We start from the raw sequence: 112,389 nt of genomic DNA, 5'->3' as shown, positions 1-112,389 counted from the left end.
ACGGGATCACCACCGGGTACGGGCACATCGTCAACGGCGGCATCCATGTGAGCGTCGGCCAGCCGGTCGGCCCGGGCCAGCCCATCGCGGCTGTCGGAAGCACCGGTCACTCCACGGGATGCCACCTGCACTACGAGGTGCGGGAGAACGGCACTGCAATCGACGCCGTTCCGTTCATGCGCAGCAACGGAATCGAACTGGCCAACTGAGCTCCGCGGGCACCGGCGTCCCCGCTGAGTCGCAGGCCCCGCGTCCGAGAATCGATCGGAGGCGAGCGCGTCCGAGCGCAGGCCGCAGCGACGGCAGCGGTGTTGCGCGCGCCGCACCCTTGCAGACACTGGCCATTCTGCGTCCGTGTTGTTAGTGTGACTGCTGTTAACAGTGTTACTGGAGTGACTGAGCACGCTCGATGTCACGGGATCGAGGACTGATGGCGCTCAACACGGGGCGAAACGCGCGGCTTAATAGGGCACGTGCGAGCATCCGATTGCGCCGGTGGACCGCGGCCGCGGCAGTGGTCTCCGTGTTGGCGAGCGGGTCCATCGTCGGCTCGGTCCCTGCGGCCTTCGCGACCACCTATCCCAGCTATGCGGACGTGCAGAACGCCCAGCGGAGCGAGACAGCCAAGAAGGCGGAGATCGCCACCCTGACCCAGCTTCTCGCGACCCTGCAGTCCGCCGTCGATTCGACCCAGGCGGATGCCGTGCAGAAGGGTGCCGCCGCGGAGGCCGCCCAGGCGAAATACGACGATGCAGCGGCCAAAGCGGTGAAGCTCAAGAGCCAGGCGGATGAAGCCCAAGCCCAGGCCGACCGCTCCAAGCAACAGGCGGGCGAGCTCGCTGCCCGGCTCGCGCGCTCCGGCGGGAGCGACCTCAGCAGCACCCTCTTCTTCGACAGCAAAGACGCGAAGAGCCTCCTCTCCCAACTCGGCCTCGCGAGCATGGTGAAGGACCAGTCGGCAGGCATCTACGAGAAGGCGATCCAGAACCAGAACGTCGCCAGGGCACTCACCGACCAGGCTGACATCGCCACAGAGGCCCTCAAGGCGCTCGCGGGTGAGGCGGAGAAGGCCGCCTCTGCCGCTGCCGATGCCGCGGTCACCGCCGCTGCAGCACTCACCGACCAGCAGGCCCACCAGGTGGAGCTCAACGCCCAACTGGCCATCCTCGTGACCAATGCCACCCAGACGGAGGCGGACTACGCGACCGGTGTCGAGGTGGCCCGCAAGGCCGCCGCCGCCGCACTGGCTGCCCAACTCGCCGCGGCACCGCGGGCGGGTCAGATCTCTTCGGTGGGCTGGGCGCGCCCGGCCGGTGGCCACATCTCCAGTCCGTACGGCTACCGGATAGACCCCTACAACGGCGTCTACGCCCTTCATGCGGGCACCGACCTGGCTGCCGGATGCAACACGCCGATCTACGCGGCACACTCCGGAACGATCGTGCTCGCCGGTCCCTACGGCGGATACGGCAACTACATCCGCATCCAGAACGACGGTGACAGCAGCTACGAGACCGCCTACGGCCACATCGTGAACGGCGGCATCCTCGTGCGCATCGGCCAGCATGTCGATGTGGGCCAGAACATCGCCCGCGTCGGAAGCACGGGCATGTCCACGGGGTGCCACCTGCACTTCGAGATCCATCACAACGGCGGAACCCAGGATCCCGTGCCGTTCATGCGCTCGATGGGTGTCGAGCTCGCCAACTGAGCCGATCACCCGGGCTGCGGGACGGTCCCACCCGTTCGTGGGACTGGTGCGTCAGCCGCCCCCTTGCTACTGTGACAGATGTTAACAGTGTTACTCATGTGACTATCAAGGTGTTCGCGGGGGGATCTGCGGAACGACTCGGGGACTGATGAAATCCACTTTGTTCGGCCACCGGGCCGTTTCGGCGCCGTCCGCAGGCGCCGCAGAAACGCGCGACTCGCGATCCACTATCGGCACGAGGGCCTTTCGGGTAACCGCGATCGCGGCCGCGCTGGCCATCGTGGTCGCGGGCACCATCCTGGGCCAGACCGGCCAATCCGCCTTCGCAGCGGACTATCCGACCTGGGCAGACGTTCAGGCTGCCCGCAACAACGTCAAGGCCAAAGAGGCGCAGATCGCCCAACTGAACGCGCTGCTCACCGGGCTCCAGTCCCAGGTGGACTCCGCTCAGGCGATTGCGGTGCAGAAGGGCGCCGAGTGGCAGGCCGCCCAGCAGAAATTCGACGAATCGTCTTTCAAGGCTGACGAACTGAAGAAGCAGGCGGATGTGGCCCAGGCCAAAGCCGCGAAGTCCAAGCAGCAGGCGGGCCAGCTTGCCGCGCGTCTCGCCCGCGCCGGAGGTAGCGACCTCTCCGCGCGACTCTTCTTCAACGGGGGTGAGTCCAAGAGCCTGCTCTCCCAGCTCGGTCTCGCCAGCATGGTGAAGGACCAGTCGGCGGGGCTCTACGACAAAGCCACGCAGGACGGCAACTCCGCTCAGGCGCTCACCGACCAGGCCAATGTCGCGAAGGATGCCCTCAAGGTGCTGGCGGCCACGGCCCAGAAGGCGCTCGAAGAAGCCAACATCGCCTCAGAGAAGGCCGCTGCCGCACTGAGCGAACAGGAAGCCAACAAGGGAAGGCTCGAGGCGCAGCGCGACATCCTCGCCACCAACTCCACCACCACCGAGGCCAGCTACAACGATGGCGTGGAGTACCGCGCCGAGGAAGCCAAAAAGCTCAAGGCCGCACAGGAGGCCGCCGCAGCCAAGGCTGCCGCCGACTGGGCCGCCGCGCATCCGCCGTCGTCCGGAGGCAGCGGCGGAGGAGGATCGAGCGCCAGCCCGAGCGGATGGGTGCGACCGTCCGGTGGACGCGTCAGCAGCCCATTCGGCTGGCGGGTCAATCCCTACACGGGGAAGGAAGCACTGCACGCCGGAACAGACCTCGCTGCGGGATGCAATTCCCCGATCTTTGCGGCCCACTCCGGGACGATCGCCTTTGCGGGCCCCAACGGCGGTTACGGCAACTTCATCCTCATGAACAACGGCGACGGCGTATCGACGGGCTACGGCCACATCGTCAACGGGGGAATCCTCGTGCGGGCCGGCCAGCAGGTGCAGGCGGGCCAGCAGATCGCGAAGGTCGGCAGCACAGGCAATTCAACGGGGTGCCACCTGCACTTCGAGGTGCGTCCCGGGGGTGTGGCCATCGATGCCGCACCGTTCATGGCCGCCCGGGGAGTGTCGTTCTAAGCGACATCCAGAGCGGTAGTCGAGCCCGGCAGCGCCGGGCCCGACCGCCTCGCGTGACTAGTGGGAGCCCTCCTCGGCGAGCTTGGTGATGCCGGCCTGCACGATGGCCTCGGCTTCGGCCGCATTGCCCCAGCCCTCGGTCTTGACCCATTTGCCGGGCTCGAGGTCCTTGTAGTGCTCGAAGAAGTGCTCGATCTCCTTGCGGGTGTACTCCGGGATGTCGTCGACATCCTGAATCCACGACCAGCGCGGATCCTTCGCCTGCACGGCGATCACCTTGGCATCTGACCCGCCGTCGTCCGTCATGTTGAAGACACCGACCGGGCGCACCTTCAGGCCGACCCCCGGGAAGAGCGGGTAGTCGAGCAGCACGAGCACGTCCACCGGGTCGCCGTCGAGGCCGAGGGTGTTCTCGAAGAAGCCGTAGTCGGTCGGGTAGACGAATCCGGTGAACAGCACCCGGTCGAGGAAGACGCGACCGGTGACGTGATCCACCTCGTACTTGTTCTTGCTGCCCTTGGGGATCTCGATGATCGCGTCGTAGCTGGCCATAGGGGGCGCTCCTCGTGTTCGGTGGATGACGCAATAACGTTATCGGATGAGCACACGCCCCCGCCTGACTCCCGCGATCGCCGATGTGCGCTCTGCGGTGCGCGCGTGCCTCCCCTCCCAAAACGCAGGAGATTCGCCACGAAACGCCGCCGTCGTGCCGCCGGAACCCCCGCTTGGCGGCGAATCTCCTGCGTTTTCGAAAGGGGTGCGAGGCGGGGTGCTCGTCGCGCTCAGCGGCGGACCCGATTCGCTGGCACTCGCCGCCGCGACCGCATTCGAGGCACCCCGGGCGGGCATCCGCGCCGGAGCCGTGATCGTGGACCACGGGCTGCAGGCCGGGTCGGCGGATGTCGCGGCTCGGGCCGCCCGGCAGGCCCGTGATCTCGGGCTCGAGCCGGTGATCGTGGCAACCGTGACCGTCGGCGCGTCCGGGGGGCCGGAGGCCGCCGCGAGAGATGCCCGGTATGCGGCGCTGGCGGACGCCGCCCGGGATTCCGGGGCATCCGCCGTGCTGCTCGGGCACACTCTCGACGACCAGGCGGAGTCGGTGTTGCTCGGGCTGGCGCGCGGAAGCGGGCCAGGAAGCATCACCGGCATGGCGGCGGTGGCCGGCCTCTATCGGCGCCCTCTGCTCGCGGTCACCCGCGAGACGACCGTGCGGTTCTGCGCCGACTCCGGGCTCGAGCCATGGAGTGACCCGCAGAACGATGACGAGCGATTCTCCCGGGTGCGTGTGCGAAAGACGGTGCTGCCCATGCTCGAACGTGAGCTCGGGCCGGGTTTCGCGGCGGCGCTCGCCCGCACCGCAGACCTCGCGCGCGAAGACACCGACGCGCTCGACCAGTTCGCCGCGGACCAGCTCGAGGAGCTGGCCGACCACGCCGAGGCAGGCATCTCGCTCGCAGCCCGCGCGCTCGAGCACAACCCGCCGGCGCTGCGGCAGCGCATCATCCGTGCCACCGTGCTCGCCGAGTTCGGGGTGAGCCTCAGCCGTTCGCAGACCCTCGAGGTGTCGCGCCTCGTGACCGATTGGCACGGGCAGTCGGCCATCGACCTCCCGGGAATCAGTGCGGAGCGGGTCGGCGGGCTGTTGCACTTCCGGTCGACGCGCACGGAGTCCGGCCGATGAAAGAATGGGGCAATGGAATACAGCGACATCGCCGATGACCTCGAGAGCGTGCTCATCACCGAGCAGGAGATCCGCGACAAGATCGCCGAGCTCGCCCGCCGCATCGAGGCGGACTACGCCGGTGAGCGCTTGCTGCTCGTCGGTGTGCTCCGCGGCGCCGTGATGGTGATGGCCGACCTGGCCCGCGAGCTCACGCTGCCGATCGAGATGGACTGGATGGCCGTGTCGTCCTACGGCTCTGGCACCGAATCATCCGGGGTCGTGCGCATCCTTAAGGACCTCGACACCGACCTCCACGGCCGCAAGGTGCTCATCGTCGAGGACATCATCGACTCCGGCCTCACCCTCTCGTGGCTGCGGGCGAACCTCGGTATGCGCGGCGCGGACTCCGTGGAGATCTGCGCGCTGTTGCGCAAGCCGGCAGCGGCCAAGCTCGCCGTCGACGTGCGGTACGTCGGATTCGAGATCCCGAACGCTTTCGTGGTGGGTTACGGCCTCGACTACGCGGAGAAGTACCGCAATTACCGGGACATCGGCGTGCTCGCGCCGCACGTGTACGAGTAGGTCCCGACACGTCGCTGGCGCTCCTCCTCGAACAGCGATCGCACGGATTACGCCCACGGCAAACATGCAGCAGCCACCCAGTACTGCTCGGGTAGCCTTGGCGACACATTCTTCGTCAGAAAGGTGCCGGGCGTGAGCCCCGGAACACTATGGACTTCAAGCGTTTTCTCCGCGGCCCGCTGATCTACATCCTGCTGGCGGTCATCGTCGTGTCGGTCGGATTCAGCCTCCTGAGCGGCTCCGGATTCAAGCAGATCACCACGAAGGACGGCCTCGCCCTCCTGCAGGACGACAAGGTCGCCTCGGCCAAGATCGTCGACAGCGAACAGCGCGTCGACCTCACCCTCTCCACTGCCGGCGCAGACGGCAAGCAGGTGCAGTTCTACTACGCCACAGCCCGTGGCGCCGACATCGTCAAGGCCGTCGACTCCTCCGGTGCGAAGTACGACGACCAGGTCGACAAGGGCAACTGGCTGACATCGCTGGCCGGTCTCCTCATCCCCTTCATCATCATCGGCGTCATCTTCTGGTTCCTGCTCTCCAGCATGCAGGGCGGCGGATCCAAGGTCATGCAGTTCGGCAAGTCGAAGGCGAAGCTCGTCTCGAAGGAGAGCCCCAAGGTCACCTTCGCGGATGTCGCGGGTGCCGACGAGGCGATCGAAGAGCTCGAGGAGATCAAGGACTTCCTCAAGGATCCGGCCAAGTTTCTCGCGGTCGGCGCTCGCATCCCCAAGGGTGTGCTGCTCTACGGCCCTCCCGGCACCGGTAAGACCCTGTTGGCCCGGGCTGTGGCCGGCGAGGCGAACGTGCCTTTCTACTCGATCAGCGGATCTGACTTCGTCGAGATGTTCGTCGGCGTGGGCGCGAGCCGTGTGCGTGACCTCTTCGCCCAGGCCAAGGAGAACTCGCCCGCGATCATCTTCGTCGACGAGATCGACGCCGTCGGCCGCCACCGCGGCTCCGGCATGGGCGGCGGACACGACGAGCGCGAGCAGACCCTCAACCAGCTGCTGGTCGAGATGGACGGCTTCGACGTCAAGACGAACGTCATTCTCATCGCGGCGACGAACCGTCCCGACATCCTCGACCCCGCACTTCTGCGCCCCGGTCGTTTCGACCGCCAGATCGGAGTGGATGCTCCCGACCTGCTCGGTCGGAAGCAGATCCTCGAGGTGCACGGAAAGGGCAAGCCCCTCGCCGCCGGAGTCGACCTCGAAGTGCTCGCGCGCAAGACCCCCGGTTTCACCGGCGCCGACCTCGCGAACGTGCTGAACGAGGCCGCGCTGCTCACCGCTCGCTCCAACGCCCAGCTCATCGACAACCGTGCCCTGGACGAGGCCGTTGACCGGGTGATGGCGGGTCCGCAGCGCCGCACCCGCGTCATGCGGGACCAGGAGAAGCTCATCACGGCGTACCACGAGGGCGGCCACGCGCTCGTCGCGACCGCGATGCGCAACACCGACCCGGTCACGAAGGTCACCATCCTTCCGCGTGGACGTGCCCTCGGCTACACGATGGTGCTTCCTCTCGAGGACCGCTACTCGATCAGCCGCAACGAACTGCTCGACCAGCTCGCGTACGCGATGGGCGGCCGGGTAGCGGAAGAGGTCGTGTTCCACGACCCGACCACCGGCGCATCCAACGACATCGAGAAGGCGACCTCCACCGCGCGCAAGATGGTCACCGAGTTCGGCATGTCGTCGAACATCGGATCCGTCAAGCTCGGTTCCGGATCGGGCGAGATGTTCCTCGGTCGCGACATGGGCAGCCAGCGCGACTACTCCGAGCGTCTCTCCGAGCAGGTCGACGCAGAGGTGCGCAGCCTGATCGAGAACGCCCACAACGAGGCCTGGGAGGTTCTCAACGAGAACCGCGACATCCTGGACAAGCTCGCGACGGCCCTCCTCGAGAAGGAAACCCTCGACCACACCGAGCTCGCCGAGATCTTCAAGGACGTGAAGAAGATGCCAGAGCGGCCCCAGTGGCTGTCGAGCACCAAGCGTCCGGTCTCGGCCCTGCCTCCCGTGCTCGTTCCCCAGAAGGCGCCGATCGACGCCGGAGTGGTGGACGGCGGAGTCACGTCGGAGCCGGCGAAGAAGGCTCGTGAGCCTCGCCCGCGCAAGCGCCCCGACATCGCCACGGCGTAGTCCATCCCCGTTCGCATCCCTCTACGCTCGTACACGTGAGTATCGATACCGCACGGATTGAGGCTGCCGTGCTTGAGATCCTCGCCGCAATCGGCGAGGATCCGGCACGGCCCGGCCTGGCGAGCACGCCGAAGCGGATCGCGCAGTCCTACGGCGAGTTCTTCGCCGGGCTCGCGCAGAATCCGCTCGACCACCTCGCCCTGAGCGCGGACTTCACGGCGGACTCGTCGGAGATCGGCGAGCTCGTGCTGCTGCGCGACATCGAATTCCGGTCCATGTGCGAACACCACCTGCTGCCGTTCACCGGGGTCGCTCATGTCGCCTACCTGCCGAAGGACCGCATCGTCGGGCTCGGGGCTCTCCCGCAGGTCGTCGAGACGCTCGCCGCCCGCCCCCAGCTGCAGGAGCGCCTCACCGAGGAGATCGCGGATGCCCTGCAGACCGGCCTCGATGCCCGCGGCGTGCTCGTGGTGCTCGATGCAACGCACGGCTGTGTCACGGCGCGCGGTGGCCGACAGACCCGAAGCACGACGGTCACCCTCGCGAGCCGAGGCGTCCTCTCCCGGCCCGTCGAGCGCGCCGAGATCATGGCGCTGATCGGAGCGCCCGCGTGAGTGGTGAACTCGTCTCCCTTCGGCCCTACCGCCCGATCGGCCTCACCCGCCCCCGAATCATGGGCATCGTCAACGTGACCCCCGACTCGTTCAGCGACGGCGGAAACTACCTCGAGCTCGCTTCCGCGGTCGCGCACGCCGAGGAGCTGGTCTCGGCCGGGGCGCAGCTCGTGGATGTCGGTGGAGAGTCGACCCGCCCGGGGGCGGAACGCGTGTCGGCCATCGAGGAACAGCGCCGCGTGCTGCCGGTGATCGAGGCGCTCGCCGATCGGGGGATCCCGGTCAGCGTCGACACGATGAATGCGTCGACAGCCCGGGCGGCGGCGGAACTCGGCTCTGTGATCATCAACGACGTCTCGGCGGGACTGGCCGATCCCGGTATGGCGCGGGTCGTCGCAGAGACCGGCCTGCACTTCATCGCCAGCCACTGGCGCGGACCGAACGCACCGGGCGACACGAGCCGGCCGAGCACCACCTACGGCAATGTGCTGCGTGACGTGCGCAACGAGCTGAAGAACCGTGTCGCCGAACTCATCGTCAACGGGGTGCGGCCGGATCGCATCATCCTCGATCCCGGCATCGGTTTCGCGAAGACCGCCGAGCAGAACTGGCAGCTGCTGTCCAACATCGCCGCCCTCAACACCATCGGATACCCGGTGTTGATCGGGGCCTCGCGCAAGAGATTCCTCGGGGCACTCGTGCCGCCCGATGCCCCTAGCTCCGCGCGCGATCCCGCCACCGCGACCATCAGCGCCCTCGCCGCGCAGGCCGGGGTATGGGGAGTGCGTGTTCACAATGTGGCGGCCACCAGGGACGCCCTCGACGTGTGGGAAGCGATGCAGCCATGAGCGACAGAGCACTGCCCGGAGACACCATCCGCCTGACCGGATTGCGCATCTTCGCCCACCATGGCGTGTTGGATTTCGAGCGGGAGAACGGCCAGGAGTTCGTGGTCGACCTCGAGATCGTGGTGGACCTCGCGCCGGCTGCCGCGACCGACGACGTGACCAAGACCATCCATTACGGCGAGCTCGCCGAGGCCGTGTACGCGGCAGTTCAGGCCGACGCGGTTGACCTCATCGAGACCGTTGCCGAACGGGTCGCGGCGATCGCCCTTGCCTACGAGCGCGCCGACATCGTCACGGTCACGATTCACAAGCCGGCTGCGCCGATCACCGTGCCGTTCGGTGATGTCTCGGTGACGATCACCCGCGGTCGCCCGGCCGGGTCTCCGTCGTGAGGAGTCGGATCGTGCTCCCCGCCGTTATCGCGCTCGGTTCCAACCTCGGGGATCGCGAGGAGAACCTTCGCGCCGCCGTGCACGACATCGCCTCCCTCGACGGGGTCAGCGTGACCGCGGTGTCGGGCATCGTGCAATCCCAGGCCGTCAAACCAACCGGAACGGATGCCGAGGCCCCGGCCTACCTCAACGCGGTGATGCTCGTGCAGAGTGCCCTGCACCCGGAGGCGCTGCTCGTGGAGCTGAATCGCATCGAGGCCGAACACGGGCGCGTGCGGGTCGAGCGCTGGGGCGACCGCACCCTCGACCTGGACATCATCGACTTCGGCGGGATGGAGCGGGACTCGGATGACCTCTCCCTGCCGCATCCGCGGGCCTGGGAGCGGGCGTTCGTGATCGTGCCGTGGCTGCAGGTGGACGCGGAGGCCTCACTGCGGGGGCACGGCCGCATCGACGCGCTCGCCGTCGCCGATTCCGATGATGTGTGGGCCTACGCTGCCGCGCCCCTGTGGGGCCGATCATGAAACGACACAGCCCATGAAACGAACGAATGCCGCGACCCTCATACTGCTCGCGCTGATCGGCGGCGTCGGGGGCGGATTGGTCGAGGCCGCGCTCGCCGCCTCCGGGCGCCCGATCGTGCTGCCGCCGTTCACCCTCGGGATCGCTCTCCTTGCCATCGGCGTGATGGTCGTGGTGCTTGCTCTGCCGATCCGTCGGCTGACCCGGGGCAAGGCCTCCCAGCCGATCGACCCGTTCTACTCGACCCGGGTGCTCGTGCTCTCCAAGGCGAGCGCCCTGGGCGGTTCGCTGATTGCCGGCTTCGGTGCCGGGGTGCTGGTCTACCTCCTCAGCCGCCCGGTTGTGCCCGGCTTCGGCTCGGTGGCGCAGGCTGTGGTCACGCTCGTCGGGGCCGCCGGCCTGCTGGCTGGCGGGCTGATCGCCGAGAGCATGTGCACGATCCCTCCGGACGACGACGATGATGACCAGGGCGGCCGCACCGTGAGGGTTCGGCCGTAGGGTGGGCACCATGGATCGACTCGAACTCCCCGGCGTGACCTGGCGGCGCGTTTCCCCCCGGCTCGTCTGGGTCGAACTGGTCGGCGGCGCCGGATTCCTCGTGGTGGTGCTTGCGGTGGGGGTGGTGATGGTCCTGCTGCAGGTCTGGATTCCCGTGGTGGTGCTCGGCGTGCTCGCGGCCATCTCGATCGTGAACCTCGCACTGACCCCGCGGCGCGTGCGGTCCATCGGCTACCAGCTGCGAGAGGATGACCTGCTGTTCCGCCGCGGAATCATGTGGCAGCGCTTCGTCGCGGTGCCCTACGGTCGCATGCAGCTCGTCGACATCAACCGGGGGCCGATCGCCCGCGGGCTGGGGCTCAGCGAACTCAAGTTCGTGACCGCCGCCGCCGCCGCGGGTGTGACGATCCCCGGTCTCCCCGAGGCGGAGGCCGAGGAGTTGCGCGACCATCTTGTGTCGGTTGCGGAGAGTCGCCGGGCGGGACTGTGAGCGAACCCGAGATCTCGGTGCCGACAGCGGCGCCGGCGGCTGTGCCGGAAGTGGTCGCGCGACTCACCGACGGCGAGTGGCATCGTCTCCATCCGGCCACGCCGTTGCTCAAGGGCGGCTTCGCGCTGATCGTCGTGCTGGGCTACGTGGTCAGCAACCTGCGGGAACGGCTGCTCGGCATGTTCCTGCCGCGATTCGACGACGGCGGGGACCCGGTGGACTACGTCGTGAGCCACGGCATCATCCTTCAGGTGCTCGGTGGCGTCGCGCTACTGCTGGTCGTGCTGATTTCGGGCTTCTATGTCTCCTGGCGCATGCATACCTTTCGCATCACCAGCGAGGTGGTGGAGGTGCGTTCTGGCATCCTCTTCCGCACCAACCGCAAGGCGCGGCTCGACCGCATCCAGGGCATCAACATCGTGCGCCCCTTCATTTCGCGGCTGTTCGGCGCGGCGAAGCTCGAGATCAGCCAGGCCGGCAACGACGCCAACGTGCACCTCTCCTACCTCAGCTCGGCGGCCGCGGACGACCTGCGCCGGGAGATCCTGCGCCGAGCCTCCGGAACCCGGGCGGCGGAAAAGGTCGCCGCAGCGGTGACGGGTTCCCTGATCGACCGGAGGGTGAACGAACTGCTCGCCCCCGAACTCGACCCGGATGCCGCCCCGCCGGAGTCCGTCGTGAAGATCCACCTCGGCCGGCTGTTCGGGTCGATGTTCCTCGGCACCGGAACGGTGATCGCGGTGCTCGTGGTCATCGGCGCCACGATCTGGATCTCGCTGAGCGGCGACTTCTTCGTGCTGTTCTTCGCGCTCCCGAGCATCATCGGTTTCGGCGGGTACTACGCCCGCAAGTTCTCGCAGTCGCTCCGCTACACGATCGCCGGGACACCGGATGGCGTTCGCGTTGGATTCGGACTGTTCTCCACCAGCAACGAGACACTGCCGCCCGGTCGCATCCACTCCATCGAGGTGAGTCAGCCGCTGCTCTGGCGGCCGGCCGGTTGGTGGCAGATCCGGGTCAACCGGGCGAGCCACACCTCGAGCCGCGGCTCGGCGAACCAGGCGAACACGACCATCCTGCCCGTGGGCAACCTTGCGGATGTCACCGCGGTGCTGGCGCTCATGCTGCCGGACTTCATCGGAGGCGAGACCGGTCATTTCATCGAGAGCGGGATGACCTCGAAGGGCGCCGACGGTTTCACGAACTCGCCGCGGCGCGCCGCATGGCTTCGACCGTTCTCCTGGAAACGCAACGGGTTCGCGATAGTGCCCGGATCGCTCGTGCTGCGCAAGGGAGCGATCTGGCGCCGACTGATCATCGTGCCGCAGCCGCGGCTGCAGAGTGTCGGGCTGCATCAGGGTCCGCTGTTGCGACGACTGCGCCTCGCCTCCGTGCACCTTCACACCGTTCACGGCCCCATCACCGCCGAGCTCGGCGCGGTCGACCAGGGTGCCGCCCTCGCATTCTTCGCGGAGGTATCCGATCTCGCCGTGCTTTCCGGCCAAGCCGACACCTCGCACCGCTGGCGATCCGGGGAGCTCCCCGCATGAGCTTCGACTCGGTTCCCGCCGCAGACCGCGAGGAGGATGCCCGGCGCCGGTCGGGTCGTCTCGGCATCGGGATCATCGGTGCCGGTCGGGTCGGCCCCGTGCTCGGCGCAGCGCTCGCGGGGGCCGGACATGCCGTCGTCGGAATCTCCGCGATCTCGGAGTCCAGCCGTGAACGCGCGGAGGCGATGCTGCATGGCGTGCCCATTCTCGACGTGCCGTCGATCATCGAACGCAGCGAACTGGTGATCCTCGCGGTGCCCGCTGCGGAGCTCCCGGCGCTGGTGGCCGGGCTCGCTTCCACGGGAGCGTGGCAGCCGGGACAGCTGGTGCTGCACACCGCGGCCGAATACGGAACGGCGGTGCTCGCTCCCGCCGTCGCTGCCGGGGTCATTCCCCTCGCCATCCATCCCGCCGTCTCCTTCACGGGCACCACCATCGACATCGCGCAACTCGTCGGCGCCTATTTCGCGGTGACCGCTCCCGGCCCGGTGCAGCCGATCGGGCAGGCTCTCGTCGTGGAGATGGGCGGCGAGCCGATCATCATCGCGGAGGACGATCGGGCCGCCTATGCCGAGGCGATCGCCACGGCCACGAGCTTCTCGAGCGCGATCGTCGACCAGGCGACGGGTCTCCTCGCCTCGATCGGTATCGAGATGCCGGGTGCCGTGCTCGGACCTCTCGTGCGATCCTCCGTGGAGAACGCGCTGCGCCGTCGGGGGTGAGTGCCGTGCTCGTGGCGAGGCTGTCGGGGGGCACTAGCATCGAGGGATGCCCATCGCCGTAGCCGAGACCATTTCCGAGCTGCGCACCATCACAGCGGAGGCTCGCGCCGCGGGCAAGCGCATCGCCCTCGTGCCCACGATGGGCGCGCTCCACGCCGGTCATCTCGCGCTCGTGCACCGGGCATCCGAGATCGCGGACGTCGTGATCGTCTCGATTTTCATCAATCCGCTGCAGTTCGGACCGACCGAAGACATCGACCGCTACCCGCGCACCCTGCCCGACGACCTCGCGCAGCTGGAACCGTCCGGCATCGCCGCGGTCTTCGCCCCGACCGTCACCGAGATGTACCCGAGCGGCGCGAGCGACACCCGCGTCACCGCCGGTCGCATCGGTTCGCTCTATGAGGGTCGCACCCGTGCCGGCCACTTCGACGGCGTGCTCACCGTGGTCTCCAAGCTACTGAACATCGCCCGACCCGACGTGGTCTTGTTCGGCCAGAAGGATGCCCAGCAGGTCTTCCTCGTGAAGCGCATGATCATCGATCTCGACCTCTCCATCGAGGTCGACGTCGTGCCGACCGTGCGCGAGGACGACGGTCTCGCCCTGTCGAGCCGCAACCGGTTCCTCGACGCGAAGGAGAAGCGGGCAGCGCGGGGTCTCTCGCTCGCGCTGGAGGCGGCCGAGTCATCCGCCGATGGGGGCATCGACGCCGTGCTCGCCGCCGCTCAATCGGTGCTGATGGGGGAGCATCTCGTCGAGCTCGACTATCTCGTGATCGTTGACCCGGGCACCTTCCTCCCCGTCGACGACGGCTACCAGGGGCGGGCCGTCGTGCTCGTCGCGGCCCGGGTCGGCACCACGCGACTGATCGACAACGAGGAGATCTTCCTCGCGGGCGTGCACTCCTGAGCCTCGCTCCCGCTCGCTCGACGGGCCGTCGCGGACACTCCGGGCCGGCACGCCGGCCCCGAGTGTCCGCAACGGCCCGGGATACCGGGGCAGACCCGCAGACCCGCGATCCGGCGGCCCGGCGGCCCTGAGGTCCGGCACCCGAGCTGCGCCGGTAAACTCGTCGAGCCGCAACCCTCAGGAGCACACGCATGACCGACCAGACCGCCGCACCCGAACTCTCTGAAGAGGAGCTGTCCGAGCAGACCCGGGTGCGCCTCGGCAAGCGCGACCGCCTCATCGCGTCCGGGGCGGAGGCCTATCCCGTCGGGCTGCCGATCACCACCACCATCCCGGCGGTGCGCGCCGAATACGAGAACCTGGAAACGGATGCCGCCACCGGCGTCACCGTCGGTCTCGCCGGCCGCGTGGTGCACCTCCGCAACACGGGCAAGCTGTGCTTCGCCTCGCTGCAGTCCGGCGACGGATCCCGCATCCAGGCCATGGTCTCGCTCGCCGAGGTGGGCGAGGAGTCGCTCGCCGAGTGGAAGGACCTCGTCGATCTCGGCGACCACCTCTTCGTTTCCGGGGAAGTGATCTCCAGCCGCCGAGGCGAACTGAGCATCCTGGTGAAGGAGTGGAAGATCGCGGCGAAGACCTTGCGTCCGTTGCCGAACCTGCATGTGGAACTCAACGAGGAGACCCGTGTGCGTGCCCGCTACCTCGACCTGATCGCCAGGGAGGGTGCGCGCCGCATGGTGCGCGACCGCTCGGCATCCGTCGCCTCGCTGCGCAAGACCTTCGCCGACCACGGCTACATCGAGGTCGAGACCCCGATGCTGCAGACCATGCACGGTGGGGCATCCGCCCGTCCCTTCGTCACCCACAGCAACGCCTTCGACACGGAACTCTTCCTGCGCATCGCGCCGGAGCTGTTCCTCAAGAGGGCCGTCGTCGGCGGCATCGAGCGCGTGTTCGAGATCAACCGCAACTTCCGCAACGAGGGCGCCGACTCCACGCACTCGCCCGAGTTCGCGATGGTGGAGGCCTACCAGGCCTACGGCGACTACAACCAGATGGCGGATCTCACGCAGGAGATGATCCAGAAGGCCGCGCTCGCCATCGGCGACAGCCTGGTCGTGACCCTGGCCGACGGGTCGGAGTACGACTTCGGCGGCGAGTGGGACCGCATCTCCATGCTCGACTCGCTCAACGCGGCCTCCGGCTGGCAGATCACGGCCCATACCCCGCTCGACGAGTTGCGCGGCTATGCCGACTCCGTGGGTGTCGAGGTCGGCCAGCCCACCCCGGGCAAGTACATCGAGGAGCTCTGGGAGCACTTCGTGAAGCCCGGCCTCACGCGCCCGACCTTCGTGATGGATTTCCCTGTCGACACGTCGCCTCTCGTGCGCGACCACCGCACCGAGGCGGGCCTGGTCGAGAAGTGGGACCTCTACGTGCGCGGCTTCGAGCTGGCGACCGGCTACTCCGAGCTCGTCGATCCCGTGATCCAGCGTGAACGGTTCGTCGAGCAGGCGAAGCTCGCCGCCGCGGGCGATCCCGAAGCCATGCGTCTCGACGAGGAGTTCCTGCGCGCCCTCGAGTACGGGATGCCGCCGTCTGGGGGCATGGGAATGGGCGTCGACCGCCTGCTGATGGCCCTGTCCGGACTCGGCGTGCGCGAGACCATCCTCTTCCCGCTGGTCAAGTGATGAGTTCCCTCGAGCCCAAGGATCCGAAGACGCCCTCGCGCACGCGCCTGATGCTCTGGATCGGAGTCGCCGGGGTCGGGGTCTACTCCATCATCCAGGGCATCATCGGCATCATGCAGCATGGCTGACGTTCACCCAGCCTCACGCCGTATCCTGTTCACGTGATCCAAAACTTCTGGGCCAACGCCGCGTACTCGTTGATCCCGACGATCCTGCTCGGCCTGATCTTCTGGCTCGTGATGCGCTCGATCTTTCGCGCGGACCGCACCGAGCGCAAGGTCTACGCCGAGATCGAGGCCGAGGAACGAGCCCGCTTCGATGACGAGAACTCGGCCGCTCCCAGCCCGACTACTCGCGAGCCCTGAGCCGCACGTTCGGCAGCTCCGGGGCCGGCAGCGGCCGCCCGTCGTAGCCGCGCACGGTGCCGAAGCGGCCGTCCTTGTTCTGGCCGCCCACGACATCCGCCTGCCAGTCCTGGCGGAATGCCACGATCTCCTCGTGGCTACGGCCGATGAAGTTCCACCACATCACGATGCTCTCGCCGAGGGGCTCGCCGCCGATCAGCAGCAGGCGGGCGGGCGCGTCGCCCGCCTCCAGGTGCAGGATGTCGCGGCCGACGCCGACGACACCGAGGTGTGACACGGGCACCGGCTCGCCGTCGAGCCGCAGGTCGCCGGCATCCACGAGTACGGCGTGTTCGAAGCGCGGATCGACAGGCAGGTCGAAGGATGCTCCGGCCGGCAGGTCGACCTGGGCGCCGACCAGTCCGCTGAAGACGGTGGCGGGGGAGTGCTGCCCCACCAGCGAGCCGATGAAGACCCGCACGGTGGCGCCGTCGAAGTCGACCGGCGACGGTGCGAAGTGCTCGAAGAACGGGGTGTGGTCGCGGTTGTCAGCAGGCAGCGCGATCCAGAGCTGGGCCCCATGTAGAAGGGCAGTCGCGGCCGTCGACACCTCGGAGTGGGCGATGCCGTGCCCGGCCGTCATCAGGTTGAGTTCACCCGGCCGCACGAGCGCGTGGCTGCCGACGCTGTCCCGGTGCTCGATCTCGCCGTTGCCCTGCACTCCGGCGAAGAGCCAGCTCACGGTCTGCAGGCCGGTGTGTGGATGTGGCGGCACGACCATCCCGCTGGTCTCCGCCACGATATCCGGGCCATAGTGGTCAACGAAGCACCAGGCGCCGATGAGCGACTTGCGCCGCTGCGGGAGGGTGCGGCGCACGGACATCGCGCGGGGTCCGCCGAGGGGGACGTCGCGTGGCTCGAGGATCTCGACGGCTCTCGACGACGGGGGTGCCGGATCCTCGAGCAGCTCAGCCGGATGCTTCTCGAGGTTGCTCATGCGGGAATGCTACGCGGGTCAGTTCAGCTCCGTGGCGGCTCGATTCGCGCGGCCCCAGACGACGTTGAAGAGCAGCATCTGGAATAAGGTCACGTAGTACAGCGCGGTGGCCCACCCCAGGTCGTAGTTCGTGAAGTGCACCGCCGATGCGACAATCCATTCGGCCACGGAGACGATCATCGCCAAACCTCCGACGACGGAGAATCCCGAGCGGGCGAGCGCGCGATCCCGTTCGTCCCGGTACTCCAGCGCGTTGAGTCGAGCGCGATCGCTCGACTCGCTTCGTCGGGCGAGCCGAGACTGAACGACAATCCCGACCGCGAGCAAGAGGGTGAAGGCACAGGCCACCCACGACTGGAACGCCGCCGCGGCGATCGCGGTGGCGAGGAACACACTCACCAGGATGATGTTCGGTGTCGACAGCGGAAGTTCGCGGCGATTAGCCATGGAAGATCTCCTCGATGGTGCCTTGGAAGTAGCGAGCGATGGCGAAGGCCAGGGGTAGCGACGGATCGTACCGTCCGGTCTCGATCGCGTTGATCGTCTGGCGAGAGACGCCGAGGGCGGTGCCGAGGGCGGCCTGGGACAGGTTCACGCCCTCTCGCAGTTCCCGCACGTCGTTGTCCATGGTGACAAGCTTCCTTTACGCATTGTCCCTGTGTCAAGGGTCCTTTACCTTCGTAAGGCTTGCGGCGGCGTGACTGGCCCGCCCACACCGAAGGCCCGGATGCGCAGGGCATCCGGGCCTTCGGTGACGCGAGACCGAGGTTAGACCTACGCGGGTGACGCCGCCGTGCTCGCTGTCACCGACGTGGTGGCCAGCACCGGAACGCGCACCGGAGTGGTGTCCGAGGCGGCTTCTGGCCCCGTCGAGTCGACGGCATCCGTCTCGCCGCGGTCGATCGTGGTGGCCAGCGGCTTCTCCTGCACGAACGCGAGGAGCACCGCGGCGATCAGCACGAGTGGAACGAGGTAGAGGAAGATCGGCGCGAGGGACTCGTTGTAGGCCCCCACGATGATGTCCCGGATGCCCTGTGGCAGTGCGTTGACAACCGCCGGGGTCAGCGAGTTCGTACCCGATCCTCCCGCTGCTCCTGCCGGGAGGTTCTCGGCGAGGCTCGCCGTGAGGCGGGACACGAAGAGGCTCCCCACGATGGCCGACCCGAGGGACGAACCGATCTGGCGGAAGAAGTTGTTCGACGCGGTCGCGGTGCCGACCTGCGACACGGGGAACGAGTTCTGCACCACCAGGATCAGGATCTGCATGCTCATGCCGAGCCCGAGTCCCATGATCGCGAGGTAGACGCAGATGATCCACACGGCGGTGGTGGCCAGCAGGGTCGAGAGGAGGGTCAGCCCCACGGCGACCAGCACGGTGCCGATGATCGGGATCGCCTTGTACCGTCCGGTCTTCGACACGATCTGGCCGGAGACGATGGACGACAGGAGCAACGCGCCCATCATCGGGATCATCAGGAAGCCGGCCTGCGTCGCGCCGACGCCGGTCACCATCTGCAGGTAAGTGGGCATGTAGGCGAGGGCCCCGAACATCGCGACACCGGTGATGAGCCCGGCAGCCGTGGTCAGGTTGAAATTGCGGTTCTTGAACAGGTGCATCGGGATCACCGGCTCGGCGGCCCGGCGCTCGATCAGCACGAAGGCGACGGCCGCGACAACGGTTGCGGCGATGAGGCCGATGATGACGGGCGAGTTCCAGTCGTAGGTGTTGCCTCCCCAGGTGGTGAAAAGCACGAGGCAGGTGGCCGCGAGGGCGAGCACCGTCATTCCGGCGTAGTCGATCCTCGGGTTGCGGGTGGTGCCCTTCGGCAGCGTGAGGAAGAACACGGCGGAGGCGATGGCGATGGCGCCGAGCGGGATGTTCATCCAGAACGCCCAGCGCCAGCCGGGTCCGTCGGTGAAGAAGCCGCCGAGCAGCGGGCCGGCGACCGAGGAGACGGCGAAGACCGCGCCCATGATCCCGGAGTACTTGCCGCGCTCGCGGGCCGGCACGACATCCGCGATGATCGCCTGGGCGAGGATCATGAGTCCACCGCCGCCGAGGCCCTGGATGGCGCGACCGACGATGAGGGCGGTCATCGAGTCGGCGAGGCCGCCGACGACGGATCCGGCGATGAAGAGCGCGATGGCGATGATGAAGAGGGACTTGCGCCCGATCAGGTCGCCGAGCTTGCCGTAGACCGGCATCACGATCGTGGAGGCGAGGATGTAGGCCGTCGTCACCCAGAGCATGTGGCTGACGCCGTCGAGCTGACCGACGATCGTCGGCAGCGCGGTGGAGAAGATGGTCTGGTCGAGGGATGCCAGAAGCATCGCGACCATGAGGCCGGCGAAGACCAGCAGCACGTTGCGTTTGGCGGTCGGGGTGACCGTGGTGGTTGTCATGAAACTCTCTCCAGTACTGTGCGGAGCAGGTCGACTGCCCGGGTGTAGTTCTCGTGTGGGTCGGTCGAGGTGTCGCGCGGCCATTTCTTCATTGCGACGCGCATCGCCGCGAGGCAGACGCTGAGCAGGATCTGCGCAGCCTCCAGTCGTTCCTCCGGCGTGCAGCTCGCGAATTTCGGTTCGGTGCTGAGCCAGTCACCGACGACAAGGCCGAGACGGTCTTCCATCGCACTCACCCGCATGATCTGGCGGGTGAGCAGCTGCGGGTACTTCTCGAGCACGCGCCGGCGCAGGTCTCCCGATTCGTCGACGATGGTCGAGTCCACGATCACCGAGTACACGAGGGATGCCACGTCGTGCAGCACATCGTCGGTGCGGTTGTCCGACAGGTGGGCGATCGCCTCTTCGCTGACCTCGCCGGAATCGATGCCGAGCACGGCATCCTCCTTCGACGCGAAGTAGTTGAAGAAGGTGCGGGATGACACGTTGGCACGGTCGCTGATGGCGTCGACCGTCGCGTGCTCGAGCCCGACTTCGAGCGCGAGCTCCGCCGCCGCGGCGTAGATCGTGCGGAAGGTCGCGGCGCGCTTGCGCTCGCGGATCCCGCCGTCTGCTATTTCGTTCATGAATGCATTCTTGCACACTCTGCAAAACAGCGCAAACTGCAAACTTGCGGGGGTGCACCCCTTCCGCGAACCCCGAAAATGCAGGAGATTCGCCGCGGATTAGCCCTCACGCCGCTAGACGCATCACTTCGTGGCGAATCTCCTGCATTTTCGTTAGCGCGCGGGGGCGGGCGTCAGGTGACAACGAGCAGCTCCCCGACCTCGCACTCCAGCGCGCTGCAGATCGCCGCGAGCGTGGAGAACCGGATGGCGCGTGCCCGGTCGTTCTTCAGCACCGATAGGTTCACGATGCTGAGGCCGACCAGCTCGCTGAGTCTCGTGAGCGTCATCCCCCGTTCAGCAAGAAGCTCGTCGAGCCGGCAGTGGACCCCGGTCTCCTCTTCCATCAGATGAGCCCCTCGGTGTCGCGCTGCAGGGCGAGTTTCTGCTGACGCAGCCGCGCTGCATCGGCCTGAAGGGTCTCGCCGTATCGAAAGGCGATCCCGATGGCCACGATCGCGAGGGCTGCACCAATCGGCCAGAACTCAATCGATAGACCCTGGGCGGGAAGCGGCCAGCCGATTGCATCCAGGTTGTCACGCACAAGATCCTTGTCGTCGATGCTCCAGCCGGTGACCCTGAGCACCTGAGCGGATACGAGAAGTCCGCCGATGCCGCTAAATACCTGCCCGAGAATTCCGCCGAGACCGATGACTGTGGCGGTGCCGAACGCGGTCTTGGAAAGGATCCGACCGAACGGATCGCCGCGGAGCAGCCGCGAGGCCAGCACGGCTACAGCGACTCCGATCGCGACGACCATCGCGCCCTGAAAGAGTTCGGCGGCGGCGAGCCAGATCCTCGCGTCGAGGCCGATTCCGGTGAGGCTCACATTGGCCACATCGAAGCCGCCGCTGGTTACCCGTGCCAAGGGTGCCGGGTCTAAGCGCACTGACGGTTTGAGGTCGGGCCAGAACGACTGCACCGGCATCGCCGTCACTACAGTCTTTGCGAAGAGGTCGACTCCCGCAGACAGGAGTGTGAAGACGGTTCCGATCACGGCCTCGATGGCCGCGACCCAGTAGATCACACGGAGGAGCACTGGTTTGCGGGGAGTGAGCATGTCTTGCGCCATCAGACGAGCCCCTCGGTGTCGCGCTGCAGGCGCTCGCCGTATTCGAAGGCGAGCCCGACCAGCAGCAGGCACACGCCGATGCCCAGGGGCGTGCCATCCACGGTGCCGATGATCGGCCACGGGCTTCCGATTGACACTCCACCGACCAATTGGTCGGCGGCCATCCACGCCCCGAGCAGGCCGAGACCACCAGAGAGGAGGCCGCCGATCAGGAGGATCGCGCCGGCGAAGGCGACGGTGAGGCTCAATGACCTGCGGAATGCGCGTCCCCGAAGCAGACGCCACGCGATGAAGGCGATGGATGCCGAAATCGCCAGCTGTGTGAGGACACTGGCGACGCGAGCCACTGTCGCCAGCGCGACGGTCCCGGGCGCCAGACCCGAGACGACGATGGACGCCGAGTCGTAGCTGCCGCTCACTACTGTGGCGGATCCCTCGTTGGTGGCTGTCGGAAGGGGCAGATCGAGAGCCATCGTCAGAGGCGTGGTGCCATTGACGAGCGATGTGACGACCCCAACGGTTCCCAGCACGAGACAGAGGAGCCCCGCCGCGACGGCAAGGGCGAGGAATACCCACACGGTGGCGCGGCTCACGGCGACGAGCGGCCCCTTCCCTGCGAGTTGGTCGACCTGCGACATGATGCTCTCCTAACGATAATCGATAACAACGATAATCGTTAAGCTAACAGCGCCCGACGGCCCAGCGCAATCCCCGAAAACGCAGGAGATTCGCCACCGAATGGCCCGTTATGCCGCCAGAAGGGCACTTTCGTGGCGAAACTCCTGCGTTTTGAGAAACGCGGTGCCCGGGCTGCGGCAGGGGCGTCGAGGATGCCGTCACGCCTAGGGCGAACAGAGGCAGTAAACGCAGGGTCTGCTGGTTACTCTCTCTATAACGGCGCCACACCTGCATCGGTGCCAGAGGAGCAAACCATGTTCGAACGTTTTACAGACCGAGCCCGCCGGGTCGTCGTTTTGGCGCAAGAAGAAGCCAAGATGCTGAACCACAACTACATCGGCACCGAGCACATCCTGCTCGGTCTCATCCACGAGGGTGAGGGCGTCGCCGCCAAGGCGCTCGAGTCGCTCAACATCTCCCTGGATGCCGTGCGCGAGCAGGTCCAGGACATCATCGGCCAGGGTCAGCAGCAGCCGACCGGCCACATCCCCTTCACGCCGCGTGCGAAGAAGGTTCTCGAGCTGAGCCTGCGCGAGGCGCTGCAGCTCGGTCACAACTACATCGGCACCGAGCACATCCTGCTCGGTCTCATCCGCGAGGGTGAGGGTGTCGCAGCCCAGGTGCTCGTGAAGCTCGGCGCCGACCTCAACCGGGTGCGCCAGCAGGTCATCCAGTTGCTCAGCGGCTACCAGGGCAAGGAGCAGGTCGCTGTCGGCGGCGAGACCCAGGCCGCGGCCCAGGGCGGAAGCCAGATCCTCGACCAGTTCGGACGCAACCTCACGCAGGCGGCGCGCGACGGCAAGCTCGACCCGGTCATCGGGCGCGAGAAGGAGATGGAGCGGGTCATGCAGATCCTGTCCCGTCGCTCCAAGAACAACCCCGTGCTGATCGGTGAGCCCGGCGTCGGCAAGACCGCCGTCGTCGAGGGCCTCGCCCAGGCGATCGTTCGCGGCGACGTGCCGGAGACGCTCAAGGACAAGCAGCTCTACACGCTCGACCTCGGATCGCTCATCGCCGGAAGCCGTTACCGCGGTGACTTCGAGGAGCGCCTGAAGAAGGTCACCAAGGAGATCCGCACCCGCGGCGACATCATCACCTTCATCGACGAGATCCACACCCTCGTCGGAGCCGGTGCCGCAGAGGGTGCGATCGACGCCGCATCCATCCTCAAGCCGCTCCTCGCGCGCGGTGAGCTCCAGACCATTGGTGCCACCACTCTCGACGAGTACCGCAAGCACTTCGAGAAGGATGCCGCTCTCGAGCGTCGCTTCCAGCCCGTGCAGGTGCACGAGCCCTCCCTCGCCCACACCATCAACATCCTCAAGGGGCTTCGCGACAAGTACGAGTCGTTCCACAAGGTGTCGATCACGGATGGCGCCATCGTCGCCGCCGCGAACCTGGCCGACCGCTACGTAGCCGACCGTTTCCTCCCCGACAAGGCGATCGACCTGATCGACGAAGCTGGCGCACGCCTGCGTCTCTCGATCCTCTCGGCCCCGCCGGAGCTTCGCGAGTTCGACGACAAGATCGCCGTGGTCCGTGGCTTCAAGGAAGGCGCCATCGAAGACCAGGACTTCGAGAAGGCCGCGTCACTCCGTGACGAGGAGAAGAAGCTCCTCGGGGAGAGACTGCGTCTCGAGAAGCAGTGGAAGAGCGGAGAGGCCGGCTCGACCGGCACCGTGGATGAAGGCGTGATCGCCGAAGTCCTCGCCGCGGCCACCGGCATCCCGGTCTTCAAGCTCACCGAGGAGGAGACCAGTCGTCTCGTCTTCATGGAGAAGGCGCTTCACCAGCGCGTCATCGGCCAGGAGGAGGCCATCTCGGCCCTGTCCAAGACCATCCGACGTACCCGTGCCGGACTCAAGGACCCGAAGCGCCCGAGCGGTTCGTTCATCTTCGCCGGTCCGACCGGTGTCGGTAAGACGGAGCTCGCGAAGGCTCTTGCCGAGTTCCTCTTCGATGACGAGAACGCGCTGATCTCCCTCGACATGTCGGAGTACGGCGAGAAGCACACGGTCTCGCGACTGTTCGGTGCCCCTCCCGGGTTCGTCGGCTTCGAAGAGGGTGGCCAACTCACCGAGAAGGTGCGTCGCAAGCCGTTCTCCGTGGTGTTGTTCGACGAGATCGAGAAGGCACACCCCGACATCTTCAACTCGCTCCTCCAGATCCTGGAAGAGGGACGCCTGACGGATGGCCAGGGTCGCGTCGTCGACTTCAAGAACACGGTGATCATCATGACCACCAACCTCGGCACGAAGGACATCTCCGGCACCCCCCTCGGGTTCACCTCCTCCACCGACACCGCAACCGGCTACGACCGGATGCGCGGCAAGGTGGTCGAGGAGCTGAAGAAGAACTTCAAGCCGGAGTTCCTCAACCGCGTCGACGAGACGATCGTGTTCCCGCAGCTCAGCAAGGACGAGCTCCTGCAGATCGTGGACCTGTTCATCAAGCGTCTTTCCGACCGCCTCCTGGACCGCGACATGACTGTGGAGATCACCGTTCCCGCCAAGGAGCACCTGATCAAGGTCGGGTTCGACCCCTCGCTCGGCGCCCGGCCGTTGCGCCGTGCTATCCAGCACGAGGTCGAGGACCAGCTCTCCGAGCGCATCCTCACCGGCGACCTGAACGCGGGAGACCACGTGCACGTCGATTACATCAACGACGAGTTCGTCTTCACGACCGGCCGCCAGCCGGGTCGCGATTCGCTCGAAGCGGAGATCGCGGCGCTGGAAGCCTAAGCACTGCTGACGAATGAGCCTGTCGAGATATCGACAGGCTCATTCGGCGTTTAAGCTCTACGGATGACCTTTTCCGTGCGCGCAGCCCGCACCAGTGACGTGCCGTTCATCCAGGCGCTCGTCGAACCGCTCGTGCAGCGTCGCATCCTGCTCGGCAAGGACTCCGTCGTCTTCTACGAGGCGATCCAGGAGTTCCGCATCGCCGAGGATGAGACCGGCAACGTCATCGGCTGTGGCGCCCTGCACGTGATCTGGCAGGATCTCGCCGAAGTGCGCACGCTCGCCGTCATCGACGAGTGGCTGCACCGCGGTGTCGGCCATGCCCTCATGGAGCAGCTGGAGGCGGATGCCCGCGACCTGGGTCTCAGCCGCCTCTTCTGCCTCACGTTCGAGGTGCCGTTCTTCACGCGCCACGGCTTCGAACCGATGACGGAGGAGCCGATCGATCCGGCGGTGTACCTCGAACTCGTTCGCTCGCCCGACGAGGGCGTCGCCGAGTTCCTCGACCTCGCCCGGGTGAAACCCAACACCCTCGGCAACACCCGGATGATCAAGAGGCTCTAGCGCCCGCCGGACTCTCCACCCCGGTGGCTGTTCCCTCTCGGAGGGTTTGAGCCCGCTCGAGCCGGCACAAACCTGACGCGGGGGAACAATCCCTGCACACGAGGGTCTACCCCCGAACGAGGGTGGTCACTTAGTCTTTACCGAGCGTTCGCTTTCACGCCCCCTTACGGCCACCCGAGGACCGTTGGCTGGGATTCGCGTGCGCTGATCACGCAGCTGTGTTCACTCGGGGAGGGCAATGATGACCGCATACTCACGATTCGTGCGACGAATCGGAATCGGATTCCTGGCGGTGGCGGCCCTCGTGGCGGCTCCGCTCGCGGCACTGCCGAGCCAGGCGAGCACCGCCGGCACCGGTGTGGTGATCAACGAGGTCTACCTCAGCGGGGGCAGCGCTGGGGCGGCATACTCCAACAAGTTCATCGAGCTCTACAACCCCGGCGCCTCCACCGTGAGCCTCGACGGATGGTCGCTGCAGTATCGCCCCGCGACCGGCACGGGTGCGGCATCCGGTGTCGTCGCCCTGTCGGGCTCGATCGCGCCGGCGGGCTATTTCCTCGTGCAGGGCGGCAGCAACGGCGTGAACGGCGCGCCGCTGCCGACTCCGGATGTGGTGGGCACCCTCAATCCGAGCGGCTCGGCCGGCACGATCATCCTCTCCAACACGGCCTCTGCCCTCACGCTGCCGGCGGGCTCGATCACCGGCGACCCCGCAGTCGTCGATCTGCTCGGCTACGGCACCTCCAACACCTTCGAGACGGCGGATGCTGCGGCACCGGCCGGCAATACCGACGTGAAGTCGCTCGTGCGCACGGCATTCGCCGACTCCGACAGCAACGCCGCCGACTTCTCGCTCTCGGCCACGATCACGCCGAAGGCGGGCGGGCCGAGCGACCCGGGCGGTCCCACCGATCCGCCCGTCGCGCTCTCGATCGCAGAGATCCAGGGCACGACGGATGTCAGTCCCCAGGTCGGAAAGACCGTGGAGACCACCGGCGTCGTGACCGCCGCCTACTCCAGCGGCGGCTTCAACGGCTTCTACCTGCAGACCGCGGGCACGGGTGGGGCCGTCGACCTCGACGCCCACACCGCTTCCGACGGCATCTTCGTGTACTCCCCGAGCACGGTGGCCAGCGTGGCGATCGGCGACTACGTGAAGGTCACCGGGGCGGTGAGCGAGTTCAGCCACCTCACCGAGCTGTCCGTGACATCCGCCTCCGGGCTCACCGAGCTCGACAGGTCGGGGATCGTGGCGCCGGTGCCGGCCACCGTCGGCTTTCCGTCGACCGATGCCCAGCGCGAGTCGCTCGAGGGAATGCTGGTGGCACCGCAGGGCGCCTACACCGTGACCGACAACTACTCGACGAACCAGTATGGCGAGATCGAACTGGCCCACGACACGAGTCCCCTGCTGCAGCCCACCGCCGTTGCACCGGTCGGCACTGCTGGCTACCTCGCCGTTATGGCCAAGAATGCGGCCATCCGCGTGACTCTCGATGATGGAGCAAGCACGAACTTCCTCTCTGCGGCGAACACCGGCAAGCCGCTCCCGTGGTTGAGCCTCGCCGCGCCTCTGCGGATCGGCGCGCCTGTCACCTTCACGCGGCCGGTGATCCTCGACTTCCGCAACAGCCTGTGGAAGCTGCAGCCGACGACCGAACTGACTCCCTCCGACGCCGACACTGTGCAACCGGCAACCTTTGCAAACACGCGCACGACCGCGCCGAAGAAGGTCGGCGGCACCCTGAAGGTGGCGACCTTCAATGTGCTCAACTACTTCCCCACCACGGGGGAGAAGCGCGTCGGATGCACCTATTACACGGATCGAGAGGGCGTGCCAACGACGGTCAACAACAGTGACGCTCCGGGCTGCGGCGTGCGTGGCGCGGCCAACGAGGCGAGTTTCCAGCGCCAGCAGGCCAAGATCGTGACCGCGATCGGCGCACTCGGAGTCGACGTCGTCTCGCTCGAAGAGATCGAGAATTCCGCCAAGTTCGGGCAGGACCGGGATGCCGCGGTCGCGACTCTCGTGGCGGCACTGAACGCGAAGGGCGCGACCTGGGACTACGTGCGCTCGCCCGCGACGCTACCGGCGACGGCCGATGAAGACGTCATCCGCACCGCGTTCATCTACCGCACGGCCACCGCGAAGCCGGTCGGCGCATCCACCATCCTCATCGGTTCGCCAGCGTTCAGCAACGCGCGTGAGCCACTGGCCCAGGCCTTCCAGCCGGTGCGGGGCAAGAAGGGATCCACCTTCCTCGTCATCGCCAACCACTTCAAGTCAAAGAGCCCTGGCGGCGCCGCCGGGGACAACGTGGATACCGGCCAGGGTGCCTATAACGGTGATCGCACCCGGCAGGCGCAGGCGCTCATCGCGTTCGCCGACCAGCAGAAGAAAGCGGCCAAGACCGAGAAGGTGCTGTTGGTTGGCGACTTCAACTCGTATGAGCAGGAGGATCCGATCCTCACCCTCGCGGCCGCGGGCTATGTCGATCAGGTGCCGAAGACCGGCAAGCAGACGTATGCCTTCGACGGCATGGTCGGCTCGCTCGACCACGTGCTCGCATCGACGGCGGCCGACCACAGCGTGTCCGGGGCGGATGTCTGGAACATCAACTCCGTCGAGTCGGTGGGTCTGGAGTACAGCCGCTTCAACGCCAACGTGACGAACCTCTACGAGGTGAGCCCCTACCGGTCGAGTGACCATGATCCGGTGATCCTCGGCCTCGATCTGCCGACGAAGGGTGGAGGCCACGATGATGGAGACGAGGGCCACCATGGCGGGCACGACGAGCATGGTAGAGGTGCCGGCGGCTGCGGTCATCGCTTCTTCTAGAGTGCTGCGAGCCGCTCACACGCCCCCGCAAATGCCGGGCAAATGAGCGCGTGCTGGCTACCCTTAGCCCATGTCGACGTTTCGAACTCCTGTCGGCCCGCAGCCACCGAAGGTGTACTGGCGTCGCCGCCTGATCCTCGGTCTCGGCGCGCTCGCAGTGATCGTGATCATCATCCTGATCATCGTGCGTCCGGGGTCGGGCAGCCCGACCCCGGCGGCCACCACGAAACCGGGCGCGTCGCCGTCCGTGACACCCAGCGCCGCGGCATCCACCCCCGCAGCCGGAGCCGCCTGTGTGCCGGCCAGGATCAAGCTCGTCGCGGTGACCGACAAGACGACTTACGCCGCGACGGAGCAGCCACAGATCAGCATGTCGATCACCAACACGGGCACAGTCGACTGCACGATCAACCTCGGCTCGACCCAGCAGGAGCTCGTCATCACGAGCGGATCCGAGACGATCTGGGATTCGAAGGACTGCCAGACGGCTCCGGTCGACACTCCCGTCACGTTGAAGCCAGGGGTCGCAGTGACGACACCGGCCATCGCCTGGGACCGCACGCGCTCCTCGAAGACCACCTGTGCCGCAAGCCGCCCACCGGTGACCGGGGGCGGTGCGAGCTACCACCTAGCCGTCAAGGTCGGGGCGCTCAGCTCCAAGTCGACGGTGCAGTTCCTGCTCAACTGAGGGTTTCGGCAATCTTCTAGGCTGACGGGATGACCTCTCTCCCGGCAGCCCCTGGATCGATCGGGGCCGCGCTGAGTTCCGGGGGCGTTCTGCTCGACGGCGGACTCGGCACCCTGCTGGAGGCTCGCGGGCACGATCTCTCGTCGTCGCTGTGGTCGGCACGGCTGTTGATGGAGCATCCGGAGGCGATCCTCGATGCCCACCGGGAGTACTTTCGCGCGGGAGCGGACGTCGCCATCTCGGCCTCCTACCAAGTGAGCTACGACGCTCTCGCCGCCATCGGTCAGGGCGCCGGCGCGGTGGACGAGCTGCTGCGCCTCAGCATCTCGCTGGCAGCCGAGGCTCGCGACGAAATCCGTGCGGGAGGCTGGGTCGCGGCATCCGTCGGTCCCTTCGGCGCTTCTCGTGCGGACGGATCGGAGTACCGCGGCGACTATGGGCTCACCGTCGCGGAGTTGCGAGACTGGCATCGCCGACGGCTGGAAGTGTTGATCGACGCCGGGGCCGACGTGCTCGCGGTCGAGACCATCCCGTCGCTCGCCGAGGTCGAGGCGATCGTGAGCGAAATCGACGGCACCGGTATGCCCGCCTGGATCTCCGTCACCTCCTCGGATGGTCTGCTTCGCTCGGGAGAGTCCCTCGAGCGGGCATTCGAGATCGCCTCCGACATCGATGAGGTGATCGCCGTCGGCGTCAACTGCACCCACCCGCGGGACATCGCCGCAGCGCTCGCGGCCGCTCGGAAGGCGACATCGGTTCCGGTGATCGTGTATCCGAACTCCGGTGAGACCTGGGATGCGGTCGGGCGCCGCTGGACGGGCGAGCCCGGGCTCTCTGGGCGCCTGGTGCAGGAGTGGATCGAGCTCGGCGCCGCGGCAGTCGGCGGCTGCTGCCGCATCGGCCCGGAGCAGATAGCCTCGCTCGCCGCCGAGGCGAGCTAGCGTCAGAACGCGGGAACGTCCGCCTGCTGCGTGGGTGCGGCCGCGAAGGCCTTTCGCATGGCCTCACGCAAGAGCCCGTGTTCCGCATCGATCACGGTCGTGTAGCCCAGCCGACGTGCCTCGGCCACGCGCTGCTTGGCCTGTGACACGGCACGGATCTCGCCGGCGAGGCTGATCTCCCCGATGGCGGCGAGGGATGCCGGCAGTGCGATGCCGCTGTGAGCGCTGGCGATGGCCAGCGCGATAGCGAGATCCGCTCCCGGCTCGGTGAGCTTGATGCCGCCGACCGTCGACACGTAGACGTCGCACTCGCTGAGTTTGAGGGCGGCTCGACGCTCGAGCACCGCGAGGAGCATGGCGACCCGCGAGGAGTCCACTCCGTTCGTCACCCTCCGTGGGTTGGGAGCGCTCGACTTGACGATCAACGCCTGCACTTCCACGGGCAGGGCGCGGCGGCCCTCCACCGCGATCGTCACACAGGTGCCGCTGACGGCGACCTTTCCGCGGGAGAGGAACAGCCCGCTCGGGTCGGCGACCTCGGCGATGCCGTCCCCGGTCATCTCGAAGCAACCCACCTCATCCGTCGGTCCGAAGCGGTTCTTGTGGGCGCGGATGAAGCGCAGCGAGGTCTGCCGGTCGCCCTCGAACTGGCACACGACATCCACCAGGTGCTCGAGCAGCCGGGGGCCGGCGATCGAGCCGTCTTTCGTGACGTGACCGACGAGCAGCACCGGCAGGTTACGGTCCTTCGACACGCGGATGAGGGTGGCCGCCACCTCGCGCACCTGCGACGGGCCTCCGGCGAGTCCGTCGACGAGCGACGACGAGACCGTCTGCACGGAGTCGACGATGAGCAGGTCGGGCTTCACCTGATCGATCTGGCCGAGCACCGTGGCGAGATCGACCTCCGCGGCGAGGAAGAGCAGCGGCTGAAGCGCGCCGGTGCGCTGGGCGCGGAGCCGCACCTGGCTCACGGATTCCTCGGCGGTCACGTAGAGCACGCGCATGCCGTTCGCGGCGGCCTTCGAGGCCACCTCGAGAAGCAGGGTGGACTTGCCGACCCCCGGCTCGCCGCTCAGCAGGATGGTGGCACCCGGCACGATTCCGCCACCGAGCACCCGGTCGAATTCGGCGATGCCGCTCGGCCAGTGGGCCACCTCGTCGGCGCTGATCGCGACGATGGATTTCGCGGTGCGATCCTCAGTGAGAGTGACGGCTCGCAGTCGACCGCCGAGTGGGGGAGGCGAGTCCGCCGCATCCACGATCGTGCCCCAGGCCTGGCATTCGGCGCATCGGCCGGCCCATTTCGGGGTGGTCCAACCACACTCGGTGCAACGGAAAGTGGACTGGACTCGTGCCATGGTCGACAGCCTAAGCGAGGCCGCCGTCACCGCTGGCCGTGCCGTCTCCGGTTGTGGAGGGCACTGCCCGATCGATGAGGGGGAGGAATGCGGATGCCCACACCCGGTAGCCGCGATCGTTCGGGTGGAAGAAGTCGGCCGCCACCCGGTTGAGGGCGTACAGCGCAGCCCCCTGTCCCCTGGTCTTCGCATAGAGGGGCGCGACCTCGAAGCCGTGCTCCTCGGCGAGCCGGTGCACGATGGTGTTCGCTACCTTCACATTGCGTTCCGCTGCCCCGAGGTAAAAGGAGGGCACCTCGGCCACGATCGCCCCGGCCGGCAGGGAGGCGTAGACCTCCGTGAGCTCGCGGGTGAAGCGATCCCGATCGAAGGCCGGCATGTCGTTGGCACCGATCGCGACCGTCACGATGTCAGGGGAGAGCCGTCGCAGGGGGGCGAGTTGCACGGCGATCGCCTCGCGCAGGCGGGCGCCGGAGATGCTCAGATTCACGACGCGCACCGAGCGCCCGGTGCGCTCTCGCAGATGCCGGGCGATGAGTCCGACATAGCTGCGCCCGGGTTGGCTTGCGCCGACCCCCTGCGCGGCCGAGTCGCCGATGGCGACGTAGAGCAGCTCGCCATCCTTCGCCCGCTGCTCTTTCCACCACCGGGCGTTGAGGTGCAGGGTGCGGGCGAGTCGATCGGCGCCGGCGCGCTGCCGGCTCAGCACGACAGACAGCACACGGAGGGCCACCACTGCCAGGGCTGCAACCGCGACACCGCTCACGATCCAGGGCAACGCGGTCACGGTTCCATGTTAGGGGAGGTGATCCGTGACCGATCCAGCGCGTGTACTAGGATCATCTGCGGAACCGTGTCCGAGCGGCCGAAGGTGCAACTCTCGAAAAGTTGTGTGGGTGAGAGCCCACCGTGGGTTCAAATCCCACCGGTTCCGCCAATAAAAATGCTGGTCAAAGGCGCTATTGTGGGTTGAATAGTGGGCTCATCGCCCACCATTCAACCGCAGCCTGGCTTGCTGTCGCTCGCTCAGCTCTTCCGAATGTCGGACAGGTGGCGGTCTCCCTGATGGTGCTCAGTCGACGAGATCCCCCGAATTGGCCACAGCGCTGATCCTTGGGCGCCCTCGATCTCTTTCGTATGGCGCCCGGTCATCGGACTCCATGGCGGGACGCCGATACGGATGTCCTCCAAGCGGCAGCCAACGAGATCCCTGCGAATTTGGGGATGAGTTCGTTGACCGTACCCGCTGCGAGTCTGAGACGTGGTTGTTGCGCCAGGTGATGACGAACACAATCCGAGCCGTGCCCCTGTGGCCCTCCTACTCCAGCTCGATGGTGAGTGTGAGCTCGATCGTTTTCGAGATCAGCTCCAGCTCGGCATCCCTGTTGAGATTGGGCCATTCGGCATCGATGTCGAGTAGCTCGTGCACGAACGACAATCCAGTGACGATCGAGGCGAGCAGCACTGCTCGTTCGCGAGGTCGAGAAAGCCCTAGTTCCGTGATCATGGGAAGCATCGTGCGGCTGACGAACATCTCCCGGAGGTGTGAGATCGCCTCGGGCCGTGAACTGGCGGCTCGCATGATGGAGAGGATGTTGCTGGGCTCCTCAGCCTTGATCGACTCCAGTATTCTCTGCGCCATCGCTCGGGCCGCCTCCGCTCGTGGCAGAGCGGCCAGTAGTTTTGGTGCCCGAAGGGCCTCCTCGCTCGGTGCTGGCATCGACGCGGCGAACAGTTGCTCTTTGCTGGAAAAGAAGTAGATGACCAGACTCGGGTCGACACCTGCCCGTTCCGCAATGAGCCTGATGGTCGTGCGCTGATAACCGTGTTCCGCAAAGAGCGCTTTTGCCGCCTGAAGCACGTCGTCGCGGCTCTCGCTCGAGCCCGAGCGTCGACCGACTCGTGTGGCGTTCATCGGCCCGCTCCCGCACGCTTTTCGCTATTTGACATCTACTGAAATCGTAGTTTACGATCCTAATTACACAACTGTTGAATTTATGGAGAGGGTCGCATGTCCGCCAGCGCAACCGAGGTCGGCACCGATGATCCGTCGGATCTGGCCCCTAATCCGTTCCGGTGGCGTGCGCTCGTCGTCATCGCGTTGGCGCAGCTCATGGTCGTTCTTGACGGTTCGATCGTGAACATCGCCCTGCCCTCGATCCAGACTGACCTGAGCATCTCCGACACGGATCGTCAGTGGGTTGTCACCGCATACACCCTCGCGTTCGGCAGCCTCCTCTTGCTCGGCGGTCGCATCGCCGACTATGCGGGACGCAAGCGGATGTTCGTGGTGGGACTCATCGGCTTCGTCATCGCATCCGCGCTCGGAGGCCTCGCCCCGAACGCGGGAACCCTATTCGCCTCACGTGGGCTGCAGGGCCTGTTCGCTGCCATGCTCGCGCCGGCCGCACTCTCACTCATCAGCGTGACCTTTACCGACACGAAGGAACGGGCGCGTGCCTTCGGCGTCTACGGCGCCATAGCTGGCGGCGGGGCAGCGATTGGCCTGATTCTCGGCGGTGTTCTCACCGAATACGCGAACTGGCGCTGGTGCCTTCTCGTGAACGTGCCGATTGCCGTCGTCGCGGTGGTACTCGCGCTGCTCTTCGTTCAGGAGTCCCGAAACGCCGGGCGGGCGCGCTACGACATCCCGGGTGCGATAACGGTCACCGCTGGACTCTTCTCGCTCGTCTACGGGATCACCCAAGCCGAGAGTGCCGGGTGGGGCAGCGCGACGACGATCGGTTTCCTCGCACTCGCCGCCGGTCTGCTCGTCGCCTTCGTAGTCATTCAGGCTCGCGTCGCCTACCCCATGCTGCCCCTTCGCATCGTGAAGGACCGGGTGCGTGGGGGCGCGTATCTCGCGGCGTTCTTCGTCGGCACCGCGGGGCTGTCGTTCTTCTTGTTCTTGTCGTATTTCCTTCAACTCATTGTGAAGTTCACTCCGCTTCAGTCGGGCTTGGCATTTCTCCCGTTCTCGGCGGGAGTGGTCGTCAGCGCCACCGTCGCGAGTCGACTGCTTCCGAGATTCGGACCGCGCTTTGTGACCTTCACCGGCTTCATCATGATGTCGGGAGCAATGCTGGGATTCGCTCAGCTGACACCGACGAGCGCGTACGCGTCGGCGGTGCTCCCCTACATGATCGTCGCGAGCCTCGGCTTCGGCCTGATCTTCGTTCCGCTGTCGTCCACGGCGCTTTTCGGCGTTGCGAACAATGACAGCGGAATCGCCTCGGCGACCCTCAACACCAGCCAGCAGATCGGCGGCACGATCGGAATCGCGGCGCTCAACACGATTGCCGCATCTGTCACGACCACCTACCTCACCGACCATTCTCTTGCCCGACCGACCCCCGATGCGCTCATCGCCGGGTTCTCCAGTGCTTTCCAGGTCAGCTCGGCGATCTTGCTCGGGATGGGAGTCCTGTGGCTTTTCATCCTCGGAAGAGGCGCAGACGCGATGCGCAGCAGTACGCAGATGGATGCCGCGCCCACCGCCAGCATGCCTGCGAAGACCACAGAAAGTGAGACTGCCTGATGTCCTCCTTTGGGAACGTGCGAAAGGACTGGAGGCCGGGAACGCTGGCATCCGAGCCGGGGCCTATCTGGGCTTTCGGGTGGCGATCTTTGGCGGGACCGGCGGCCTTGGCAGAGCCATCGCCGAGTCCTTGCTTGACAACGGGGCCGAGGTCACCGTGTTGGGAAGGACTCTCAAGGAGCCGCCCCACCCGCGACGATCATTTGTGCCCGTCGACCTGTCGTCCCTGATCAGCGCACGCGCCGCTGCCCGCGACCTCGCGGCCGAATCCTTCGACGCGGTGCTACTCACCCATGGAATCTACGCTGGCCAAACCCGCGAGGTCACCGCTGAAGGGCTAGAGAAGGATCTCGCGACAAGTGCGATGAGCCGGTGGGTCATCCTGCGCGAACTGGCCCCACGGGTGGGCCGCGAAAGACCGACGGCGGGGCAGAAGCCGCGCCTCTTTGTCTGGGGCTTCCCGGGCGGCGAACGTGAGCTCGACTTCACGAACATCGACTCCAGCCGGGACTACCGCTGGCAGACGGCCCACAGCAACACCGTCGTGTTCAACGAGGCTCTGGTGCACGATACGGCTGCCCGGTTCCCGGACGTCTCCGTCTTCGGGATGAACCCGGGCATCATCAGTACCAACATCATGTCCGGAGTGCTGGGGCAGTCGTCAATGAAGCTGCGAGCCCAACAGGCACTGATTGGCCTGCTGTTTCAGAGCCCGGATACCTACGCCAAGAAAGTGATCCCTCTTCTGGTGCATCCGGAGCTGGAAGACCGGTCAGGTTCCCTGTTCAACCGGAACGCCCAGCCCATCGAACCCAATCCCTGGCTTCTCGCCAATGACAACCTCGAGCGGGTAGTCCAGGCGGCGCAGACGATGTCGGCGGAGATCCTCGCCTAGCCGACGCACGAGAGATCCGGTTTGCCGTTCGAAGTCTCGCGGACGGATGCGCTCACCCACCGCATGTACGACGACGTCCGATGAAATCAAGGAGAACAGCAATGTCCACACCCGCCAACACGATCACCGAAAACCCGCCGCCGATTTCGACCGGAGTAACGCCTCAACGGCTCAGCACCCTGCGTCGCTGGAACATCGGCCTCACCATCCTGCATCTCGGGCAGGCCGCTGCGATGCTCATCCTGGCCAACAACTTCGCGATCCCTGTGCTGAGCGCGTACACCGCGGGTCGACCGGGGACTATCGGGCTGACAACCTCGAACCTGTTCGATTTGAGAATCGGATGGGCCATCGCCCTGTTTCTCGGTCTAGCCGGTCTGGATCACTTCCTCACGGCATCCTTCGGTCGAAGAATTTATGAGCGCGACCTCACGCACGGGATCAACCGGTTCCGTTGGCTCGAGTACTCCATCAGCGCAACGATCATGGTGATCGTGATCAGCATGTACTGGGGCATCGTCACCATCAACGCCCTCATCGCTATCGCCGGCGCCAACGTCGCAATGATTCTGTTTGGGTGGCTGCAGGAGAAAATGAACCCGCCCGGACGCACCATCACCACCATGCTCCCGTTCTGGTTCGGTGCCCTCGTCGGGCTGACGCCGTGGATCGCAATGGCCGTCAACATTTCGCTACTGAAGGACGAAAACCTGCCGGCATCGCTGTACATAATCCTGATTGTGCAGGGCGTCTTCTTCTTCTGCTTCGGGTTGAACCAGTGGCTGCAGTATCGGCAGGTCGGACCGTGGCGCAACTACGCTTTCGGTGAAAAAACCTACCTGGTTCTCAGTCTCGCGGCGAAGTCACTACTGGCTTGGCAGATCTTCGCGGTGTCACTCTTCTCGTGAGAAGAAACCTTCCCCGCGAAACCGATAGGTGAGCGAAGTGGGACTATCCGCGCCCACCGCGCTTTTCCTCGTGAGGCGTGCTGTTGGCGGACCGACGGTCTACACGCCCGACCGATAGACCTCGATCTGCCAATCGCTGGCGAGGGCCGCTATGGCGGCGACGGCCACCAGCACCGGTGCCACAACCGCGGCGACGACCCCCGCATTCACCGGGATCTCCATCACGGTGTGACCCGCGCCGTCTTTCACGGTGATCCGCCGCACATTGCCCTCGTGGAGCAGCTCCCTGACCTTGGCGACCATCGCCTCGCCCTTCACGCGCAGCTTCTCGGCGAAGGGTTCTTCTGTCGGTTCCGTGCCGTTCTGGGTGCTCATGGTGATGTTCCGTTCTGCATTGATTGGACTGGTGACTCCTATCCAACAATCCCCGACGGACAATCGCCAGGGGCGAAGGTCCCGGGCTGGTGTGCAGTCTCGCACCCCGCGCAAGAATCGCCGGCACCGGAGGCTCGGAATCTGATCCGTCCCGTTGCCCCGCCCGACTCCCGACGGCCTGCTCTCGACGGCCCGACCTGGACCTCTGCCCGGTTCGACATCGTCCTCGCGCCGGACGGGGCGTGAGGGAATAGATTTCCAATCTATGTGTTTGCATGTATATCAATCACGGCGGAAGGAATCCATCCCATGAGCTCAATCACATCGGGCCTACACCACGTCACCGCTATCGGTGGCAATCCCCAGAAGAACATCGATTTCTATATCAGGGGGATGGGGCTGCGCCTCGTCAAGAAGACCGTCAACTTCGACGACTCGAAGACCTATCACCTGTACTACGGTGACACCGCCGGAAGCCCGGGGAGCCTGATGACCTTCTTCCCCTGGAACGGGGTGCCCCAGGGCACCATCGGCAGCGGGCAGTCGACGACCACCGCGTTCTCCGTGCCACAGGGCAGCATCGGTTGGTGGAAGCGCCACTTCTCAGACCTCGGCATCGAGTCCTCGGCGGTGGAGGTGAGCCCCGACGAGGAGCGGCTCTCGCTCCGCGACCCCGACGGGCTTCAGCTCGACCTCGTCGCGTCGTCGATCGCCGATCCGCGGGATCCCTGGGACTCGGCATCCGTCCCCGCCGAATACGCCATTCGCGGACAGCACTCGTCGGTGTTGACCGTCGCAGATCCAGCTGGCACCGTCAGCGTGCTCACCCACGATCTCGGGCTGAAACTCATCTCGGAGACCCCGGGTCGATTCCGATTCGCGGCTGGAGAGGGCGCTGCCGGCGGAATCGTGGATGTCGTCGCAGACAGTTCCGCGCCGGTCGGGCTGACCGCCGGTGGCACAGTGCACCACATCGCGTTCCGCGCGCCGGATGCCGCGGCACAACTCCAATGGCGGGACGAGCTGCTGGACCGTGGCCTCCAGGTCACCCAGGTGCTCGATCGGCAGTACTTCACCTCGATCTACTTCCGCGAGCCGGGCGGAGTGCTCTTCGAGATCGCCACGGACACCCCCGGCTTCGACATCGATGAGCCCCTTCTCGAACTCGGTCGTGGTCTCAAGCTGCCGCCGTGGCTCGAGCCGTCCCGCGAGATGATCGAGCGCTCGGTCGCCAAGATCACGGTGCCCGAGGAGAACAACCCTTCGTTCGCCGCTCCGCAGGCCTAGTCCGATGACACGGGACGAGGCCTCATTCGATCGGCCGCACGTATTCCTCCCGGGCGGTGGCCCGCAGGCTCCGGTACTGCTCGCGCTTCATGGCACCGGGGGCTCCGAGGACTCCATGGCGGACTTCGCCCGACAGCTGAAGGACGATGCTGCCGTGCTCGCCCCCCGGGGGCTCGTCGTGGAGGGGCCGCACGCGCGGTGGTTTCGACGCCTGGGCGAAGGGGTCTTCGACGTGGACGATGTGGAACTGCAAGCGGATCGCCTCGCCGATTTCGTTCTTCACGCACAGGAGACCTATGGCCTGGGCGGCCGCCGGTTGTTCGCCGTCGGCTTCTCCAATGGGGCCAACATGGCGCTGGCGTTGGCCACACGTCATCCCGAGTTGCTGGCCGGAGTAGTGGCGTTCTCCGGAATGTATCCCTATGCAGACCGAGATCTCCCCACGGGCGTCAGCGGGCTGGCGGCACTGCTTCTCAATGGGCAAGACGATCCGATGGCCCCGCAGCCGAGCGTCGCCCGGCTGGAGGAGCAGCTTCGTCGGAGGGGCGCCACCGTTGATCGCCGCACCCGCGCCGGCGGGCACGGCGTGACGGAGGATGAACTGCAGACGGCACGGGATTGGCTCGAGGCGGAGGCGGCTCGGCTCTGACTCTCGCCGAATCCCGCTCGCTCGACGGCACGGTGATCCTGCTGCCCCGAACTGAACCGTGTCTACGATGGGATGATGGGCACAGTCTCTCGACGGCACCTCTTCGCGCTGGCGGGGGTCGGCCTCGTCGCGTCCGGCTGCGCTCCGGTGGCTCCCACTCCTTCGCCGAGCGCATCCGCGGGGGGACCACCGGACTGGGCGGCGCTCGCCGGCAGTGTCGGCGGCACCCTCTCCCGGCCGGGTGACGCGACCTACGACACCGTGAGGCTCACCGAGAACCCGCGCTGGGATACCGCGCGTCCATTGGCGGTGCTCTCGGCACAGACGGCATCGGATGTCGCGGTGGCGATCGCATTCGCCGCGCGCTATCGCGTGCCCATCGCCCTTCGCTCAGGCGGCCACAGCTACCCCGGCTATTCCGCCGGCGGTGCACCCGGCACCGGTGTGAAACCGTCCCTGGTGATCGACACCCGGCGGATGGCGCAGGTCGAGATCGCCGCCGACAACACGGTGCGGGTGGGCGCCGGTGCTTCTCTCGCCGCCCTCTACGACGCGATCGGGTCGAAGGGCCGGGCCATCGCGGGAGGGTCCTGCGCCACCGTCGGCATCGCCGGGCTCACCCTGGGCGGGGGTGTGGGGGTGCTGGTGCGGGCCTACGGCCTCACCTGCGATTCCCTCGTCGGTGTCGAGATCGTCACGGCGGATGGCAGGGTGCATTCGGCCGACGCCTCGACCGACCCTGACCTCTACTGGGCGAGCCGCGGCGGAGGGGGTGGCCACCTCGGCGTCGTCACGGCACTCACCTTCGCGACCCGGCCGGCGCCCGATGTGACGATGTTCAGCCTCGGCTGGCACTTCGCGGAGGCCGCCGCGGTGATCCGGGCTTGGCAGGACTGGGCTCCCACCGCGGACCCCAAGCTGTGGTCGACCCTCAAGCTGCTCAACGGCGCGAGGTACCCCACGGAACCCGGAGTGTTCGTCTCCGGCACCTGGATCGGTGATCCGAGTGAACTCTCCGGCCAGCTTCAGCCCTTTCTCGCCGAGGCTGGCGCACCGAAGTCCCGGGGTTCCTCCACCCACGACTACCGGGACGCAATGATGATCTACGCGGGATGTGGATCTTCTCCTGCCTCGGCCTGCACCACAGGATCGGGGGGCATCCTCACCCGCGAGTCCTTCGCCGGCACCTCGCACGTGCCAACGACGAAGCTGGATGCGGTGGGCATCCAAACCGTGATCGACACGGTGATGAGCGCGAAGTCCGTGCCCGGGATGATCGAGGGTGGCATCTCACTTGATGCGCTCGGCGGCGCGGTGCAGGGCATCGCGGCCGACGCCACCGCCTTCCCGCACCGGGATGCGCTGATGACCGTCCAGTACACGGCCACCTTCACCGACGGCACGGACGCCGATCCTCCGTCGCGCTGGGTGCGGGGATTCCGCACCGCTCTCATACCCCAGTGGGGCACCGCGGCCTATGTCAATTACGCCGACGCCGACATCGCCGATCCCAGCGCCTCCTATTTCGGGGCGAACGCCGAGCGGCTGGAGAGAATCGCCCGCCGGTACGATCCCCAGGGACTCTTCACCCAGCCGCAGCCCTGGTAGCGGGGTGGGCCGCGCGGAGTGCCGCCGTGCGCGGGAGGCGGACACCGACATACTGGGGAGGTGAATCGTCTCGGGGGACGCCGGTTGCGCTGGCCGTTCAGGTCTGTGCGTGCGCGCCTCGTGGTCGCGCTCGTCCTCGTCTCCGCCCTCGGCATGGCCGCGGGAGGTGCTGCGACTTTCCTCATTCAGCGGCAACGGATGCTCGCGTCCGTGGATGCCTCGCTTCTGGCCGACATCGATGCTGCACGCCTCGTGGTGCTCGGCGCCTCGAACAGCACGGACCCCGGCAACGCTAACGGCGCCGTGCCGGAGCCATTCCACTCGGGTGCCGACGCGCTCCAGGCGGTGATCGGGCGCGTGCTCCCCAACCGGCACCAGAGCTCCCTCGGCGTGCTCGATGGGAGGGCGAGATTCGTTCCGGGAGTGCCCACCGACTTCCGGTTGCAGTCGGTCGCGGGCCTGGTGCCCCGTGTCGTTCGCGAGGTCGCCGACGGCAAGACCCATCTGGGTACCGTTCCCTCCTCCTTCGGCCCGGTCCGTTATGTGGCGACGCCGGTGAGCGTGTCGGGCAACCCTGACCGGGGGATCTACGTCGCAGCGGTCGACGTCGACGCGCAGTCGGGGGAGTTGTCGTCGACATTCGCCACCTTCTGGGGGGTCATCGCCGCAGCGATGATCCTGATCGGGTCTTCGGCCTGGTTCATCGCCGGACGGCTGCTGAACCCCATCCGCACGCTGCGCCTCGCGGCGGCCCGGGTGACCTCGACCAATCGAAGCGAGCGGATCCCGATCGTCGGGCACGACGACCTCTCCTCGCTCACGCGTACCGTCAACCTGATGCTCGATCGACTGGACCGCGCAATGACGGATCAGCGACAGTTGCTCGACGATGTGCGTCACGAGCTGCACACCCCGGTGACGATCGTGCGTGGGCACCTGGAGATCCTGAACGCCTACGATCCGGCGGAGGTCGACGCCACACGAACGCTGGCCATCGAAGAACTCGACCGGGTGACCGAGCTGGTCGAAGACCTCGCTCTCCTCGCGGAGTCCCAGCGCGCCGATCCGGATCTCGTGCCCGTCGACGTCGCGTCACTCACCCGCCACGTCTTCGCGAAGGCCTCGATCCTTGCCGGGCATGAGTGGGCTCTCGCTGACATCACCGACGCGACTGCTGCCCTCGACCCTGCCCGCATCACGCAGGCCTGGCTTCAGTTGGTCGACAACGCCGCGAAATATTCACCGCTCGGATCGCGCATCGAGCTCGGCTCGACCGGTCACCCCGACGACATCGAACTGTGGGTCGCCGACCAGGGCTATGGGATCCTGCCGGAGGCCGCAGACCGGATCTTCGCCCGGTTCGGTCGGGTGGACACGGGACGCGGCATTTCCGGGTCGGGGCTCGGCTTGCCGATCGTGAAAGCCATCGCGGAGTCCCAGGGAGGCAGCGTCGGCTTCGTCTCGGCTCCGGGGGCGACACGCTTCTCTATCGTGCTCCCGTACCACCGGGAAACGCCCGCTCCTGAGGCCGTGCCGTGACCCGTGTGCTTCTCGCCGAAGACGAGGTGCGGATATCCGCATTCGTGCAGAGGGGTCTTCGCGCCGCCGGCTTCCTGTGCACTGTCGTGAGCGACGGTGCGGATGCTCTCCATCAGGCCCAGTCTGGCCAGTTCGACCTGGTGCTGCTAGACGTCGGTCTGCCGGAGCTGGACGGCTTCACGGTGCTCGAGGAGCTTCGACGCACCCATCCGGTGCTTCCCGTGATCATGCTCACCGCGCGCCAGAGTGCGACCGACATCGTGAAGGGTCTTGATCGTGGAGCGAACGACTACATCACGAAGCCGTTCAAATTCGATGAGTTGCTCGCCCGAGTGCGGCTGCGGCTGCGCGAACGCCCCGCCGACCCGTCGCTCGAACTATGCAGGGGGCGGGTGCGTCTGAACTCGGTGTCACGTCGGGCATTCATCGGCGAGACTGCCATCGATCTCTCGGCGAGAGAGTTCGCCCTCGCGGTGGAGTTCTTCCAACACCCCGCGCAGGTGCTCACCCCGACCCAGCTCTTCGACCGAGCCTGGGGGAGGGGGTCGGACTCGTCGGCGAAGGCGGTCGGAGCCGTGATCGCCTCGTTGCGTTCGAAGCTCGGACCCGACCTCATCGAGACGGTCCGTGGAGCGGGCTATCGCCTTAACTAGGAAGTGCCCGGTCCGTGATGGACCGGGCACTAGCGATGTTCGCGCTTTCCTCGGACCCGAACCGGTGGAGAGCGGAACAGAAGAAGACTGGCTGTCCCAGTGGGTCTCACCCGACCCTCCCTAAGAGTCGAGCTGATGATCACTACCCGAAAGTGATCGCTTTCCCACTGTGCAAGCAGTCCCCCGCCTGGAAGTCCCTGATGGAATTCCCCCTAGTAGTAATCATCCGGGTCGAGTGAGCGGAATATCCAAGATGGGGATGAGAGAACTCTTATCTCGACACCCGTCGCCGCAGCGGCGGTCGTGCGGGATGACCGGATGCGTGGCCGAGCGGAATGAAACCTGGCCGTGCAGCCTATGTGCCCGGTTTCGCGGGCTTCGAGTGTGTCGACACGCCGTCGCCGTGAGCACTCCTCCCGGGACTTGTCACGGTCTCGCCCTTGGGCGGCTTCGGTGCCTTCTCCGGCCCAGCCGACTTCCCCTCGCCTGCCTCGGAAGAGGGAGCCATGCCGGTCCCGGCGGAGGGCACCACCGGGCCATCCGGCTTGGCGGAGCCCGACGAAGAGGGGTCGCCGGAATCTGGGTGGGCACCAATCCGGGAGTGAGTGGATGCGGCCGTAGCGGGCTGTGCCGGCGAGTGAACCGTCTCTGACGCATCCTCCACGGGCCGAGCACCAGGTACCGTGACCACGATGAGCTCTCCGTCGCCGGCCGCTGCGGCCATCGGCGAGGGGGCGAACGCGGCGGGATGATGGTCGAGAGGCACGATGAGCGGTGCGACCTCGCGAAGCGTCGAAGCCTGGGTGGTCGCGGGCGTGGCGAACGCCGCGATGGCAACCCCTGAGAGCACAGCCACCGCGCCTGTCGCGCAGAGCCCAGCCAGCAGGAGAGGATGTTTCATTCGCCCAGTGTGACCGAAGCCGCGTCTCCGCGCTGGAACATAAGAGAAGTCTCAGCATGTCGCGCACGATTGAGTCGAGAAGACATCGCGACATCCGCTAACGGAGGCGCCCCTGTCGGCCGATTGATAAGGGGGAAGCCCTCCGTTGGCGCGCCGCCGGGCAATCGGAGCCCGTGCGCGCACAGTGGGGGTGCGCGCTATCGACCGGAGGACTACCCACAGTGAGCCACATACTGATCGCCGAAGACGAGCCGCGCATCTCTGATTTTCTTCGCCGGGGACTCACTGCGGAGGGTTACTCGTGCATCGTGAGGACCGACGGCGCCGAGGCGCTGGCCGAAGCCGAATCCGGTGCCTTCTCCCTCGTGCTCCTCGACATCGGGCTCCCGTCTCTCGACGGTTTCGAAGTGCTGCGTCGCCTTCGGCTGACGGACGCCACAACTCCGGTGATCATGCTCACCGCTCGTCACTCTGTGAACGACACCGTTCTGAGCCTGGACAGCGGGGCCAACGACTTCCTGGCGAAGCCATTCAAGTTCGAAGAGCTCCTCGCGCGAGTTCGCGTGAGACTACGGGATACGGCAAATGGCGGGTCGGGATCACTGCGCCGCGGATCACTCAGTCTCGACCTGAAGACCCGCCGTGCCCAGGTCGGTGAGCAGAGCGTGGACCTTTCGGCACGCGAATTCGCCCTCGCCGAGGAATTCCTGGCTCACCCCGACGAGGTGCTCAGCCGCGAGCAGATCCTCAGCCGGGTGTGGGGCTACGACTTCGATCCCGGATCCAACGTGGTCGAGGTCTATGTCGGGTACTTGCGCGGCAAGCTCGGTGCGGATTCGATCGAGACCGTACGCGGCATGGGTTACCGCCTGCGCTGACGGCGCAAGGGCGGAGTCCGGCAGATTCGGAGAGACGAACCGCGCCACGGATGCGTCATCCGGGCTTCGCCTCCGCGCTCTCAGGCGCGTCCGGGCGCCTCTTCACGCTGTGAGCGCTTATAGGCCTTGACCGCCTTCACGCGGGCATTCTCCTCATTTACCTCGGCGTGGGTCGCGCGTTCGCGCACCAGCCAGGCCGGGGGCTGCTGAAGAAGAGTAGAGATCTCTTCTGTGGTGAGCGGCTCGGTGACTTCGCCGCGGGCGAGACCGGCATTGGAGACGCCGAGCTTATGCGCGACCACCGGGCGCGGGTGCGGGCCCGACTTGCGCAGCTCGACCAGCCATTCCGGCGGATCGGCGATCATCTGGTTGAGCTGCTCCCGGGAGACGGGTTCGGCCTGGAAGGATTCGGGCGTCGCCGGGAGGTAGATTCCGAGTTTCTGGGCCGCCGTCGCGGGTTTCATTGTCTGGGGGGATTTCGCCGGGGTCATGCGCCCAGCGTAGCCTGAGACCCCTGCGGCGCTCAGCCCGGGATGCCGCGGAACCGAGGGAGAAGCTCATGGACGAGGTTCCCGCTGCCTTCACCATCGCCTTCGCGGCGGGTGTCACGCTCACCCGCTGGACTCGTGCCTGGCAGGAGCGGCAGCGTCGCATCCCCCTCGCCTTTCTGCCGACGGATGCCGCGAACCAGGTGACGGCATTGCACGAGGGCCGTGCCGATGTGAGTTTCGTGCGGCTTCCCATCGACCGGCAGGGCCTAAGTGTCATCCCCCTCTACGACGAGGTGCCCGTCGTGATCCTGCCGAAGGAGCATCCGCTCGTCGACGTCGACAGTGTCCTTCTCGCCGACCTCGCGGGGGAGGAAAGGGTCGCCGACACGCTCCCGGCGGAGGATGCCGTCGAACTCGTGGCAGCCGGGGGAGGCATCGTGATCCTTCCGCAGTCGATCGCCCGACTCCATGCCCGCAAAGACGTGGTGGCGCGGCCCGTTTCGGATGCCGAGGTCACGAGGATCGCGATCGCCTGGCTCGAGGAGCGCGCGACTCGCGAGGTGGAGGAATTCGTCGGAATCGTGCGGGGCCGCACCGCCGCCAGTTCCCGGGCGGTCCCCACTCCCAAGACGGAAAAGCCACGCAAGGTCGTGCCGATCAAGCCTCGGACCGCACAACGCGGCCGCCCCCGCAAGCCCCGGGGGCGATGAGCCAGCCGATGGCTAGCATGGCGGTGTGACAGCACTCTCCGCCCGGCGACGAATCCCGATCGCGAAAATCGCGACCGGGCTGGTTCTGGCCCTCGCCATCCTGGCGGCGGTAGATCTGGGGTTCACCGCGCTGGCCGTCGTCCTGTCCGCCGTCGACCCGAAGATCGGTCTGATCGGCGACGCCGGTGCGGTGCTCAGTTACTTCACGTTCTACCCCAGTGTGCTGGTTGCCGCCCTCACCCTGCTGGCCGGCGCACTCATCGCCTGGCGCAATCCGGAGCTCACCCGGCTGGGCATCGCGGTGGTGATCACGGGCATCCTCTCGGCCGCGTTCGTCGCCGTGGCATTGCTGCCGCACGCCCTGGGTTAGGCCTTTTCAGACCGCGGCGCGATTGCGCCGCCATGACAGGATCCCGGCGATGATCGCTCCGAGGATGAAAGCTCCACCGATCACGTAGGCGGCAGACTTGACCGCGGGGATGCTCGCGGCGAAGTAGCCGGTCACCGTGAGAAGGACACCCCAGACCAGCGCGCCGACCAGGTTCGCCGCGACGAATTTGAGGTAGTCCATGCGGGCGATTCCGGCGATCGGTGGCACGAGCACTCGCCCCCACGGGATGAAACGCCCCACGACCACCGCCCACCAGCCGAGGTCGGTATAGAACTTCTCTGCGCGTCGGATGCTGCGCTGAACCCAGGCGCCGGTGCGCCGGTCGAGGTAGGGCCGTCCGTAGTGGCGGCCGAGGAGGAATCCCACCTGGTCACCGAGGAAAGCGGCGATGCCCACGCCGACGGCCAGCACCCAGATATTGATTCCGCCGTGGCCGGCGGAGAGGATGCCCGCGGCGAAGAGCAGGGAATCCCCGGTGATGAAGGGGATGAAGACGCCGACGAAGAGCCCGGTGCCCGCGAAGACGAGCCCCCAGACGATCAGGTAGAAGACAATCGGCCCGAACAGGTCGAGCCAACTCGAGACCTGGCCGTCGAGAGCGGCGAGTCGGAGCATCCGGTGTCCTTCAGTGATCGCCGTCGGTAGGGGGAAGAGGGGTGTCAGGCCTCTGGGTCGTGCGGAACGTCGTCGCTCTGGCTCGCACTCGCGCCGCGCTCGGCGAGAGCAGCGGCGCGTTCGGCGAGGCGGCGCTGCACGTCGGACTGGGCTGACGCGATCACCTCGGGCGCGAGATGGGGATTCTCGTGTGCGTTGGTCCCGTGGTGTTTCTCGATGTAGGCATCGAGTTGCGGGCCGGACTCCCAGGAGGTGATGAGGCAGTACCGCGGCTCCGGTCCCTTGTGCCACACCGCGTGCCAGAAGCGCTGGGTGTCGACGATGATCTGGGCACCAGCGGGCAGCGCGATCCGCACCTCGTTGGTGGGGTCGAAACGGTCCTCACGCAGTGTCATGAATGATTCGGGGTCGTCGCTGAGGTTGAAGAATCCGCGAACGATCCACCCGGAGCCATCCGGATTGAGCCGGTTGTTGTCGTCCTGGTGGAGGTTGTAGAGGGTGTCGGAATAGACGTTGGGCTGCAGTTCGATCACGCGGCATCGGCCGACGTTGGCGCCGGGCTCGGTGGCCCTGGCGGTGAGACGGGGGGCCTTCGCGACCTGGGAATCGATCCAGACGCCGTCCTTGTCGGTGCGCGGAGGGGTGTGATTCCAGAATCCGTTGACCTCGATGTCGCCGAAGGCACTGGCGAGGGGGGCGAACCGGGTGACGCCGGAGGACTTCCAGTCGACGTACTCGAGATCCATCCACTCCTGGGGATCGGCGGCCTGGTCGTACGCATCGAGGATGACGTAGCCCTTTTCGTCGAGGAGGGCGGACTTGACGTAGCTCATCTGAAATGAACCCCTTCGTTAAGAGAGCCAGCGCGTTTCAACGGGCCCAACTTAGGCAACCCTAACATCTTCGGTTCGATGCCCTTCGGGTCTTAAGTCCTGAAATTCAGACCCTCCGGATTGCCGGGAGCCTAGGATCGATGTCACCATGACGGACACCTCCACGGGCGGCAGGTTCGACCCCCGCTTCAACCCCGCCTTCCAGCCCGGCTACGACCCCGCCGTTCACGAAAGCCCGCCGGTCGTCCCCGAGCGCGCCCCGGTGCCGGAGCTGGTGGAGCATCCGCTCCCCCCGGTAGCGGCGGCTCCGGTCTCGGAGGCGATGCCCGCGCAACTGTCTGACGACGCGACGGCGCCCCCCGCGCGACGCTTCGACCCCTACCTCGCCGGCCTCTGGGCCCTCAGCGTCGCGTTCGTCGCCGCGGGAGTGCTGACCGTCCGCTACATCGCGGACCGGATGGATCGGCTGAACACCACCGGTGGCGGCAGTGCCTTCGATTACAACCTGGTGCTCGTGTACACGATCGCCGCGCCGCTCCTGGTGATCCTGGGGCTCGCGACGGCGACAGCGACCCTGTTCGTGCTGGCGGCCCGACGGCGCTGACTCGGTCTAGCTCGATTCCGCCGGGTTCGTGACGGGCGGAACGACGGGAGCGGTTGCAGCCGGGGCCGGTGCAACCGGGGCGGGAATGCTCGAGCTGCGGTACGCCTTGCGGATCACGCTGAACGCTCCGAGCGTCCCGAGTGCGAGGGCGATGAGCAGGTTGAGCAGGTTGGCGTTCAGCAGCAGGCCGAAGTCCGCGGAGAAGTTGGGCCAGAACAGCGGATCGAGCACCGCGGCGAAGGGGTTGAGTCCGAGTTGCTCGCCGGCGAACTTCGCGTAGTCGGACACGAGGCCGAAGTAGAAGCTGAGCAGGATCGTCACGAGCACGATCCCGGCGATGACCAGGGCCCCGACCCGCGAGACCAGCCCGCCCGAGCCCTTGCGGTAGAGCCAGGCGGCGAAAGCGGCCACCGCGAAGGCGACGATCGCGGAGACGAATCCGATGCTCCAGATGACCACCCAGAGCACGATCCCGAGCGGCACGGCGACCGCGGCGAACATTCCGCCCCTCACCACGTTCTCTGGCACCGGCACTGGTGCCGCCTCTGATGGCGGCGTGAAAGACATGGACATGGTTCCCCCCAAGGAAGTGATGATTTCCTTACCTTAGTGGTGTCATGAGATCATGTCACTTCTGACAGTTCGGGCACCAATAGGTGTCCCGCAGCTGCAGTGACGTTTCGCCGAGTTCCCCGTGCTCGATTCGGGTTCCGCAGCGCAGGCAGGGCTTGCCCTCGCGGCGATAGACCCAGTCGGTCTCCCCGCGCAGCGAGCCGGTCGTGGTGCGATCTACCCGGTCTTTGTTGGCGTCGATGAGCCGGTGGGCCAGGGCCACAAGCTTCGCGGGATTCTCGATATCGCCGACAGGCCGGGTGGGAAGGGCGCCGCTGAGAAAGCAGAGCTCGTTGCGGTAGACGTTGCCGAGTCCGGCCATGACGCGCTGGTCGAGGAGGGCGAGGCCGACCGCGCGGGCAGGGTCGGCGGTGAGGCGAAGGAGCGCCTCATCCGCGTTCCAGTCCGCTCCGAGCAGATCGGGCCCGAGATAGCCGACGACGCTCGCTTCGTCGTCGCGAGCCACCACGTCGAGAGTACCGAGCTCGAAGCCCACGGCGACCCAGTCAGCGGTGGCGAGCACGGCCCGCGCCTGCCATGCGGGCCGACGCCACTTCGTGCCGTGACGGTAGACGTGCCACGACCCCTCCATCTTGAGGTGGCTGTGGATGCTGTGCTCGCCGACCCTGATCAGGAGGTGCTTGCCACGACTCACCACGCCCTCGACCACATCGCCGGTGAGATCGACCGTCGCGAAGGCTGGCACACGGATGTCGCAGCGGCTGAGTTCACCGCCAGCCAGCGCCGCATTCAGGTTCACCGCGGTTCGGTAGACGGTATCGCCCTCTGGCACGTCAGTGTCCTGTCATCCGGATGGCCGAAGTCGTCATCCGCGCAACCGGAGTCCCTGCGGCGTCGCGCTGAAACCCGCGTCGACGAGAGCGTCGCCGAGGCCCGTGCCGATCACGAAGTCACCGTTCACCCGCTCGACCCTGAGCCGACCACCCGAGCGACGGATGACCGAGGCGAGCGAGTGCGCCGCCGCCGCCACTGCGCGGGGGTCTTCCGTGAACGTGAGCATCGTCTTGCCCCCGCGCTCCACATACAGGGTGAGCATCCCGTCGACGATCACCACCAGCGCACCGGCCTTACGCCCAGGGCGGTGGCCGCGCTTGGAGTCCTCTGCGCCCTCGACGACCGGGGCAGCCGGCCAGGCGAGTGCGGCACCGTAGGCATTCGCCGGGTCGGTCGCGGCGAGCGTGATGGCCACGGGTGCGCGCTCGGAGTCGGGTTCGCGGGCGAACGAACGCAGCCTGTCGACCGTCGCCCCGGTGGCGAACTGGGCGGCACCGAGCCCCTCGACGAAATAGCCGCGGCGAGCACGGCCGGTCTCCTCGAACCCGCTGAGCACCCGGTAAGCGAGGGAGAATCCGCCGCGAATGCCCTCGCTCACCACCGCACCGCGGGTGACGACGCCGTAGCGCTCGAGCAACAGCTCGGCGGTCGCGACGCCGCGCACCGTGGCATCCGGTTCCGCAAGTGGAAGCAGGGACCAGCGCCCGGCGGCGCTCGGTGGACCGCCGACACTCGGCATGCTGGGCCGCGCCCGGCCGCGATAGGCGCGCGACCGTGGCACCGCGCGAGCCTTCGTCGTCGTGCCCCCGAGGTAGGAGCGCAAGGGAGAGAGGGTGTCGTTGGTCACCAGCCCCGACCAGACGAGATCCCACAGTGCGGCGAGCAGCGCCGAGTCATCGGTGCTTCCGACGGCGTTGGAGAGCTGGCGGAAGAAGTACGCGCCACCGCCGGTCAGGCTCGCGAGGATCGAGCGCTGCAATTCGGTGGTCTCGGCGCCGGTGGGCTCCGGAAGGGTGAGGCTCGCGCTGTCGGCCAGGTGCAGGCTCAGCCAGCCGTCATTGCCGGCGAGTGCGCCACCCCCCGACCAGATGACCTCACCCGATGCGGTGAGCTCGTCGAGCATCACCGGCGAGTAGTCCCTCACCCGAGCGGGAAGCACCAGCGACTCCCAGGCGGATGCCGGCAGTGCGACCCCGGCGAGTTGGTCGATCACCGCGGCAAGGCCGTCGACCCCGCGCAGCGGCTCGTCAATGTGCTGCCATGAGGGCAGGAATCGCCCGAGAGTCGCGGCATCCACCGGTTCGACCTCGTGGCGGAGGGCAGCGAGGGACCGGCTGCGCAGCCGCCGAAGCACCTCGACATCGCACCACTCGCTGCCGGTCGCGCCCGGCCTGAACTCTCCCTCGACCACGCGCCGCTGGCTCGCGAGGGTGCGAAGGGCGCTGAGAACGACGGCCGTGCCGAGACCGAGGCGGTCGGCGACGGCGGCGACGGTGAACGGAGCGTGGGTGCGGGCGAAGCGACTCACCAGGTCACCGAGGGGGTCATCCACCGGCTCGATGAAGGCGGAGGGGATGCCGATGGGCAAGGGGGTTCCGAGCGCATCGCGCAGGCGCGCAGCGTCCTCGATGATCGCCCAGCGTTCGCTGCCGGCGCGCCAGATCCGGTTGGATCGGGCGAGGCTGGCCAGAGCCGTGTCGAGAGTCGTTCCGATCAGTCCGCTCGCGGGGTCGAGACGCAGCACGATCTCGGCTTCGGTCAGCGGACCGAGCATGCGCAGCAGGTCCACGATGCCCTCCGCGTCGTGGGCACGCCGATCCGGTGCGAGCCTCTGCAGCTCGAGCTCGAGTTGCTCGATGACCGCGGGGTCGAGCAATTCACGCAGCTCGGCGCGGCCCAGTAGCTCGGCGAGCAGTGTCGGGTCGAGCGAGAGGGCGGCGGCGCGGCGCTCGGCGAGGGGCGAATCGCCCTCGTACATGAACGCCGCGACATAGCCGAACAACAGTGAACGAGCGAAGGGCGATGCCTGCTCCGTCTCCGTCTCGACGATCCGGATGCGCCGACTTTCGATCTGTTCGGCGAGCTCGGTGAGCGCGGGGAGGTCATAGACGTCCTGCAGCACTTCTCTCACCGCCTCGAGCACGATGGGGAAGCTCGGGTACTTGCGCGCGACATCCAGCAGCTGTGAGGCCCGCTGGCGCTGCTGCCAGAGCGGGGAACGCCGTCCCGGGTTGTAGCGGGGCAACAGAAGAGCCCGGGCTGCGCACTCACGGAACCGGGAGGCGAACAGTGCCGATCCCCCCACCTCCTCGGTCACGATGTCGCGCAGTTCGGCAGGCTCGAAAACGAAGAGCTCCGCGCCGGGTGGCTCGCTCTCCGTATCGGGGATGCGCAGAATGACTCCGTCGTCGCTTGCCATGGCCGCGCCATCGAGACCGAAGCGCTCGCGGATGCGCGCTCCGATCGCCAGCGCCCACGGCGCATGAACTTGCATGCCGTAAGGGGAATGGAGGATGACGCGCCAGTCGCCGAGCTCGTCACGGAATCGCTCGACGACGAGGGTGCGGTCACTCGGCACCTGGCCCGTCGCCTTCTTCTGGTCGTCGATGAACGCGACGAGGTTGTTGACCGCGCGGTAGTCGAGTCCTCCGAGCACGGCGCGGGTTCGGGCATCCGTCGTCGAGCCGTTCGCGATCACCCGGGTGAATTCCCCGATGGCGCGACCGAGTTCCGCGGGGCGACCGATGCCGTCACCTTTCCAGAACGGCACCTTGCCCGGTTGACCGAACGCGGGGCTTACGATCACGCGATCGTGGGTGATGTCCTCGATGCGCCAACTGGTGGCCCCGAGGGCGAAGACGTCGCCGACGCGGGATTCGTACACCATCTCCTCGTCGAGCTCGCCGACTCGCGCGGGCGCCCGATCCCCGGTGCCGGAGCCCACCATGAACACCCCGAACAGCCCACGATCCGGGATCGTGCCGCCAGAGGTCACCGCGAGACGCTGGGCTCCGGGGCGACCGGTGATCGTGCCGCCGACACGGTCCCAGACGATTCGGGGGCGCAGTTCTGCGAACTCGTCGGAGGGATACAGCCCGCTGAGCAGGTCGAGCGTCGCGTCGAAGGCCGATCGCGGCAGGCCGGCGAAGGGTGCGCTTCGGCGCACGGTGTCGAACCACTCGTCGACATCGAGCGAGTCGAGCGCCACGGCGGCCACCGTTTGCTGGGCGAGCACGTCGAGGGGATTCTGTGGGATGCGCATCGCCTCGATGAGACCGGCGGACATCCGCTCGCTGGCGACCGCGGAGTGGATGAGATCGGCCCGATGCTTGGGAAAGATGATGCCGCGCGACACCTCGCCGACCTGGTGGCCGGCACGACCGACGCGCTGGAGGCCGCTCGCGACACTGGGCGGGGATTCGACCTGGATCACGAGGTCCACCTCCCCCATGTCGATACCGAGTTCGAGGGAACTCGTCGCGACCACGCAGCGCAGGCGACCGGACTTGAGATCGTCTTCGATGAGGGCGCGCTGCTCCTTCGACACCGAGCCGTGGTGCGCGCGTGCCAGCAGCTCTGCCGGTCGAGCGGGGCGCCCTGCGCCCGTGTCGAGACCCGCGGTCCGGGTCTCGACACGCTCGCTGGCGCTCGCTACTCGACCAGCGGAGACACCGGCGCTCTCCAGCTCACTCTCCTCCGTGCGGAGCGTGTAGATCTCATTGAGCCGCGCGGTCAGTCGCTCGGCGAGCCGACGGGAATTCGCGAAGACGATCGTGGACCGGTGCTCGAGAATGCGATCGACGATCTGCTCCTCGACGTGCGGCCAGATCGACCCCTGCACTGCCTCGGTCGATGCCGCCGCTGAGCCCTCCCGCACCGCCGGAGCCGTGCCGAGTTCGGTCATGTCCTCGACCGGCACGACCACGCTCAGGTCGAACTTCTTCGTCGAGGGGGGAGCGACGATGGTGACGGGCGCGCCGCCGGCGAGGAATCGTGCCACCTCTTCGCGCGGCCGCACGGTCGCGGAGAGTCCGATCCGCTGGGCTGGCTTGTCGAGCAGCAGGTCGAGTCGTTCGAGCGACAGAGCGAGGTGGGCGCCGCGCTTGGTCGAGGCGACGGCATGAACCTCGTCGATGATCACCGTCTCCACGCCCTTGAGGGTCTCCCGGGCCGACGCGGTGAGCATGAGGTAGAGGGACTCGGGGGTCGTGATCAGGATGTCCGGGGGCAGGCGTTGCAACAACCGGCGATCACCGGAGGTGGTGTCGCCGGACCGCACGCCGACGGTCACCTCGGGAGGGGACATCCCCAGTCGCTTCGCGGTCTGAGTGACGCCCACGAGCGGGGCTCGAAGGTTGCGCTCGACGTCCACCGCGAGGGCCTTGAGCGGGGAGATGTAGAGAACTCGGGTGCGGAGGTTGCGGTCATCCGGAGCCGGTGTCGTGGCCAGACGGTCGATGGCCCACAGGAACGCCGCGAGGGTCTTTCCCGACCCGGTCGGTGCCACGACGAGGGCATTGGCGCCGGCGGTGATCGCCTCCCAGGCACCCAACTGCGCCGGAGTGGGCGCGGGGAACGCCCCCGAGAACCAGTCTCGGGTCGCCGGGGAGAATCGCCCGAGCACATCGCTCATGCTCCTATCCTCCCCGAACCCGCTGACAGTTGCGGATTGTCCCCAGGGTGCGACGCGACCGGAGGCGCATCCGCCTCGGCGGTACGGGGCCTCAGCAACGTCGCCTCCCACACCGGCCGGCCCTCGCAGTGGCATTCGGCGACCTCGATCATCTCCTCCGTCCCCAACGCCGGGGTGATCCGGTCGATTGGCGTCGCCGTGCATCTCGCGGGGGAGCGTCGGCAGCAGCGGTCTCTTCCTGCCGTGGCCGTTCTCGATCGTCGGCGATCTGATTCTCGGCTCCGACTCGAGCGCTGTCGCAATCGCCGGTCATCCGCGGCACAGCCAGGCTGTGCCGCCAGTCATGCGGAGGGTCGTGGAGGGGTGACAATGGAGCATGAGCTCCGTAGGCACACCTGACCCGAATTCCGGCTGGCTGTCCGATGAGGAGCTCGCCGAAACACGGCGACGGCTTCCCCTGCTCTACGTCGAAGCGGTGCCCGTGCGAGTGGACGGCGTCGGCCAGGTCACCCAGGTCGGCATCCTGCTGCGCGCCAACTCCGCCGGCGCGATCACCCGCACCCTCGTCTCCGGCCGGGTGATGTACGGCGAGAGCCTTCGGGACGCGCTCTTCCGCCATCTCGAGAAGGATCTCGGCCCCATGGCATTTCCGCTGCTGCCCTCGAGCCCCATCCCGTTCTCGGTCGCAGAGTACTTCCCGTTTCCGGGCTCGCAGTTCACCGATGATCGCCAGCACGCGGTATCCCTCGCCTACGTTGTGCCGGTGACCGGCACCTGCGACCCGCGTCAGGATGCCCTCGAACTCACCTGGATGACCCCCCAGGAGGCGGCTTCCGACGAGGTCTCAGCCGAGATGGAGGGCGGGCGCGGCGCGCTCGTTCGCGCGGCTCTCGCCTCGGTCGGTCGACTGTACTGAGAGCCCTTCCCCGCTGGCCCGGCTCACGAGCGCCCGAACTCACGAGCGCCCGAACTGGCGAGCGCCCGCACTCACGAGCGCCCCTGTCATTGTGCGGAGCGGAGGGTGGCACCGGCTCCCCGAGAGCAAGACAAAGGGCCCCAACACCGAAGTGTGAGGGCCCCTTTCAGGTCGTGTGACTAGCGACCGCCGCCGCCACTGCGACGACGTCCGCCGCCCTGTGACATGCCGACGAGTCCGCCGCCGGATCCGGCACGGCCGGCACCGGATGACGCACCGCCGCGCGGAGCCCCGCCCGAGCGAGGAGCGCCGGATGACGCACCCTCGCCGCTCGCCGTGCTGTAGAAGTTGCGCGAGCCACCGGCTGCCGGCGCACCGTCGCGGTTGGCACGCTTGCGCTGGGCGTTCGCGCCCTGCGAACCGCCCTGTGAGCGACCCTGTCCGGCGGAACGTCCGCCCTGCGACTGGCGCTGCCCGCCGGAGCGGGCCCGCGGAGCGCCCTGGACCTGGACGGCAGCGCGGGGAGCGGGCTTGACCCAGGCGGCGACATCACCGACGAGGGCGGTGACGGCGGCCGAGTCGGCCGAGACCTGCTGCGGGGTCACGGTGATCTCCGCCTTCTTGAGCAGGGCGGCGGTGTCGCGACGCTGGGTCGGGAGCACGATCGTGACGACCTCGCCCTCCTTGCCGGCGCGGGCGGTGCGACCGGAGCGGTGCAGGTACGCCTTGTGCTCGGCCGGCGGGTCGACATGGATGACCAGTTCGATGTCGTCCACGTGCACGCCGCGCGCCGCGACATCCGTCGCCACGAGCACCCGGGTGTCACCGGCGGCGAAGGAGGCGAGGTTGCGATCGCGCTGCACCTGAGAGAGGTTGCCGTGCAGGTCGACGGAGGGGATGCCCGCGTCGGTGAGCTGCTTGGCCAGTTTCTTGGCGTGGTGCTTGGTGCGCATGAAGAGGATGCGGCGACCGGTGCCGGAGGCGAGCTTCTTGATCAGTTCGTTCTTCGCTTCGACAGAGTCGACCTCGAACACATGGTGTGTCATGGCGCTGACATGTGACGTCGCTTCGTCGACCGAGTGCAGCACCTCGTTGTGGAGGTACTTCTTCACGAGGCGATCGACTCCGTTGTCCAGCGTTGCGCTGAACAGCATGCGCTGTCCGGACTGGGGGGTCTTGTCCATGATGCGGGTGACCACGGGAAGGAAGCCGAGGTCTGCCATGTGGTCGGCCTCGTCGAGGATCGAGATCTCCACGGCATCCAGCGAGACGAAGCCCTGCTTCATGAGGTCTTCGAGGCGGCCGGGGCAGGCGACGACGATGTCGACACCGGCCTTGAGCGCCGCGACCTGGCGCTGCTGCGAGACGCCGCCGAAGATGGTGACGGACTTGAGTCCGTAGACATCCGCGAGCGGGGTGAGCGCAACGGTGATCTGGGTGGCGAGCTCGCGGGTCGGAGCGAGGATGAGCGCGAGAGGGCGTCCCGGGCGACGCTGGCCGCCAGCAAGCGTGCCGCCGAGACGGGCGATCATCGGGATGGCGAACGCGAGGGTCTTGCCGCTGCCGGTCTTTCCGCGGCCGAGCACGTCCCGTCCCGAGAGAGTGTCGGGAAGCGTGTCGACCTGGATCGGGAACGGGGAATCGATCCCCTGCGCGGACAGGGCCGTGACGAGGGGGGCCGGCACGCCGAGCGCGCCGAAGGATGAGGTGGATTCAGACATGGTGGAGCTTTCGGATAGAACCACACGCCGGCTATCGAGCTTGTGACACCCGGGTGTGAAGTGGCGAGAGCGACGATGGCCGCAATCGATCGCCGCAGAAAGTGTCTACAACCCGTTCGCAATGGTGATGCGACGGGGAGAAGAGGGAGCGTTCAACGACGCAGGGAGACCTTCGTGGTCTCGCAAGTACCCCAACTCTAGCAGGTGGGGTCAGTGCACTCCCGAATACCGTTCGCCGACGGGGATCTCCACGGCCACACGATTGCCCGCCTGCGCGAGCGGGCAGGCCCACGCCGGGTCATAGGCGCAGGAGGGGTTGTAGGCGAAGTTGAAGTCGAGCACGAGAGAGTCGCGAGCTCGGCCGGGGCCGAGATCGGCACCCTTGATGGTGTCGAGGAGGTAGCGTCCGCCGCCGTAGGTGCCGCCCGGGTGCCCGGCGAGGGCATCCTTCACGGGAAGGAAGATGCCGCCGCCGTAGCTGCCGAGCTTCCAGACGTCCAGTTGCCCGATGCCGGGGACATCCGCGACTCCGATGAGGTCGAAGGGCACGACGCCGTCGGTTCCGGTCTCGAAGTCCATGTGCCGGGGCTCGGCCGCCGTCACGGCGACTTCGAACCGCCAGTCCGGGTCATAGGGCTTCACCGGCAGTCCGGTGAAGGCGGCGAGGTCGTCGGGCAGCAGCGGGGACGACGGGTGTTCGGCGAAGAGCCGATCCCGTTCCCGCCTCCACAGGTCGTGGGCAGCGAAGAGATCCGTGGCGGCGCGCACCTCCGCGTAGAGCGCGAAGACGCGACGGCGCCAGTCGGCGACCTCGAAGGCGGTCATGACGTGCGGGGCTTCCAGGTCGGAGCGAGAGAACGGATGCGGGCGCCGCGCCACTGCCAGAACGCCCAGTAGCCCAACCAGAGCAGCGGGGTCAGGGATCCAGCCTCGAAGACCAGCTGGTCACGGTACAGGGTGCGGCCGCCGGCCGCCGGAGCGATGGCGATCGAGTGCTGCCACTTCGTGACGAGGGCGAGCGGTCCGCTGAGTCCGCGGCCGTTGTCCACCTGCACGCGCACGTCGTCATCACGCTCGGGGTAGGAGATGCCGATCACCTGGTCTCCGACGGGCACCAAGCCGAAGCTCGAGATCTTCACCGGATGCTCTCCGGCGGACCACGACACGGGAAAGCCGGCGGGTTCGAGTGACTCGAAGGTGGAGAACGGAGCCGAGACCTGCTGCATGCCCCGGGGGGAGCGCACGGCGTCCCACGCGGCATCCGGAGTGCAGTCCAGCACGAGCTTGAGGAGGATTCGCATCGGTCAAGTCTGCCACCGGCGCCTGAGGGAATTCAGGTTGCGTGCGTAGCGTTGTGCCCACTACCCACCCATAGCCTCCAGGAGGAATCATGACCCAGGCAATTCTCAATGGCGTCGTCATTGCCGACGCTCCGCAAGACGAGCTCATCAAGATCGAGGGCAACTGGTACTTCCCCCCGTCGAGCGTCAAGAGCGAGTTCCTCGTCGACAGTGCGACGCCGTACACCTGTCCGTGGAAGGGCGCCTGCCAGTACTTCAGCGTCAAGGATGGCGACACCCTGCTTCAGGATCGCGCCTGGAGCTATCCGCACCCCTACGAGACCGCCTTCGCGCGCACGGAAGGCAAAGACTTCAGCAACTACGTCGCCTTCTGGAAAGAGGTAACGGTCAGCTAGTCCCGCTCGATCACCCTCACTCCGGCGGGGGAGCGTCTTCGGAGGTGCGGGCCCGGTGGGCTCGCACCTTCGCCCTGTTCCCGCAGCGCTGCATCGAACACCATCGACGGTTGTTGGAACGTGATTCGTCGTAGAAGACGAGATCGCAGTCATCCGCCGCGCACTCGCGGATGCGATCGCTGGGGTTGGCCGCGAACAGTTCCACTGCCTCTCGCGCGAGCACAGACAGGGCCTGGCTGGCCTTCGCGCGGGAGCGTCCGGCCTGGCGCGTGCCGCCCACGAGGGAGGGAGCGATGTCCGGGGTCGCCGCGAAGAGGTTGATCACGTCGACATCGTCGGACGGGATCTCGGTGTTGCTGCTTCGGGCGAGAGCCGCGCGCGCGAGCGATCCGCGAAGCGCCCGTGCGTCGACAAGGTCACGGTCGGTCGCGCCGTCGACCACTTCGGGAAACCGAGAGGTGAGCCACGCCGTGAGGTCGGACGCCGCATGAAGCGTCTCCCGGTCGGAGGTCATCGCCCCGGTGTAGGCGAAGTCGATCGCCAGCGAGCCCGAGTCGAACCACCAGTCCCGGCCGTCATCCAGGGTCATCTCCTGGCCGGTCGGGCGGCCATCAGTCGTGAACATGTAACCAATGTAGTCGGTTACTAGACTGGCTCTCATGGAGGAGACAGCAATGACCGAAACGCCAGGAAAGACGAAGGATGCCGGCTGGGACGTCGGGGTGCGGCAGACCGTGCCCGCGCGCGTCGATGTCGCCTGGCAGTTCCTCATCGGTGAGGGCCTCCCCCTGTGGTTGGGCGAGACCACCCTGCCTCGCGTGAAGGGCGAGTCCTATCGCACGGCCGATGGTGTGGCCGGCGAGGTGCGCGCCTACGCGGAGAACGCGAAGCTGCGTCTCACCTGGCAGCCGGAGGACTGGCCCCACGAGACCACCCTCCAGGTCTCGGTGAAGGAGGTGGACGGTGGCACGACGATCGTCATCCACCATGACCGTCTCGCCGACCGCGAGGAGAGACGGATGATGCTCGGCCACTGGAAGAACGTCGCGGCGCACCTTGCGGCCGCCTTCGATCCCGACCGCTGAGTCCCGCCCGCTGAATCTAGGCCGCTGGCTCTCGGCCGCTGGCGGGACGCCGCGCGGTCAGCGCTGCCGCGCCACCTCGCGTTGTGTCCAGGCGATGGTGTGGGCGGCGTCGAAGCGCCGGGAACAGCGTCCGCACGCGAGGGTGCGGGTGGGGCGGCGATACCGGTAATGGAGATGCCCGGCCGGGCAGGCTCCCACCCAGGGCGCTAGTTCGCTGGCGATCGCTCCGTCGTGCAGGCGGTTTCCCTCGTATCCGAGGTCTGCCGCAACGGACTTCCAGCGCGGACCATGACCGGCGCGGGTGCCGGCGATGGCGTGGGCGACCTCATGCAGCAGCACCTGGTGGATCTCGTCGTCCTCATATCTCGAGGCGAGATAGCGCGAGACGCTGATGGTCTTCGAGGTGTAGTTGCAGAGTCCGGCCCGCGTCTTCGCGGAGTCGAACGTGAAGCTCCACGCGGGGTCGAGGTGCAGGGCGATGAGGGCATCCGCCCACCGACGCACCCGCAGAAGCTCAGCCAAATGCCGCTGCCTGTCGCGTGGCGACCTCCAGCGCGAAGCGGGCGGATTCGACCTCGGACACGGGTGCTTCCGATCCAGTGCGGATGTCGAGGGCGGCCGCGAATGCCTCCCGGGATTCCGTGTAACGCCCGAGGTCGAACAGGGCGGACCCCGAGAAGTAGGCGGCCGAGCCCTCGAGGGCCGCCCATTCTTCGAGGGCGGCCGTGGCCCGCACGGCCGTCATCTCGGCAAGGGCCCGGTCGAGTTCACCCTGGTACTGGAAGATGCGCGCTCGCCGCAGGCGGGCGGCGGTGAGCTGTTCGCGATCCCCGCTGAAGTGGGCGAGTCGAAAGGCCTGTTCGGCGGCCACGAGTGCCTCGCCGTGCCTGCCGAGCAGGCGCAGCAGCTCGGCCTTCTCCCCGAGCGCAGCAGTGCTGCGCCCGTTGCCGAGTTCGGCGAGTCGGGATTCGACGAGGGCACGGTCGACGTGCTCTCGCAGGGTCTCGGGGTCGTAGCCGGTAATCATCTCTTCGAGATTAACCCGCGCGAGAGACATCCAGTCGCACTTCCACGAGTTTGTCGTCGCCCTCGCCCGGTGTTCCGCGCCCGTCGGTGTTGTTCGTGAGCACCCAGAGCGATCCGTCCGGGCCGGCAACGGCATCCCTCAACCGTCCGAGATCGCCGGTGAAGTAGGGCTGCGCGGTGATGGTGCTTCCCGGGTTGATCGCCCAGAGTCGTTCCCCCCTCAGCGCCGCCAGAAAGAAGGTTCCGCCCGCGAAGGCGAGTCCGCTCGGGCTGGCATCGGCGGTAGGCCACTGGTAGAGCGGATCGATGAATCCGCTCTTCGACCCGATTCCCTCCACGACCGGCCAGCCGTAGTTGCCGCCCGGTTCGATCCGGTTGAATTCGTCCCAGGTGTTCTGGCCGAACTCGGCGGCCCAGAGCTGCCCATCCGCGTCCCAGGCGATGCCCTGGGGGTTGCGGTGTCCGAGCGAATAGACGAGGGAGGCGCTGCTCGGGTTGTCCCGGGGCACGCCGCCGGTGGGGGTCATCCGCAGGATCTTTCCGTTGAGGGAGGCCGGATCCTGGGCGCGGCTGGGTTGACCGGCGTCACCGACGGTGGCGTAGAGCATGCCATCCGGTCCGAAGGCGATGCGACCGCCGTCATGGTTGCCGGCCTTGGCGAGCCCGGTGAGGATCGGGGTCGGATCGCCGAGGCGGTACGAGCCGGATTCCCCGGCCAGGGGCATCCGCACGATGCGGTTGTCCGTGGCCGTCGTGAGATAGGCGTAGAGCCAGCGTGCCGAACCGGACGACGCGGGCGGCACCGCGAGGCCGAGCAGGCCGCCTTCGCCGGCATGCACGACGCCCTGCACGACACCGACGTCGCGGAGTCTGCCCGATGGCAGCCGTTCCACCACGGTGCCGGAATCCCGTTCGCTGATCAGGGTGGAATCGGCGTCCCCGAGGCGCACGATCGACCACGGTGATGCGAGCCCGGTCGCCAGCACCCTCGGCTCGCCGACGGGGCGAACGCTGCCGGCCGGTGGGGAAGCCGCCGGGGCGGTCGATGGACCATCGCGCGGCTCCGAGACTTCAGCGCAGCCCGCGAGCACGAGGAGCGAAGCCACAGCGAGAGGCAGTGTCTGGCGCATCATCTCTCGAGTCTGAACCGATTCGCTGGCAATCTCACGTCAGTCGCGGTTGCCCACCTGGAAGATGTTCTTGGCCGGGGGAGGCGATTGCACCGCAGTGTCGTCGGTGACGATCGAGGCTCCCGCGATCCAGTTGCGCAGCTCGGCCCCCTCCACCACCTTGGAGGGATGCGGTCCGCCGGCCAGGAGTCGCGGCATCCAGTCCATGGGCAGTGGTTCGCGCGAGCCAACCATCACCACGTTGCCGAAGCGGCGCCCCTTGAGGATCTGGGTTTCGGCGAGGGCGGCGACGTGTCCGGTGGCGGCGAGCATGGTGGCGGCCTGGCCGCGGGCGAAGGCGAGTCCGGGGCCGTCGGCGACGTTCGCCACGATCACGCCATCGGGCTTCAGCAGCGCAACCGCCTCCCGGTAGAACTCGAGACTCGTCACATGGGCCGGCGTGCGGGCGCCGCTGAAGACATCCACGACCAGCAGGTCGACCTCGCCGCGGAGTCCGCCCGGGAGTTTGCCGAGCACCTCCCTCGCGTCACCGTGCCGCACCCGGATGGACGCGGTGCGCGGCAAGGGCAGGTGGGCGCGAACGAGGTCGACGAGGTCGGTCTCGATCTCCACGACCTGCTGGCGGGATCCCGGGCGGGTCGCCTCGATGTAGCGCGGAAGGGTGAACGCCCCGGCACCCAGGTGCAGGGCGGTGAGCGGTTCGCCCGGCATCCCCAGCTGGTCGATCACATGCCCGATGCGCTGGATGTATTCGAAGAACAGCTGGCTCGGATCCTCGAGGTTCACGTGCGACTGCGGGGTTCCATCGACGATGAGGGTGAAGCTGCCCGGAACCCAGCGATCGGGCTCGATCACCGCACGATAGCCGCTGAGTTTGAGGATCGCGGAGGGATGTTCGGTCACCCCACGACCCTGCCACACTCGCTGCGTCGCCGGGAGGGTACCTCGTTCGGGGAGCCCTTGTTGGGGGAGCCCTTGTTAGGGGGAATTGTCGAGATCTTCACTTTTGTATGAGAATGACTCTCGTAATCGAATCGATCCGGGGAATTCCATGAAGCTGTACGACGAGATCGGCGGAGACGCCGCTATCGCCGCGGTCGTCTCCGACTACTGGCAGCGGGTCAGCGCCGACGAACTCCTGTCGCCCTGGTTCTCTGTCATTGACAGTCACCGACTCCAGTTCCACCTGCACGCCTACCTCACCGTCGCGCTCGACGGCCCGGAGCGCTATGAGGGCAGGAGCATGCGTCATGCCCACGCGGGTCTCCGGGTCACCGGCGAGGCCTTCGACCGCCTGGTCCTCAGGCTGGGGGAGTCGCTCGAGGAAGTTGGCGCCGCTCCGGAGAACATCCGCCGGGTGAATGCCCGGCTTTCGCAGTTGCGGCCGGTGATCGTCGACGTCGAGAGCTGAGTTCGCGGGGCGAGCCCGCCACCGGCCTTCCCGCAGCCTTCCGTTGGCCGTCAGATCCGCCGTCCGAGCCCCCCGATTCGACAGAATGCGGTGTTTATACTCGCTTTTGTGAAATTGGTCAAGAATCGACTTGCACTTGTGACCAATTCCGGCCTATAGTGGTTCTTTGCGCTCCCAGGAAATCTCTGCCTTCATATTGCGGTCGGCTGCGCTCGTTCACTTTCGAGCACACCCCTGGAGCGCCACTCATCACCGACTGAACTCCCAAATTAGGCAATGGGGCGCGTAATACCGCCCACCGGAGGTTATTTCCTTGGCTGCTGCTCGCAACGCATCCACCACGAACTCGTCGAAAAAGGGATCTCCCAAGAACGGACGCTCAGCTGAGCGCCTCTCGTTCGCGAAGATCACCGACACGCTGACAGTTCCCGATCTTCTCGCACTCCAGACGGAGAGCTTCGACTGGCTCGTCGGGAACGACCTCTGGAAGGAACGCGCTGCCGAGGCAAAAGCCTCCGGTCGCCAAGACCTTCCGGCACTCACCGGCCTCGAGGAGATCTTCGAAGAGATCTCTCCGATCGAGGACCTGGGCGAGACCATGCAGCTCTCGTTCACGAACCCCTTCCTCGAAGAGAAGAAGTACTCGATCGACGAGTGCAAGGAGAAGGGCAAGACCTTCTCCGCGCCGCTGTACGTCGAGGCCGAGTTCATGAACCACCTCACGGGTGAGATCAAGACCCAGACCGTCTTCATGGGCGACTTCCCGCTCATGACCCCCAAGGGCACCTTCGTCATCAACGGCACCGAGCGTGTCGTCGTCTCCCAGCTCGTTCGTTCGCCCGGCGTGTACTTCGAGCGCCAGCAGGAGAAGACCTCCGACAAGGACATCTACTCCGCTCGCATCATTCCGAGCCGTGGTGCCTGGCTCGAGTTCGAGATCGACAAGCGCGACCAGGTCGGCGTGCGCATCGACCGCAAGCGCAAGCAGTCGGTCACCGTGTTCCTCAAGGCCCTCGGCCTCACCAGCGAGGAGATCCTCGAGGAGTTCAAGGGCTTCGCGTCCATCGAGTTGACGCTCGAGAAGGACAACATCCTCACGAAGGATGAGGCGCTCAAGGACATCTACCGCAAGCTCCGTCCGGGAGAGCAGGTCGCCGCCGAGGCAGCGCGTGCGCTCCTCGACAACTTCTACTTCAATTCCAAGCGCTACGACCTGGCGAAGGTCGGTCGTTACAAGATCAACCGCAAGCTCGGTATCGACGCGCAGCTGTCGAACTCCGTGCTCAGCCAGCAGGACATCCTCGCGACGATCAAGTACCTGGTCGCCCTGCACGACGAGCAGAAGACGCTCCCGGGCATCCGCGATGGCAAGCCGGTGGAGCTCCGCCTCGACGTGGACGACATCGACCACTTCGGCAACCGTCGCATCCGCGCGGTCGGTGAGCTCATCCAGAACCAGGTGCGCACCGGTCTCTCCCGCATGGAGCGCGTCGTTCGCGAGCGCATGACCACGCAGGACATCGAAGCGATTACCCCGCAGACCCTGATCAACGTGCGCCCCGTCGTCGCCGCGATCAAGGAGTTCTTCGGTACCTCGCAGCTGTCTCAGTTCATGGACCAGAACAACCCGCTCGCGGGTCTCACCCACAAGCGCCGTCTCAGTGCTCTCGGCCCGGGTGGTCTGTCCCGTGAGCGTGCCGGCGTCGAGGTGCGAGACGTTCACCCCTCCCACTACGGACGCATGTGCCCGATCGAGACCCCGGAAGGCCCGAACATCGGCCTGATCGGTTCGCTCGCATCGTTCGCGCGCATCAACTCCTTCGGTTTCATCGAGACCCCCTACCGACGCGTCATCAACGGCGTGGTCTCCGAGACCATCGACTACCTCACGGCGAGCGAAGAGGACGAGTACGTGGTGGCGCAGGCCAACGCACCGCTCACCCCCGACGCCCACTTCGCGGAGCCCCGCGTGCTTGCTCGTAAGAAGGGGGGAGAGGTCGACCTCTTCCTCATCGACGAGATCGGCTACATGGATGTCTCGCCGCGCCAGATGGTGTCGGTCGCGACCTCGCTCATCCCGTTCCTCGAGCACGACGATGCGAACCGCGCCCTCATGGGTGCGAACATGCAGCGCCAGGCCGTGCCGCTGCTGCGCAGCGAGTCGCCGCTCGTCGGTACCGGCATGGAGGGCTACGCGGCCATCGACGCCGGAGACGTGATCACCGCGGATGCCGCGGGTGTCGTCTCCGAGGTCTCGGCCGACGTCGTCACCATCCAGCTCGACGCCGGTGGAACGCAGGACTACTACCTGCGCAAGTTCAACCGCTCGAACCAGGGCACCTCGTACAACAACCGCGTCATCGTCAGTGCGGGCGACCGCATCGAGGTCGGCCAGGTTCTGGCCGATGGCCCCGCGACGGAGAACGGCGAACTCGCCCTCGGAAAGAACCTGCTCGTGGCATTCATGCCGTGGGAGGGCTACAACTTCGAGGACGCGATGATCCTGAGCCAGAACCTGGTGAAGGACGACACCCTCTCCTCGATTCACATCGAGGAGTACGAGGTCGATGCCCGCGACACCAAGCTCGGCAAGGAAGAGATCACGCGCGACCTTCCGAACGTGAGCCCGGAGCTGCTTGCAGACCTGGACGAGCGCGGCATCATCCGCATCGGTGCCGAGGTGCGCCCCGGCGACATCCTGGTCGGAAAGGTCACGCCGAAGGGCGAGACCGAGCTCTCCGCCGAGGAGCGCCTGCTGCGCGCCATCTTCAACGAGAAGAGCCGCGAGGTGCGCGACACCTCGCTCAAGGTTCCTCACGGTGAGGCCGGAACGATCATCGGCGTCAAGGTGTTCGACTCGCAGGACGGTGACGACGAGCTCGGCTCTGGCGTCAACCAGCGCGTTGTCGTGTTCATCGCCCAGAAGCGCAAGATCACCGAGGGCGACAAGCTCGCCGGCCGTCACGGCAACAAGGGCGTCATCTCCAAGATCCTCCCGGTCGAAGACATGCCGTTCCTCGCCGATGGAACCCCGGTCGACATCATCCTGAACCCGCTCGGTATCCCCGGTCGAATGAACTTCGGCCAGGTGCTCGAGACGCACCTCGGATGGGTTGCAAAGCAGGGCTGGGACATCAAGGGCAACCCGAAGTGGGCCGCCAAGATCTCCGAGGAGGCCAAGTCGGCCGCTCCGGGCACCAAGGTCGCGACCCCGGTGTTCGACGGCGCGCTCGAGGCCGAGATCGAGGGTCTTCTCGACTCCACGACCCCGACCCGCGACGGCGACCGCCTCATCGGTTCCTCCGGTAAGGCTCAGCTGTTCGACGGCCGCTCCGGCGAGCCGTTCCCGCAGCCGGTGTCGGTCGGTTACATGTACATCCTCAAGCTCCACCACCTCGTCGACGACAAGATCCACGCACGCTCGACGGGTCCGTACTCGATGATCACGCAGCAGCCGCTGGGTGGTAAGGCGCAGTTCGGTGGACAGCGATTCGGTGAGATGGAGGTCTGGGCCCTCGAGGCCTATGGCGCCGCTTACGCCCTGCAGGAGCTTCTGACGATCAAGTCGGACGACATCCTCGGTCGAGTCAAGGTGTACGAGGCCATCGTCAAGGGTGAGAACATCCAGGAGCCGGGTATCCCCGAGAGCTTCAAGGTGCTCATCAAGGAGATGCAGTCGCTGTGCCTCAACGTCGAAGTCCTTTCGGCGGATGGCACGGCAGTGAGCCTGCGCGACACGGACGACGAGGTCTTCCGTGCCGCCGAGGAGCTGGGCATCAACATCTCCACCCGCTTCGAGAACTCGTCGATCGACGACATCTGAGCCCGCTAAGGCTCTTTGGTCTCGAACCCCGACACCCATTTTCAAAGTTTTTCTAAAGTAGGAGAAAAATTGCTCGACGTAACAACGTTCGATGAGCTTCGTATCGGCCTCGCAACCGCTGACGACATCCGTCGCTGGTCGCACGGTGAAGTCAAGAAGCCCGAAACGATCAACTACCGCACGCTCAAGCCAGAGAAGGACGGCCTCTTCGGAGAGCAGATCTTCGGACCGAGCCGTGACTGGGAGTGCTCGTGCGGCAAGTACAAGCGCGTGCGCTTCAAAGGAATCGTCTGTGAGCGCTGTGGCGTAGAGGTCACGAAGTCGTCGGTGCGCCGTGAGCGCATGGGCCACATCGAGCTCGCCGCCCCGGTCACCCACATCTGGTACTTCAAGGGCGTTCCGTCGCGCTTGGGCTACCTGCTCGACATGGCTCCGAAGGACCTCGAGAAGGTCATCTACTTCGCTGCCTACATGGTCATCTCCGTCGACGAGGAGGGCCGTCACGACGACATGCCCGGACTCGAGAACGAGATCCGCCTCGAGATCAAGGAGCTGGAGAGCCAGCGCGATGCCCGCATCGCCGACCGCCTGCAGCGCCTCGAGACCGACCTCGCCGCCCTTGAAGAAGAGGGTGCGAAGGCCGACCAGAAGCGTCGCACCAAGGACGTCGCCGAGAAGGAGATGGGCCAGGCCCGCAAGTCCTTCGACGAGCAGATCGCCCAGCTCGAGCGCGTGTGGGATGACTTCCGCAGCCTCAAGGTCGGCGACCTCAAGCCGGAGGACGCGGTCTTCCACGACCTTCAGGACCGTTTCGGGGTGTACTTCGAGGCCTACATGGGCGCCGAGGCCATCCAGAAGCGTCTCCAGGCCTTCGACCTCGCGACCGAGAGCGACGACCTGCACGACCAGATCGCCAACGGCAAGGGCCAGAAGAAGATCCGCGCGATCAAGCGACTGCGCGTCGTCAACTCCTTCCTCCAGACCGGCAACTCGCCGGCCGCCATGGTGCTCGAAGTCGTGCCGGTCATCCCGCCGGAGCTGCGCCCGATGGTGCAGCTCGACGGTGGACGTTTCGCGACCTCCGACCTCAACGACCTCTATCGTCGTGTGATCAACCGCAACAACCGCCTGCGTCGCCTGCTCGACCTCGGTGCCCCCGAGATCATCGTGAACAACGAGAAGCGGATGCTGCAGGAGGCCGTCGACGCACTGTTCGACAACGGTCGCCGCGGTCGCCCCGTCACCGGTACCGGCAACCGAGCGCTGAAGTCCCTGAGCGACATGCTCAAGGGAAAGCAGGGTCGTTTCCGCCAGAACCTGCTCGGAAAGCGCGTCGACTACTCCGGTCGTTCGGTCATCATCGTCGGACCACAGCTCAAGCTCCACCAGTGTGGTCTGCCCAAGCAGATGGCACTCGAGCTGTTCAAGCCGTTCGTGATCAAGCGCCTCATCGACCTCAGCCACGCTCAGAACATCAAGAGCGCCAAGCGCATGGTCGAGCGTTCGCGTCCGCAGGTGTGGGACGTGCTCGAGGAGATCATCCGCGAGCGCCCCGTGCTGCTGAACCGTGCACCCACCCTTCACCGCCTGGGTATCCAGGCGTTCGAGCCTCAGCTCGTCGAGGGCAAGGCCATCCAGCTTCACCCCCTCGTCTGTGCGGCATTCAACGCCGACTTCGACGGTGACCAGATGGCTGTGCACCTTCCGCTGTCGGTCGAGGCCCAGGCCGAGGCGCGCATCCTGATGCTCGCGTCGAACAACATCCTGAAGCCCTCCGACGGCCGCCCGGTCACGCTGCCGACGCAGGACATGATCATCGGTCTGCACCACCTCACCACGCTCAAGGAAGGCGTCGTCGGCGAAGGCCGCGCGTTCTCCTCGATCGCCGAGGCGATCCTCGCTCACGACCAGCACTCGGTCGACCTGAACGCGAAGGTGCGCATCCGCCTGTCGGATGTCGTCTTCGCCGAAGGCCAGGAGCCGGACGGCTTCGAAGCGGGCAAGCCGGTGCTCGTGAACACGAGCCTCGGTCGGGCCATCTTCAACGAGACCCTTCCGGCGGACTACCCCTACGTCGAGGCCGTCGCCGACAAGGGCCAGCTCTCCGCGATCGTCAACGATCTCGCCGAGCGGTACCCCAAGGTGGAGGTCGCCGCAGCACTCGACCGCATCAAGGACGCCGGATTCCACTGGGCATCCCGAAGCGGTGTGACCGTAGCGCTCAGCGACGTGCTCACCCCGCCGAACAAGCGTCAGATCATCGAGGGCTACGAGAAGCAGGCCACGAAGGTTCAGACCCAGTTCGAGAAGGGCCTCACGACCGACGCCGAGCGTCGTCAGGAGCTCATCGAGATCTGGAACAAGGCAACGGCCGAAGTCGCCAAGGCGATGGAAGACAACATGCCGGCCGACAACACCATCAACCGCATGGTCACTTCCGGTGCCCGTGGTAACTGGATGCAGGTTCGCCAGATCGCCGGTATGCGTGGACTCGTGTCGAACCCGAAGGGTGAGATCATCCCCCGCCCGATCATCTCGAGCTACCGCGAAGGACTCTCGGTCGCCGAGTACTTCATCGCGACTCACGGTGCTCGCAAGGGACTGGCCGACACGGCGCTTCGCACCGCAGACTCCGGGTACCTGACGCGTCGACTCGTCGACGTGTCGCAGGATGTCATCATCCGCGAGGACGACTGTGGCACCACCAAGGGCCTCGACATGCCGATCGCCGTTCAGGATGCCGCAGGCAACTGGTCGCTGGACGTCAACGTCGAGAACTCGGTCTACGCTCGCAGCCTCGCCGCTGACGCCGTCAACGACAAGGGCGAAGTCATCGCCCAGGCCGGTGCTGACGTCGGAGACGTGCTGCTCGACACCCTGCTCGCCGCCGGTGTTCACAACATCAAGGTGCGTTCGGTGCTCACGTGTGAGTCCGCTGTCGGTGTGTGTGCGACCTGCTACGGCCGTTCGCTCGCCACCGGAAAGCTCGTCGACATCGGAGAGGCCGTCGGCATCATCGCGGCCCAGTCGATCGGTGAGCCCGGAACGCAGCTCACGATGCGTACCTTCCACACCGGTGGTGTGGCATCCGCGGATGACATCACCCAGGGTCTGCCGCGCGTCACCGAGCTGTTCGAGGCCCGCACCCCCAAGGGTGCGTCCCCGATCGCCGAGGCCGCCGGTCGCATCACGATCGAGGACACGGACCGCAGCCGCAAGCTGATCCTGACCCCCGACAACGGTGACGAGCCGATCGCCTACCCGGTGCTCAAGCGCGCGACCCTCCTCGTAGAGGACGGACAGCACGTCGAGCTCGGACAGCAGCTGCACGTCGGCGCCATCGACCCGAAGGAAGTCCTTCGAGTCCGCGGTGTCCGTGCCGTTCAGATCCACCTCGTCAGCGGTGTTCAGGGCGTCTACCGCTCGCAGGGTGTGCCGATCCACGACAAGCACATCGAGGTCATCGTTCGCCAGATGCTCCGCAAGGTGACTGTCGTCGACCACGGTGACACCGGGCTGCTTCCGGGTGAACTCGTCGACCGCCTCAAGTACAACGAGCTCAACCGCTCCGCGCTCACCGAGGGCAAGAAGACCGCATCCGCTCGCCAGGAGGTCATGGGTATCACCAAGGCATCCCTCGCGACCGAGTCGTGGCTGTCGGCCGCGTCGTTCCAGGAGACCACGCGTGTTCTCACGCAGGCCGCCATGGAGGGCAAGTCCGACCCGCTGATGGGCCTGAAGGAGAACGTGATCATCGGAAAGCTGATTCCTGCCGGAACCGGCCTGCCGAAGTACCGCAACGTCTCCGTCGAGGCGACGGAAGAGGCGAAGGCCGAGCGCTACCCGAACCGCATCTTCACTGATGACTCGGTGTTCTCGGAGGCGGACCTCTCGTTCGTCGACTTCGACAGCTTCTCGTCGGACGACTACACGCCGGGTACCTACAACTAAGCACCTGCTAGACGGATGGCCCCTCACCACGGTGAGGGGCCATCCGTCGTTCCAGCTCCCCGCTCTCCCCCCATCCCCCTCGAGACGCCACAATGTGTCCTCCCCGGCGGGCGTGAGAGCAGTTAGTGGCATCTCGACCGTGCGGCGCGGCCGGACACGCCCTACTACGGAGAGGGGGCGTTCGCGGTCAACCACGCCGTGCCCCCCTATCGCGGGACTGTGTTTGCTCCCGCCGCGCCTATAGCGTGGAATTTCCGGGGGGATCGTCCTACTTTCGTTTGCGCCTTCCCGGTCAACGAGAACAGAAAGGGCGCGGGAATGTCTTCAGTTGCTGAGATCCTGATCATCCGTGGCCTCATGCCGATCGAGAGTCTCGACGACATCAGTGGAGACCCCGCCACCGATGAACTCCAGATCATCAACCTGATCGACAAGGGAGTGCTCACCGACGTCCAGGTCGCGTCAGCACGTGCCGCACAAGCCGGGCTGCCCTTCGTGGAACTCGTCGACTTCCCCATCGACCGCACCGCGGTCTCGCTCGTCTCCGCCACCCTCTGCCGTCGCCACGATCTGCTGCCGCTGTCGGTTGCCGGAGACACGATCACCGTGGCAATGGCGAACCCCGGCGACGTCTTCGCCCTCGACGACATCCGAGCAGCAACACGGATGCGGGTGAACGCGGTCGTCGCCGAACGCGGCGATCTCCGCAACGCCATGAATCGCCTTCTTCGCGCCGACGGAGAGCTCAGCGACCTCACCACCGCGCTCGAGGAGGAGGTCAAGCCCTCCGCCGACATGGTGCCGGTGGGAAGCGAATCCTTCGAAGACGACGCGCCGATCGTGCGGTTCGTCAACCTGCTCATCAGCCAGGCCATCCAGGACCGCGCCTCGGACATCCACATCGAGCCGGCAGAACACGAGATGCGCGTGCGGTACCGCATCGACGGCGTGCTGCACGAGATGCAACGCGCGCCCAAGCAGATCCAGAACGGCGTGATCTCCCGCCTCAAGATCATGAGCGATATCGACATAGCCGAGCGACGCAAACCTCAGGATGGCCGCCTCTCCGTCATCCACGCCGGGAGAAAGATCGACCTGCGCGTCGCGACCCTCCCCACGGTGTGGGGCGAGAAGGTCGTCATGCGAATCCTCGACAACTCGGGGTCAAGCATGAGCCTCGACGACCTCGGGCTGTTGAAGCGCAACTTCGACGTCTACAAGAAGTCGTACACGAAGCCCTACGGCATGATCCTTGTGACCGGGCCGACGGGATCCGGCAAGTCGACAACCCTGTATACGACTCTCAACACCGTGGCGAAGCCCGAGATCAACGTGATCACCGTCGAAGACCCGGTGGAATACCGCATGGCGGGAATCAACCAGGTGCAGGTGAACCCGAAAGCGGGTCTGACTTTCGCCAGCGCCCTCCGGTCGATCCTGCGATCCGACCCGGATGTCGTGCTGCTCGGTGAGATCCGCGACCACGAGACCGCGCAGATCGCCATCGAAGCCTCGCTCACCGGCCACCTCGTGCTGTCGACCCTTCACACCAACGACGCGCCAAGTGCGATCACCCGTCTCATCGAGATGGAGATCGAGCCGTTCCTCGTCGGTTCCGCACTCGATTCCGTGGTGGCCCAGCGACTCGCGAGGCGTCTCTGCGATCGCTGCAAGGAGCCTTACACGCCGGTCGCCACCGAGATGGCCGCCTTCGGTTTCTACATCGATCCCGAACAGCCGGTTCCGACACTCCACCAGCCGATCGGATGCTCGGTCTGCTCGAACACCGGCTACCGCGGACGCATCGCGATCCACGAGATCATGGCGGTCAGCGAGGAAATCGAGCGCATGGCCGTGCGTCGTGCCTCCAGCGCTGAGATCAAGAGCGTCGCGATGGCCGAGGGCATGCTCACGCTTCGGCAGGATGGCTGGTCGAAGGCCCAGATGGGTCTCACCTCGATCGAAGAGATTCTGCGCGTGGTCGCCTAACTCACACCTGTTTCCGCGTCCGAGGGGGTCGCGGTTCGCACTTTGTACCAAGGGGGAAATCCGAATGAACCAGCCGTATGAGATTCCGGTGGGCAACATCACGCCGATCCTGTCGCCGCGCCGCGCCGCGCAGGCCGCCGCCGACGCGGCCGCGATGAACGCGGATCCGCTGGGCTACGCGGCCCCGACCTACGCGGCTCCGGAATACGTCGAACCCGCCGGCCAGCTTCCGCCGGAGGAGTTCTTCACCAGCCAGCCGCATCGCCACACGCCCGACCTCGCGCCCCCGGTCGCGGGGACCTCGCCTTTCGGGGTCGCCCCGGTGGCCGGAGCCTACTCCCCGACCGCGGAGCCGGATGCCTGGGACCTCACGATCGTGCCGCCCGCCAGCGCCGCGACCGCCTATTCGCCTCCCGCGTATGCCGCCGCTCCGCCGCCCACTGTTTCGCACAGCTATGAAGCTCCCACCCAGCCTCCCGCCTACGACCTCTTCGAAGCGCCGGCTCCCGTAGTCGCCGCACCGACGCCGCATTCGGCTCCCTCGGAGACCAGCACATTGCTCGAGCAGGCACTGGCCGATATCACCTCCGGGTCGGCATCGACCTACGACCTCGACGACGAGCAAGACGAGGACGATTCGCCGTTCTTCGAGGAGCCCACCGCGGGAGAGGGCAATTCTTCTCCCCGGCTCAACGTCGACGCCGATCTCATCGCCGCTCTCACCGACGTGCTCTACTCGGGAGCATCCGACCTCCACGTCACGGTCAATGCACCGCCGACCATCCGAGTCGACGGCGTGCTTCGGCAGGTGGGCGGTACCTCGGTCTGGAACCGGGCGAAGGTCACCTCGGCGTTGCTCAGCATCCTCACCCCGGAGCAGCGCATCGCCTTCGACAAGGAGCTCGAGCTCGACCTGGCGTACACGCTCTCGGCCAACGCCCGATTCCGCGTCAACATCTACCAGCAGCGCAACTCGATGGGGGCCGCCTTCCGACTCATCCCCACCGAGATCAAGCAGCTGAAGGACCTCGGCGTGCCCGAGACCATCGGCAGATTCGCCAAGCTCCCGCGTGGCCTCGTGCTCGTGACCGGCCCGACCGGTTCGGGAAAGTCCACCACGCTCGCCGCGCTCATCGACCTGGTGAACCGCACTCGCGCCGACCACATCGTCACGGTGGAAGACCCGATCGAGTTCATGCACAAGAACCACAAGTCGCTGGTTAATCAGCGCGAGGTCGGTCCCGATACGCACAGCTTCCAGGCCGCGCTCAAGCACGTGCTTCGGCAGGACCCCGACGTCATCCTGATCGGTGAGCTTCGAGACCTCGAGACGATCTCGGTGGCGCTCACGGCTGCGGAGACCGGACACCTCGTGTTCGCGACGCTCCACACCCAGGACGCGGCGCAGACCATCGACCGCATCATCGATGTGTTCCCCCCGCACCAGCAGGGCCAGGTGCGGTCCCAGCTCGCCGCCGTTCTGCAGGGTGTCGTCTGCCAGACGCTGGTGAAGAAGGCGAGCGGATCCGGCCGAGTGGTGGCAACCGAGATCCTCATCGCCACGCCGGCCATCAACAACCTCATCCGTGAGGGAAAGACCTACCAGATCGCCTCCGCGATGCAGGCCGGCCGTGACCACGGCATGCACACCATGGACTCGCACCTCGCCGATCTGGCCAATGCGGGCACGATCACGGTGGCCGCCGCGATCGAGAAGGCGCAGGATGCCGAATCGCTGAAGCAGCTCATCCATCGCAAAGAGAGCGCGACGGATGTCGCGGCCCAGGCGATGGCAGCCACCGGAATCGACTTCAAGGACGCCTACTCGAGAAAGATCGGTGAATAATGGCCACTCTCGCCTACGCCTACAAGGGCCGGGATGCCCAGGGCAAGGTCGTCAAGGGCCGGCTCGAAGCATCCACCGAGTCGAACGCGGCGATGCGTCTGCGCTCGATGGGGGTCTCGCCGACCTCGATCGAGGAGTCCAAAGAGGGCACCGGTCTCAACATGGAGATCAAGTTCCTCAGCAAGGGAGTGGGGCTCAAGGACCTCGCCATCATGAGCCGTCAGATGGCGACCATGATCGCTGCCGGACTCTCGCTGCTGCGCACGCTCACCATTCTCGCCGAGCAGACCGAAAACAAGGCCCTCGCCGAGACGCTCGGAGAGGTGCGCGCAGACATCGAGGGTGGTTCTTCGTTGTCCGCGAGCTTCGCCAAGTTCCCCCGGGTCTTCCCGAGGCTCATGATCCACCTCGTGAGAGCCGGTGAGACCGGCGGATTCCTCGACGGAGCGCTCGAGTCGATCGCGAACAACTTCGAATCCGACGTAAAACTGCGCGCGACCATCAAGTCCGCGCTCACCTACCCGACCGCGGTGCTGATCATGGCCTTCGTGGCCGTCATTGCCATGCTCATCTTCATCGTGCCGGTGTTCCAGGCTATGTTCTCGAGCCTGGGCGGCCAGCTTCCGCTGCCCACCCAGATACTCGTGACCCTGTCCCAGAACATGATCTGGATCTTCCCACTCCTGGTGGTCTCGATTGTCGGCTTCAACATCTGGTGGAAGTTCAACAAGGAGAACGACAAGGTCCGCAGCATCACGGATCCGCTCAAGCTCAAGCTCCCGGTGTTCGGAGGGCTCTTCGCGAAGGTCGCCGTCGCTCGATTCACCCGCAACTTCTCAGCCATGATCGCCGCCGGTGTGCCTATCCTGCAGTCCCTCAGCATCGTGGGAGAGACCTCCGGCAACTGGGTCATCGAAGACGGCCTGAAGAAGGTGCAGGAGTCGGTGCGCACGGGTAATTCGATTGCCGCACCGCTCGCGTCCCAACCGATCTTCCCCTCGATGGTCGTGCAGATGATCGCGGTCGGGGAGGACTCCGGCGCCCTGGAGATCATGCTGACCAAAGTCGCAGACTTCTACGAAGAAGAGGTGCAGAGCACCGCGGAAGCTCTCACGTCGCTGATCGAGCCCCTGATGATCGCGGTGATCGGAACCATCATCGGCGGCATGATCGTGGCTCTGTACATGCCGATCTTCACCATCTTCAACCAGATCAACAAATAGCCTCAGTCGCTCCGATCAGGGATCAACCAGATGATCAACCAGACAAACAGGGGATTGGCCCGCGCTCGGGAGGCTCGCGTTCAGGGCGAGGCGGGCTTCTCCCTGATCGAGTTGATGGTCGTCATCGTGATCATCGGCATCCTCGCCGCGATCGCCATCCCGGTGTTCCTTAACCAGCGCCAGAGCGCCTGGAAGGCGACGGTGGCCAGCGATCTGAAGAATGCCGCAATCGTGGTCGAGACCTGGGGAATGAACCACGACGGGTCCTTCGCCGACTTTCCCGTGAGCAATGCCACTAATGGAATCAAGGCGACCGATGGCAACACGATCGTGGTGAGCCCGAGCGCTACCACCTTCACCATTCTCGGGTCGAATGCGAACGTGAGCCCCGGCAGCCAGGTCTATGACCGAGCCGCCGGCGGTCTGGGAAAGTTCACGCCCTAGTCCTTTTTGCCAGCGAGACAAAGCGACAGCATCACTATCGGATGCTGTCGCTTTGGTGTGACCGGAATCGCCGCCCTGCCCCCGTACTGGGGGCGCGTTCTGGCCGTATTACCCCTGTTTGCGGGATTCCGCGGGCCTAACGGGGCGGCCAACATGATCTCAGGGGGCATTGCAATTGGGGGCCACCTGTCCATCAACATTCTCAATGAACAGGAATTAATCACATGATCATTCGTATGAACAAGGCCATGACGGCCGGCCGTGAGGCTCGCAAGGATGGAGAGAAGGGCTTCACGCTCATCGAGCTCCTCGTCGTCATCATCATCATCGGCATCCTTGCCGCGATCGCCATCCCGGTGTTCCTCAACCAGCGCCAGAGCGCCTGGAAGGCCTCCGTGGGGTCCGACCTCAAGAACGCGGCCGTGGTTGTTGAGACCTTCGGCACCTCGCACAGCGGTTCGTTCGCTGCCTTCACTCCTCAAACCGCTCAGACGGTGGGCTCCTCTGTCTTCAAGATCAGCGATGGCAATACGCTCACCGTCACGGTTGCCTCCGACGGCAACTCCTACACGATCGTGGGGTCCAACACGAACATCCCGGGCGGCACCCAGACCTACGACAGCACGGCGGGCGGTCTCGGAAAGTTCACTCCGTAACTTCCCGCTCGCAGAACGGTGCGGAACGTGGCTTAGCCCATGTTCCGCACCGTTCTCGCACAAGCATCACCCACCCACTTTTGCTCAGGTCCCGAAGGAGGTGCCATGAACAAGATCCGACGTCTGCTCGACCGCTTCACCGCGGACTCGAGCGGGATGACGCTCATCGAGGTGATCGTCGCGATCGCGATCATGGGCATCGTCGCCACCGCCGCGATCGGCCTGGCGATCTCCTCCACCATCGGTTCTGTCTCCCAGCAGCGCCGAGCGATCGCCGTCACAGTGGCAAATGCTGCAATGGAAAAGGTCAGCGGACTGCCCGCAAGCAGCCTCTTCAGCGGCCGATCGAAGTCCGCGGTCAATTCGAGCTTCACCGCAAATGTCGGCACCAGCGGGGTCAGCGACACCTATCAGGAGTACGACCACACGCTTCCACTCCCCGGTACCCAGACGGTCCCGATACCCGCACCGGTGACTCAAAACGGGACGCCCTACACGGTCACCACGATCATCGGCACCTGTTTCGAGAACCTCGGCACCAACGGCGGCCAGATCGCCGGTGGGGACTGCAGGAAAACCGATTCTGCTACTTACGCTCCCGTCACACCAACCGGCTACACGCCGCTAACCCGGGTGATCGTGATCGTGGGGTGGACCGCCGGGCAGGGATGCGCCGTCGCCGGTTCCTGCGTGTACACGATCTCCAGCCTGATCGACTCCCACTCCGACCTGGAATGGAAGACCAATGGCTGAACGATCGCCCCGTGGCGCCTCGATTCGCGACGACGAAGCCGGCTTCAGCCTGATCGAGCTGATGGTCGCGATGGCGATCTTCACCGTCTTCATCGCAATCGTTCTGACCTCTGTCGTGGCCATTTCGCGAAGTGCCGTGCGCACCCAGCTGGTGGGCCAGTCGACCAACAGCACCCTGGTGGTCTTCGGGATCCTCGACCGGCAGGTGCGGTACGCGGACTCCATCAATTTCCCGGGGGTCGGCGCTTCGGGCAATCGTTACGTCGAGTTCCGGGTGCCTGCGGCGAGTACGGTCAGCGGTCTTCAGGCCATCTGTTACCAGTGGCGCTTTTCGGTGGCGAACTCGCGACTCGAATCCCGACAGTGGAACGAGAACAACCCGGCCGGCGCCACGTTGTGGTCTCCGAAACTCACCGACGTCGCCAATGACGGCGATCCGACGCACCCGTTCCAGATGATCGCCGCGAACAACACCGACAAGCCTCGCCAGCAACTCCTGGTCACACTCAACCCGGGCGCAAACGCCCAGAATACCGGAGCCTCGATGTCGACGACCTTCATCGCCCGGAACTCGTCCTCGTCGGTGCTCACCTCTCCGAGCAACAATCCGCTCACTCCCGTGTGCACGTTCGGCGCGTACCGACCATGACCAGAATCAACTCCGCGCTCTCCGCCTTGCGCAGCTCTGCCTTGCGCCGCCGCCTCCGCGAGCAGGGAGAGGAGGGCGTAGCGCTCCTGACTGCGATTCTCTTCATGATCCTCGCGGCCGGTCTCTCCGTCGTGCTGCTCAGCGTGATCCTGTCCCAGGCCACGCCGGTGTTCATCGCACAGAAGAACACCCGCACCATCTACGCAGCCCAGGCGGGGGTTCAGGCCTCTCTCGGCGTCATCCGCTCGCTCTCTACGACCGACGCCGGGAAGACTGTCGGATACCGCGCAAAGTTGCCGTGCTCGATATCCGGCAAGGTCGATGGCAACGACGCCGCCTCCACGTATTCAGTCACCTTGAAGTACTTCACGGTTGATCCCACCGGCAAAGACACGCCCTGGCAGGACGCGAACGACATGAACTGCACCGGCACGGTGCTCTCCGGCACCGTCCAGCCGCTCTACGCCCTCGCTCTCGCCGACGGTCTCGGGGCTGCGGTGCCCGGCAAGGCCGATGCCAGCTATGGAAATCGCTACATCTCCGCGGTCTACAAGTTCAAGGTAACCAACGTGAATGTGCCGGGAGGTCGCATCTGGGACTACAACCTCAACTACTGCCTCGAGGCCGTGTCGGTCGCCGTGGGTTCGCAGGTCAAGTTCAAGAAAGCAACCGACTGCACCACGGCGAGCGACACGAAACAACTGTGGACCTACGACACCGACTACGAGATCAAGCTCGCGAGCACGGTGGCTTCGACGACGCCCCTGTGCATCAGCAGCCCAACCGACAAGACGGACATCACCAAGGCGACAACCGCGAAGGCGGGACCCGCGGTGCTTGCGGTGTGCCGTTCCGACAACTACCGATGGAACGAGTTGTGGAGTTGGTTCGGTACGAACTCGTGGGGTGGGCAGTTGGCTGATAACTCCAACTACTCCACCTTCTACCTCAACTCGGGCACGCCGTCCGATGGGTCGCTTCTGAATGTCACCAACGGATCGGGCGGCAGCGGGTTCGCCCCCACCACCGCCGTGGGCGCAGGAGCCGCCAGCCATGCCACAAACCAGATCGTCAACTACAAGGAGTTCGGGCGGTGCGCGGACGTCACCGATACGAACATCAATAGCTCATTCATGATCTCGTACCCCTGCAAGCAGGATCCGACCGGTACGGGAAAGCTCGATTGGAACCACAAGTGGTACTACACCGAGCCGACAGCTCCGGCCACTTCCGTGGCGAACCAGCCCGTCTACGTGTACCTGAACAACAACAGCTCGCAGAAGTACTGCCTCACCGCTCCCAACGCCAGCGGCAAGTACGTCACCTTCACTTCGTGCAACTCGACTGTGAGTACCGCCCAGAAATGGACGCGATTCCAGGACACGGGCAACTACCCGGGCAGCTACCTCTTCACAGACAATCTGGGTCGGTGCCTCGCCGTGGATTCGACTGACACCTACACCACCGGTAAGTGGTCGAAGATGATCGTGACCGTATGCAACGGCGGTCTCGAACAGAAGTGGAACTCTCCCGCCTCCTACACCGGCTCCGACGTGAGTGGCTACAAGGAGTACAGCAAGTGATCGCCGTGACCGTCGTCCTCGCGGCAGTGCTCGGGCTGCTGCTCGGGTCCTTCCTCAATGTCGTCGTCTACCGAGTTCCGATCGGCAAGTCCATAGTCTCGCCGCCCAGCGCGTGCCCCAATTGCGAGCACGAGATCAAGCCCTACGACAATATCCCCGTGCTGTCTTGGCTCCTCCTTCGGGGCAAGTGCCGGAATTGCGCGGCACCCATCGCAGCCCGGTATCCCCTGGTCGAACTCGCCACCTCGGCCTCCTTCGCCCTGGTTGCGCTCGGCTTCGCCCCCGCAGCCTTCGCGGCCACGACATCCGCTGCTGCCGTCGCGGCGGTACTCGTCATGGTCGCCTTCCTCTATCTGGCCGCGATCACGATCGCGCTCGCACTGATCGACCTCGATGTGCACAAGCTCCCGAACGTGATCGTCATTCCCGCCTATGCCGTGAGCGCTGCACTCTTCGGCGCTGCGAGCATCCTGTCCGGAGACTTCGGCCCGCTGATCGGGTCGGGAATCGCGATGGCGGGATTGTTCCTCTTCTACCTCGTGATGGCTCTCGTCTACCCCGGAGGCATGGGTCTCGGGGATGTCAAGCTGGCCGGTGTGCTCGGTATCTATCTGGGCTGGGCGGGCTGGGGAGCCGTCGCCGTCGGTGCGTTCAGTGCATTCCTGCTTGCAGGGGTCTTTTCGATCATTCTTCTCGCGACTAAGCGCGCGGGGCGCAAGAGTGGGATCCCGTTCGGGCCGTGGATGTTCGCGGGGGCTTGGCTCGGGATCGTCGTCGGCAACGCGGTCTTCGCGAGTTATCTTTCATTATTCGACCTCACGGTCGCCTAGCACACGCATTACACAGGGGGAAAAATGGCGAAAACAATTGTCGGACTCGACATCAGCGCAAATGGCATTCGGGCAGCAGAGCTCGGCGCGGCATCGAAGGCGCGGCCGGAACTTCTGCGCTACCACTCGCTTCCCCTGCCGCCCGGGGCGGTCAATCGCGGTGAGGTCGCCGAGCCGGCCACCGTCGCGACCGTGCTCAAGCAGCTGTGGTCTGCAGGCGGCTTCAGCACGAAGAATGTCGTGCTGGGAATCGGCAATTCGCGGGTACTCGCCCGCGACTTGACTGTGCCGAAAGCGCCCCTCAATCGCATCCGCGAATCCCTTCCGTTCCACGTGCAGGAGATGCTGCCCTTTCCGACGGAGGACGCTCTTCTCGACTTCTACCCGATCAGCGAGGGGGTGGATGCCAACGGGCCGGTCATCAACGGACTGCTGGTCGCCGCGCTCAAGGAGGCGGTGCTCGGCAACGTGAAGGCCGTGCAGCTCGCCGGACTCAACCCCGTCGCCGTCGACCTGATCCCCTTCGCCCTCAGCCGCATCCTCCTCCGCGGTTCGCAGCTCAGCGGCACCTCCGCGATGATCGACGTCGGCGCCACGACGACGACCGTCGTGGTCTCGTCCGATGGCGTTCCGCGTTTCGTCCGTATCATCCCCACCGGTGGCGACGACCTCACCCACGCTCTCTCCAGCCGGATGGGAGTGTCGATGGAGGTGGCGGAGCGCGCCAAACGGGCTCTCGGGCTGGCGACCGCACCCACGACCGCCGAAGAGAACGCCGCCGTGGGAATCATCTTCGAGACGACCGGTGAGCTCATCACGAGCCTCCGCAACACCCTCACCTACTTCGCCTCCACCGGGGCGAGCAACACGATCGAACGCGTGGTGCTCTCGGGCGGCGGCTCAGCACTCGGAGGCTTCGGTGCAGCGGTTTCGGAATACACCAGGCTGCCCGTCTCGGCGGGTGATCCCTTCGGCAACATCGCGATCGGACGCCAGGCAGACAAGGCGATGAAAGAGAGAGGCGTGGATTCGTCCATGACAGTAGCAATCGGTCTCGCGCTGGGGACAGCCGCATGAGCGCCATCACACTCGGTCGGCCTTCGGTCGACAGTTCACTGATTCTGGGGGGAACGCCGCGCGTTCGCCTGCTTCCGCGGGAGGTCGGGATCGGCCAGAAGACTCGTGCGTTGAGGCGTCGGTTGCTCGCAGGCCTGGTGATCGTGGTGATCTTGGCAATACTCGCCACGGTCGGGGCAACTTTCGCTCTGTTCACGGCTAATGCCCAACTCGCCAACGAGCAGTCGCGCAGCTCGTTGCTCGCGGCATCACGCGTCAAATACAGCGCCGTCACTACTCTCCAGAGTCAGGTGGACCAGATCGTCACCGCGCAGCCCTCGGCCGACGTCGGCGAGATCCTCTGGGCGCCCTATCTCCAAGGTATTCAGAGCACTCTTCCGGTCGGTACGACGATCACGGCGTTCACTGCGTCGACAGCCAGCACGGTGACGACGCCAACGACGGTCACCGATACTTTCACTCCATCACACGTGGCCGAAGTCAAGATCACCGCGGACAGTCCTCAGCAGCCGATTTCCGACTGGCTCGACAACCTTGCCAAGCTCAAGGGGGTCGTTGCCGCGACTCCCGGGAGTGTCACGCTGGACACCACGACGGGGCACTACACCGTCGAGGTCGACCTTCTCGTCAATTCCGAGGCGCTCTCCCAGCGCTTCGCTCCCGCGAAAGCAGCGAAGAAATGAATCGCGATCGAATTCTCACCCTGGCCATAGTCGGAGCCATCGCCCTCGTTGGCGTGCTCGGTTGGCTGGTCGGCGTCTCACCCATCCTCTCCCAGGTCGCCTCGGCCGATGATGATCGAGCGAGCATAAGCCTGGCGAACGATGCGAACGCCACCAGGTTGATCGCGCTGAAGAAGCAGTTTGAGAACATCTCAGACACGCAGTCGAAGCTCGACGGCCTCCGCGCCTCGATTCCGGCGACGGCAGATATGTCGGTGTTCCTACGCACCATCAAGGAGTACGGAGATGCCCAGGGCATCACACTGAAGAGTGTGGAGGTGAGCGGAGTCACTGCCTATGCGGCGCCCGTTGCAGCAGCTCCGGTGGCGCAGGCAGGAACTGCACCCGCGACTCCGTCCCCGTCCCCGTCGCCGTCCGCGACAGCCGGTGGGACGGCGGCACCGGCTCCGGTCCCCGCCGGACCAGCGAACGGGCTCTACGTGGTTCCGATCAAAGTCTCCGTCACCGGTACTTACGCTCAGGTGATGGCGTTCGCCGGGCAATTGCAGACCGGCCCGCGGCTGTTCCTCGTGACGAACCTGGCCCTGTCCAGCGTTGACGGTGAATTCACCGGCGACCTCACCGGGAATGTCTACGCACTTCCGGCTCCCGCGCCGGTCGCCGCTGCCGCTGCCGCGACGGCCACCACCCCGTAATGCCCTCGCCGCGCGAGCCGCACTCCCGGCAGTTCATCGTCATTGCTAGAGTGACGTGAACTGCCGGGATGTCCCGGCCAGCCTGTGAGGAGTGGCACCGATGAGCGACAACACGCCCGAGACCGCTGCGAACCAGCCGCCGAAACGCGTCGACGGACCAGACATCGACGGCGAGATCGTGCCTGCGGAGGAGTTGCCGGCGACTCCGGAGCAGGAGCCGGTGTACGACCTCGTCGAGGTTCCGCCGGCCGCACCGCCGGCCACCCTCACCACCTCTTCCTCGCCGTCCGATTCTGAGCCGGTCGTAGCGACCTCCGATCCGGCCGCGGTGGAGACCACCGTGACCGAGCGTGAGCCGGCATCCGTTCCGCTGGCCGCGACCTCTGCCGCTTCCATGCAGACGATCTATGTGCCTTCGCCGGTGCCGCCCCGCCGCAAGGGCAATCGCGGGTTCGGCGTGCTGATCGCCCTGCTGTCGAGCGTGCTTTTCGCCGCACTGTACGCGGTGGCCATCGCGGCGATTCACTCGGTGGAGATCGGCGAATTCCGCTTCGACTTCTTCGGCTCGCTGGCGTACTACACGCCGATCGCTTTCTTCTTCATCGGTTTCGTCATCGTCGTGCTGCTCGCCAATCGGGCATCCTGGTGGAGCTATGTTCTGGGGAGCCTCCTCGTCGGGCTCGTCGTCTACTTCGGATCCGTCGGCACCAGCCTCCTGGTCAACAACGTCTTCGCCCTCACCCCCAACAGCGCCGCCCGGCTCTTCTCGGTCGCTCTCACCAGCCCCTTCATCATCGCGGCGGCACTGCTCGCCCGCGAGGTATCCATGTGGATGGGCGCGCTCATCAGCGCTCGCGGGCGCAAGGTGAAGCTGCGCAACCTCGAGGCGCGCGACACCTTCGATCGGGAGTCCGCCGAGCGCACGGCGGAGTACGAGAAGTCGCGCTACGCGACGCCCGCCACAACGATCTAGCTCGACCGGGTGGATGCACGCACGCGCTACGCGAGCATGATCGCGGTGTTCGCCGTCGTGCTCTTCCTGGCGCTCGCGATCGCCGCCAGCGGCATCATCAGCCTGTATGCCGACCGGGAGGTGCTCACCGAGCGGGATGCCGGACCGCTCATCGCCCCGACGATGTTCGCCGTGGCCACCGCGGCGCTCTACGCCCTTCTCGTCAGCTTCGGTCGCCGCCGGGGATCCGTGCTGGCGGCCTCGGTCATCACCGCCGTCATCACCTACTTCTTCTTTCTGGTCAGCGGATCGACCCTCTACTCCCTCGGCAAGGGGCGCCCGCTGCTGTCTCTGCTCTTCTTCGGGGCGAATGCGGTCGGTCCCTTCGCGGTCGCCGTCGCCGTGATCGCCTTCGTCGTGGCTCTCTCCTTCTTCCTGTTGCTCTCCTACCGGGATAGCGGAGGAGCCGGGCAGGCTCCGAAGTGGTGGTGGGAGAACCGCGATGACCGTGACCGCAACGAGTGAGTTTGTCTCTCTCTTCTCCCTATACTTGCCTGAGCGCCCAGCAGGTCGCCTCGGGGGAGGAAGAACGTGCGTCTCAAGCTGACCCTTCGGCGGGCATCCGGCGTCACTGACGACATCGTCGTCACGGCGGATGCATCGGCGAGCATCTCCGATGTCGCAGCGACGATCGCCCGGCTGGACCCGCAGGCCGCGGCCGCGAAACCGGATCCGCAGCGTGTCCTCACCCTGCACGCCACCCTCCCCGGGCAGACCGAGGCGCTCCTCCTGCCCCCGGATGCTCCCCTCGGCGAGGCCTGGATCGGCAGCGGAGCCACCGTGAGCATCGCGGATGCCGGCACCTACTACCAGCCTCCAGCATCGGGCAAGGCTCCCACCATCGCGACTCTCACCGTGGTCTCCGGGCCGGATGCCGGTCGCGAATTCCCCCTCGTCGCCGGCACAACGGTGCTCGGCCGGGAGGATGCGTCGGACATCACGCTCCACGACCCGCTCGTCTCCAAGCGCCACGTGCGTTTCGAGGTCTCCTCGGTGGTCGAGGTCGTGGACCTCGGCTCGGCGAACGGGGTGGTCGTCGACGGTGGGATCGTCACCCGGCTGCGCATCGAGAAGGAGGAGACGCTGCTCATCGGCGACTCCGTGGTGCGGGTCACCGTCGCCGATTCCGCGGTGCTCACGGGGGTCGCGCCGACTGCGGGCCCGATCTTCTTCAACCGTTCCCCGAAGGTCGAGCGCCGCTACGCCGGCCAGGAGTTCGCCGCGCCGGAGGTTCCGGCAGAGAAACCGGATCAACCCTTCCCCCTCCTGGCGATGATCGCTCCCGTTCTCATGGGCGGCGCCATGTTCTACATCTCCAAGCAACCGTCATCCCTCCTCTTCATCGCGATGTCGCCGATCATGCTCATCGGCAATTTCATGACCGGCAAGACCCGCGAGAAGCGGCGCCTCAAGAAGGCCATCGGCAAGTTCGACGTGCACCTCGCGTCCCTCACCACCCAGCTCGAGGAGGAGCGGGTGAAGGAGCTCCAACTGCGCATCGACGAGTCGCCCTCCACGGAAGAGGCCTACGCCCAGGCCGTCCGTCGGGGTCCGCTACTGTGGACTCGGCGCCCGGAGCACTGGTCATTCCTCAACGTGCGCATCGGCATCGGCACGATGGCCTCGCGCAATGTCGTGTCGACCCAGCCCAAGGGCGAGATGCTGCCCGAGTTCCAGAGCCGCCTCGACACCGTGGTCGAGGAGAACCGGATGATCGCCGGTGTCCCGATCATCGACAACCTGTTCGACTCGGGCGCGCTCGGCATCGCCGGCCCCACCTCGGCCACCGTCGGGTCGGTCAACTCCGTGCTCGTCCAGATCACGGCGCTGCACTCCCCGGCGGAGCTCGTCGTGGCCGCCCTGGTGAGCCCGGCGTGGTCGCGCGAGCTCGAATGGCTCAAGTGGATGCCGCACACCTCGTCTCCGCACAGCCCGCTCGAGATCGGCCATCTGGCCGATAGCGCGGCGAGCGGGTCACAGCTGCTGTCCGCGATCGAGGGCCTGGTCGCCGACCGGCTGGCCGGCAAGGGCGCGCAGCGTCGCGGGGCCATGGAGCAGGAGGGGGCCGCGCTCGAGCGCGGTGCAGAGGTGGGGTCTGCCAGCACCACCGTGGGTACCCCCTCCCCGGTTCCGGCGATCGTGCTGCTCATCTCCGACGATGTCGCGGTCGACCGTGCGCGCCTCGTGCAGCTCGCCGAGCAGGCGGCGGATGCCGGCGTCTATCCGATCTGGGTCGCACCGAGTGTGCCGGCGCTGCCCGCTGTCTGTCGCACCTACCTGCACCTCGAGCCGGATTCCGTCCTCGGCACGGTCGGTCTGGTGCGTCTCGGAGAGACCATCACCGAGGTCGAGACCGAGCAGGTCGACTCCGCTCGCGCGCTCGACTTCGCGAAGCAACTCGCCCCGGTCATCGACGCGGGAGCCCTCGTCGCCGACTCGAGCGACATCCCGCGCTCGGTTTCGATGATCACGCTGCTCGGCCATGAACTGATCGAGACGAGCGACGCCGTCATCGACCGGTGGCGCCAGAACGCGTCGATGCACGACCGCACGCCCGGGGCGGTTCCGAAGCCCCGCCGGGCCGGCAAGCTCCGCGCGATCATCGGATCGGCCGGCGTGGATCCGCTGCACCTCGACCTGCGCACCCAGGGCCCACACGCCCTCGTCGGCGGCACGACCGGAGCAGGCAAGAGCGAGTTCCTCCAGGCCTGGGTCCTCGGCATGGCCGCCGAATACAGTCCCGACCGGGTGACCTTCCTCTTCGTGGACTACAAGGGTGGATCGGCCTTCGCGGACTGCGTGTCGCTCCCGCACACCGTCGGCCTCGTCACCGACCTCAGCCCGCACCTCGTGCGCCGCGCGCTCACCTCCCTTCGCGCCGAACTGCACTTCCGGGAGCACCTTCTCAACCGCAAGAAGGCCAAGGACCTGCTCGAGCTGGAGAAGCGTGGTGACCCGGACAGCCCGCCCGCCCTCGTGCTCGTGATCGACGAGTTCGCCGCCCTGGTCGGAGACGTGCCGGAGTTCGTGGACGGCGTCGTCGACATCGCCCAGCGCGGTCGCTCGCTCGGCATCCACCTGATCATGGCGACCCAGCGCCCGGCCGGGGTCATCAAAGACAACCTGCGCGCCAACACGAACCTGCGCATCGCCCTGCGCATGGCCGACGAGTCCGACAGCCAGGACGTGGTGGGCATCAAGGATGCGGCCCACTTCGACCCGGCCATCCCCGGTCGCGGTGTCGCCAAGACCGGACCGGGCCGCCTCGCGCTGTTCCAGTCCGGCTACGCCGGCGGATGGACGAGCCGCGAACCAGAGGACGCGGACATCGAGGTAGCCGAGCTTCGCTTCGGCGGCGAGAACCGCTGGGAGGACGTCACCGCGAGCACGGTCGACGAGGCCAGGGACCTTGGCCCCACCGACCAGCAGAAGCTCGTGGCATCCATCGTCAAAGCCAACGGCGACGCGCATATCCCGCCACCGAGGCGGCCCTGGCTCGACGAACTCGCGGGTCTCTACGACCTCGGGCGGCTTCCCCAGCGCACCGATTCCGAGCTGCTGCTCGGGGTCTCCGACATCGCCGAGCGCCAGCAGCAGCTGCCCACCTACTTCAGGCCGGATGTGGACGGGCACCTCTCGATCTTCGGCACCGGCGGATCCGGCAAGAGCGCCGTGCTGCGCACCCTCGCCGCGGCGGCGGCGATCACCCCGCGCGGCGGGCCGGTGAAGGTCTATGGCATCGACTTCGGCTCCGGCAGTCTTCGCATGCTCGAGACCCTTCCGCACGTCGGCGCGGTGATCGCCGGGGACGACTCCGAGCGCATCATCCGCCTGTTCCGGATGCTGCAGGCCGAGCTCGAGGACCGCGGTCCCCGTTTCGCCGCGGCGAACGCCTCGAGCATCGTGGAATACCGCCGGCTCGCGAACCGGCCGCAGGAGCCGCGCATCCTGCTGCTGATCGACGGTTTCCCCAACTTCCGCAACGACTTCGAGATCCCGGCCGGGCGATCGATCTGGTATGACGTGTTCAAGGACATCCTCAGCGACGGGCGCCAGCTCGGCATCCACGTCGCGCTCACCGCAGACCGGGCCGGTGCCGTTCCGGCATCGATCGGCTCGAGCATCCAGCGCAAGGTGGTTCTTCGGCTCGCGGACGACGGTTACGGCATGCTCGACGTGCCGAGCGACATCCTCGGGCCGAAGTCGCCGCCCGGCCGGGCGATCGTCGACGGCTTCGAGACGCAGATCGCCATCCTCGGGGGATCCTCGTCGGTGTCGGAACAGGCCACCGCCACCCGGGCGCTCGCCGAGGCCATGGTGCGGGCCGGCGTCGCCGCGGCCCCCGGCATCGGATCGCTGCCGAAGGAGTACCCGGATTCCGAACTGGCGCCGAGGGTCGCGGGCGAGCCGGTGCTCGGCATCAGCGACTTCGACCTCGGGCCGATCGGCTTCGACCCGGTGGGCACCTTCCTGCTCGCGGGCCCGCCGGCCAGCGGGCGGAGCAACACGCTTCACGCGCTCGCCCGGTCGGTGCAGCGCTTCGATCCGGATGCCCGGCTGTACTACCTCGGCAACTCACGCTCACCGCTCTCGCAGGCGCTGCCCTGGACGGATGCCGCAACCTCGGTCGAAGCGGTGGCCGCGCTTGCCAAGGACCTCGCCGCCGCCATAGCCGACACCGACACCGAGGGCCGAATCGTGGTGATCGTCGAGTCGATCGGCGATTTCCTGCAGACCCCGGCCGACTCCGCCATCGTCGAGCTCGCGCGGGCCGCAAAGCGAAGCGACCACCTGGTGATCGCCGAAGCGGAGATGTCGGCCTGGGGATCCTCCTGGCCGCTCCTCGGAGAGTTCAAGAACGGACGCCGCGGATTCCTGCTGCAGCCGGAGACGGTCGAGGGAGACATCATCCTCAAGACGCCGTTGCCGCGCATCAACAAGTCCGAGTTCCCTCCCGGCCGCGGGATGTACATCGCCAAGGGCAAGTCGGCTCGGGTGCAGGTGCCGCTGGTGGAGGGGTGAGAGTCATGGGGAGTGCTGCCCATGTCGCATCCGAGGGTTAGTCGATAGTTTTGGCAAGAGCTCGCCACTGCCAGAGGGGTATGCGGGCGCTCGGCAGTCCAGGGGAAAGAAGCGAACATGCCAGATCTGAAGCTCGATCTCGAGCTGCTCCAGCAGCTCAAAGACGATCTCGAGGCTATTGCGGCCGAGTTCAAGGACGCCGACGATTTCAGCAACGATGTTGCAGACTCGACCGGGCATGACCAGCTCGGCTCCCACGTCGAGGACTTCGCCCACAAATGGAATGACAAGCGCAAGAGTATGACCGAAGCGGTCGAAGACCTCCAGAAGTCCATCGCAGCGATTTCAGATGGTTTCACACAGGTGGATGCCGGTCTCGCGAAAGCGCTCGAGGATGCCGCTCCCGATAACGCGAAGATTCCCGCAACCCCCACCGATCCCGGCGGAAACTCCGGAAAGGGCACGGGCGCCGACAAATGAGCGACCACGAATACGCGCCGCTCGAGGGCAACGACACACTCCTGCGATCGAAGGCGCGACACTACGGTGAGATCGCCAATGCGATCGCCAGGTCGGTCAACACCCTGAAGAGCATCTCCAGCGTCGAGGGAATGACGAGCGCGGCGATAGATGCGATCCGGGAAAAGGCTGGCGACGTCGCGAGTGACATCGACAAGGCCAAAGAACGCTATGCGGTGACGTCGCAGGCTCTTGTCACCTATTCTTTCGAGCTGAAGAGCGCCCAGGATGCCGCACGCACGGCCATCGCGCACATCGCCGACAAGCAGTCCGCTGTGGAGACGGCGCAGCGAACCGCGACGCAGAGCCAGCACGCGGCAGACTCCGCCCAACCTGACGACACGGAGGCGAAGAAGGCAGCGACCGACGCCCACGACCACGCCCAAGCCGCCTCAGCAAGCCTCGGCGCAGCGCACGATGAGTGGCGGGCAGCGCTCAGCATCAAGAATTCCGCCGCCGACGCCGCGATCGCCGCGATCGTCGAGGTCGTCGACGGAAAGAAGAACAACGGGTTGAAGGACGGCTGGTGGGACGACTGGGGTGCAACCTTCTTCGACATCATCAAAGTGATCTGCGACTGGGCCGGCATCCTCTCGATCTTCCTTGCCTGGGTGCCGATCCTCGGGCAGATCTTGCTCGTACTGGCCGCCATCGGCGCTGTCATCACGCTGATCGAATCGATCGTCAAGGCAATCTCGGGTGATGGTTCGTGGTGGGATGTCGCCGGCGCGGCCGTGGGCGCCGTTCTCACACTGTTCGGCGGCAAGATCTTTGCCGCTGCTGCCAAGGAACTCAAGGCGATCACGGTGCTCAAGTCGGGCATCACCGAGACCCGCGCTCTTGCCACGCTGCAGGGCGTCGGCGCCCACAGCGAAGACTTCATGAGTGCGTCGAAAGCCGCCGACAACCTGGCGAAGCCGCTGAGTGATGTGTTCAAGTCGCCGTTCGTGCGCACCGCAACCCAGAAGGCGGCCTTCGACGCCTTCAAAGCCGGCGAGAAGAGTGCCGGGACTCTCATCCGCGAAGCTGCGCTCGAGGCATTCCCGAAGTTCGACATCGACTTCGCGAAAGGTCTCAACATCAACGCGGATCTGAAGAGCTTCTACAAGATGGCCGCAGAGAACCCCGGCCTCGTCGATCTGCCGATGCGTTTCCAGGCCGGAGCCTTGAGCCTTTACCAGGGAATCAAGGTCGGACAGGGGCTCGAGGCCATCTTCAAGCCGGACTTCAACGGCACGTCCTTCGTCTCTGGCGACTACGGGGATGTCGTCGGTGGGGTGACCGGTGTCGGCGACGTGTTCAAACACGGCTATCAGATCATCACGACGGGAACGACGAAAGACTGACGCAGAGCCTCCGGCTCGAACGGATCGAATCATCAAGGAGAGGATCGAATGCCCGACACGTCATTGCGCGACATCGTTGATTTCAGGGTGGGATTGTCTGAGGGGTGGTACCCGTTGCCCCTCTCATCAACGTCATCGGCAGAGTGGTCCATCGAACTCGCGGCCGAGCTTGTGATCGACCCGGAAGTTCGTGGCCGCCTCGCCGGTGAGCTCGACTTCGCTCGAACGCGACTCTCCTCGATGAACAACCCCCGCCTGACCGCCGCGATCTGGGTGCCGTATCCCGAGACCGGGCGAGCTTCTGCTGCGGTGGTCTTCGAGCTCACACCGGTTGCGGCGCTCGGCTCCCCGGAGGTTTTCGAAGAGTTTCTGCAGTCCTACACCGATAGGGAGGAGTCTGGCCTCAACTACTACTCAGTGCGCACATGGCGATCCACGATCGCTGTCGGGGAACTCGTCGGTTCTCACAACCTGATCGCGCACGCAACGGATGGACCGGAAGGCGCGGTGCTCGAAGAGCGCGCAGTGGTTGCGGTCTTCCCGCCCGGGGCAGCGCAGGCCGTGCAGTTCATCTTCTCGGCAGAAAGCCTTGGTGCCTTCGTCAACATGCCCCGCGAAACCCAGGAATTCGTCGAAACACTTGCCCTCACTCTCGGGGCCGCCGTATGAGCACGGATACGCCTGTCCGCTCGGTGACAGCACCGGATGCCGGGTATTCGATCGTATTTCCCGGCACCTGGTCGGTGATTCCGCTCGAGACGGACGAAATCATGAAGACCGTGATCGGCCGCATCGTCAAGAAGCAGGTAGGGGTTGCCGACCGTCTTGCCCGCACGCGAAGGATGATGATCGAGGAGTTGCTGACAACCGCGCAACGGGCACGGGATGCCGGCGCTCACAGCATGCACCTCTCGCTCGAAATCCTGCCCGGAGTGCCATTCCCCGCCGCTCTCATCGCTTCGGATTCGCCCTGGCCCAAAGAATCGATTCCTGCGGCGCCCGCCGCCTTCGCCGAATCGCTGGCCGCGACCTTTCCCGGCGTTTCGATTGTCGAGCACAGATTCGGGCCGATGTGCCGCACGGTCGAGGCCGGGCTCGGTCGGTTCGGTGACGCCGAGACTCCCTCACTCTCCGCTGAGTATCGACTGCCGTACCCGGACGGAGGGGGAGTGCTCACCCTTACGATCTCCGCCCCGATGGCACGGGATCCAGAACTCTACGCGACCCTCTTCGATGCAATGGTCGACTCGCTGACGTGGAAGGCTTGACTTCAGCGACGTTGAAGGGGGCACCATGCCGCAGGAACTGACGGATGAAGAACAGCAAGCGCGACGGGCGAAAGTAGCGGCGTCCAATCGCACCTTTGGCCGCGTGCTCTCGGTCGTCGGGGTCATTCTCGCGACGGTGACCCTGATGCTTCTGGTCGGAGGCGGCATTGTCATGTCTGCTCTCGATCGCGCCCAGACCGCCGGTGCGAATCGATCGGATCTCGAACCGATCGCCGGCATCGCAGGGACCGCGATGACCGCCGCCCCCGGCGTGATCCTGCTGTTCGCGATGTGCGCTGTGATTCCCGGTGAGCAACTGAGGCGCGGATGGATCGGGCCGAGTGCGAAGGCGCAGAAGGGCATGTTGCCTTCTGCCTCGATGGTCTCACAGTTTCGTATCCTCGGCTTTGGATGGCACATCGCCTGGGCCCTCGTGGGACTGGCCATCTCGGCCGTGTTGATCGGAATCCCGCTCTCCGGCTGGCTCAATGGGGGATGGCCGTCCACCCTCAGGTCCACCTATGACTTCACCGGGTTCTGGATCATCTACGGCGCACTCGCGTTTGCGATCACGGTGGCCTCGTTCGTCTCTCTCGCCAAGAAGGTGTGGTATCTCGCCGCGCTCCGGCGCGGAGCGGCCACCCCGGCTGGCGGCCCCGGCAAGGCCTTTTGGCGCTGGCTCGACTACCGGTGGCGCTTCGATCTCTGGGTTGGCGGAATCGGCGGCCTACTCATCGCTCTCTCAGTCACGTTCCTCTCCGGTGCCGTGGGACCGGCAGGCTCCGCGACCGAGCTCGCTATGGCGCTCCCCCCGTTCCTGCTGTTGGCGGGAGTAGGGGTAGTGCTCGTCGTGCTCGCCCTTGCCGCCGCCGCCCAGTTCTGGCGCGCAGGAGAATCACTCGGCACCGGAGAGTCCTTCGCCTAGCCGCGAGAGCAACTCGATCGGCGCTGAGCCGACCAGCGCCGCGACATCGGACGACACCCTCCGGGCGAATCCGGACAACCCGGGTCGGCACGCCGGCCCGGGTTGTCCGGCTTCGCCCCGGTGGTGGTTGGTCTCAGCATGGGTACTCCTGCCCATTCCGTCGTTTCGCACCCTGTAGTTAGGTTGTAACCAAGCTGGTTGGCCCCGAGGTCAGCCCCCGAAAACCAAGGAGTTCCACCTCATGGCGAATATGAATGTCACGTATAGCGAGATGACCGATGCGGCGAACCGTTTGACGACGGGTAAGGACGACATCACCTCGAAGCTCCACGAGCTGCAGTCTCTGGTCAATGGCCTGGTTCAGGGTGGTTTTGTGACGGATGCGGCTTCCGGTGCGTTCCACACCTCGTACGAGCAGTTCACGAAGGGCACGACGGAGGCTGTGAACGGTCTCGACGGAATGTCGCAGTTCCTCACGAAGGCGGCCTCGGCGTTGGAGAACGTGGACTCCGAGCTCGCCAAGGGCATCGGCGGCTGAGCTTCCGATCTTTCTACGGCGAAGAGCCGGCCCGGTCGGGTCGGCTGTTCGACCGTTAACCGGCACATCGCCGTCATGGGCACCGCTGCCCATTGGCGAGTTTCCATCAGAACGGTAGGTTTACCGGTAGTTGGTTGGCCAGGGGGTCGGCCCGTCACTAGTCGAAGGAGTTCCACCTCATGGCGAATATGAATGTCACGTACAGCGAGATGACCGATGCGGCGAACCGTTTGACGACGGGTAAGGATGACATCACCTCGAAGCTTCACGAGCTGCAGTCTCTGGTCAATGGCCTGGTTCAGGGTGGTTTTGTGACGGATGCGGCATCCGGGGCGTTCCACAGCTCGTACGAGCAGTTCACGAAGGGCACGACGGAGGCCGTGAACGGTCTCGATGGAATGTCCCAGTTCCTCACCAAGGCGGCGTCGGCTCTCGAGAACGTGGACTCCGAGCTCGCCAAGGGCATCGGCGGCTGAGCTCCCGATCTTTCCGTCACAACGCGGGTCGGACCTGGTGTCCGACTCGCGTTTGCGCGTTCCCGGACAGCGTGACGCGGGGGCGTCCGGGATCCGGTCGATCATTTGACCACCACCCCTCACGACGGCTAGTATCTACGAGGTGTGCGCTTTGTCGTGCGCTTGAACCGTGCCCGCTGTTTCGGGGCAAGGATCAGGCTCGACAACGGCCATACACGCTGGGTTTGTCGGTCTGTGAAAGACCAGCAGCCCCCACGGCATACCACTCAGGATCGAACACTCTCGTGAGATTCGCGTGTGGTGCAAAACGCTTCCGACGGACCTACAGAACGTCGGAACGGATGCTACGCAACATCTGTCACCGTGCAGTAAATACAAGGAGTATGTAGTGCCCACCATTCAGCAGTTGGTCCGTAAGGGCCGCAGCCCCAAGGTCGTCAAGACCAAGGCGCCCGCCCTCAAGGGCAACCCGCAGCAGCGCGGTGTGTGCACCCGCGTGTACACGACCACCCCGAAGAAGCCGAACTCGGCTCTCCGCAAGGTCGCGCGCGTCAAGCTCTCCAACGGCACCGAGGTGACCGCCTACATTCCCGGCGAAGGCCACAACCTGCAGGAGCACTCGATGGTGCTCATCCGCGGCGGTCGCGTCAAGGACCTCCCGGGTGTGCGTTACAAGATCGTGCGCGGCGCGCTCGACACCCAGGCCGTTAAGAACCGCAAGCAGGCCCGTAGCCTCTACGGCGCGAAGAAGGACAAGAAGTAATGCCTCGTAAAGGACCAGCACCGAAGCGTCCCGTAGTTGCGGACCCGGTCTACGGAGCCCCCATCGTCAGCCAGCTCGTCAACAAGATCCTTCTTGATGGCAAGAAGGGCCTCGCCGAGCGCATCGTCTACGACGCGCTCGTCGGAGTATCGACCAAGAACGGTGCGGATGCCGTCGTCACGCTGAAGAAGGCGCTCGACAACGTCCGTCCCACCATCGAGGTCAAGAGCCGCCGTGTCGGTGGATCCACCTACCAGGTGCCGGTCGAGGTCAAGCCTCACCGCGCCAACACCCTCGCACTGCGCTGGCTCACCACCTACGCCAAGGGTCGTCGCGAGAAGACCATGACCGAGCGTCTCACCAACGAGATCCTCGATGCTTCCAACGGCCTCGGTGCCGCCGTGAAGCGTCGCGAGGACACTCACAAGATGGCCGACGCCAACAAGGCCTTCGCGCACTACCGCTGGTAATAATTACTGCCGGTTGAGTAGCGAGCGCCAGCGAGCGTGTCGAAACCCTGGGTCTCGACACCTGCGCTGACGCCCTACTCGACCAGCATCCATTCCACTTTTTAACCGTAAGGACACTCCGTGGCACAAGACGTGCTCACCGACCTGCACAAGGTCCGAAACATCGGCATCATGGCTCACATCGATGCCGGCAAGACCACCACCACCGAGCGCATCCTGTATTACACGGGCATCACCCACAAAATCGGTGAGGTGCACGATGGTGCAGCCACGATGGACTGGATGGCGCAGGAGCAGGAGCGTGGCATCACCATCACGTCCGCTGCGACGACCTGTTTCTGGAACAAGCACCAGATCAACATCATCGACACCCCCGGCCACGTGGACTTCACCGTCGAGGTGGAGCGATCGCTCCGCGTTCTCGATGGTGCTGTCGCAGTGTTCGACGGCAAGGAGGGCGTCGAGCCCCAGTCCGAGACCGTCTGGCGCCAGGCCGACAAGTACGACGTTCCGCGCATCTGCTTCGTCAACAAGATGGACAAGCTCGGAGCCGACTTCTACTACACCGTCGACACCATCATCAAGCGCCTCGGTGCGAAGCCCCTCGTCATCCAGCTCCCGATCGGGTTCGAGAACACCTTCGAGGGTGTCGTCGACCTCGTCGAGATGCGCGCGCTGACCTGGCGCGGCGACTCCAAGGGTGACGTCGAGCTCGGTGCCAAGTACGACATCGAAGAGATCCCGGCCGACCTGGTCGAGAAGGCCAACGAGTACCGTGCGGCCCTCCTCGAGGTCGTCGCCGAGACCGATGACGCGCTCCTCGAGCGCTTCATGGAGGGCGACACCGACTTCTCGGTCGCCGAGATCAAGGCTGCGATTCGCAAGCTCACCATCTCGAGCCAGATCTACCCGGTGCTCTGCGGTTCCGCGTTCAAGAACCGTGGCGTCCAGCCCATGCTCGATGCGGTCGTCGACTACCTGCCGACCCCGCTCGACGTACCGGCCATCGAGGCCCACGACCCGCGCGACGAAGAGAAGGTCATTCTTCGCCACCCGGATTCGACGGAGCCCTTCGCAGCCCTCGCCTTCAAGGTCGCGGTTCACCCCTTCTTCGGTCGTCTCACCTACATCCGGGTCTACTCGGGCAAGGCGGACTCTGGTGCCCAGCTGGTCAACGCGACCAAGGGTAAGAAGGAGCGCATCGGCAAGATCTTCCAGATGCACGCCAACAAGGAGAACCCGGTCGACAGCGTGACCGCCGGTCACATCTACGCGGTCATCGGCCTCAAGGACACGACCACGGGTGACACCCTCACCGACCCGACGAACCAGGTCGTTCTCGAGTCGATGACGTTCCCGGAGCCGGTCATCGAGGTCGCCATCGAGCCAAAGACGAAGGCCGACCAGGAGAAGCTGGGTCTCGCGATCCAGAAGCTCGCTGAAGAGGACCCGACCTTCCGCACGGAGCAGAACATCGACACCGGCCAGACCGTGATCAAGGGAATGGGCGAGCTCCACCTCGACATCCTGGTCGACCGCATGAAGCGCGAATTCGGCGTGGAAGCGAACGTCGGCAAGCCGCAGGTCGCCTACCGCGAGACGATTCGTCGTGTCGTCGAGAAGCACGACTTCACCCACAAGAAGCAGACCGGTGGTTCTGGCCAGTTCGCCAAGATCCAGATCTCGCTCGAGCCGATGGAGGTGACCGCGGAGAAGAGCTACGAGTTCGTCAACAAGGTCACCGGTGGTCGGATCCCGCGCGAGTACATCCCGTCGGTCGATCACGGCATCCAGGACGCGCTGCAGGTCGGCGTGCTCGCGGGTTACCCGATGGTCGGCGTGATGGCGATCCTGCTCGACGGTGCATCCCACGATGTCGACTCCTCGGAGATGGCATTCAAGATCGCCGGCTCGATGGCATTCAAGGAAGCGGCCCGCAAGGCCGATCCCGTGCTGCTCGAGCCGCTCATGGCCGTCGAGGTGCGCACCCCGGAGGAGTACATGGGTGACGTGATCGGCGACCTCAACTCGCGCCGTGGACAGATCCAGTCGATGGAGGATGCCACGGGCGTGAAGGTCATCGCCGCGAAGGTTCCCCTGTCGGAGATGTTCGGATACGTCGGAGACCTCCGGTCGAAGACGTCCGGCCGCGCGGTGTACTCGATGTCGTTCGACAGCTACTCTGAGGTGCCGCGCGCGGTGGCCGACGAGATCATCCAGAAGAACAAGGGCGAATAGCTTCCGCTATCCACCCAAGTAAAATATCTACATCCAAACCCCGTAGCGCACGCGGTTCGAAACAATTCGAACCGTGGGCGTCTACACCTAAGTCCTGAGGAGGACCAATTGGCGAAGGCAAAGTTCGAGCGGACTAAGCCACACGTCAACGTCGGTACCATCGGTCACGTCGACCACGGTAAGACCACGTTGACGGCTGCAATTACCAAGGTGCTGCACGACAAGTACCCGACGTTGAACGCTTCTTACGCGTTTGACCAGATCGACAACTCCCCTGAGGAGAAGCAGCGTGGAATCACGATCAACATCTCCCACGTGGAGTACCAGACCGAGAAGCGCCACTACGCACACGTAGACGCCCCCGGCCACGCCGACTACATCAAGAACATGATCACCGGTGCTGCCCAGATGGATGGCGCGATCCTGGTCGTCGCCGCCACTGACGGCCCGATGCCCCAGACGCGTGAGCACGTGCTGCTCGCTCGCCAGGTCGGCGTGCCGTACATCGTCGTCGCACTGAACAAGTCCGACGTCGTCGACGACGAGGAGATCCTCGAGCTCGTCGAGATCGAGGTTCGCGAGCTGCTCTCGAGCCAGGAGTTCGACGGGGACAACGCTCCCGTCGTGCGCGTCTCGGCACTCAAGGCCCTCGAGGGCGACGAGAAGTGGGCAGCGACCGTTGCCGACCTCATGGACAAGGTGGACGAGTTCGTTCCCGAGCCCGTTCGCGAGACCGAGAAGCCCTTCCTCATGCCCGTCGAGGACGTCTTCACGATCACCGGTCGTGGAACCGTCATCACCGGCCGTGTCGAGCGTGGAATCCTCCACCCGAACGACGAGGTCGAGATCGTCGGCATCAAGGAGAAGTCCTCCAAGACCACCGTCACCGCCATCGAGATGTTCCGCAAGACCCTCGAAGACGCGCGCGCCGGTGAGAACGTCGGACTCCTGCTCCGTGGAACCAAGCGTGAAGACGTCGAGCGCGGCCAGGTTGTCGTCAAGCCCGGTTCGGTCACGCCTCACACCGAGTTCGAGGCGAACGCCTACATCCTTTCCAAGGATGAGGGTGGCCGTCACAACCCGTTCTACGCGAACTACCGCCCGCAGTTCTACTTCCGCACCACGGACGTCACCGGCGTCATTTCGCTGCCCGAGGGCACCGAGATGGTCATGCCCGGCGACACCACCGAGATGACGGTCAACCTGATTCAGCCGATCGCCATGGAGGAAGGCCTCCGCTTCGCTATCCGCGAAGGTGGACGCACCGTGGGCGCCGGAACCGTAATCAAGATCCTCAAGTAGTACCTGTTCGGCGCTGATCAAGCGCACACGAAGGGCCGCACCCGAGAGGGTGTGGCCCTTCGTCGTTTTCGCGGCCGCGCGCCGCGCCGCGTCCTCCGTGCAGTCCGATCGCTTCGAGCCGGCACTAACTGTCATTCCCGGCCCCGCTTGGGACGGAATGTGACGTCTCGATCACGAAAACCTGGGCGGGGCGGGCCGGTGCGAGCGGGGAGCGCCCACGCACGGAATACCCCTCCGCGCAACCCGCTTGCCGCCCGGCATCCGCTGCCTAGGGTGGAATCATGACCCGTCTCCGCCGCAGCGACGCATCGGGCGCCGGGCTGCGCCGGGTGCGCGCCGGCCGGGGTTTCTCCTACAAGGATGCCGCGGGGCATCCGGTCGCCGACCGGGAGCTGCGCGCCCGCATCGAGCACCTCGCGATCCCGCCGGCCTGGACCGACGTGTGGATCGCCCCTCACGCGAACGGCCACATCCAGGCCACCGGGGTGGATGCCGCGGGCCGCCGCCAGTACATCTACCACCCCACCTGGCGGGAGCAGAAGGACCGCATCAAGTTCGACCGCGCTCTCAGCCTCGCCGAGTCGTTGCCGACGGCCCGTCGCCGCGTGACGATGGACCTGCGCCAGGATGACCCGAGTCGCGAACGAGCGCTTGCCGCGGCATTCCGGATGCTCGACACCGGCTCGCTGCGGGTGGGGTCCGAGCAGTACGCGGAGTCCAACGGCAGCCACGGTCTCGCCACGCTGTTGTGTTCTCACGCCAGCGTGCGGAGTGACACGGTCTCCCTCGACTTTCCGGCCAAGAGCGGTCAGGAGTGGCAGTCCGACATCACGGATGCCGACCTCGCCGTGGTCATCCGTTCGCTTAAACGACGTGGATCCCGCGCGCGCCTGCTGGCGTGGAAGGACGGGGCAGACTGGCATCCGATCGCCTCCTCCGACATCAATGCGTATGTGCGAGAGCGCACCGGCGGTGACTTCACGGCCAAGGACTTCCGCACTCTGCACGGCACCGTCGCGGCGGCGGTGAGCCTCGCACGGCACGGCACGGAGGCTCGAAAGACGGCGCGCGACCGCGCGATCTCACAGGCGATGCGCGACGCGGCTGAAGTGCTCGGCAACACTCCTTCGATCGCGCGTAAGAGCTATGTGGATCCGCGCCTCATCGACCGCTATTCGAGCGGCTCGACTATCGATCCGGCCAGGCTCGGATCCGCGGAGGCCGAACTGCGCTCGCTGCTGTTCGACTGATCCTTTAGGGCTCAAGGGGAGTAGGGCACGCCGGTGTCGCCGACCGGACCGGGCGGCACGGGATCAGAGGAGATACGCCGGGGACTCGAGGGCGCCAACAAGATCACCGGCGGGAAGTTCGAAGAGCAGATCGATAGCGCCCGCGATAGCGCAGACACAGCAGTCGGCACCGAATAGACGGCAATAGGGGGGCGCCCGATTCCACTACCGTTAGGGGAATGGCACGCCCCCCACTTCTCCCCGTCGGCCATCACTTCGTCACCGGCCTGCTGCTGCTGACCGCATCCACCGGGTGCATCGATGCGGTGAGCTACCTCGCCCTCGACAAGGTGTTCACCGGCAACATGACCGGTAACGTGCTCTTCATCGGCTTCAGCCTCGTCGGAGCGGGCAAATCGCTGCTGCTCAACAACATCATCGCGCTCCTCGGCTTCGTGCTCGGATCGATTCTGGGTGGACGGATCGTCGGCCAATCTGCACCAAAGGGACTCCCGCGCTCGAGCCGAGGGGTGTTGATCGGGGGAGCGGCGCTGATGATCGCCCTCGCGATCTATTGGCTGCTGGTCCATGACCTCAGCCACCCGGCGCTCCTCGTGGTGACCGCCCTTCTCGCCGTGGTCATGGGTGCCCAGGTCTCCGCCGTCAAGCCGATCGGCAACTCGGATGTCACCACGATCGTCGTCACGAATACCCTCGCCAACCTCGCTCGGGACAGCAGATTGGCCGGCGGATCCAGCAAGAACTGGTTCCCGCGCCTCGCCGCGGTGGTCGCCATGGGAGCGGGCGCGGCCATCGGCGCCGTGTGCGTGCAGTTGGCCGGCGGTGCCCTCGCGTTGCTCGCCGGCACGATCATCTTCACCGCCGGAACGATCACTCTCGTCACGGCGGATCGCCGCTCCCTCTGAGTCGGTAATTCCGGGGCGGGGGCGACACGCCGCAGCATGACACGCCCGGGTTGCAGACACTGGCAAATCTGTGGCAGACTCTCCTAGTTCAACAAAACCGGCTTTGCGCCGGGATCACTGCCAGGCAGTGCACAGATGCGAGACCGGATCGTCATGATCCAGCGTCATCATCTGGGCCGCGGGTAGCAGAACACGACTTAATCGAATCCCCTGGATGTGGTCACAACCATGTTCGGTGCGCGGGCAACACGCCCGGGCGCGGGGGTCGACGCAGTCCAAGCTACAACCGGACTCAAGTATTCATTGACACAAAAACAGTGGTGCGACAGCACCGGGCCTCCCAAGGGCGCGGACTGAGCAAACCGAGCATCCAATAGCCGAGCGCGTGTCGCGAAGCCAAGATGCATTAAAGAGAGTGAGTCACACATGGCGGGACAAAAGATCCGCATCCGACTTAAGTCGTATGACCACGAGGTCATCGACAGCTCGGCGCGCAAGATCGTCGACACGGTCACCCGTGCCGGTGCTACTGTCGTCGGCCCGGTGCCCCTTCCTACCGAGAAGAACGTGATCGTCGTGATCCGTTCCCCTCATAAGTACAAGGACAGCCGCGAGCACTTCGAGAAGCGCACCCACAAGCGCCTCATCGACATCATCGACCCGACGCCGAAGGCCGTCGACTCGCTCATGCGACTCGACCTCCCCGCCGACGTCAACATCGAGATCAAGCTGTAGGACGAATCATGGCTACTACTAAGACAAGCAAGGGACTGCTGGGCAAGAAGCTCGGCATGACCCAGGTCTGGGATGCGAACAACAAGCTCATCCCCGTCACCGTCGTGGAGATCACTCCCAACGTCGTGACCCAGCTGCGCTCAGAGGAGGTCGACGGCTACCTCGCCGTGCAGATCGCCTACGGCCAGATCGACCCCCGCAAGGTGAACAAGCCGGCGTCCGGTCACTTCGACAAGGCGGGCGTCACGCCTCGCCGTCACCTCACCGAGGTTCGCACCGCGGATGCCGCCGAGTACACGCTCGGCCAGGAGATCGCGGTCGACATCTTCGAGGCCGGCCAGAAGGTCGACGTCGTCGGCACCTCCAAGGGCAAGGGCTTCGCCGGAGTCATGAAGCGTCACAACTTCAAGGGCGTCTCGTCCTCTCACGGTTCTCACCGCAACCACCGCAAGCCCGGCTCGATCGGTGCATCCTCCACGCCTTCTCGCGTGTTCAAGGGAATGCGCATGGCCGGCCGCATGGGTGGTGACCGCGTCACCGCGATGAACCTCATCGTGCACTCGGTCGACCTCGAGAAGAACCTGATCCTGGTCAAGGGTGCCGTTCCCGGCGCCAAGGGCCGCATCGTCTTCGTCCGCAACGCAGTGAAGGGAGCGTAAGGCCATGGCCGACAACACGCTCGACGTCATCGACTCCAAGGGAAAGAAGGTCGGCTCCGTCGACCTCCCCGCCGAGACCTTCGACGTGCAGACCAACGTCCCGCTCATCCACCAGGTCGTCGTCGCCCAGCGCGCCGCGGCCCGTCAGGGCACGCACAACACGCTCCGTCGTGGTGAGGTGTCCGGTGCCGGTCGCAAGCCGTTCAAGCAGAAGGGAACCGGTCGTGCCCGCCAGGGATCGATCCGTGCTCCCCAGATGACCGGCGGTGGAATCGTCCACGGACCCCACCCTCGCGACTACGCGCAGCGCACCCCCAAGAAGATGATCGCGGCAGCACTGCGCGGCGCCCTCTCGGACCGTGCCCGCGGCGGACGCATCCACGTCGTCGACTCGCTCTCCGTCGGAGACGTGCCATCGACCAAGACCATCGTCGCGCTGCTGGCGAGCATCGCCACCTCGAGCCACGTGCTCATCGTCATCGAGCGCGACGACCTGATCAGCCAGAAGAGCGTCCGAAACATCCCCGGCGTGCACGTGCTCACCTGGGACCAGCTCAACGCCTACGACGTCGTCGTGAGCGACGACATCGTGTTCACCAAGAGCGCCTTCGACGGTTTCGTCGCCGGACCGGTCAAGACCGCCAAGGTCGAGACCACCGAAGACGACGCACCGGTCAGCAAGAAGCGCGTCAGCCCTGAGCGTGCAGCGGCACGGAGAGAGAAGGCATCCGCATGAGCATCGCGACCCAGAAGGACCCCCGCGACGTCATCCTGTCGCCGGTCGTCTCGGAGAAGAGCTACAGCCTGATCGACCAGGGCAAGTACACCTTCATCGTCGACCCGCGGTCGAACAAGACCGAGATCAAGCTGGCGATCGAGAAGATCTTCAGCGTCGAGGTTGCGTCGATCAACACCCTGAACAAAAAGGGCAAGACCCGCCGTACCAAGTTCGGTCTCGGCAAGCGCAAGGACACCAAGCGCGCGATCGTGACCCTCAAGTCCGGTTCCATCGACATCTTCACGGCTGTCGGCTAGGGACTGAGGAGAGAAAACAATGGCTATTCGTAAGTACAAGCCCACAACTCCCGGTCGTCGCGGTTCCTCGGTTGCAGACTTTGCCGAGATCACGCGTTCGACCCCGGAGAAGTCGCTTCTTCGCCCGCTGCCCAAGACCGGTGGCCGTAACAACGCCGGTCGCATCACGACCCGTCACATCGGTGGTGGCCACAAGCGCCAGTACCGCGTGATCGACTTCAAGCGCAACGACAAGGACGGCGTCAACGCCCGTGTCGCCGAGATCGAGTACGACCCGAACCGCACGGCGCGCATTGCGCTGCTTCATTTCGTGGATGGCTCGAAGCGCTACATCATCGCTCCGAACAAGCTCAACCAGGGCGACATCATCGAGTCGGGCGCCGGCGCAGACATCAAGCCGGGTAACAACCTGCCGCTGCGCAACATCCCGGTCGGTACCGTCATCCACGCGATCGAGCTGAAGCCGGGCGGGGGAGCCAAGATGGCTCGCTCTGCCGGAGCATCGGTTCGTCTCGTCGCCAAGGACGGCCCGTACGCGCAGCTCCGCCTGCCGTCCGGTGAGATCCGCAACGTCGACGCGCGCTGCCGCGCCACGATCGGCGAGGTCGGCAACGCCGAGCAGTCGAACATCAACTGGGGAAAGGCCGGCCGTATGCGCTGGAAGGGCGTTCGCCCGACCGTGCGTGGAGTCGCCATGAACCCGGTCGACCACCCACATGGTGGTGGAGAGGGCAAGACCTCCGGTGGACGCCACCCGGTCAGCCCGTGGGGCCAGAAAGAGGGCCGCACCCGCCACATCAACAAAGAGAGCGACAAGCTCATCGTTCGCCGCCGCAATGTCGGCAAGAAGCGCAAGTAGGAGTTGTAAAGGATGCCACGCAGTCTTAAAAAGGGCCCCTTCGTCGACGACCACCTGTTTCGCAAGGTGGCCAAGGCGAACGAAGCCAGCAGCAAGAGCGTTATCAAGACCTGGTCGCGTCGCTCGATGATCATCCCGTCTTTCCTGGGACACACCATCGCAGTGCACGACGGCCGCAAGCACATCCCGGTGTTCATCACCGAGACGATGGTTGGGCACAAGCTCGGAGAGTTTGCTCCCACCCGCACCTTCCGTGGACACGAGAAGGACGACAAGAAGGGTCGTCGCCGCTAACGCGGGGACGGAAAGGTAAAGAGAAATGGTTGAATCCATCGCTCGCGTGAAGCACATTCGCGTCACCGCCACAAAGGCTCGTCGTGTCGTCAACATGATCCGCGGCAAGCAGGCACATGAGGCCCTGGCCATCCTGAAGTTCGCGCCTCAGGGAGCCAGCACCCCGGTCTACAAGCTCGTGGAGTCGGCTATCGCCAACGCCCGGGTCAAGGCCGATGCAAGCAACAGCTACCTGGATGAGCAGGATCTGTTCGTCTCGTCGGCGTATGTCGACGAGGGAACGACCCTCAAGCGCTTCCAGCCTCGTGCCCAGGGACGCGCATTCCAGATCCTGAAGCGCACCAGCCACATCACGATCGTCCTGGCAACGCCGGACGAGAACGAGACCGCTGTTGTGGCTTCCCAGCGTCCATCGACTGCGAAGGCAGGGAAGAAGTAATGGGACAGAAAGTAAACCCCTACGGGTTCCGCCTGGGAATCACCACCGACCATGTGTCGCGGTGGTTCTCGGACAGCACCAAGGTCGGACAGCGCTACAGCGACTTCGTCGCAGAAGACATCAAGATCCGCAACCTGCTCAAGACCTCGCTCGACCGTGCCGGAGTGGCGCGCATCGAGATCGAGCGCACCCGTGACCGCGTTCGCGTCGACATCCACACCGCCCGTCCGGGCATCGTGATCGGTCGTCGTGGCGCCGAGGCGGAGCGCATTCGCACCGACCTCGAAAAGCTCTCGGGCAAGCAGATCCAGCTCAACATCCTCGAGGTCAAGAACCCCGAGGCCGAGGCCCAGCTCGTCGCACAGGGGATCGCGGAGCAGCTCAGCGCCCGCGTCGCGTTCCGTCGTGCCATGCGCAAGGGACTCCAGGGTGCCCAGCGCACTCCGACGGTCAAGGGTGTTCGAATCCAGGTCTCCGGTCGTCTCGGTGGTGCGGAAATGAGCCGCTCCGAGTTCTACCGCGAGGGTCGCGTTCCGCTGCACACGCTGCGCGCGAACATCGACTACGGCTTCTACGAGGCCAAGACCACCTTCGGCCGCATCGGCGTGAAGGTCTGGATCTACAAGGGCGACATCACCAACAAGGAGCTCGCTCGCGAGCAGGCCAACGCCAAGTCAACGCGCCCAGAGCGCCGCGATGACCGTCGTGATGGTGCCCGCGACAGCGGACCGCGTCGTGGAGCTGCCCCGGCAGCCACGGCCGCTCCGAAGGCAGACGCTGCTCCGGCAGCCGTAGCAGTGGAGGCCTAGAGCCATGTTGATTCCCCGCAGGGTCAAGCACCGTAAGCAGCATCACCCCGGCCGTAGCGGCCAGGCGACCGGTGGCACGACTGTGACGTTCGGCGAGTACGGCATCCAGGCCATTACTCCCGCCTATGTGACCAACCGCCAGATCGAGGCAGCTCGAATTGCGATGACCCGTCACATCAAGCGTGGTGGAAAGGTGTGGATCAACATCTACCCCGACCGCCCGCTCACCAAGAAGCCGGCCGAAACCCGCATGGGTTCCGGTAAGGGTTCTCCAGAGTGGTGGATCGCCAACGTCAAGCCGGGTCGCGTGCTCTTCGAGCTCGCCGGCGTCAGTGACGTTGTCGCTCGCGAGGCGCTCACCCGCGCCATCCACAAACTGCCACTCAAGGCACGCATCATCAAGCGCGAGGAGGGCGACGCATAATGGCGATCGGTTCCAAAGAGCTCGCTCCAGACGAGCTCGACACCTTCGAAGACGAGCGACTCGTCGACGAACTCAAGAAGGCCAAGGAAGAGCTGTTCAACCTGCGCTTCCAGTCGGCCACCGGCCAGCTGGAAAGCCACGGTCGCCTTCGCGCTGTCAAGCGCGACATCGCTCGCATCTACACGGTCATCCGTGAGCGCGAGCTGGGCATCCGTGCGACTCCCGCTCCGGTCGAGGTAGCCCCGAAGGCTGCCGCCAAGAAGACCAAGAAGACTGCGGATGTTGCGGAAGCGACCCCCGAGTCGGCTGAGGAGAAGAAGTAATGGCTACCGAGACCAAGAGCACCGAGCCGCAAGAGACGGCTGCGGACCGCGGATATCGCAAGACCCGTCGTGGCTATGTCACGAGCGACAAGATGGACAAGACCATCGTCGTCGAGGTCGAGGACCGCGTAAAGCACCCCCTCTACGGCAAGGTCATCCGCCGCACCTCCAAGGTCAAGGCGCACGATGAGGCCAACGCGGCCGGTATCGGCGACCTCGTCATCATCAGCGAGACCCGTCCGCTCAGTGCCACCAAGCACTGGCGCCTGGTCGAGATCCTCGAGAAGGCCAAGTAGGCCTCGCGCTTACTTCGTATAAGGACACCTAAATGCTTCAGCAGGAATCCAGGCTCAAGGTCGCCGATAACACCGGTGCCAAGGAGCTGCTCACGATTCGCGTACTCGGTGGCTCCGGCCGTCGTTACGCCGGCCTCGGCGACGTCATCGTCGCCACGGTCAAGGATGCGATCCCTGGCGGCAACGTCAAGAAGGGTGACGTCGTCAAGGCAGTCATCGTGCGCACCAAGAAAGAGACCCGTCGCCCCGACGGCTCGTACATCAAGTTCGACGAGAACGCCGCCGTCATCCTCAAGGCAGACGGCGACCCTCGTGGCACTCGAATCTTCGGACCGGTCGGTCGCGAACTCCGCGACAAGAAGTTCATGAAGATCATCTCGCTCGCACCGGAGGTCTTGTAACCATGGCGAACATCAAAAAGGGCGATCTCGTCCAGCTCATCAGCGGCCGCAGCCAGGCTCGCGGTGGCGACCGTGGCAAGCAGGGTCGTGTCATCGAGGTGCTCGTGGAGAAGAACCGCGTAGTCGTCGAGGGGCTCAACTACATCACCAAGCACGTTCGCGTGGGCCAGAGCGACCGCGGCACCAAGACCGGTGGCATCGAGACGCGTGAAGCGCCGATCCACGTGTCGAACGTGCAGCTGGTCAATCCCGACACCAAGCAGCCGGCTCGCGTCGGCTTCACGGTGGAGACGGATGCCTCGGGCAAGACCACCCGCACGCGCTACTTCAAGGACTCGCGACGCACTCCCGTGAAGGCGACCGCCAAAAAGGCCGACACCAAGAAGGCCGACACCAAGAAGGCTGACAAGGCCGACGAGCTCGTGGTCACCGACGGAATCGTGAGCGACGAGGAGTCGACGACTCCCGTGGCGACCGAGGCCGTTGAGCCAAAGGCCAAGGCCGCTCCCAAGGCGAAGGCCGCTGCCACGAAGACCGCTGCTCCCAAGGCTGCTGCTCCCAAGGCGAAGGCCGCACCCAAGACCACCAAGGCAACTGAGAAGGACGCCGACTAATGACTGACACTGCAACTGCAGCTGGCAAAATCCAGCCGCGTCTCAAGCAGAAGTACAAGACCGAGATCTCTGCCCAGCTGGCGAAGGACTTCGGCTTCACGAACGTGCACCAGGTGCCCGGGCTCGTGAAGATCGTCGTCAACACCGGCGTCGGTGAGGCTGCCCGTGACGGCAAGATCATCGACGGGGCCGTCAAGGACCTCACCGCGATCACCGGCCAGAAGCCGCAGGTCACCGCCGCCCGCAAGTCCATCGCGCAGTTCAAGCTCCGCGAGGGCCAGCCGATCGGCGCCCACGTCACCCTCCGCGGTGACCGTGCCTGGGAGTTCCTCGACCGTCTCCTCTCGCTCGCGCTTCCCCGCATCCGCGACTTCCGCGGCCTCTCGGACAAGCAGTTCGATGGCAACGGCAACTACACCTTCGGCCTCACGGAGCAGTCCATGTTCCACGAGATCGACCAGGACCGCATCGATCGGGTCCGCGGCTTCGACATCACCGTCGTCACCACGGCCAAGACCGACGACGAGGGCCGCGCACTGCTCAAGGCCCTCGGGTTCCCGTTCCGCAACGCGGAGAACACTCCCGTCTAACCCATGCACCACCGATCATCAAGGTCGCCAGTTCCGTAAGAGCTGGCGAAACCGGGTGAGGAAGGCACCACCATCATGACAATGACAGATCCGGTCGCAGACCTGCTGACCAGACTGCGCAACGCGAACTCGGCCTACCACGACACCGTGTCCATGCCGAATAGCAAGCTCAAGTCCCACATCGCCGAGATCCTCAAGACCGAGGGCTACATCGGAGGATGGAAGATCGAAGACGCGCGCGTCGGCAAGACCCTGACCCTCGACCTCAAGTACGGCCCGAACCGTGAGCGCTCCATCGCTGGAATCAAGCGCGTCTCGAAGCCGGGCCTCCGCGTCTACGCGAAGTCCACGGAGATCCCTCGCGTTCTCGGTGGCCTCGGTGTCGCGATCCTCTCGACCTCCTCTGGCCTCCTCACGGATCGCCAGGCGTCAAAGAAGGGCGTGGGTGGGGAAGTCCTCGCCTACGTGTGGTAATCACCAATGTCACGTATTGGACGCCTTCCCATTGAGATCCCCACAGGGGTCGATGTCACGGTGACCGGCTCAGCCGTCACCGTCAAGGGCCCGAAAGGTGAGCTCGCGCTCACCGTCGCGAGCCCGATCGAGGTCAAGATCGAGGATGGCCAGCTCCTGGTCACCCGCCCGGACGACGAGCGCGAATCGCGTTCGCTCCACGGCCTCACCCGCACCCTGATCGCCAACCAGATCATCGGCGTCACGACCGGCTACTCCAAGGGCCTCGAGATCGTCGGTACCGGTTACCGCGTGCAGGCGAAGGGCAGCTCGCTCGAGTTCGCTCTCGGCTTCTCGCACTCGATCACGGTCGATCCCCCGGCCGGCATCTCCTTTGCCGTCGAAGGCAACAACAAGCTGACGGTGCACGGCATCGACAAGCAGGCTGTCGGAGAAGTTGCCGCCAACATTCGTAAGCTGCGCAAGCCGGAGCCCTACAAGGGCAAGGGCGTTCGCTACGCAGGCGAGGTAGTCCGCCGCAAGGCCGGAAAGAGTGGTAAGTGATCATGGCTCTCGGAACTAGAGGCAAGAGCAAGTCGGCCGCAAAGGGCCGCAGGCACGCACGTCTTCGCAAGAAGATCGTCGGCACCGAACTTCGACCGCGTCTCGTGGTCACCCGTTCGGCCCGTCACGTCTTCGTGCAGGTCGTCGACGACAGCAAGGGTTTCACCCTCGCCTCGGCATCGACCCTCGAAGCAGACATGCGTACGTTCGACGGTGACAAGACCGCCAAGGCGCGCAAGGTCGGCGAACTCGTCGCCGAGCGTGCGAAGGCCGCCGGTGTCGAAGCCGTCGTTTTCGATCGCGGTGGAAGCAAGTACGCGGGACGCGTCGCTGCCATCGCCGAAGGAGCTCGAGAGGGTGGACTGGACCTGTGAGCGACACAACTAACACCAGCAAGGAGACTCCTGTGGCAACCGAAGCCGAACCGACCGTCACGGTCGTCGAGACTGCGGCCGCAACCGAGCCCGCTGCAAACGAGCCTCGTGAGGCCCGCCGCGGTGGACGCGAGCGCAACCCCAACCAGCAGCGCGGGAGCCGTGACTCTGAGAAGAGCCAGTTCCTCGAGCGCGTCGTCACCATCAACCGCGTCTCCAAGGTCGTCAAGGGTGGTCGTCGCTTCAGCTTCACCGCTCTCGTCGTCGTCGGCGACGGTAACGGACTGGTCGGTGTCGGCTACGGCAAGGCCCGCGAGGTGCCGACCGCGATCTCCAAGGGCGTCGAGGAAGCGAAGAAGAACTTCTTCCGCGTTCCCCGCGTCGGAGTGACCATCCCGCACCCCGTCCAGGGTGAGGCCGCAGCCGGCGTCGTGCTGCTGCGTCCGGCATCCGCCGGTACCGGTGTTATCGCCGGTGGTCCGGTGCGCGCCGTGCTCGAGTGCGCCGGCATCCACGACGTGCTGAGCAAGTCGCTCGGTTCGTCCAACACGATCAACATCGTGCACGCTACCGTTGCTGCCCTCAAGCAGCTCGAGGAGCCGAGTGCGGTTGCCGCACGTCGCGGTCTCTCGCTCGAGGATGTCGCGCCCGCGCGTCTCCTGCGTGCCCAGGCTGACGCAAAGGCAGGTGTCTGATGGCTGCTCGCCTGAAGGTGACCCAGATCAAGTCCAAAATTAGTGAGAAGCAGAACCAGCGCGACACGTTGCGGAGCCTCGGGCTCCACCGCATCGGCGATGTCGTGGTTCGCGAGGACAACTCGCAGAACCGCGGCTACGTTCGCACCGTCGCTCACCTGGTCAAGGTCGAGGAGATTGACTAATGGCTGAAGAAACGAAGGCCGACAAGGCCCCCGCCGCAGCCCCCAAAAAGGCGAGCACGGCGAAGGCTGCAGCCCCCAAGGCTGCTGCCGAAAAGGCGCCCGCCGCCAAGGCGACCACCACGAAGGCCGCTCCGGCGAAGAAGGCTGCAGAGCCCGTTGCCGAGGCGCGTCCGCAGGTGCTGAAGATGCACCACCTCCGCCCGGCTCCCGGCGCGAAGAAAGATCGTACCCGCGTCGGACGCGGTGAAGGATCCAAGGGTAAGACTGCAGGCCGTGGAACCAAGGGCACGAAGGCCCGCTACACGGTGCGCGTCGGACTCGAGGGTGGAAACCTGAACAGCATCATGCGCACCCCGAAGCTGCGCGGGTTCAAGAACCCGTTCCGCGTCGAGTACCAGGTCGTCAACCTCGAGAAGCTGGCCGAGCTCTACCCGGCCGGTGGAGACGTCACGATCGGCGACCTCGTCGCCAAGGGTGCCGTGCGTAAGAACGAGAAGGTCAAGGTTCTCGGCGCTGGTGACATTGCAGTTAAGCTGAACGTTGCAGTTGACAAGGTCTCTGGCTCTGCCGAGCAGAAGATCGTTGCAGCGGGCGGTTCCGTAAACTAAGGCGAACGCCGGGCCTCGGCCCGGTGATCTACCGCAGTTGCAGCCGTCCAGGTGGCCCGAAAGGGCCACCTGCTTCGCCCGACCGTTCTCACCAGGAGGCCTCGTTGTTCAGAGCCGTAGCGCGGATCTTCCGCACCCCCGATCTTCGGAAGAAGATCGGTTTCACGCTCGCACTGATTGCGCTCTTCCGCCTCGGGTCCTTCATACCGTCGCCGTTCGTCAACTTCGGCAACGTGCAGACCTGTCTCGCCGCCAACTCCGGAACCTCTGGCCTGTACGAGTTGGTCAACCTGTTCAGCGGCGGGGCACTTCTCCAGTTGTCGATCTTCGCGCTCGGCATCATGCCCTACATCACGGCATCGATCATCGTGCAGCTTCTGCGCGTCGTGATCCCACACTTCGACACCCTCTATAAAGAGGGCCAGTCCGGCCAGGCTCGCCTGACCCAGTACACCCGCTACCTCACCATCGCGCTCGGTGTGCTGCAGTCCACGACCCTGATCACCGTCGCCCGCAGCGGCGCCCTCTTCCCGACCTCCACCGGCACGCCGGAGTGCTCGGCCCTCATCACCAACTCCGCCTGGTACGCGATCCTCCTCATGGTCATCACCATGACGGCGGGCACCGGCCTCATCATGTGGATGGGCGAGCTCATCACCGAGCGCGGCATCGGCAACGGAATGTCGATCCTCATCTTCACCTCGATCGCCGCCCGTTTCCCCGGATCCCTCTGGGCCATCAGGCAGTCGA

Annotated in this window: 117 protein-coding genes, 1 tRNA gene and 1 pseudogene (2 of these 119 cut by a window edge); 91 read left to right on the top strand and 28 right to left on the bottom strand. The window is 65.7% G+C overall.

Features of this window, described 5'->3' with window-relative positions; all coding sequences use genetic code 11:
* The 3 genes from ABIB54_RS05690 to ABIB54_RS05680 form a co-directional block, all read left to right on the top strand.
* Positions 1-209: the 3' portion of a M23 family metallopeptidase gene (locus ABIB54_RS05690; RefSeq protein WP_354574540.1), read on the top strand. Its footprint begins 1,039 nt before the window's first position; the window shows 209 of its 1,248 coding nt (coding positions 1,040-1,248); its start codon lies beyond the left edge, outside the window; it ends in the stop codon at positions 207-209.
* Between the two features lie 221 nt (positions 210-430).
* Positions 431-1,711 carry a peptidoglycan DD-metalloendopeptidase family protein gene (locus ABIB54_RS05685; RefSeq protein ID WP_354574539.1) on the top strand — a complete coding sequence of 427 codons (1,281 nt, stop codon included), beginning with the start codon at positions 431-433 and terminating at the stop codon, positions 1,709-1,711.
* A 148-nt stretch (positions 1,712-1,859) separates the two neighbouring features.
* Positions 1,860-3,224 (top strand): peptidoglycan DD-metalloendopeptidase family protein, encoded by a 1,365-nt coding sequence (locus tag ABIB54_RS05680; RefSeq protein WP_354574538.1) that lies wholly within the window; start codon positions 1,860-1,862, stop codon positions 3,222-3,224.
* Between the two features lie 57 nt (positions 3,225-3,281).
* Here the strand turns inward: ABIB54_RS05680 and ABIB54_RS05675 are convergent, their stop codons facing one another.
* Entirely contained in the window at positions 3,282-3,776 is a 495-nt protein-coding gene (locus ABIB54_RS05675) for an inorganic diphosphatase (protein ID WP_354574537.1), read from the bottom strand.
* A 46-nt stretch (positions 3,777-3,822) separates the two neighbouring features.
* Here ABIB54_RS05675 and tilS point away from each other — a divergent pair, with 46 nt between their 5' ends.
* The 15 genes from tilS to ABIB54_RS05600 all read left to right on the top strand — a co-directional run bounded on the left by tilS (position 3,823) and on the right by ABIB54_RS05600 (position 16,218).
* Positions 3,823-4,905: a tRNA lysidine(34) synthetase TilS gene (gene tilS, locus ABIB54_RS05670; protein WP_354574536.1), complete on the top strand. Its 1,083-nt coding sequence runs from the start codon at positions 3,823-3,825 to the stop codon at positions 4,903-4,905.
* Positions 4,906-4,917: 12 nt separating this feature from the next.
* The gene (gene hpt, locus ABIB54_RS05665; protein WP_354574535.1) at positions 4,918-5,469 is read left to right on the top strand and encodes a hypoxanthine phosphoribosyltransferase; all 552 of its coding nucleotides are present in this window, start codon (positions 4,918-4,920) and stop codon (positions 5,467-5,469) included.
* 149 nt (positions 5,470-5,618) lie between these two features.
* Positions 5,619-7,616 carry an ATP-dependent zinc metalloprotease FtsH gene (gene ftsH / locus ABIB54_RS05660; RefSeq protein ID WP_354574534.1) on the top strand — a complete coding sequence of 666 codons (1,998 nt, stop codon included), beginning with the start codon at positions 5,619-5,621 and terminating at the stop codon, positions 7,614-7,616.
* Between the two features lie 35 nt (positions 7,617-7,651).
* The gene (gene folE / locus ABIB54_RS05655; RefSeq protein ID WP_354574533.1) at positions 7,652-8,230 is read left to right on the top strand and encodes a GTP cyclohydrolase I FolE; all 579 of its coding nucleotides are present in this window, start codon (positions 7,652-7,654) and stop codon (positions 8,228-8,230) included.
* Positions 8,227-9,078: a dihydropteroate synthase gene (gene folP / locus ABIB54_RS05650; protein ID WP_354574532.1), complete on the top strand. Its 852-nt coding sequence runs from the start codon at positions 8,227-8,229 to the stop codon at positions 9,076-9,078. Before folE ends, folP begins: the two co-directional genes overlap by 4 nt.
* Complete coding sequence (folB, locus tag ABIB54_RS05645; RefSeq protein WP_354574531.1) at positions 9,075-9,470, top strand: dihydroneopterin aldolase; 396 nt, start codon at positions 9,075-9,077, stop codon at positions 9,468-9,470. The genes folP and folB overlap by 4 nt, the downstream gene beginning before the upstream one ends.
* Positions 9,471-9,481: 11 nt before the next feature.
* Complete coding sequence (gene folK / locus ABIB54_RS05640) at positions 9,482-9,994, top strand: 2-amino-4-hydroxy-6-hydroxymethyldihydropteridine diphosphokinase (RefSeq protein WP_354574530.1); 513 nt, start codon at positions 9,482-9,484, stop codon at positions 9,992-9,994.
* A gap of 13 nt (positions 9,995-10,007) precedes the next feature.
* Complete coding sequence (locus ABIB54_RS05635; protein WP_354574529.1) at positions 10,008-10,490, top strand: DUF3180 domain-containing protein; 483 nt, start codon at positions 10,008-10,010, stop codon at positions 10,488-10,490.
* A gap of 10 nt (positions 10,491-10,500) precedes the next feature.
* Positions 10,501-10,980, top strand: coding sequence for a PH domain-containing protein (locus ABIB54_RS05630; RefSeq protein WP_354574528.1), 480 nt, complete (start codon positions 10,501-10,503; stop codon positions 10,978-10,980).
* A complete protein-coding gene (locus ABIB54_RS05625; protein WP_354574527.1) occupies positions 10,977-12,530 on the top strand; it encodes a PH domain-containing protein in 1,554 nt (517 codons plus the stop codon). The genes ABIB54_RS05630 and ABIB54_RS05625 overlap by 4 nt, the downstream gene beginning before the upstream one ends.
* Positions 12,527-13,252 (top strand): Rossmann-like and DUF2520 domain-containing protein, encoded by a 726-nt coding sequence (locus tag ABIB54_RS05620; protein ID WP_354574526.1) that lies wholly within the window; start codon positions 12,527-12,529, stop codon positions 13,250-13,252. Before ABIB54_RS05625 ends, ABIB54_RS05620 begins: the two co-directional genes overlap by 4 nt.
* A gap of 46 nt (positions 13,253-13,298) precedes the next feature.
* Entirely contained in the window at positions 13,299-14,162 is an 864-nt protein-coding gene (gene panC / locus ABIB54_RS05615) for a pantoate--beta-alanine ligase (RefSeq protein ID WP_354574525.1), read from the top strand.
* Positions 14,163-14,353: 191 nt separating this feature from the next.
* A complete protein-coding gene (gene lysS / locus ABIB54_RS05610) occupies positions 14,354-15,853 on the top strand; it encodes a lysine--tRNA ligase (protein ID WP_354574524.1) in 1,500 nt (499 codons plus the stop codon).
* Positions 15,853-15,981 carry a hypothetical protein gene (locus ABIB54_RS05605; protein WP_354574523.1) on the top strand — a complete coding sequence of 43 codons (129 nt, stop codon included), beginning with the start codon at positions 15,853-15,855 and terminating at the stop codon, positions 15,979-15,981. Before lysS ends, ABIB54_RS05605 begins: the two co-directional genes overlap by 1 nt.
* A gap of 33 nt (positions 15,982-16,014) precedes the next feature.
* Complete coding sequence (locus tag ABIB54_RS05600) at positions 16,015-16,218, top strand: hypothetical protein (protein WP_354574522.1); 204 nt, start codon at positions 16,015-16,017, stop codon at positions 16,216-16,218.
* Here ABIB54_RS05600 and ABIB54_RS05595 read toward each other — a convergent pair.
* From ABIB54_RS05595 to ABIB54_RS05560, 8 genes are all read right to left on the bottom strand, one after another.
* The gene (locus tag ABIB54_RS05595; protein ID WP_354574521.1) at positions 16,202-17,194 is read right to left on the bottom strand and encodes a pirin family protein; all 993 of its coding nucleotides are present in this window, start codon (positions 17,192-17,194) and stop codon (positions 16,202-16,204) included. The two genes, ABIB54_RS05600 and ABIB54_RS05595, sit on opposite strands and share 17 nt — an antisense overlap.
* A gap of 18 nt (positions 17,195-17,212) precedes the next feature.
* Positions 17,213-17,641, bottom strand: a complete 429-nt coding sequence (locus ABIB54_RS05590; protein ID WP_354574520.1) for a hypothetical protein — start codon at positions 17,639-17,641, stop codon at positions 17,213-17,215.
* Positions 17,634-17,822 (bottom strand): helix-turn-helix transcriptional regulator, encoded by a 189-nt coding sequence (locus tag ABIB54_RS05585; RefSeq protein WP_185201797.1) that lies wholly within the window; start codon positions 17,820-17,822, stop codon positions 17,634-17,636. Before ABIB54_RS05585 ends, ABIB54_RS05590 begins: the two co-directional genes overlap by 8 nt.
* Before the next feature lie 146 nt (positions 17,823-17,968).
* Entirely contained in the window at positions 17,969-19,597 is a 1,629-nt protein-coding gene (locus tag ABIB54_RS05580) for an MDR family MFS transporter (protein WP_354574519.1), read from the bottom strand.
* Positions 19,594-20,223, bottom strand: a complete 630-nt coding sequence (locus ABIB54_RS05575) for a TetR/AcrR family transcriptional regulator (RefSeq protein ID WP_354574518.1) — start codon at positions 20,221-20,223, stop codon at positions 19,594-19,596. Before ABIB54_RS05575 ends, ABIB54_RS05580 begins: the two co-directional genes overlap by 4 nt.
* 173 nt (positions 20,224-20,396) lie before the next feature.
* Positions 20,397-20,609, bottom strand: a complete 213-nt coding sequence (locus ABIB54_RS05570; RefSeq protein ID WP_354574517.1) for a helix-turn-helix domain-containing protein — start codon at positions 20,607-20,609, stop codon at positions 20,397-20,399.
* A complete protein-coding gene (locus ABIB54_RS05565; RefSeq protein WP_354574516.1) occupies positions 20,609-21,322 on the bottom strand; it encodes a hypothetical protein in 714 nt (237 codons plus the stop codon). Before ABIB54_RS05565 ends, ABIB54_RS05570 begins: the two co-directional genes overlap by 1 nt.
* Positions 21,323-21,333: 11 nt before the next feature.
* Positions 21,334-21,972 carry a hypothetical protein gene (locus ABIB54_RS05560; RefSeq protein ID WP_354574515.1) on the bottom strand — a complete coding sequence of 213 codons (639 nt, stop codon included), beginning with the start codon at positions 21,970-21,972 and terminating at the stop codon, positions 21,334-21,336.
* A gap of 294 nt (positions 21,973-22,266) precedes the next feature.
* Between ABIB54_RS05560 and ABIB54_RS05555 the strand changes: the two genes are divergently transcribed.
* From ABIB54_RS05555 to mmuM, 5 genes are all read left to right on the top strand, one after another.
* Complete coding sequence (locus tag ABIB54_RS05555; RefSeq protein WP_354574514.1) at positions 22,267-24,753, top strand: ATP-dependent Clp protease ATP-binding subunit; 2,487 nt, start codon at positions 22,267-22,269, stop codon at positions 24,751-24,753.
* A gap of 63 nt (positions 24,754-24,816) precedes the next feature.
* Positions 24,817-25,317, top strand: a complete 501-nt coding sequence (locus ABIB54_RS05550; RefSeq protein ID WP_354574513.1) for an amino-acid N-acetyltransferase — start codon at positions 24,817-24,819, stop codon at positions 25,315-25,317.
* Positions 25,318-25,555: 238 nt separating this feature from the next.
* Positions 25,556-28,156, top strand: coding sequence for an ExeM/NucH family extracellular endonuclease (locus ABIB54_RS05545; RefSeq protein WP_354574512.1), 2,601 nt, complete (start codon positions 25,556-25,558; stop codon positions 28,154-28,156).
* Between the two features lie 70 nt (positions 28,157-28,226).
* Entirely contained in the window at positions 28,227-28,844 is a 618-nt protein-coding gene (locus tag ABIB54_RS05540) for a hypothetical protein (protein ID WP_354574511.1), read from the top strand.
* Between the two features lie 29 nt (positions 28,845-28,873).
* The gene (gene mmuM, locus ABIB54_RS05535) at positions 28,874-29,785 is read left to right on the top strand and encodes a homocysteine S-methyltransferase (RefSeq protein WP_354574510.1); all 912 of its coding nucleotides are present in this window, start codon (positions 28,874-28,876) and stop codon (positions 29,783-29,785) included.
* A 2-nt stretch (positions 29,786-29,787) separates the two neighbouring features.
* On the opposite strand, the gene radA is transcribed toward mmuM, so the two are convergent.
* Together radA and ABIB54_RS05525 are read right to left on the bottom strand one after the other, a co-directional pair.
* Positions 29,788-31,146 (bottom strand): DNA repair protein RadA, encoded by a 1,359-nt coding sequence (radA, locus tag ABIB54_RS05530; RefSeq protein WP_354574509.1) that lies wholly within the window; start codon positions 31,144-31,146, stop codon positions 29,788-29,790.
* A 10-nt stretch (positions 31,147-31,156) separates the two neighbouring features.
* Positions 31,157-31,933, bottom strand: a complete 777-nt coding sequence (locus tag ABIB54_RS05525) for an SGNH/GDSL hydrolase family protein (RefSeq protein WP_354574508.1) — start codon at positions 31,931-31,933, stop codon at positions 31,157-31,159.
* Between the two features lie 60 nt (positions 31,934-31,993).
* Between ABIB54_RS05525 and ABIB54_RS05520 the strand changes: the two genes are divergently transcribed.
* Positions 31,994-32,083 (top strand) — tRNA-Ser (locus ABIB54_RS05520).
* Positions 32,084-32,464: 381 nt separating this feature from the next.
* Here ABIB54_RS05520 and ABIB54_RS05515 read toward each other — a convergent pair.
* Positions 32,465-33,007: a TetR/AcrR family transcriptional regulator gene (locus tag ABIB54_RS05515; RefSeq protein ID WP_354574507.1), complete on the bottom strand. Its 543-nt coding sequence runs from the start codon at positions 33,005-33,007 to the stop codon at positions 32,465-32,467.
* Positions 33,008-33,157: 150 nt separating this feature from the next.
* Between ABIB54_RS05515 and ABIB54_RS05510 the strand changes: the two genes are divergently transcribed.
* From ABIB54_RS05510 to heR, 3 genes are all read left to right on the top strand, one after another.
* Positions 33,158-34,684, top strand: coding sequence for an MFS transporter (locus ABIB54_RS05510; RefSeq protein ID WP_354574506.1), 1,527 nt, complete (start codon positions 33,158-33,160; stop codon positions 34,682-34,684).
* A 205-nt stretch (positions 34,685-34,889) separates the two neighbouring features.
* A complete protein-coding gene (locus tag ABIB54_RS05505; RefSeq protein ID WP_354574505.1) occupies positions 34,890-35,579 on the top strand; it encodes a Rossmann-fold NAD(P)-binding domain-containing protein in 690 nt (229 codons plus the stop codon).
* A gap of 101 nt (positions 35,580-35,680) precedes the next feature.
* The gene (gene heR / locus ABIB54_RS05500; RefSeq protein WP_354574504.1) at positions 35,681-36,487 is read left to right on the top strand and encodes a heliorhodopsin HeR; all 807 of its coding nucleotides are present in this window, start codon (positions 35,681-35,683) and stop codon (positions 36,485-36,487) included.
* A gap of 99 nt (positions 36,488-36,586) precedes the next feature.
* Here heR and ABIB54_RS05495 read toward each other — a convergent pair whose 3' ends face one another.
* Positions 36,587-36,862 carry a DUF4342 domain-containing protein gene (locus tag ABIB54_RS05495; protein ID WP_354574503.1) on the bottom strand — a complete coding sequence of 92 codons (276 nt, stop codon included), beginning with the start codon at positions 36,860-36,862 and terminating at the stop codon, positions 36,587-36,589.
* Between the two features lie 309 nt (positions 36,863-37,171).
* Between ABIB54_RS05495 and ABIB54_RS05490 the strand changes: the two genes are divergently transcribed.
* From ABIB54_RS05490 to ABIB54_RS05470, 5 genes are all read left to right on the top strand, one after another.
* A complete protein-coding gene (locus tag ABIB54_RS05490; protein WP_354574502.1) occupies positions 37,172-38,149 on the top strand; it encodes a ring-cleaving dioxygenase in 978 nt (325 codons plus the stop codon).
* A gap of 4 nt (positions 38,150-38,153) precedes the next feature.
* Positions 38,154-38,798, top strand: coding sequence for an alpha/beta hydrolase (locus tag ABIB54_RS05485; protein WP_354574501.1), 645 nt, complete (start codon positions 38,154-38,156; stop codon positions 38,796-38,798).
* A 75-nt stretch (positions 38,799-38,873) separates the two neighbouring features.
* Positions 38,874-40,406 carry an FAD-binding oxidoreductase gene (locus ABIB54_RS05480; RefSeq protein WP_354574500.1) on the top strand — a complete coding sequence of 511 codons (1,533 nt, stop codon included), beginning with the start codon at positions 38,874-38,876 and terminating at the stop codon, positions 40,404-40,406.
* A 60-nt stretch (positions 40,407-40,466) separates the two neighbouring features.
* A complete protein-coding gene (locus ABIB54_RS05475) occupies positions 40,467-41,945 on the top strand; it encodes a sensor histidine kinase (RefSeq protein ID WP_354574499.1) in 1,479 nt (492 codons plus the stop codon).
* Positions 41,942-42,598, top strand: coding sequence for a response regulator transcription factor (locus ABIB54_RS05470; RefSeq protein ID WP_354574498.1), 657 nt, complete (start codon positions 41,942-41,944; stop codon positions 42,596-42,598). The genes ABIB54_RS05475 and ABIB54_RS05470 overlap by 4 nt, the downstream gene beginning before the upstream one ends.
* Before the next feature lie 355 nt (positions 42,599-42,953).
* Here the strand turns inward: ABIB54_RS05470 and ABIB54_RS05465 are convergent, their stop codons facing one another.
* Complete coding sequence (locus ABIB54_RS05465; protein ID WP_354574497.1) at positions 42,954-43,499, bottom strand: hypothetical protein; 546 nt, start codon at positions 43,497-43,499, stop codon at positions 42,954-42,956.
* 221 nt (positions 43,500-43,720) lie between these two features.
* On the opposite strand from ABIB54_RS05465, the gene ABIB54_RS05460 reads away from it, so the two are divergent.
* On the top strand, positions 43,721-44,377 hold the full coding sequence (locus ABIB54_RS05460; protein WP_354574496.1) for a response regulator transcription factor: 657 nt from the start codon (positions 43,721-43,723) through the stop codon (positions 44,375-44,377).
* Positions 44,378-44,457: 80 nt separating this feature from the next.
* On the opposite strand, the gene ABIB54_RS05455 is transcribed toward ABIB54_RS05460, so the two are convergent.
* Positions 44,458-44,868 (bottom strand): DUF5997 family protein, encoded by a 411-nt coding sequence (locus ABIB54_RS05455; protein ID WP_354574495.1) that lies wholly within the window; start codon positions 44,866-44,868, stop codon positions 44,458-44,460.
* Between the two features lie 68 nt (positions 44,869-44,936).
* Between ABIB54_RS05455 and ABIB54_RS05450 the strand changes: the two genes are divergently transcribed.
* Both ABIB54_RS05450 and ABIB54_RS05445 read left to right on the top strand, forming a co-directional pair.
* Positions 44,937-45,578 (top strand): LysR family substrate-binding domain-containing protein, encoded by a 642-nt coding sequence (locus ABIB54_RS05450; RefSeq protein ID WP_354574494.1) that lies wholly within the window; start codon positions 44,937-44,939, stop codon positions 45,576-45,578.
* Between the two features lie 25 nt (positions 45,579-45,603).
* Positions 45,604-45,948 carry a hypothetical protein gene (locus ABIB54_RS05445; RefSeq protein WP_354574493.1) on the top strand — a complete coding sequence of 115 codons (345 nt, stop codon included), beginning with the start codon at positions 45,604-45,606 and terminating at the stop codon, positions 45,946-45,948.
* 6 nt (positions 45,949-45,954) lie between these two features.
* Here ABIB54_RS05445 and ABIB54_RS05440 read toward each other — a convergent pair whose 3' ends face one another.
* Both ABIB54_RS05440 and ABIB54_RS05435 read right to left on the bottom strand, forming a co-directional pair.
* Positions 45,955-46,584 carry a DedA family protein gene (locus ABIB54_RS05440; protein ID WP_354574492.1) on the bottom strand — a complete coding sequence of 210 codons (630 nt, stop codon included), beginning with the start codon at positions 46,582-46,584 and terminating at the stop codon, positions 45,955-45,957.
* 44 nt (positions 46,585-46,628) lie between these two features.
* Positions 46,629-47,417 (bottom strand): hypothetical protein, encoded by a 789-nt coding sequence (locus tag ABIB54_RS05435; RefSeq protein ID WP_354574491.1) that lies wholly within the window; start codon positions 47,415-47,417, stop codon positions 46,629-46,631.
* 148 nt (positions 47,418-47,565) lie between these two features.
* Here ABIB54_RS05435 and ABIB54_RS05430 point away from each other — a divergent pair, with 148 nt between their 5' ends.
* Positions 47,566-48,021 carry a hypothetical protein gene (locus ABIB54_RS05430; RefSeq protein WP_354574490.1) on the top strand — a complete coding sequence of 152 codons (456 nt, stop codon included), beginning with the start codon at positions 47,566-47,568 and terminating at the stop codon, positions 48,019-48,021.
* 6 nt (positions 48,022-48,027) lie between these two features.
* On the opposite strand, the gene ABIB54_RS05425 is transcribed toward ABIB54_RS05430, so the two are convergent.
* Genes ABIB54_RS05425 through ABIB54_RS05415 form a run of 3 tightly spaced genes read right to left on the bottom strand, consistent with a single transcriptional unit; the run spans position 48,028 to position 54,061 of the window.
* A complete protein-coding gene (locus tag ABIB54_RS05425; protein ID WP_354574489.1) occupies positions 48,028-48,594 on the bottom strand; it encodes a hypothetical protein in 567 nt (188 codons plus the stop codon).
* Between the two features lie 55 nt (positions 48,595-48,649).
* A complete protein-coding gene (locus ABIB54_RS05420; RefSeq protein ID WP_354574488.1) occupies positions 48,650-49,426 on the bottom strand; it encodes a DNA-formamidopyrimidine glycosylase family protein in 777 nt (258 codons plus the stop codon).
* Positions 49,427-49,459: 33 nt separating this feature from the next.
* Positions 49,460-54,061 carry an ATP-dependent helicase gene (locus tag ABIB54_RS05415; RefSeq protein ID WP_354574487.1) on the bottom strand — a complete coding sequence of 1,534 codons (4,602 nt, stop codon included), beginning with the start codon at positions 54,059-54,061 and terminating at the stop codon, positions 49,460-49,462.
* 376 nt (positions 54,062-54,437) lie between these two features.
* Here ABIB54_RS05415 and ABIB54_RS05410 point away from each other — a divergent pair, with 376 nt between their 5' ends.
* On the top strand, positions 54,438-54,977 hold the full coding sequence (locus ABIB54_RS05410; protein ID WP_354574486.1) for an NUDIX hydrolase family protein: 540 nt from the start codon (positions 54,438-54,440) through the stop codon (positions 54,975-54,977).
* Between the two features lie 179 nt (positions 54,978-55,156).
* Here the strand turns inward: ABIB54_RS05410 and ABIB54_RS05405 are convergent, their stop codons facing one another.
* The 3 genes from ABIB54_RS05405 to ABIB54_RS05395 all read right to left on the bottom strand — a co-directional run bounded on the left by ABIB54_RS05405 (position 55,157) and on the right by ABIB54_RS05395 (position 57,999).
* Positions 55,157-56,698, bottom strand: coding sequence for a DEAD/DEAH box helicase (locus ABIB54_RS05405; protein WP_354574485.1), 1,542 nt, complete (start codon positions 56,696-56,698; stop codon positions 55,157-55,159).
* Between the two features lie 210 nt (positions 56,699-56,908).
* Positions 56,909-57,523, bottom strand: a complete 615-nt coding sequence (locus ABIB54_RS05400; RefSeq protein ID WP_354574484.1) for a DUF1684 domain-containing protein — start codon at positions 57,521-57,523, stop codon at positions 56,909-56,911.
* Complete coding sequence (locus tag ABIB54_RS05395) at positions 57,520-57,999, bottom strand: hypothetical protein (protein ID WP_354574483.1); 480 nt, start codon at positions 57,997-57,999, stop codon at positions 57,520-57,522. Before ABIB54_RS05395 ends, ABIB54_RS05400 begins: the two co-directional genes overlap by 4 nt.
* Before the next feature lie 89 nt (positions 58,000-58,088).
* On the opposite strand from ABIB54_RS05395, the gene ABIB54_RS05390 reads away from it, so the two are divergent.
* Entirely contained in the window at positions 58,089-58,394 is a 306-nt protein-coding gene (locus tag ABIB54_RS05390; RefSeq protein ID WP_354574482.1) for a DUF427 domain-containing protein, read from the top strand.
* A 16-nt stretch (positions 58,395-58,410) separates the two neighbouring features.
* On the opposite strand, the gene ABIB54_RS05385 is transcribed toward ABIB54_RS05390, so the two are convergent.
* Positions 58,411-59,019, bottom strand: a complete 609-nt coding sequence (locus tag ABIB54_RS05385; RefSeq protein ID WP_354574481.1) for a CGNR zinc finger domain-containing protein — start codon at positions 59,017-59,019, stop codon at positions 58,411-58,413.
* A gap of 49 nt (positions 59,020-59,068) precedes the next feature.
* Here ABIB54_RS05385 and ABIB54_RS05380 point away from each other — a divergent pair, with 49 nt between their 5' ends.
* Positions 59,069-59,479: an SRPBCC domain-containing protein gene (locus ABIB54_RS05380; RefSeq protein WP_354574480.1), complete on the top strand. Its 411-nt coding sequence runs from the start codon at positions 59,069-59,071 to the stop codon at positions 59,477-59,479.
* Positions 59,480-59,536: 57 nt separating this feature from the next.
* On the opposite strand, the gene ABIB54_RS05375 is transcribed toward ABIB54_RS05380, so the two are convergent.
* From ABIB54_RS05375 to ABIB54_RS05360, 4 genes are read right to left on the bottom strand one after another with little or no spacing between them, the layout of a single operon-like run.
* The gene (locus ABIB54_RS05375) at positions 59,537-60,001 is read right to left on the bottom strand and encodes a SprT-like domain-containing protein (RefSeq protein ID WP_354574479.1); all 465 of its coding nucleotides are present in this window, start codon (positions 59,999-60,001) and stop codon (positions 59,537-59,539) included.
* On the bottom strand, positions 59,994-60,506 hold the full coding sequence (locus tag ABIB54_RS05370; protein WP_354574478.1) for a hypothetical protein: 513 nt from the start codon (positions 60,504-60,506) through the stop codon (positions 59,994-59,996). Before ABIB54_RS05370 ends, ABIB54_RS05375 begins: the two co-directional genes overlap by 8 nt.
* Before the next feature lie 10 nt (positions 60,507-60,516).
* Positions 60,517-61,638, bottom strand: a complete 1,122-nt coding sequence (locus tag ABIB54_RS05365; protein WP_354574477.1) for a PQQ-dependent sugar dehydrogenase — start codon at positions 61,636-61,638, stop codon at positions 60,517-60,519.
* A 36-nt stretch (positions 61,639-61,674) separates the two neighbouring features.
* Positions 61,675-62,538: a spermidine synthase gene (locus tag ABIB54_RS05360; RefSeq protein WP_354574476.1), complete on the bottom strand. Its 864-nt coding sequence runs from the start codon at positions 62,536-62,538 to the stop codon at positions 61,675-61,677.
* A 148-nt stretch (positions 62,539-62,686) separates the two neighbouring features.
* Here ABIB54_RS05360 and ABIB54_RS05355 point away from each other — a divergent pair, with 148 nt between their 5' ends.
* From ABIB54_RS05355 to secY, 52 genes and pseudogenes are all read left to right on the top strand, one after another.
* Positions 62,687-63,046 carry a group I truncated hemoglobin gene (locus tag ABIB54_RS05355; RefSeq protein WP_354574475.1) on the top strand — a complete coding sequence of 120 codons (360 nt, stop codon included), beginning with the start codon at positions 62,687-62,689 and terminating at the stop codon, positions 63,044-63,046.
* Between the two features lie 313 nt (positions 63,047-63,359).
* On the top strand, positions 63,360-66,869 hold the full coding sequence (gene rpoB / locus ABIB54_RS05350) for a DNA-directed RNA polymerase subunit beta (RefSeq protein WP_354574474.1): 3,510 nt from the start codon (positions 63,360-63,362) through the stop codon (positions 66,867-66,869).
* Between the two features lie 69 nt (positions 66,870-66,938).
* Entirely contained in the window at positions 66,939-70,820 is a 3,882-nt protein-coding gene (locus tag ABIB54_RS05345) for a DNA-directed RNA polymerase subunit beta' (protein WP_354574473.1), read from the top strand.
* A gap of 318 nt (positions 70,821-71,138) precedes the next feature.
* Positions 71,139-72,809: a GspE/PulE family protein gene (locus ABIB54_RS05340; RefSeq protein ID WP_354574472.1), complete on the top strand. Its 1,671-nt coding sequence runs from the start codon at positions 71,139-71,141 to the stop codon at positions 72,807-72,809.
* Between the two features lie 64 nt (positions 72,810-72,873).
* Complete coding sequence (locus tag ABIB54_RS05335) at positions 72,874-74,655, top strand: type IV pilus twitching motility protein PilT (RefSeq protein WP_354574471.1); 1,782 nt, start codon at positions 72,874-72,876, stop codon at positions 74,653-74,655.
* A complete protein-coding gene (locus ABIB54_RS05330) occupies positions 74,655-75,878 on the top strand; it encodes a type II secretion system F family protein (protein WP_354574470.1) in 1,224 nt (407 codons plus the stop codon). The genes ABIB54_RS05335 and ABIB54_RS05330 overlap by 1 nt, the downstream gene beginning before the upstream one ends.
* Before the next feature lie 30 nt (positions 75,879-75,908).
* On the top strand, positions 75,909-76,322 hold the full coding sequence (locus ABIB54_RS05325; RefSeq protein WP_354574469.1) for a prepilin-type N-terminal cleavage/methylation domain-containing protein: 414 nt from the start codon (positions 75,909-75,911) through the stop codon (positions 76,320-76,322).
* Positions 76,323-76,546: 224 nt separating this feature from the next.
* Positions 76,547-76,978, top strand: a complete 432-nt coding sequence (locus ABIB54_RS05320; RefSeq protein ID WP_354574468.1) for a prepilin-type N-terminal cleavage/methylation domain-containing protein — start codon at positions 76,547-76,549, stop codon at positions 76,976-76,978.
* A 105-nt stretch (positions 76,979-77,083) separates the two neighbouring features.
* On the top strand, positions 77,084-77,731 hold the full coding sequence (locus ABIB54_RS05315; protein ID WP_354574467.1) for a type IV pilus modification PilV family protein: 648 nt from the start codon (positions 77,084-77,086) through the stop codon (positions 77,729-77,731).
* Complete coding sequence (locus ABIB54_RS05310; RefSeq protein ID WP_354574466.1) at positions 77,724-78,380, top strand: PilW family protein; 657 nt, start codon at positions 77,724-77,726, stop codon at positions 78,378-78,380. The genes ABIB54_RS05315 and ABIB54_RS05310 overlap by 8 nt, the downstream gene beginning before the upstream one ends.
* Complete coding sequence (locus ABIB54_RS05305; protein ID WP_354574465.1) at positions 78,377-79,963, top strand: RICIN domain-containing protein; 1,587 nt, start codon at positions 78,377-78,379, stop codon at positions 79,961-79,963. The genes ABIB54_RS05310 and ABIB54_RS05305 overlap by 4 nt, the downstream gene beginning before the upstream one ends.
* Entirely contained in the window at positions 79,960-80,793 is an 834-nt protein-coding gene (locus ABIB54_RS05300; protein WP_354574464.1) for a prepilin peptidase, read from the top strand. The genes ABIB54_RS05305 and ABIB54_RS05300 overlap by 4 nt, the downstream gene beginning before the upstream one ends.
* A 24-nt stretch (positions 80,794-80,817) precedes the next feature.
* Entirely contained in the window at positions 80,818-81,870 is a 1,053-nt protein-coding gene (gene pilM / locus ABIB54_RS05295) for a type IV pilus assembly protein PilM (RefSeq protein ID WP_354574463.1), read from the top strand.
* The gene (locus ABIB54_RS05290) at positions 81,867-82,553 is read left to right on the top strand and encodes a hypothetical protein (RefSeq protein WP_354574462.1); all 687 of its coding nucleotides are present in this window, start codon (positions 81,867-81,869) and stop codon (positions 82,551-82,553) included. The genes pilM and ABIB54_RS05290 overlap by 4 nt, the downstream gene beginning before the upstream one ends.
* On the top strand, positions 82,550-83,248 hold the full coding sequence (locus tag ABIB54_RS05285) for a type 4a pilus biogenesis protein PilO (protein WP_354574461.1): 699 nt from the start codon (positions 82,550-82,552) through the stop codon (positions 83,246-83,248). The genes ABIB54_RS05290 and ABIB54_RS05285 overlap by 4 nt, the downstream gene beginning before the upstream one ends.
* A 100-nt stretch (positions 83,249-83,348) precedes the next feature.
* Complete coding sequence (locus ABIB54_RS05280; RefSeq protein WP_354574460.1) at positions 83,349-84,221, top strand: ECF transporter S component family protein; 873 nt, start codon at positions 83,349-83,351, stop codon at positions 84,219-84,221.
* A gap of 9 nt (positions 84,222-84,230) precedes the next feature.
* Positions 84,231-84,725, top strand: coding sequence for a DUF6121 family protein (locus tag ABIB54_RS05275; protein ID WP_354574459.1), 495 nt, complete (start codon positions 84,231-84,233; stop codon positions 84,723-84,725).
* A 66-nt stretch (positions 84,726-84,791) separates the two neighbouring features.
* Positions 84,792-89,282, top strand: coding sequence for a type VII secretion EssC family protein (locus ABIB54_RS05270; protein WP_354574458.1), 4,491 nt, complete (start codon positions 84,792-84,794; stop codon positions 89,280-89,282).
* A 117-nt stretch (positions 89,283-89,399) separates the two neighbouring features.
* Entirely contained in the window at positions 89,400-89,762 is a 363-nt protein-coding gene (locus tag ABIB54_RS05265) for a hypothetical protein (RefSeq protein WP_354574457.1), read from the top strand.
* Positions 89,759-91,147: a hypothetical protein gene (locus ABIB54_RS05260; RefSeq protein ID WP_354574456.1), complete on the top strand. Its 1,389-nt coding sequence runs from the start codon at positions 89,759-89,761 to the stop codon at positions 91,145-91,147. The genes ABIB54_RS05265 and ABIB54_RS05260 overlap by 4 nt, the downstream gene beginning before the upstream one ends.
* A 48-nt stretch (positions 91,148-91,195) precedes the next feature.
* Positions 91,196-91,816 (top strand): hypothetical protein, encoded by a 621-nt coding sequence (locus tag ABIB54_RS05255; RefSeq protein ID WP_354574455.1) that lies wholly within the window; start codon positions 91,196-91,198, stop codon positions 91,814-91,816.
* Positions 91,813-92,415, top strand: coding sequence for a hypothetical protein (locus ABIB54_RS05250; protein ID WP_354574454.1), 603 nt, complete (start codon positions 91,813-91,815; stop codon positions 92,413-92,415). The genes ABIB54_RS05255 and ABIB54_RS05250 overlap by 4 nt, the downstream gene beginning before the upstream one ends.
* Positions 92,416-92,440: 25 nt before the next feature.
* On the top strand, positions 92,441-93,340 hold the full coding sequence (locus ABIB54_RS05245) for a hypothetical protein (RefSeq protein WP_354574453.1): 900 nt from the start codon (positions 92,441-92,443) through the stop codon (positions 93,338-93,340).
* 241 nt (positions 93,341-93,581) lie between these two features.
* Entirely contained in the window at positions 93,582-93,878 is a 297-nt protein-coding gene (locus ABIB54_RS05240) for a WXG100 family type VII secretion target (RefSeq protein WP_185201729.1), read from the top strand.
* Positions 93,879-94,057: 179 nt separating this feature from the next.
* The gene (locus ABIB54_RS05235; protein ID WP_354574452.1) at positions 94,058-94,354 is read left to right on the top strand and encodes a WXG100 family type VII secretion target; all 297 of its coding nucleotides are present in this window, start codon (positions 94,058-94,060) and stop codon (positions 94,352-94,354) included.
* 388 nt (positions 94,355-94,742) lie between these two features.
* Positions 94,743-95,117: a 30S ribosomal protein S12 gene (rpsL, locus tag ABIB54_RS05230; RefSeq protein WP_130981949.1), complete on the top strand. Its 375-nt coding sequence runs from the start codon at positions 94,743-94,745 to the stop codon at positions 95,115-95,117.
* On the top strand, positions 95,117-95,587 hold the full coding sequence (rpsG, locus tag ABIB54_RS05225; protein WP_185201722.1) for a 30S ribosomal protein S7: 471 nt from the start codon (positions 95,117-95,119) through the stop codon (positions 95,585-95,587). Before rpsL ends, rpsG begins: the two co-directional genes overlap by 1 nt.
* Positions 95,588-95,707: 120 nt before the next feature.
* Complete coding sequence (gene fusA / locus ABIB54_RS05220; protein ID WP_354574451.1) at positions 95,708-97,825, top strand: elongation factor G; 2,118 nt, start codon at positions 95,708-95,710, stop codon at positions 97,823-97,825.
* Positions 97,826-97,933: 108 nt separating this feature from the next.
* The gene (gene tuf / locus ABIB54_RS05215; RefSeq protein ID WP_185201720.1) at positions 97,934-99,127 is read left to right on the top strand and encodes an elongation factor Tu; all 1,194 of its coding nucleotides are present in this window, start codon (positions 97,934-97,936) and stop codon (positions 99,125-99,127) included.
* Between the two features lie 281 nt (positions 99,128-99,408).
* On the top strand, positions 99,409-100,377 hold the full coding sequence (locus tag ABIB54_RS05210) for a DNA topoisomerase IB (protein WP_354574450.1): 969 nt from the start codon (positions 99,409-99,411) through the stop codon (positions 100,375-100,377).
* A gap of 218 nt (positions 100,378-100,595) precedes the next feature.
* Positions 100,596-101,282: a YoaK family protein gene (locus ABIB54_RS05205; protein WP_354574449.1), complete on the top strand. Its 687-nt coding sequence runs from the start codon at positions 100,596-100,598 to the stop codon at positions 101,280-101,282.
* Positions 101,283-101,708: 426 nt separating this feature from the next.
* Positions 101,709-102,017 carry a 30S ribosomal protein S10 gene (gene rpsJ, locus ABIB54_RS05200; protein WP_147783478.1) on the top strand — a complete coding sequence of 103 codons (309 nt, stop codon included), beginning with the start codon at positions 101,709-101,711 and terminating at the stop codon, positions 102,015-102,017.
* An 8-nt stretch (positions 102,018-102,025) separates the two neighbouring features.
* Complete coding sequence (rplC, locus tag ABIB54_RS05195) at positions 102,026-102,676, top strand: 50S ribosomal protein L3 (RefSeq protein WP_185201716.1); 651 nt, start codon at positions 102,026-102,028, stop codon at positions 102,674-102,676.
* Between the two features lie 4 nt (positions 102,677-102,680).
* Positions 102,681-103,412, top strand: a complete 732-nt coding sequence (gene rplD / locus ABIB54_RS05190) for a 50S ribosomal protein L4 (RefSeq protein ID WP_354574448.1) — start codon at positions 102,681-102,683, stop codon at positions 103,410-103,412.
* Positions 103,409-103,711: a 50S ribosomal protein L23 gene (gene rplW, locus ABIB54_RS05185; protein ID WP_185201714.1), complete on the top strand. Its 303-nt coding sequence runs from the start codon at positions 103,409-103,411 to the stop codon at positions 103,709-103,711. Before rplD ends, rplW begins: the two co-directional genes overlap by 4 nt.
* A 19-nt stretch (positions 103,712-103,730) precedes the next feature.
* Positions 103,731-104,570, top strand: a complete 840-nt coding sequence (gene rplB, locus ABIB54_RS05180; protein ID WP_185201713.1) for a 50S ribosomal protein L2 — start codon at positions 103,731-103,733, stop codon at positions 104,568-104,570.
* Positions 104,571-104,582: 12 nt separating this feature from the next.
* Positions 104,583-104,864, top strand: coding sequence for a 30S ribosomal protein S19 (gene rpsS / locus ABIB54_RS05175; RefSeq protein WP_185201712.1), 282 nt, complete (start codon positions 104,583-104,585; stop codon positions 104,862-104,864).
* Between the two features lie 25 nt (positions 104,865-104,889).
* Positions 104,890-105,303 carry a 50S ribosomal protein L22 gene (gene rplV, locus ABIB54_RS05170; RefSeq protein ID WP_354574447.1) on the top strand — a complete coding sequence of 138 codons (414 nt, stop codon included), beginning with the start codon at positions 104,890-104,892 and terminating at the stop codon, positions 105,301-105,303.
* Complete coding sequence (rpsC, locus tag ABIB54_RS05165) at positions 105,303-106,112, top strand: 30S ribosomal protein S3 (protein ID WP_354574446.1); 810 nt, start codon at positions 105,303-105,305, stop codon at positions 106,110-106,112. Before rplV ends, rpsC begins: the two co-directional genes overlap by 1 nt.
* Positions 106,113-106,116: 4 nt before the next feature.
* The gene (gene rplP, locus ABIB54_RS05160; RefSeq protein ID WP_147783470.1) at positions 106,117-106,536 is read left to right on the top strand and encodes a 50S ribosomal protein L16; all 420 of its coding nucleotides are present in this window, start codon (positions 106,117-106,119) and stop codon (positions 106,534-106,536) included.
* Positions 106,536-106,859, top strand: a complete 324-nt coding sequence (gene rpmC, locus ABIB54_RS05155; protein WP_354574445.1) for a 50S ribosomal protein L29 — start codon at positions 106,536-106,538, stop codon at positions 106,857-106,859. Before rplP ends, rpmC begins: the two co-directional genes overlap by 1 nt.
* Positions 106,859-107,155, top strand: a complete 297-nt coding sequence (gene rpsQ / locus ABIB54_RS05150; RefSeq protein ID WP_185201708.1) for a 30S ribosomal protein S17 — start codon at positions 106,859-106,861, stop codon at positions 107,153-107,155. Before rpmC ends, rpsQ begins: the two co-directional genes overlap by 1 nt.
* Positions 107,156-107,187: 32 nt before the next feature.
* Positions 107,188-107,556 (top strand): 50S ribosomal protein L14, encoded by a 369-nt coding sequence (gene rplN, locus ABIB54_RS05145; protein ID WP_196830804.1) that lies wholly within the window; start codon positions 107,188-107,190, stop codon positions 107,554-107,556.
* Positions 107,557-107,558: 2 nt separating this feature from the next.
* Positions 107,559-107,888: pseudogene (rplX, locus tag ABIB54_RS05140) on the top strand (50S ribosomal protein L24); the annotation flags it as partial.
* A gap of 281 nt (positions 107,889-108,169) precedes the next feature.
* Positions 108,170-108,760, top strand: a complete 591-nt coding sequence (gene rplE, locus ABIB54_RS05135) for a 50S ribosomal protein L5 (RefSeq protein WP_185201706.1) — start codon at positions 108,170-108,172, stop codon at positions 108,758-108,760.
* Positions 108,761-108,835: 75 nt separating this feature from the next.
* The gene (gene rpsH, locus ABIB54_RS05130) at positions 108,836-109,234 is read left to right on the top strand and encodes a 30S ribosomal protein S8 (RefSeq protein WP_354574444.1); all 399 of its coding nucleotides are present in this window, start codon (positions 108,836-108,838) and stop codon (positions 109,232-109,234) included.
* A 6-nt stretch (positions 109,235-109,240) separates the two neighbouring features.
* Positions 109,241-109,777 carry a 50S ribosomal protein L6 gene (gene rplF / locus ABIB54_RS05125; RefSeq protein WP_185201704.1) on the top strand — a complete coding sequence of 179 codons (537 nt, stop codon included), beginning with the start codon at positions 109,241-109,243 and terminating at the stop codon, positions 109,775-109,777.
* Between the two features lie 2 nt (positions 109,778-109,779).
* Complete coding sequence (gene rplR / locus ABIB54_RS05120) at positions 109,780-110,151, top strand: 50S ribosomal protein L18 (protein WP_185204174.1); 372 nt, start codon at positions 109,780-109,782, stop codon at positions 110,149-110,151.
* A gap of 32 nt (positions 110,152-110,183) precedes the next feature.
* On the top strand, positions 110,184-110,846 hold the full coding sequence (gene rpsE, locus ABIB54_RS05115) for a 30S ribosomal protein S5 (RefSeq protein WP_185204175.1): 663 nt from the start codon (positions 110,184-110,186) through the stop codon (positions 110,844-110,846).
* Complete coding sequence (gene rpmD, locus ABIB54_RS05110; protein ID WP_097060176.1) at positions 110,846-111,031, top strand: 50S ribosomal protein L30; 186 nt, start codon at positions 110,846-110,848, stop codon at positions 111,029-111,031. The genes rpsE and rpmD overlap by 1 nt, the downstream gene beginning before the upstream one ends.
* A complete protein-coding gene (rplO, locus tag ABIB54_RS05105; RefSeq protein ID WP_185201703.1) occupies positions 111,031-111,639 on the top strand; it encodes a 50S ribosomal protein L15 in 609 nt (202 codons plus the stop codon). Before rpmD ends, rplO begins: the two co-directional genes overlap by 1 nt.
* A 104-nt stretch (positions 111,640-111,743) precedes the next feature.
* A protein-coding gene (gene secY, locus ABIB54_RS05100) for a preprotein translocase subunit SecY (protein WP_354574443.1) crosses the window boundary here: on the top strand, positions 111,744-112,389 show its 5' end (the start). 680 nt of this gene lie beyond the right edge of the window; only the first 646 of its 1,326 coding nucleotides appear in the window; the start codon lies at positions 111,744-111,746; its stop codon lies beyond the right edge, outside the window.

Origin of the sequence: Frigoribacterium sp. UYMn621, assembly GCF_040549525.1 — a bacterium.
GTDB lineage: Bacteria > Actinomycetota > Actinomycetes > Actinomycetales > Microbacteriaceae > Lacisediminihabitans.
This window is presented reverse-complemented; position numbering and strand designations above follow the sequence as displayed.

Excerpts from the sequence above, each read along its gene's own strand:
- rplC (WP_185201716.1), top strand. The coding sequence starts at position 102,026 with ATGGCTACTACTAAGACAAGCAAGGGACTGCTGGGCAAGAAGCTCGGC.
- ABIB54_RS05335 (WP_354574471.1), top strand. The coding sequence starts at position 72,874 with ATGAACCAGCCGTATGAGATTCCGGTGGGCAACATCACGCCGATCCTG.
- rplV (WP_354574447.1), top strand. The coding sequence starts at position 104,890 with ATGGTTGAATCCATCGCTCGCGTGAAGCACATTCGCGTCACCGCCACA.
- ABIB54_RS05390 (WP_354574482.1), top strand. The coding sequence starts at position 58,089 with ATGACCCAGGCAATTCTCAATGGCGTCGTCATTGCCGACGCTCCGCAA.
- ABIB54_RS05395 (WP_354574483.1), bottom strand. The coding sequence starts at position 57,999 with ATGCGAATCCTCCTCAAGCTCGTGCTGGACTGCACTCCGGATGCCGCG.
- rpmC (WP_354574445.1), top strand. The coding sequence starts at position 106,536 with ATGGCGATCGGTTCCAAAGAGCTCGCTCCAGACGAGCTCGACACCTTC.
- folB (WP_354574531.1), top strand. The coding sequence starts at position 9,075 with ATGAGCGACAGAGCACTGCCCGGAGACACCATCCGCCTGACCGGATTG.
- ABIB54_RS05465 (WP_354574497.1), bottom strand. The coding sequence starts at position 43,499 with ATGAAACATCCTCTCCTGCTGGCTGGGCTCTGCGCGACAGGCGCGGTG.
- ABIB54_RS05565 (WP_354574516.1), bottom strand. The coding sequence starts at position 21,322 with ATGCTCACTCCCCGCAAACCAGTGCTCCTCCGTGTGATCTACTGGGTC.
- rpsQ (WP_185201708.1), top strand. The coding sequence starts at position 106,859 with ATGGCTACCGAGACCAAGAGCACCGAGCCGCAAGAGACGGCTGCGGAC.
- ABIB54_RS05635 (WP_354574529.1), top strand. The coding sequence starts at position 10,008 with ATGAAACGAACGAATGCCGCGACCCTCATACTGCTCGCGCTGATCGGC.
- rplO (WP_185201703.1), top strand. The coding sequence starts at position 111,031 with ATGGCTGAAGAAACGAAGGCCGACAAGGCCCCCGCCGCAGCCCCCAAA.
- ABIB54_RS05450 (WP_354574494.1), top strand. The coding sequence starts at position 44,937 with ATGGACGAGGTTCCCGCTGCCTTCACCATCGCCTTCGCGGCGGGTGTC.
- ABIB54_RS05380 (WP_354574480.1), top strand. The coding sequence starts at position 59,069 with ATGACCGAAACGCCAGGAAAGACGAAGGATGCCGGCTGGGACGTCGGG.
- ABIB54_RS05400 (WP_354574484.1), bottom strand. The coding sequence starts at position 57,523 with ATGACCGCCTTCGAGGTCGCCGACTGGCGCCGTCGCGTCTTCGCGCTC.
- ABIB54_RS05630 (WP_354574528.1), top strand. The coding sequence starts at position 10,501 with ATGGATCGACTCGAACTCCCCGGCGTGACCTGGCGGCGCGTTTCCCCC.
- rpsH (WP_354574444.1), top strand. The coding sequence starts at position 108,836 with ATGACAATGACAGATCCGGTCGCAGACCTGCTGACCAGACTGCGCAAC.
- rplR (WP_185204174.1), top strand. The coding sequence starts at position 109,780 with ATGGCTCTCGGAACTAGAGGCAAGAGCAAGTCGGCCGCAAAGGGCCGC.
- ABIB54_RS05235 (WP_354574452.1), top strand. The coding sequence starts at position 94,058 with ATGGCGAATATGAATGTCACGTACAGCGAGATGACCGATGCGGCGAAC.
- ftsH (WP_354574534.1), top strand. The coding sequence starts at position 5,619 with ATGGACTTCAAGCGTTTTCTCCGCGGCCCGCTGATCTACATCCTGCTG.
- ABIB54_RS05480 (WP_354574500.1), top strand. The coding sequence starts at position 38,874 with ATGGGCACAGTCTCTCGACGGCACCTCTTCGCGCTGGCGGGGGTCGGC.
- ABIB54_RS05365 (WP_354574477.1), bottom strand. The coding sequence starts at position 61,638 with ATGATGCGCCAGACACTGCCTCTCGCTGTGGCTTCGCTCCTCGTGCTC.
- ABIB54_RS05495 (WP_354574503.1), bottom strand. The coding sequence starts at position 36,862 with ATGAGCACCCAGAACGGCACGGAACCGACAGAAGAACCCTTCGCCGAG.
- ABIB54_RS05305 (WP_354574465.1), top strand. The coding sequence starts at position 78,377 with ATGACCAGAATCAACTCCGCGCTCTCCGCCTTGCGCAGCTCTGCCTTG.
- ABIB54_RS05320 (WP_354574468.1), top strand. The coding sequence starts at position 76,547 with ATGATCATTCGTATGAACAAGGCCATGACGGCCGGCCGTGAGGCTCGC.
- rpsC (WP_354574446.1), top strand. The coding sequence starts at position 105,303 with ATGGGACAGAAAGTAAACCCCTACGGGTTCCGCCTGGGAATCACCACC.
- ABIB54_RS05435 (WP_354574491.1), bottom strand. The coding sequence starts at position 47,417 with ATGAGCTACGTCAAGTCCGCCCTCCTCGACGAAAAGGGCTACGTCATC.
- ABIB54_RS05540 (WP_354574511.1), top strand. The coding sequence starts at position 28,227 with ATGTCGACGTTTCGAACTCCTGTCGGCCCGCAGCCACCGAAGGTGTAC.
- ABIB54_RS05570 (WP_354574517.1), bottom strand. The coding sequence starts at position 20,609 with ATGGAAGAGGAGACCGGGGTCCACTGCCGGCTCGACGAGCTTCTTGCT.
- ABIB54_RS05280 (WP_354574460.1), top strand. The coding sequence starts at position 83,349 with ATGAGCGACAACACGCCCGAGACCGCTGCGAACCAGCCGCCGAAACGC.
- rpmD (WP_097060176.1), top strand. The coding sequence starts at position 110,846 with ATGGCTGCTCGCCTGAAGGTGACCCAGATCAAGTCCAAAATTAGTGAG.
- ABIB54_RS05285 (WP_354574461.1), top strand. The coding sequence starts at position 82,550 with ATGAATCGCGATCGAATTCTCACCCTGGCCATAGTCGGAGCCATCGCC.
- rplP (WP_147783470.1), top strand. The coding sequence starts at position 106,117 with ATGTTGATTCCCCGCAGGGTCAAGCACCGTAAGCAGCATCACCCCGGC.
- ABIB54_RS05370 (WP_354574478.1), bottom strand. The coding sequence starts at position 60,506 with ATGATTACCGGCTACGACCCCGAGACCCTGCGAGAGCACGTCGACCGT.
- rplN (WP_196830804.1), top strand. The coding sequence starts at position 107,188 with ATGCTTCAGCAGGAATCCAGGCTCAAGGTCGCCGATAACACCGGTGCC.
- ABIB54_RS05340 (WP_354574472.1), top strand. The coding sequence starts at position 71,139 with ATGTCTTCAGTTGCTGAGATCCTGATCATCCGTGGCCTCATGCCGATC.
- ABIB54_RS05240 (WP_185201729.1), top strand. The coding sequence starts at position 93,582 with ATGGCGAATATGAATGTCACGTATAGCGAGATGACCGATGCGGCGAAC.
- ABIB54_RS05260 (WP_354574456.1), top strand. The coding sequence starts at position 89,759 with ATGAGCGACCACGAATACGCGCCGCTCGAGGGCAACGACACACTCCTG.
- rpsJ (WP_147783478.1), top strand. The coding sequence starts at position 101,709 with ATGGCGGGACAAAAGATCCGCATCCGACTTAAGTCGTATGACCACGAG.
- lysS (WP_354574524.1), top strand. The coding sequence starts at position 14,354 with ATGACCGACCAGACCGCCGCACCCGAACTCTCTGAAGAGGAGCTGTCC.
- ABIB54_RS05250 (WP_354574454.1), top strand. The coding sequence starts at position 91,813 with ATGAGCACGGATACGCCTGTCCGCTCGGTGACAGCACCGGATGCCGGG.
- ABIB54_RS05325 (WP_354574469.1), top strand. The coding sequence starts at position 75,909 with ATGATCAACCAGACAAACAGGGGATTGGCCCGCGCTCGGGAGGCTCGC.
- ABIB54_RS05485 (WP_354574501.1), top strand. The coding sequence starts at position 38,154 with ATGACACGGGACGAGGCCTCATTCGATCGGCCGCACGTATTCCTCCCG.
- rplW (WP_185201714.1), top strand. The coding sequence starts at position 103,409 with ATGAGCATCGCGACCCAGAAGGACCCCCGCGACGTCATCCTGTCGCCG.
- ABIB54_RS05560 (WP_354574515.1), bottom strand. The coding sequence starts at position 21,972 with ATGTCGCAGGTCGACCAACTCGCAGGGAAGGGGCCGCTCGTCGCCGTG.
- rplD (WP_354574448.1), top strand. The coding sequence starts at position 102,681 with ATGGCCGACAACACGCTCGACGTCATCGACTCCAAGGGAAAGAAGGTC.
- rplB (WP_185201713.1), top strand. The coding sequence starts at position 103,731 with ATGGCTATTCGTAAGTACAAGCCCACAACTCCCGGTCGTCGCGGTTCC.
- ABIB54_RS05510 (WP_354574506.1), top strand. The coding sequence starts at position 33,158 with ATGTCCGCCAGCGCAACCGAGGTCGGCACCGATGATCCGTCGGATCTG.
- mmuM (WP_354574510.1), top strand. The coding sequence starts at position 28,874 with ATGACCTCTCTCCCGGCAGCCCCTGGATCGATCGGGGCCGCGCTGAGT.
- ABIB54_RS05385 (WP_354574481.1), bottom strand. The coding sequence starts at position 59,019 with ATGTTCACGACTGATGGCCGCCCGACCGGCCAGGAGATGACCCTGGAT.
- ABIB54_RS05620 (WP_354574526.1), top strand. The coding sequence starts at position 12,527 with ATGAGCTTCGACTCGGTTCCCGCCGCAGACCGCGAGGAGGATGCCCGG.
- ABIB54_RS05490 (WP_354574502.1), top strand. The coding sequence starts at position 37,172 with ATGAGCTCAATCACATCGGGCCTACACCACGTCACCGCTATCGGTGGC.
- rpsG (WP_185201722.1), top strand. The coding sequence starts at position 95,117 with ATGCCTCGTAAAGGACCAGCACCGAAGCGTCCCGTAGTTGCGGACCCG.
- ABIB54_RS05290 (WP_354574462.1), top strand. The coding sequence starts at position 81,867 with ATGAGCGCCATCACACTCGGTCGGCCTTCGGTCGACAGTTCACTGATT.
- panC (WP_354574525.1), top strand. The coding sequence starts at position 13,299 with ATGCCCATCGCCGTAGCCGAGACCATTTCCGAGCTGCGCACCATCACA.
- ABIB54_RS05680 (WP_354574538.1), top strand. The coding sequence starts at position 1,860 with ATGAAATCCACTTTGTTCGGCCACCGGGCCGTTTCGGCGCCGTCCGCA.
- ABIB54_RS05405 (WP_354574485.1), bottom strand. The coding sequence starts at position 56,698 with ATGTCTGAATCCACCTCATCCTTCGGCGCGCTCGGCGTGCCGGCCCCC.
- ABIB54_RS05580 (WP_354574519.1), bottom strand. The coding sequence starts at position 19,597 with ATGACAACCACCACGGTCACCCCGACCGCCAAACGCAACGTGCTGCTG.
- ABIB54_RS05425 (WP_354574489.1), bottom strand. The coding sequence starts at position 48,594 with ATGTCCATGTCTTTCACGCCGCCATCAGAGGCGGCACCAGTGCCGGTG.
- ABIB54_RS05245 (WP_354574453.1), top strand. The coding sequence starts at position 92,441 with ATGCCGCAGGAACTGACGGATGAAGAACAGCAAGCGCGACGGGCGAAA.
- ABIB54_RS05575 (WP_354574518.1), bottom strand. The coding sequence starts at position 20,223 with ATGAACGAAATAGCAGACGGCGGGATCCGCGAGCGCAAGCGCGCCGCG.
- rpsS (WP_185201712.1), top strand. The coding sequence starts at position 104,583 with ATGCCACGCAGTCTTAAAAAGGGCCCCTTCGTCGACGACCACCTGTTT.
- ABIB54_RS05310 (WP_354574466.1), top strand. The coding sequence starts at position 77,724 with ATGGCTGAACGATCGCCCCGTGGCGCCTCGATTCGCGACGACGAAGCC.
- ABIB54_RS05605 (WP_354574523.1), top strand. The coding sequence starts at position 15,853 with ATGAGTTCCCTCGAGCCCAAGGATCCGAAGACGCCCTCGCGCACGCGC.
- radA (WP_354574509.1), bottom strand. The coding sequence starts at position 31,146 with ATGGCACGAGTCCAGTCCACTTTCCGTTGCACCGAGTGTGGTTGGACC.
- ABIB54_RS05585 (WP_185201797.1), bottom strand. The coding sequence starts at position 17,822 with ATGGACAACGACGTGCGGGAACTGCGAGAGGGCGTGAACCTGTCCCAG.
- hpt (WP_354574535.1), top strand. The coding sequence starts at position 4,918 with ATGGAATACAGCGACATCGCCGATGACCTCGAGAGCGTGCTCATCACC.
- rplF (WP_185201704.1), top strand. The coding sequence starts at position 109,241 with ATGTCACGTATTGGACGCCTTCCCATTGAGATCCCCACAGGGGTCGAT.
- ABIB54_RS05355 (WP_354574475.1), top strand. The coding sequence starts at position 62,687 with ATGAAGCTGTACGACGAGATCGGCGGAGACGCCGCTATCGCCGCGGTC.
- ABIB54_RS05590 (WP_354574520.1), bottom strand. The coding sequence starts at position 17,641 with ATGGCTAATCGCCGCGAACTTCCGCTGTCGACACCGAACATCATCCTG.
- ABIB54_RS05685 (WP_354574539.1), top strand. The coding sequence starts at position 431 with ATGGCGCTCAACACGGGGCGAAACGCGCGGCTTAATAGGGCACGTGCG.
- ABIB54_RS05675 (WP_354574537.1), bottom strand. The coding sequence starts at position 3,776 with ATGGCCAGCTACGACGCGATCATCGAGATCCCCAAGGGCAGCAAGAAC.
- rplE (WP_185201706.1), top strand. The coding sequence starts at position 108,170 with ATGACTGACACTGCAACTGCAGCTGGCAAAATCCAGCCGCGTCTCAAG.
- ABIB54_RS05430 (WP_354574490.1), top strand. The coding sequence starts at position 47,566 with ATGACGGACACCTCCACGGGCGGCAGGTTCGACCCCCGCTTCAACCCC.
- ABIB54_RS05545 (WP_354574512.1), top strand. The coding sequence starts at position 25,556 with ATGATGACCGCATACTCACGATTCGTGCGACGAATCGGAATCGGATTC.
- ABIB54_RS05550 (WP_354574513.1), top strand. The coding sequence starts at position 24,817 with ATGACCTTTTCCGTGCGCGCAGCCCGCACCAGTGACGTGCCGTTCATC.
- heR (WP_354574504.1), top strand. The coding sequence starts at position 35,681 with ATGTCCACACCCGCCAACACGATCACCGAAAACCCGCCGCCGATTTCG.
- ABIB54_RS05555 (WP_354574514.1), top strand. The coding sequence starts at position 22,267 with ATGTTCGAACGTTTTACAGACCGAGCCCGCCGGGTCGTCGTTTTGGCG.
- pilM (WP_354574463.1), top strand. The coding sequence starts at position 80,818 with ATGGCGAAAACAATTGTCGGACTCGACATCAGCGCAAATGGCATTCGG.
- ABIB54_RS05210 (WP_354574450.1), top strand. The coding sequence starts at position 99,409 with ATGACCCGTCTCCGCCGCAGCGACGCATCGGGCGCCGGGCTGCGCCGG.
- ABIB54_RS05455 (WP_354574495.1), bottom strand. The coding sequence starts at position 44,868 with ATGACCCCGGCGAAATCCCCCCAGACAATGAAACCCGCGACGGCGGCC.
- ABIB54_RS05315 (WP_354574467.1), top strand. The coding sequence starts at position 77,084 with ATGAACAAGATCCGACGTCTGCTCGACCGCTTCACCGCGGACTCGAGC.
- ABIB54_RS05205 (WP_354574449.1), top strand. The coding sequence starts at position 100,596 with ATGGCACGCCCCCCACTTCTCCCCGTCGGCCATCACTTCGTCACCGGC.
- ABIB54_RS05265 (WP_354574457.1), top strand. The coding sequence starts at position 89,400 with ATGCCAGATCTGAAGCTCGATCTCGAGCTGCTCCAGCAGCTCAAAGAC.
- ABIB54_RS05410 (WP_354574486.1), top strand. The coding sequence starts at position 54,438 with ATGAGCTCCGTAGGCACACCTGACCCGAATTCCGGCTGGCTGTCCGAT.
- ABIB54_RS05595 (WP_354574521.1), bottom strand. The coding sequence starts at position 17,194 with ATGAGCAACCTCGAGAAGCATCCGGCTGAGCTGCTCGAGGATCCGGCA.
- ABIB54_RS05255 (WP_354574455.1), top strand. The coding sequence starts at position 91,196 with ATGCCCGACACGTCATTGCGCGACATCGTTGATTTCAGGGTGGGATTG.
- tilS (WP_354574536.1), top strand. The coding sequence starts at position 3,823 with ATGAGCACACGCCCCCGCCTGACTCCCGCGATCGCCGATGTGCGCTCT.
- ABIB54_RS05330 (WP_354574470.1), top strand. The coding sequence starts at position 74,655 with ATGGCCACTCTCGCCTACGCCTACAAGGGCCGGGATGCCCAGGGCAAG.
- ABIB54_RS05440 (WP_354574492.1), bottom strand. The coding sequence starts at position 46,584 with ATGCTCCGACTCGCCGCTCTCGACGGCCAGGTCTCGAGTTGGCTCGAC.
- ABIB54_RS05415 (WP_354574487.1), bottom strand. The coding sequence starts at position 54,061 with ATGAGCGATGTGCTCGGGCGATTCTCCCCGGCGACCCGAGACTGGTTC.